The 115,343-nt window shown below is 62.3% G+C and carries 109 protein-coding genes and 1 tRNA gene (1 of these 110 running past the window's edge); 37 read left to right on the top strand and 73 right to left on the bottom strand.

Going from position 1 to position 115,343, the window contains the following annotated elements; translation table 11 throughout:
- The 3 genes in view from AWH62_RS14720 to AWH62_RS14710 are tightly spaced (at most 52 nt apart) and all read right to left on the bottom strand, a layout consistent with a single transcriptional unit that may run on beyond the window.
- Nucleotides 1–724, bottom strand: partial view of a helix-turn-helix transcriptional regulator gene (locus AWH62_RS14720; protein WP_075191268.1) — the 5' portion only. It extends 389 nt beyond the left edge of the window; the window shows 724 of its 1,113 coding nt (coding positions 1–724); the start codon lies at nt 722–724; the stop codon falls past the left edge of the window.
- A 52-nt stretch (nt 725–776) separates the two neighbouring features.
- A complete protein-coding gene (locus tag AWH62_RS14715) occupies nt 777–1,076 on the bottom strand; it encodes a hypothetical protein (RefSeq protein ID WP_075191267.1) in 300 nt (99 codons plus the stop codon).
- Nucleotides 1,077–1,085: 9 nt separating this feature from the next.
- Nucleotides 1,086–2,123: a phytase gene (locus AWH62_RS14710; protein WP_075191266.1), complete on the bottom strand. Its 1,038-nt coding sequence runs from the start codon at nt 2,121–2,123 to the stop codon at nt 1,086–1,088.
- A 240-nt stretch (nt 2,124–2,363) separates the two neighbouring features.
- Here AWH62_RS14710 and AWH62_RS14705 point away from each other — a divergent pair, with 240 nt between their 5' ends.
- Nucleotides 2,364–5,171 (top strand): TonB-dependent receptor, encoded by a 2,808-nt coding sequence (locus AWH62_RS14705; protein ID WP_075191265.1) that lies wholly within the window; start codon nt 2,364–2,366, stop codon nt 5,169–5,171.
- A gap of 441 nt (nt 5,172–5,612) precedes the next feature.
- Nucleotides 5,613–6,164 carry a hypothetical protein gene (locus AWH62_RS14700; protein ID WP_075191264.1) on the top strand — a complete coding sequence of 184 codons (552 nt, stop codon included), beginning with the start codon at nt 5,613–5,615 and terminating at the stop codon, nt 6,162–6,164.
- Between the two features lie 15 nt (nt 6,165–6,179).
- On the opposite strand, the gene AWH62_RS14695 is transcribed toward AWH62_RS14700, so the two are convergent.
- Complete coding sequence (locus AWH62_RS14695) at nt 6,180–6,767, bottom strand: TlpA disulfide reductase family protein (protein WP_075191263.1); 588 nt, start codon at nt 6,765–6,767, stop codon at nt 6,180–6,182.
- A gap of 27 nt (nt 6,768–6,794) precedes the next feature.
- Here AWH62_RS14695 and argH point away from each other — a divergent pair, with 27 nt between their 5' ends.
- From argH to AWH62_RS14680, 5 genes are all read left to right on the top strand, one after another.
- Nucleotides 6,795–8,213, top strand: coding sequence for an argininosuccinate lyase (gene argH / locus AWH62_RS14690; protein ID WP_075191262.1), 1,419 nt, complete (start codon nt 6,795–6,797; stop codon nt 8,211–8,213).
- An 11-nt stretch (nt 8,214–8,224) separates the two neighbouring features.
- A complete protein-coding gene (locus tag AWH62_RS17035) occupies nt 8,225–8,362 on the top strand; it encodes a lipoprotein (RefSeq protein WP_158025643.1) in 138 nt (45 codons plus the stop codon).
- A gap of 80 nt (nt 8,363–8,442) precedes the next feature.
- Nucleotides 8,443–10,995, top strand: coding sequence for a DUF4175 domain-containing protein (locus tag AWH62_RS14685; RefSeq protein WP_075191261.1), 2,553 nt, complete (start codon nt 8,443–8,445; stop codon nt 10,993–10,995).
- A gap of 164 nt (nt 10,996–11,159) precedes the next feature.
- A tRNA-Lys gene (locus AWH62_RS17030) sits at nt 11,160–11,233 on the top strand.
- Between the two features lie 351 nt (nt 11,234–11,584).
- The gene (locus tag AWH62_RS14680; RefSeq protein WP_158025642.1) at nt 11,585–12,724 is read left to right on the top strand and encodes a slipin family protein; all 1,140 of its coding nucleotides are present in this window, start codon (nt 11,585–11,587) and stop codon (nt 12,722–12,724) included.
- A gap of 60 nt (nt 12,725–12,784) precedes the next feature.
- On the opposite strand, the gene AWH62_RS14675 is transcribed toward AWH62_RS14680, so the two are convergent.
- The gene (locus AWH62_RS14675) at nt 12,785–13,657 is read right to left on the bottom strand and encodes an MJ0042-type zinc finger domain-containing protein (RefSeq protein WP_075191259.1); all 873 of its coding nucleotides are present in this window, start codon (nt 13,655–13,657) and stop codon (nt 12,785–12,787) included.
- 82 nt (nt 13,658–13,739) lie between these two features.
- On the opposite strand from AWH62_RS14675, the gene ftsE reads away from it, so the two are divergent.
- From ftsE to AWH62_RS14650, 5 genes are all read left to right on the top strand, one after another.
- Nucleotides 13,740–14,561 (top strand): cell division ATP-binding protein FtsE, encoded by an 822-nt coding sequence (ftsE, locus tag AWH62_RS14670; protein WP_075191258.1) that lies wholly within the window; start codon nt 13,740–13,742, stop codon nt 14,559–14,561.
- Entirely contained in the window at nt 14,554–15,459 is a 906-nt protein-coding gene (locus tag AWH62_RS14665; protein WP_075191335.1) for an ABC transporter permease, read from the top strand. Before ftsE ends, AWH62_RS14665 begins: the two co-directional genes overlap by 8 nt.
- 96 nt (nt 15,460–15,555) lie before the next feature.
- Complete coding sequence (locus AWH62_RS14660) at nt 15,556–16,143, top strand: YdcF family protein (RefSeq protein WP_075191257.1); 588 nt, start codon at nt 15,556–15,558, stop codon at nt 16,141–16,143.
- On the top strand, nt 16,143–16,877 hold the full coding sequence (locus AWH62_RS14655; protein WP_075191256.1) for a 1-acyl-sn-glycerol-3-phosphate acyltransferase: 735 nt from the start codon (nt 16,143–16,145) through the stop codon (nt 16,875–16,877). Before AWH62_RS14660 ends, AWH62_RS14655 begins: the two co-directional genes overlap by 1 nt.
- Nucleotides 16,878–16,879: 2 nt before the next feature.
- Nucleotides 16,880–17,890 (top strand): DUF2125 domain-containing protein, encoded by a 1,011-nt coding sequence (locus tag AWH62_RS14650; protein WP_075191255.1) that lies wholly within the window; start codon nt 16,880–16,882, stop codon nt 17,888–17,890.
- On the opposite strand, the gene hisC is transcribed toward AWH62_RS14650, so the two are convergent.
- Entirely contained in the window at nt 17,887–18,975 is a 1,089-nt protein-coding gene (gene hisC, locus AWH62_RS14645) for a histidinol-phosphate transaminase (protein WP_075191254.1), read from the bottom strand. The two genes, AWH62_RS14650 and hisC, sit on opposite strands and share 4 nt — an antisense overlap.
- A 9-nt stretch (nt 18,976–18,984) precedes the next feature.
- A complete protein-coding gene (locus AWH62_RS14640; protein WP_233128345.1) occupies nt 18,985–19,743 on the bottom strand; it encodes a class I SAM-dependent methyltransferase in 759 nt (252 codons plus the stop codon).
- Nucleotides 19,744–19,839: 96 nt separating this feature from the next.
- On the opposite strand from AWH62_RS14640, the gene gloB reads away from it, so the two are divergent.
- Both gloB and AWH62_RS14630 read left to right on the top strand, forming a co-directional pair.
- The gene (gene gloB, locus AWH62_RS14635) at nt 19,840–20,610 is read left to right on the top strand and encodes a hydroxyacylglutathione hydrolase (RefSeq protein ID WP_075191252.1); all 771 of its coding nucleotides are present in this window, start codon (nt 19,840–19,842) and stop codon (nt 20,608–20,610) included.
- Nucleotides 20,607–21,044: a cupin domain-containing protein gene (locus AWH62_RS14630; protein ID WP_075191251.1), complete on the top strand. Its 438-nt coding sequence runs from the start codon at nt 20,607–20,609 to the stop codon at nt 21,042–21,044. Before gloB ends, AWH62_RS14630 begins: the two co-directional genes overlap by 4 nt.
- On the opposite strand, the gene AWH62_RS14625 is transcribed toward AWH62_RS14630, so the two are convergent.
- On the bottom strand, nt 21,045–21,779 hold the full coding sequence (locus AWH62_RS14625; RefSeq protein ID WP_158025641.1) for a DUF4908 domain-containing protein: 735 nt from the start codon (nt 21,777–21,779) through the stop codon (nt 21,045–21,047).
- Between the two features lie 57 nt (nt 21,780–21,836).
- Nucleotides 21,837–22,562 (bottom strand): acetoacetyl-CoA reductase, encoded by a 726-nt coding sequence (gene phbB / locus AWH62_RS14620; protein WP_075191334.1) that lies wholly within the window; start codon nt 22,560–22,562, stop codon nt 21,837–21,839.
- Nucleotides 22,563–22,732: 170 nt separating this feature from the next.
- Here phbB and phaR point away from each other — a divergent pair, with 170 nt between their 5' ends.
- Both phaR and AWH62_RS14610 read left to right on the top strand, forming a co-directional pair.
- The gene (phaR, locus tag AWH62_RS14615) at nt 22,733–23,338 is read left to right on the top strand and encodes a polyhydroxyalkanoate synthesis repressor PhaR (protein WP_083635241.1); all 606 of its coding nucleotides are present in this window, start codon (nt 22,733–22,735) and stop codon (nt 23,336–23,338) included.
- A gap of 191 nt (nt 23,339–23,529) precedes the next feature.
- Nucleotides 23,530–23,859 carry a hypothetical protein gene (locus AWH62_RS14610; protein WP_075191248.1) on the top strand — a complete coding sequence of 110 codons (330 nt, stop codon included), beginning with the start codon at nt 23,530–23,532 and terminating at the stop codon, nt 23,857–23,859.
- Between the two features lie 79 nt (nt 23,860–23,938).
- Here the strand turns inward: AWH62_RS14610 and AWH62_RS14605 are convergent, their stop codons facing one another.
- A complete protein-coding gene (locus tag AWH62_RS14605) occupies nt 23,939–24,334 on the bottom strand; it encodes a hypothetical protein (protein WP_233128344.1) in 396 nt (131 codons plus the stop codon).
- Nucleotides 24,335–24,483: 149 nt separating this feature from the next.
- Nucleotides 24,484–25,230, bottom strand: a complete 747-nt coding sequence (locus AWH62_RS14600) for a glycosyltransferase family 2 protein (RefSeq protein ID WP_075191246.1) — start codon at nt 25,228–25,230, stop codon at nt 24,484–24,486.
- Nucleotides 25,231–25,356: 126 nt separating this feature from the next.
- On the opposite strand from AWH62_RS14600, the gene AWH62_RS14595 reads away from it, so the two are divergent.
- A complete protein-coding gene (locus tag AWH62_RS14595) occupies nt 25,357–27,195 on the top strand; it encodes a glycosyltransferase family 39 protein (protein ID WP_158025640.1) in 1,839 nt (612 codons plus the stop codon).
- Entirely contained in the window at nt 27,179–28,087 is a 909-nt protein-coding gene (locus AWH62_RS14590) for a hydroxymethylglutaryl-CoA lyase (RefSeq protein WP_075191244.1), read from the top strand. The genes AWH62_RS14595 and AWH62_RS14590 overlap by 17 nt, the downstream gene beginning before the upstream one ends.
- Here AWH62_RS14590 and AWH62_RS14585 read toward each other — a convergent pair.
- From AWH62_RS14585 to cysS, 7 genes are all read right to left on the bottom strand, one after another.
- Nucleotides 28,053–29,036: a glycosyltransferase family 2 protein gene (locus AWH62_RS14585; RefSeq protein WP_158025639.1), complete on the bottom strand. Its 984-nt coding sequence runs from the start codon at nt 29,034–29,036 to the stop codon at nt 28,053–28,055. The two genes, AWH62_RS14590 and AWH62_RS14585, sit on opposite strands and share 35 nt — an antisense overlap.
- 17 nt (nt 29,037–29,053) lie before the next feature.
- Nucleotides 29,054–30,277, bottom strand: coding sequence for an O-antigen ligase (locus tag AWH62_RS14580; RefSeq protein WP_075191242.1), 1,224 nt, complete (start codon nt 30,275–30,277; stop codon nt 29,054–29,056).
- 15 nt (nt 30,278–30,292) lie between these two features.
- Nucleotides 30,293–32,227: a threonine--tRNA ligase gene (gene thrS / locus AWH62_RS14575; RefSeq protein WP_075191241.1), complete on the bottom strand. Its 1,935-nt coding sequence runs from the start codon at nt 32,225–32,227 to the stop codon at nt 30,293–30,295.
- Nucleotides 32,228–32,229: 2 nt separating this feature from the next.
- Nucleotides 32,230–32,598, bottom strand: a complete 369-nt coding sequence (yidD, locus tag AWH62_RS14570; protein WP_075191240.1) for a membrane protein insertion efficiency factor YidD — start codon at nt 32,596–32,598, stop codon at nt 32,230–32,232.
- Between the two features lie 148 nt (nt 32,599–32,746).
- The gene (locus tag AWH62_RS14565; protein ID WP_075191239.1) at nt 32,747–33,211 is read right to left on the bottom strand and encodes an iron-sulfur cluster assembly scaffold protein; all 465 of its coding nucleotides are present in this window, start codon (nt 33,209–33,211) and stop codon (nt 32,747–32,749) included.
- Nucleotides 33,212–33,268: 57 nt separating this feature from the next.
- The gene (locus AWH62_RS14560) at nt 33,269–33,538 is read right to left on the bottom strand and encodes a hypothetical protein (RefSeq protein ID WP_075191238.1); all 270 of its coding nucleotides are present in this window, start codon (nt 33,536–33,538) and stop codon (nt 33,269–33,271) included.
- Nucleotides 33,539–33,542: 4 nt separating this feature from the next.
- Nucleotides 33,543–34,928: a cysteine--tRNA ligase gene (cysS, locus tag AWH62_RS14555; protein WP_075191237.1), complete on the bottom strand. Its 1,386-nt coding sequence runs from the start codon at nt 34,926–34,928 to the stop codon at nt 33,543–33,545.
- A gap of 233 nt (nt 34,929–35,161) precedes the next feature.
- On the opposite strand from cysS, the gene folE reads away from it, so the two are divergent.
- Nucleotides 35,162–35,779 carry a GTP cyclohydrolase I FolE gene (folE, locus tag AWH62_RS14550; RefSeq protein ID WP_075191236.1) on the top strand — a complete coding sequence of 206 codons (618 nt, stop codon included), beginning with the start codon at nt 35,162–35,164 and terminating at the stop codon, nt 35,777–35,779.
- 333 nt (nt 35,780–36,112) lie between these two features.
- Nucleotides 36,113–36,415 (top strand): DUF4168 domain-containing protein, encoded by a 303-nt coding sequence (locus tag AWH62_RS14545; protein ID WP_075191235.1) that lies wholly within the window; start codon nt 36,113–36,115, stop codon nt 36,413–36,415.
- A 76-nt stretch (nt 36,416–36,491) separates the two neighbouring features.
- On the opposite strand, the gene gstA is transcribed toward AWH62_RS14545, so the two are convergent.
- Together gstA and AWH62_RS14535 are read right to left on the bottom strand one after the other, a co-directional pair.
- Complete coding sequence (gene gstA, locus AWH62_RS14540; protein ID WP_075191234.1) at nt 36,492–37,112, bottom strand: glutathione transferase GstA; 621 nt, start codon at nt 37,110–37,112, stop codon at nt 36,492–36,494.
- A 34-nt stretch (nt 37,113–37,146) separates the two neighbouring features.
- Nucleotides 37,147–38,220 (bottom strand): nitronate monooxygenase family protein, encoded by a 1,074-nt coding sequence (locus AWH62_RS14535; RefSeq protein WP_075191233.1) that lies wholly within the window; start codon nt 38,218–38,220, stop codon nt 37,147–37,149.
- A 130-nt stretch (nt 38,221–38,350) separates the two neighbouring features.
- On the opposite strand from AWH62_RS14535, the gene AWH62_RS14530 reads away from it, so the two are divergent.
- Nucleotides 38,351–38,713 carry a helix-turn-helix domain-containing protein gene (locus tag AWH62_RS14530; protein WP_075191232.1) on the top strand — a complete coding sequence of 121 codons (363 nt, stop codon included), beginning with the start codon at nt 38,351–38,353 and terminating at the stop codon, nt 38,711–38,713.
- A gap of 9 nt (nt 38,714–38,722) precedes the next feature.
- Here AWH62_RS14530 and AWH62_RS14525 read toward each other — a convergent pair whose 3' ends face one another.
- Together AWH62_RS14525 and AWH62_RS14520 are read right to left on the bottom strand one after the other, a co-directional pair.
- Complete coding sequence (locus AWH62_RS14525; RefSeq protein ID WP_075191231.1) at nt 38,723–40,423, bottom strand: alkaline phosphatase; 1,701 nt, start codon at nt 40,421–40,423, stop codon at nt 38,723–38,725.
- Between the two features lie 177 nt (nt 40,424–40,600).
- Nucleotides 40,601–42,961, bottom strand: a complete 2,361-nt coding sequence (locus AWH62_RS14520; protein WP_083635229.1) for a TonB-dependent receptor — start codon at nt 42,959–42,961, stop codon at nt 40,601–40,603.
- A 163-nt stretch (nt 42,962–43,124) separates the two neighbouring features.
- On the opposite strand from AWH62_RS14520, the gene AWH62_RS14515 reads away from it, so the two are divergent.
- Nucleotides 43,125–44,132, top strand: coding sequence for an RluA family pseudouridine synthase (locus tag AWH62_RS14515; RefSeq protein ID WP_075191230.1), 1,008 nt, complete (start codon nt 43,125–43,127; stop codon nt 44,130–44,132).
- Nucleotides 44,133–44,183: 51 nt separating this feature from the next.
- On the top strand, nt 44,184–45,377 hold the full coding sequence (locus tag AWH62_RS14510; RefSeq protein WP_075191229.1) for a Xaa-Pro peptidase family protein: 1,194 nt from the start codon (nt 44,184–44,186) through the stop codon (nt 45,375–45,377).
- Here AWH62_RS14510 and AWH62_RS14505 read toward each other — a convergent pair.
- The 16 genes from AWH62_RS14505 to ruvC form a co-directional block, all read right to left on the bottom strand.
- Nucleotides 45,374–45,712: a multidrug efflux SMR transporter gene (locus AWH62_RS14505; protein WP_075191228.1), complete on the bottom strand. Its 339-nt coding sequence runs from the start codon at nt 45,710–45,712 to the stop codon at nt 45,374–45,376. The genes AWH62_RS14510 and AWH62_RS14505 overlap by 4 nt on opposite strands.
- Nucleotides 45,713–45,716: 4 nt before the next feature.
- Nucleotides 45,717–46,358 (bottom strand): glutathione S-transferase N-terminal domain-containing protein, encoded by a 642-nt coding sequence (locus AWH62_RS14500; RefSeq protein WP_075191227.1) that lies wholly within the window; start codon nt 46,356–46,358, stop codon nt 45,717–45,719.
- The gene (gene folP, locus AWH62_RS14495; protein WP_075191226.1) at nt 46,358–47,188 is read right to left on the bottom strand and encodes a dihydropteroate synthase; all 831 of its coding nucleotides are present in this window, start codon (nt 47,186–47,188) and stop codon (nt 46,358–46,360) included. The genes AWH62_RS14500 and folP overlap by 1 nt, the downstream gene beginning before the upstream one ends.
- 245 nt (nt 47,189–47,433) lie before the next feature.
- Nucleotides 47,434–49,347 carry an ATP-dependent zinc metalloprotease FtsH gene (gene ftsH / locus AWH62_RS14490; protein ID WP_075191225.1) on the bottom strand — a complete coding sequence of 638 codons (1,914 nt, stop codon included), beginning with the start codon at nt 49,345–49,347 and terminating at the stop codon, nt 47,434–47,436.
- Nucleotides 49,348–49,448: 101 nt separating this feature from the next.
- Nucleotides 49,449–50,804, bottom strand: a complete 1,356-nt coding sequence (gene tilS / locus AWH62_RS14485; RefSeq protein WP_075191224.1) for a tRNA lysidine(34) synthetase TilS — start codon at nt 50,802–50,804, stop codon at nt 49,449–49,451.
- Between the two features lie 2 nt (nt 50,805–50,806).
- Complete coding sequence (ybgF, locus tag AWH62_RS14480; RefSeq protein WP_083635227.1) at nt 50,807–51,694, bottom strand: tol-pal system protein YbgF; 888 nt, start codon at nt 51,692–51,694, stop codon at nt 50,807–50,809.
- 111 nt (nt 51,695–51,805) lie between these two features.
- The gene (pal, locus tag AWH62_RS14475; protein ID WP_075191222.1) at nt 51,806–52,330 is read right to left on the bottom strand and encodes a peptidoglycan-associated lipoprotein Pal; all 525 of its coding nucleotides are present in this window, start codon (nt 52,328–52,330) and stop codon (nt 51,806–51,808) included.
- Between the two features lie 133 nt (nt 52,331–52,463).
- Nucleotides 52,464–53,825 (bottom strand): Tol-Pal system beta propeller repeat protein TolB, encoded by a 1,362-nt coding sequence (locus AWH62_RS14470; RefSeq protein WP_075191221.1) that lies wholly within the window; start codon nt 53,823–53,825, stop codon nt 52,464–52,466.
- 27 nt (nt 53,826–53,852) lie between these two features.
- Nucleotides 53,853–54,635: a hypothetical protein gene (locus AWH62_RS14465; protein ID WP_143743086.1), complete on the bottom strand. Its 783-nt coding sequence runs from the start codon at nt 54,633–54,635 to the stop codon at nt 53,853–53,855.
- Between the two features lie 67 nt (nt 54,636–54,702).
- Complete coding sequence (locus tag AWH62_RS14460) at nt 54,703–55,137, bottom strand: biopolymer transporter ExbD (protein WP_075191219.1); 435 nt, start codon at nt 55,135–55,137, stop codon at nt 54,703–54,705.
- A 4-nt stretch (nt 55,138–55,141) separates the two neighbouring features.
- Nucleotides 55,142–55,810: a protein TolQ gene (gene tolQ, locus AWH62_RS14455; protein WP_075191218.1), complete on the bottom strand. Its 669-nt coding sequence runs from the start codon at nt 55,808–55,810 to the stop codon at nt 55,142–55,144.
- A gap of 174 nt (nt 55,811–55,984) precedes the next feature.
- Complete coding sequence (locus AWH62_RS14450; protein ID WP_143743085.1) at nt 55,985–56,653, bottom strand: hypothetical protein; 669 nt, start codon at nt 56,651–56,653, stop codon at nt 55,985–55,987.
- A 94-nt stretch (nt 56,654–56,747) separates the two neighbouring features.
- Nucleotides 56,748–57,215, bottom strand: coding sequence for a tol-pal system-associated acyl-CoA thioesterase (gene ybgC / locus AWH62_RS14445; RefSeq protein WP_075191216.1), 468 nt, complete (start codon nt 57,213–57,215; stop codon nt 56,748–56,750).
- The gene (ruvB, locus tag AWH62_RS14440) at nt 57,212–58,264 is read right to left on the bottom strand and encodes a Holliday junction branch migration DNA helicase RuvB (protein WP_075191215.1); all 1,053 of its coding nucleotides are present in this window, start codon (nt 58,262–58,264) and stop codon (nt 57,212–57,214) included. The genes ybgC and ruvB overlap by 4 nt, the downstream gene beginning before the upstream one ends.
- An 88-nt stretch (nt 58,265–58,352) precedes the next feature.
- Complete coding sequence (gene ruvA, locus AWH62_RS14435) at nt 58,353–58,991, bottom strand: Holliday junction branch migration protein RuvA (protein ID WP_075191214.1); 639 nt, start codon at nt 58,989–58,991, stop codon at nt 58,353–58,355.
- Entirely contained in the window at nt 58,988–59,488 is a 501-nt protein-coding gene (gene ruvC / locus AWH62_RS14430; RefSeq protein WP_075191213.1) for a crossover junction endodeoxyribonuclease RuvC, read from the bottom strand. The genes ruvA and ruvC overlap by 4 nt, the downstream gene beginning before the upstream one ends.
- A gap of 316 nt (nt 59,489–59,804) precedes the next feature.
- On the opposite strand from ruvC, the gene AWH62_RS14425 reads away from it, so the two are divergent.
- The 5 genes from AWH62_RS14425 (at nt 59,805) to AWH62_RS14405 (ending at nt 64,093) form a co-directional block, all read left to right on the top strand.
- Complete coding sequence (locus AWH62_RS14425) at nt 59,805–60,140, top strand: hypothetical protein (protein WP_075191212.1); 336 nt, start codon at nt 59,805–59,807, stop codon at nt 60,138–60,140.
- A gap of 107 nt (nt 60,141–60,247) precedes the next feature.
- Nucleotides 60,248–60,877 (top strand): hypothetical protein, encoded by a 630-nt coding sequence (locus AWH62_RS14420; protein WP_075191211.1) that lies wholly within the window; start codon nt 60,248–60,250, stop codon nt 60,875–60,877.
- Nucleotides 60,878–60,931: 54 nt separating this feature from the next.
- Nucleotides 60,932–61,486 carry a hypothetical protein gene (locus tag AWH62_RS14415; RefSeq protein WP_075191210.1) on the top strand — a complete coding sequence of 185 codons (555 nt, stop codon included), beginning with the start codon at nt 60,932–60,934 and terminating at the stop codon, nt 61,484–61,486.
- Between the two features lie 140 nt (nt 61,487–61,626).
- A complete protein-coding gene (locus AWH62_RS14410; protein ID WP_075191209.1) occupies nt 61,627–62,811 on the top strand; it encodes a cupin domain-containing protein in 1,185 nt (394 codons plus the stop codon).
- Nucleotides 62,812–62,950: 139 nt separating this feature from the next.
- Nucleotides 62,951–64,093 (top strand): SMP-30/gluconolactonase/LRE family protein, encoded by a 1,143-nt coding sequence (locus AWH62_RS14405; protein ID WP_075191208.1) that lies wholly within the window; start codon nt 62,951–62,953, stop codon nt 64,091–64,093.
- Between the two features lie 33 nt (nt 64,094–64,126).
- Here AWH62_RS14405 and tkt read toward each other — a convergent pair whose 3' ends face one another.
- From tkt to metF, 10 genes are all read right to left on the bottom strand, one after another.
- Nucleotides 64,127–66,109 (bottom strand): transketolase, encoded by a 1,983-nt coding sequence (gene tkt, locus AWH62_RS14400; protein ID WP_075191207.1) that lies wholly within the window; start codon nt 66,107–66,109, stop codon nt 64,127–64,129.
- A gap of 29 nt (nt 66,110–66,138) precedes the next feature.
- On the bottom strand, nt 66,139–67,692 hold the full coding sequence (gene pgi / locus AWH62_RS14395; protein WP_075191206.1) for a glucose-6-phosphate isomerase: 1,554 nt from the start codon (nt 67,690–67,692) through the stop codon (nt 66,139–66,141).
- 53 nt (nt 67,693–67,745) lie between these two features.
- Nucleotides 67,746–68,897, bottom strand: coding sequence for an AGE family epimerase/isomerase (locus AWH62_RS14390; protein ID WP_075191205.1), 1,152 nt, complete (start codon nt 68,895–68,897; stop codon nt 67,746–67,748).
- Nucleotides 68,898–68,930: 33 nt separating this feature from the next.
- Entirely contained in the window at nt 68,931–69,695 is a 765-nt protein-coding gene (locus AWH62_RS14385; protein WP_075191204.1) for a YebC/PmpR family DNA-binding transcriptional regulator, read from the bottom strand.
- Between the two features lie 91 nt (nt 69,696–69,786).
- Nucleotides 69,787–70,872: a mannose-1-phosphate guanylyltransferase/mannose-6-phosphate isomerase gene (locus tag AWH62_RS14380; protein ID WP_143743084.1), complete on the bottom strand. Its 1,086-nt coding sequence runs from the start codon at nt 70,870–70,872 to the stop codon at nt 69,787–69,789.
- A 111-nt stretch (nt 70,873–70,983) separates the two neighbouring features.
- Nucleotides 70,984–71,253 (bottom strand): hypothetical protein, encoded by a 270-nt coding sequence (locus AWH62_RS14375; protein WP_143743083.1) that lies wholly within the window; start codon nt 71,251–71,253, stop codon nt 70,984–70,986.
- Nucleotides 71,254–71,463: 210 nt separating this feature from the next.
- The gene (locus AWH62_RS14370) at nt 71,464–72,279 is read right to left on the bottom strand and encodes a TIGR00282 family metallophosphoesterase (RefSeq protein ID WP_075191201.1); all 816 of its coding nucleotides are present in this window, start codon (nt 72,277–72,279) and stop codon (nt 71,464–71,466) included.
- Between the two features lie 83 nt (nt 72,280–72,362).
- Nucleotides 72,363–75,020 (bottom strand): methionine synthase, encoded by a 2,658-nt coding sequence (gene metH / locus AWH62_RS14365; protein WP_075191200.1) that lies wholly within the window; start codon nt 75,018–75,020, stop codon nt 72,363–72,365.
- 11 nt (nt 75,021–75,031) lie between these two features.
- Nucleotides 75,032–76,090: a homocysteine S-methyltransferase family protein gene (locus tag AWH62_RS17070; RefSeq protein ID WP_075191199.1), complete on the bottom strand. Its 1,059-nt coding sequence runs from the start codon at nt 76,088–76,090 to the stop codon at nt 75,032–75,034.
- On the bottom strand, nt 76,087–76,995 hold the full coding sequence (metF, locus tag AWH62_RS14355) for a methylenetetrahydrofolate reductase [NAD(P)H] (RefSeq protein WP_075191198.1): 909 nt from the start codon (nt 76,993–76,995) through the stop codon (nt 76,087–76,089). Before metF ends, AWH62_RS17070 begins: the two co-directional genes overlap by 4 nt.
- A gap of 258 nt (nt 76,996–77,253) precedes the next feature.
- On the opposite strand from metF, the gene metK reads away from it, so the two are divergent.
- From metK to AWH62_RS14340, 3 genes are all read left to right on the top strand, one after another.
- Nucleotides 77,254–78,420 carry a methionine adenosyltransferase gene (gene metK / locus AWH62_RS14350; protein WP_075191197.1) on the top strand — a complete coding sequence of 389 codons (1,167 nt, stop codon included), beginning with the start codon at nt 77,254–77,256 and terminating at the stop codon, nt 78,418–78,420.
- Nucleotides 78,421–78,492: 72 nt separating this feature from the next.
- Nucleotides 78,493–79,902 carry an adenosylhomocysteinase gene (gene ahcY, locus AWH62_RS14345; RefSeq protein WP_075191332.1) on the top strand — a complete coding sequence of 470 codons (1,410 nt, stop codon included), beginning with the start codon at nt 78,493–78,495 and terminating at the stop codon, nt 79,900–79,902.
- Nucleotides 79,903–80,012: 110 nt separating this feature from the next.
- Nucleotides 80,013–80,495, top strand: a complete 483-nt coding sequence (locus AWH62_RS14340; RefSeq protein WP_075191196.1) for a hypothetical protein — start codon at nt 80,013–80,015, stop codon at nt 80,493–80,495.
- Between the two features lie 728 nt (nt 80,496–81,223).
- Here AWH62_RS14340 and AWH62_RS14335 read toward each other — a convergent pair.
- The 4 genes from AWH62_RS14335 to AWH62_RS14320 all read right to left on the bottom strand — a co-directional run bounded on the left by AWH62_RS14335 (nt 81,224) and on the right by AWH62_RS14320 (nt 83,372).
- A complete protein-coding gene (locus AWH62_RS14335) occupies nt 81,224–81,634 on the bottom strand; it encodes a hypothetical protein (RefSeq protein ID WP_075191195.1) in 411 nt (136 codons plus the stop codon).
- Nucleotides 81,631–82,239 (bottom strand): 5-formyltetrahydrofolate cyclo-ligase, encoded by a 609-nt coding sequence (locus AWH62_RS14330; protein ID WP_075191194.1) that lies wholly within the window; start codon nt 82,237–82,239, stop codon nt 81,631–81,633. Before AWH62_RS14330 ends, AWH62_RS14335 begins: the two co-directional genes overlap by 4 nt.
- Nucleotides 82,240–82,435: 196 nt before the next feature.
- Nucleotides 82,436–82,861 carry a cell division protein ZapA gene (locus AWH62_RS14325; protein WP_075191193.1) on the bottom strand — a complete coding sequence of 142 codons (426 nt, stop codon included), beginning with the start codon at nt 82,859–82,861 and terminating at the stop codon, nt 82,436–82,438.
- Between the two features lie 4 nt (nt 82,862–82,865).
- The gene (locus tag AWH62_RS14320) at nt 82,866–83,372 is read right to left on the bottom strand and encodes a DUF4164 family protein (RefSeq protein ID WP_075191192.1); all 507 of its coding nucleotides are present in this window, start codon (nt 83,370–83,372) and stop codon (nt 82,866–82,868) included.
- 2 nt (nt 83,373–83,374) lie between these two features.
- On the opposite strand from AWH62_RS14320, the gene AWH62_RS14315 reads away from it, so the two are divergent.
- Nucleotides 83,375–83,971 (top strand): hypothetical protein, encoded by a 597-nt coding sequence (locus tag AWH62_RS14315; RefSeq protein WP_075191191.1) that lies wholly within the window; start codon nt 83,375–83,377, stop codon nt 83,969–83,971.
- Here the strand turns inward: AWH62_RS14315 and AWH62_RS14310 are convergent.
- The gene (locus AWH62_RS14310; protein ID WP_075191190.1) at nt 83,959–84,969 is read right to left on the bottom strand and encodes a glycosyltransferase family 2 protein; all 1,011 of its coding nucleotides are present in this window, start codon (nt 84,967–84,969) and stop codon (nt 83,959–83,961) included. The two genes, AWH62_RS14315 and AWH62_RS14310, sit on opposite strands and share 13 nt — an antisense overlap.
- A 302-nt stretch (nt 84,970–85,271) precedes the next feature.
- Between AWH62_RS14310 and cysQ the strand changes: the two genes are divergently transcribed.
- Nucleotides 85,272–86,069, top strand: a complete 798-nt coding sequence (gene cysQ / locus AWH62_RS14305) for a 3'(2'),5'-bisphosphate nucleotidase CysQ (protein WP_233128342.1) — start codon at nt 85,272–85,274, stop codon at nt 86,067–86,069.
- A gap of 45 nt (nt 86,070–86,114) precedes the next feature.
- On the opposite strand, the gene cysN is transcribed toward cysQ, so the two are convergent.
- The 3 genes from cysN to AWH62_RS14290 form a co-directional block, all read right to left on the bottom strand.
- Nucleotides 86,115–88,010 (bottom strand): sulfate adenylyltransferase subunit CysN, encoded by a 1,896-nt coding sequence (cysN, locus tag AWH62_RS14300; RefSeq protein WP_075191188.1) that lies wholly within the window; start codon nt 88,008–88,010, stop codon nt 86,115–86,117.
- Nucleotides 88,010–88,861 (bottom strand): sulfate adenylyltransferase subunit CysD, encoded by an 852-nt coding sequence (gene cysD / locus AWH62_RS14295; protein ID WP_233128341.1) that lies wholly within the window; start codon nt 88,859–88,861, stop codon nt 88,010–88,012. Before cysD ends, cysN begins: the two co-directional genes overlap by 1 nt.
- A gap of 275 nt (nt 88,862–89,136) precedes the next feature.
- A complete protein-coding gene (locus AWH62_RS14290; protein ID WP_075191187.1) occupies nt 89,137–90,261 on the bottom strand; it encodes a DegT/DnrJ/EryC1/StrS aminotransferase family protein in 1,125 nt (374 codons plus the stop codon).
- A 334-nt stretch (nt 90,262–90,595) separates the two neighbouring features.
- Here AWH62_RS14290 and AWH62_RS14285 point away from each other — a divergent pair, with 334 nt between their 5' ends.
- The 4 genes from AWH62_RS14285 to AWH62_RS14270 all read left to right on the top strand — a co-directional run bounded on the left by AWH62_RS14285 (nt 90,596) and on the right by AWH62_RS14270 (nt 94,350).
- Nucleotides 90,596–91,348 (top strand): glycosyltransferase, encoded by a 753-nt coding sequence (locus AWH62_RS14285; RefSeq protein ID WP_083635225.1) that lies wholly within the window; start codon nt 90,596–90,598, stop codon nt 91,346–91,348.
- Nucleotides 91,345–92,544, top strand: coding sequence for a glycosyltransferase family 2 protein (locus tag AWH62_RS14280; RefSeq protein ID WP_075191185.1), 1,200 nt, complete (start codon nt 91,345–91,347; stop codon nt 92,542–92,544). The genes AWH62_RS14285 and AWH62_RS14280 overlap by 4 nt, the downstream gene beginning before the upstream one ends.
- A gap of 229 nt (nt 92,545–92,773) precedes the next feature.
- A complete protein-coding gene (locus tag AWH62_RS14275; RefSeq protein WP_075191184.1) occupies nt 92,774–93,679 on the top strand; it encodes a bifunctional 2-polyprenyl-6-hydroxyphenol methylase/3-demethylubiquinol 3-O-methyltransferase UbiG in 906 nt (301 codons plus the stop codon).
- 8 nt (nt 93,680–93,687) lie between these two features.
- Nucleotides 93,688–94,350, top strand: coding sequence for a sulfotransferase family 2 domain-containing protein (locus tag AWH62_RS14270; protein ID WP_143743081.1), 663 nt, complete (start codon nt 93,688–93,690; stop codon nt 94,348–94,350).
- A gap of 71 nt (nt 94,351–94,421) precedes the next feature.
- Here the strand turns inward: AWH62_RS14270 and AWH62_RS14265 are convergent, their stop codons facing one another.
- The 17 genes from AWH62_RS14265 to AWH62_RS14185 form a co-directional block, all read right to left on the bottom strand.
- A complete protein-coding gene (locus AWH62_RS14265) occupies nt 94,422–95,618 on the bottom strand; it encodes a hypothetical protein (RefSeq protein ID WP_143743080.1) in 1,197 nt (398 codons plus the stop codon).
- Between the two features lie 24 nt (nt 95,619–95,642).
- On the bottom strand, nt 95,643–96,101 hold the full coding sequence (locus tag AWH62_RS14260) for a hypothetical protein (RefSeq protein WP_143743079.1): 459 nt from the start codon (nt 96,099–96,101) through the stop codon (nt 95,643–95,645).
- A 93-nt stretch (nt 96,102–96,194) separates the two neighbouring features.
- On the bottom strand, nt 96,195–97,442 hold the full coding sequence (locus tag AWH62_RS14255) for a tetratricopeptide repeat protein (protein WP_369823726.1): 1,248 nt from the start codon (nt 97,440–97,442) through the stop codon (nt 96,195–96,197).
- 11 nt (nt 97,443–97,453) lie between these two features.
- On the bottom strand, nt 97,454–98,665 hold the full coding sequence (locus AWH62_RS14250) for a tetratricopeptide repeat protein (RefSeq protein ID WP_075191179.1): 1,212 nt from the start codon (nt 98,663–98,665) through the stop codon (nt 97,454–97,456).
- Nucleotides 98,665–101,784, bottom strand: a complete 3,120-nt coding sequence (locus tag AWH62_RS14245; protein WP_233128339.1) for an FG-GAP-like repeat-containing protein — start codon at nt 101,782–101,784, stop codon at nt 98,665–98,667. The genes AWH62_RS14250 and AWH62_RS14245 overlap by 1 nt, the downstream gene beginning before the upstream one ends.
- The gene (locus tag AWH62_RS14240) at nt 101,784–102,542 is read right to left on the bottom strand and encodes a type II secretion system protein GspK (RefSeq protein WP_158025637.1); all 759 of its coding nucleotides are present in this window, start codon (nt 102,540–102,542) and stop codon (nt 101,784–101,786) included. The genes AWH62_RS14245 and AWH62_RS14240 overlap by 1 nt, the downstream gene beginning before the upstream one ends.
- Nucleotides 102,543–102,592: 50 nt before the next feature.
- Nucleotides 102,593–104,578, bottom strand: coding sequence for a type II secretion system secretin GspD (gspD, locus tag AWH62_RS14235; protein ID WP_075191177.1), 1,986 nt, complete (start codon nt 104,576–104,578; stop codon nt 102,593–102,595).
- Nucleotides 104,579–104,730: 152 nt separating this feature from the next.
- Complete coding sequence (locus AWH62_RS14230; protein ID WP_075191176.1) at nt 104,731–105,150, bottom strand: hypothetical protein; 420 nt, start codon at nt 105,148–105,150, stop codon at nt 104,731–104,733.
- The gene (locus AWH62_RS14225; protein ID WP_143743077.1) at nt 105,147–105,698 is read right to left on the bottom strand and encodes a hypothetical protein; all 552 of its coding nucleotides are present in this window, start codon (nt 105,696–105,698) and stop codon (nt 105,147–105,149) included. The genes AWH62_RS14230 and AWH62_RS14225 overlap by 4 nt, the downstream gene beginning before the upstream one ends.
- 8 nt (nt 105,699–105,706) lie before the next feature.
- Complete coding sequence (locus AWH62_RS14220; protein WP_143743076.1) at nt 105,707–106,669, bottom strand: hypothetical protein; 963 nt, start codon at nt 106,667–106,669, stop codon at nt 105,707–105,709.
- On the bottom strand, nt 106,669–107,274 hold the full coding sequence (locus AWH62_RS14215; protein WP_075191173.1) for a prepilin-type N-terminal cleavage/methylation domain-containing protein: 606 nt from the start codon (nt 107,272–107,274) through the stop codon (nt 106,669–106,671). Before AWH62_RS14215 ends, AWH62_RS14220 begins: the two co-directional genes overlap by 1 nt.
- Nucleotides 107,261–107,659 (bottom strand): type II secretion system protein, encoded by a 399-nt coding sequence (locus AWH62_RS14210; RefSeq protein ID WP_075191172.1) that lies wholly within the window; start codon nt 107,657–107,659, stop codon nt 107,261–107,263. Before AWH62_RS14210 ends, AWH62_RS14215 begins: the two co-directional genes overlap by 14 nt.
- Nucleotides 107,637–108,089 (bottom strand): prepilin-type N-terminal cleavage/methylation domain-containing protein, encoded by a 453-nt coding sequence (locus tag AWH62_RS14205; protein ID WP_075191171.1) that lies wholly within the window; start codon nt 108,087–108,089, stop codon nt 107,637–107,639. Before AWH62_RS14205 ends, AWH62_RS14210 begins: the two co-directional genes overlap by 23 nt.
- Nucleotides 108,090–108,092: 3 nt before the next feature.
- On the bottom strand, nt 108,093–108,542 hold the full coding sequence (gspG, locus tag AWH62_RS14200; protein WP_083635221.1) for a type II secretion system major pseudopilin GspG: 450 nt from the start codon (nt 108,540–108,542) through the stop codon (nt 108,093–108,095).
- Nucleotides 108,526–109,728: a type II secretion system F family protein gene (locus AWH62_RS14195; protein ID WP_075191170.1), complete on the bottom strand. Its 1,203-nt coding sequence runs from the start codon at nt 109,726–109,728 to the stop codon at nt 108,526–108,528. Before AWH62_RS14195 ends, gspG begins: the two co-directional genes overlap by 17 nt.
- Complete coding sequence (locus AWH62_RS14190; RefSeq protein ID WP_075191169.1) at nt 109,721–111,367, bottom strand: GspE/PulE family protein; 1,647 nt, start codon at nt 111,365–111,367, stop codon at nt 109,721–109,723. The genes AWH62_RS14195 and AWH62_RS14190 overlap by 8 nt, the downstream gene beginning before the upstream one ends.
- Before the next feature lie 113 nt (nt 111,368–111,480).
- Nucleotides 111,481–115,343: Ig-like domain-containing protein (locus AWH62_RS14185; protein WP_143743075.1), on the bottom strand; the 3,863-nt coding region annotated here is incomplete at its 5' end.

Below are 115,343 nucleotides of genomic sequence, written 5' to 3'. Positions count from 1 at the left end.
CGTTGGCCATGGCTGTATCATCGGCAGATCGAGTTGAAGCGCGCCCTTCGGCCCAGGCGACCAAGGCCCCCTCATCGAGGCCCGAGAACAGGCGACCATGCTGCACAGCCAGAACGACCAGCACGCAAACAAAAACCAACGACACCGCAATCTGGAACGCATAGGCCGACTGCGTGCCCAGCCAAGGCCAGTACGGGTGCAGCCAATGCGCGTCCATGCGCAGAATATCGAACACACCATCGACGATGTAGAAGGCGATCATCGCGACCATCCAGTTGAGCTGGATGGTCCGGGCATCCGAACGCATGTCCCGGGTGGCGCGGTGAAAACGACGGATCAGCAGGAGCGTCGCCGCGGAATAGGCAAACAGGCTGATCCGGGCACCGTGTTCAACAAGCCCGATCTGTGGCGTCAGGGCCAGCGCAAGCAGAAACGGCACGGCATGCGGCCAGTCGCGCCAGCGCAAGGCCGGCCCGGACATCATCACGCCGCGGGCGAGGAGATAGACCAGCGGGGGATAGGCCAGGCGGAAGGCTGGCGTCACCAGCCAGATATCGCGAAAGCCGGCGGTTTCCTCAAGGAAGTTGAAGACCATCCAGGTCGCTGACATTGCCAGCAGCGCCGATACCGCACGCAAGCGCGGCTGCGTCACGGTGAGGACGAAGCCGAGGCCGGCGACCGCGATCAGGGCAAATTGCAGCAGGTTGACGGCAAGCAGGGTCATCGCGTGAGTCTAGCCTCCGGTCGTCGGATGACAATCCTCACACTTGTCGCGCTCACACCTTCCAGCCGCGAAAATCGCGATACTCACGGATCGCCGCGATGGCGCGCAAACGGGTCTCCCGGTCATCGCGCGTCAACGCGTCGACGAGCAGGCGGTAGAGATGCTCCGGCGCCTCCTGCAAGGCGGCCGGATCGGCGGGCAGGGCCGCGGCCACTGTTCCGTTTTCAAGCGCGCCGACCAGGGATTGCTCGAGGCGCCAAAGACAGGCTCTCAGCCCGCCATCGCGCGACCGGTAGCGCAAGGCGAGAAACAGGAGGATGGCAACGAGGACGATCGGGACGAGTAGAGCCATCCCGAAACCCTAGTCGGCTGGCGCTGCCGTCTCAATCGCCGCGACCACCGCGCGCAAGTCGACAAATTTGAAGTTCTGGCCGCCGGTATCATTCTCGTCATCCTGGACCACCAGCACACCGGCCGGAAAGTCCGGGCCGAGATTGGCGGCGGAGATGTCGAGCCCGTCCGTATGGGTGGCCCCGTCAATCGCGGCGTCGACAATCTGCAGGCGCGTCACAAAGGCATGGCTCTCCAGCTCATAGACCGCATAGGTATTGTCGCCCTGGCTCGAGACGACCAGCCAGCCGCCGGTCTCGCCTTGCGGCAGCAGGGCCGCGCCTTCGGCATCGGCGGTGATTTCACGACCGTCGGTCGCGGCGATCGGCTGCGGCTCGGTGGGGTCAGTGGGCTCGGCCCCCATGGTCCAGACGCCGACATTTTCCTCATTCATGTAGAGCTGGCCGGTGCGGTCATCGGCAACACAGCCCTCGGCGATTGTTCCCAGGGTGACCCGGCGCACTTCTTGTGTCGTGACCATGGTGCCATCCCAGCCCAGCGCATACTGGACGAACGTGCCCGGCTCCTTGTCGGAGAGGAAGGCGTAGAGCGCTTGGTCGACCGGTGAGCGATAGAGACAGAAGCCGTAGGGCTCGGTCACATTCGCGACGGTCACGGCGCCGACATAGGAGACGTCACGCGACGCCGGATCGATGAAAAAGAAGGCAATACCGCCATTGGACCGGTCCGACGCCGCTGCGATGTCGACCACGCGGTCGCCAAGATCAAAACCGTAACGGACATCGACATTGTTGAGCCGCCCCTCGGGCAGATAGGCGTGCTCCGCGCCGGTCGTCGTGTAGACGTAGACGCCATTGTCCTTGTCAGTGCCGAAGATCAGGCTGTCAGCCGGATTGGCGGCGACCCAGACGGCCGGATCATCGGCGGCATCACCCGTGCCCGCGACACTGGCGGTTTCAACGCTCGCCTCGATCGCGACCGGTGGCAGCCCCTGGCTGCAGGCGGCCAAGGCACTGGCGCCAGCGAGTAGTCCAAGCAGGTTTTTCATGACATGTCTCCGGTCGGCAACAGGCGCCGATAACACGGGGAAATCAGGGCGATAAGCCCTGATTTTACGACACTTCCGTGACAGACGCGCCGTTGATACGGCAATTCGCGAATTCGACAAGAAAACGACACGGAGGTGAGATCGAAGCGTCATCATCATGTCGCTGATCCCCGCGCATAGAGGCCGCAACTTTGCCCGCCCGGGCAAGGCATCAGTCATGTACATGTGAGGGGGACTCCCATGAAGAAGACCATCGCCATGCTCGGCACGGCCTCCGTGCTCGCGCTCGCGGCCGCCACCGCTGCCCAGGCCGGCACCATTGCCGGTCGTGTCACAGACGCCTCCGAGTCCGTCGGACTTGAGGGTGCCATCGTCCGCATCATGGAAACCGGCCAGACGACGACGGTCGGCGCTGACGGCACCTTCCGGGTCACCGGCCTCGCCGCCGGTGACTACACGCTGCGCGTCAGCTATGTCGGTGCCCCGGCCCGCGAATACAATGTGACCCTCGCCACGGTCACCGACACCGTGTCGCCGACGATCACCCTGGGTGACGACGTCGAATACATGGACAACATCCTGGTCATGGGCCAGCGCGGCGCCCTGAACTCCGCCCTGTCGCGCCAGCGCGCCAATGACGGCAATGTCGCGGTCCTGTCCTCCGACGCCATCGGCCAGTTCCCGGACGAGAATGTCGCCGAAGCCGCCCGCCGCGCCGTCGGCGTGAACGTGCTCAACGACCAGGGCGAAGGCCGCTTCGTGTCGATCCGTGGCCTTGACCCGAACCTGGTCTCCACCTCGATCAATGGTGTCCGCCTGGTGTCCCCGGAAGCGGAAGACCGCCAGGTCGGCCTCGACGTCATCGACGCCGATGTGCTCTCCTCCGTCGTGATCAACAAATCGCTGCTTCCGAACATGGATGGCGACAGCATCGGCGGTAATGTCGAAATCGAAACCATGTCCGGCCTCGATGTCGATGACATGTATCTGCGCGCCCGCGTCGCCGGCCTCTACTCCGACATGGAGCAGGAATTCGGCCACCGCGGCTCGATCAACTTCGCCAACAACTTCATGGACGGACGTCTCGGCGTCGCCGGCTCGCTGTCCTACCAGCAGCGCGTCTTCGGCTCTGACAGCTTCGAGGTCGATGGCGGCTGGGATGTCGACGAAAGCGTCGCCTTCCCGAATGAAGTCGAGATGCGCAACTATCAGGTGACCCGCGAACGTACGACGGCGGCCCTGAATTTCGACTACCGCGTCAACAATGACCTGACCCTTTATTCGCGCTCGACCTGGTCTGACTTCTCGGATGCGGAATACCGCAACCGCGTCGAGATCAAGTTCGAAGATGCCGAATATGACGACACCAACTCGTCCGGCAATCTGGCTGTCTTCACAGCCGACGAGATGGAAATCGACCGCGACATCAAGGATCGCCTCGAAACCCAGATGATCTTCGCAACCGATTTCGGTGGTGAATGGTTGAACGGCAATACCTCGGTCGATTGGTCGCTGTCCTACGTCTATGCGGAAGAAGCCGAGCCGAACCGTCTCGATACGGATTTCAGCTATGAGTTTGAAGACGGCGAGCTCTTCACGGTCGACTCGACGAACCCGCTGCGCCCGCAGCTGGGCTTTGGTGGCGGCGTCACCACGGATCGTGTTTTTGACGCCTCAAACTACGAAAATGCCGGTTTCGAACTGACCAATGGCCTGTCGCAGGACCGCGAATATGCGGCCGCCTTGAACATCCGCCATGACATGAATTTCGGCACGATGCCGGGCTATGTCCAATACGGTGTCCGGGCCCGCACGCGGGACAAGAAGTTTGCGCTGGATTTCGACGTCTATGACGACGCAAACCTGCTCCTTTCCGAGGTCGTCCGGACGGTCGATTACGGCCAGGGCCCGATCGGTCCTGTCGCCAATCCGACCAGCGTCCGCGATTTCTTCTTCTCGAACCTGGGCAGCCTCGACTACGAAGCCAATGACAGTGATATCGACAGTTTCGGCGCGTCTTACCGCGTCGAGGAAGATGTCATGGCCGGTTATCTGATGGGATCCATCGAAAACGGTCCGCTGCGTCTGGTCGGTGGTGTCCGTGTCGAGCAGACCGACATGGCCGCCCGTGGCTACGAAACCTTCCTCGCCGAGGAAGACTCCACGGTGAACGGTGTGGTCCAGCTGGAAGACACGGTCTATGTGACGCCGACCTCTGCGTCTGACGACTATACCGACGTCCTGCCGTCGATCCTGGCCCGTTATGAGCTGACGGAAAACGTGATCGTCCGCGGTGGCTATTTTGCCTCGATCCAGCGTCCCAACCCGGGCCAGTTTGCCCCGCGCATCCTGGTCGAGCAGAACGATGATGACGAAGTCGAGGGCGAATTCGGCAATCCGGACCTCGAGCGCCTGGAAGCCGAGAACTTTGACGTCTCCATCGAATGGTATCCGAACAACGACGCGGTCGTTTACCTCGGCTATTTCAACAAGGACCTGGAAAATGTCATCGCCGGTGTCGGTTATGAGGACATCACGCTGAATGGCCGCTTCTTCGACGAAGCTGCCTCCTTCATCAACCTGCCGAACGCCGAAGTGTCGGGCCTCGAGTTCAACTACCAGCAGGCCCTCGACTTCCTGCCGGTCGAAGGCTTCATCGTCGGCTTCAACTACACCGCCACCGACAGTGAAGCGGTCCTGCCTGACGGCCGCATCGTTCCGCTGCCGCGCCAGTCCGACACGGTCTGGAATGCGGTGCTCGGCTATGACAACGGCCCATGGGATTTGCGCGCCGTGCTGTCGACCCGCTCGGAATTCCTCGACGAGATCCGCGGCGGTGCCGACGAAGACCGCTGGGTGCTCGAGCACAGCCAGCTCGACCTCTCGGCCAAGTTCGAATTCAACGACACGCTTCAGATCTTCGCCGATCTGAAGAACGTCACCGACGAGCCCTTCCGCGCGGTCACCCGTCCGGACGGTATCGACCGGGTTGAGCAGTTCGAAGAATACGGCTGGTCCGCCGTCTTCGGTGTCCGCGTCACCTACTAAGACGCCGTCACATCAACCGGTATGAAGAGCGCTTCGGACCACAGGGTCCGGAGCGCTTTTTCTTGTGTCAGGCGAAATTTTCGCGCGCGGGAAACTTTCTTGCTGCAGAGCGGTAACAACCTAAAAATATTGCAATATTTTCACACTGCGAATTCTTCCGACCCGACACACAAGCATCGCCATCCTGTCATTCCAACGTCGCATCCCGCCCCTAGAAGAGCGCCAACCCGCTCCTCCCCGAACGGGTTTGCGACTCGATTTATCCCTCCGAGATGCAAACAACTGGGCCGCCCCGAGACATCGGAGCGGCCCGTTTTCTCAGCAAGGCAGAACTGCTGATCGACACTATAACAAATTGCCGCCCAGGACCCGATTTCGCTTGCCCCTAAGTCGGCGCGACCTAAGATGCCCATGCGGAATTCTTCAACCTAGGGGGATGGCATGAAATTGTGGCCAAAAACAATCGCGACCATCGCGTTGATGATCGCTTGCGCTCCGACAGACGCGCAGGTCAAACCCGGTCAGAATCAAACCGCAGGCACCAGCCAGACCGCCGCAAATGACGGCGCCCAAGTCGCGCAGTTATTGAACGATGTTGTCGCCCGGGATTCGCGCTCATGGTTGTTCAATCGCTATGACAATGGAAGCATGCGCAATGCGCGTATCCTTTCTCACACACCCAACTCGGGCGACGCCGTCATCCAAGGCGACTATACCTACAATGGCGGACGTGGCGGCTGGGTGAGAGTGACATTCACGAACAATCAGGTCCGTTGTGTCACCTATCACGACTTCCCCGGAACCTGTCGACCCGTCGGCGCTGCCAATCCGGCCATCCGGGCGCTCGGCGGCTTGATGCTTTCGGGCGCGATGGGAAACGGCTCCGGATCAACAAATAGCGGGACCAACCGTCAGTGCCGAATGGTGCAAGAACAAATCTGCCCGCCGGATGGAAGCTATTGCCGGACCTACAACGTCGAACGGTGCAATTAGCCCCAACGGACCCGGTCAGATATTGCGGCGGATCGCGGCCCGGATAAGGGCATAGGCGTCCTCGCTATTCCACTCCGCCGGCGCCGGCACCCGGCCGATCTCGCGACCCTGGCCGTCATAAAGAATGGACATCGGCAGGCCGATTGCCCGCACCTGGCTGGGGCTGGAGAAGGTCACGTCGTGGATCAGTGGCAGATTGCCCAACTCCATCCGCGTCAGGAATTCACGGGCGTCTTCGATGGAGCGGTCCAGCGTCACCGTCACCACCTGGAAGTCGTCACCGCCGAGCTCGGCCTGCAGCTGCGACAAGGCCGGCATTTCCTCGACGCAGGGGCCACACCAGGTCGCCCAGTAATTCACCAGGATCACCTGACCGCGATAATCCGACAGGCGCACCTCGCCGCCATCGCCGTCGACATAGACCAGGTCCGGCTGTGACGGCGCATCATCGATGGAGACAAAAGCCCGCATCTCGCCATGGGCATAGCTGTCCAGCGGGCCGGTTTCGCCCTTGTCCATGGCCGAAAACACCACGTATAGAAGGCCCGCAATACCAATCAGGGGCATGGCAATCAGTGCAGCCTTGAGCGGCGACATCTTCATCTCTATCTCCTCCACGGGCATACCGACATGGCTGACGACACACCGAACGACGCGCCGACCAAAACTTCCAGTGCGATGTGGGGCGGCCGCTTTTCGGCCGGTCCCTCCGCAGTCATGGAAGCGATCAACGCCTCGATCGACGTCGACAAGCGCATGGCGGATCAGGACATTGACGGTTCCCTGGCCCACAGCCAAATGTTGGCCGCAACGGGTGTGATTTCAAGCGAGGATGCTGCGGCGATCCAGCGCGGGCTGGAACAGGTCCGCTCGGAAATCCATGCCGGCGACTTTCCGTGGTCGGCGGCGCTGGAAGACGTGCACATGAATGTCGAGGCGCGCCTGAAGGACATCATCGGCGAACCGGCCGGCCGCCTGCACACGGCACGGTCGCGCAATGACCAGGTCGCCACCGATTTCCGCCTCTGGCTGCGCGATGCCTGCGACCGCATCGACGCCATGCTCGCCGCCTACCAGACCGCGCTCGTCAAACAGGCCGAAACCCATGCCGACCAGGTCATGCCCGGCTTCACCCATTTGCAGACCGCCCAGCCGGTCTCGCTCGGTCATCACCTGCTGAGCTATGTCGAGGTCGCCCAGCGTGATCGCGGTCGCTTCGCCGATGCCCGCAAACGCCTCAATGAAAGCCCGCTGGGCTGTGCGGCACTGGCCGGTACCGCCTTCCCGATCGACCGCGAGATGACCGCCAAAGCGCTCGGCTTTGATCGCCCCATGGCCAATTCGCTCGACGGCGTCGCGGCCCGTGATTTTGCGCTGGAAGTCCTCTCGGCTGCCGCGATCTGCGCCGTGAACCTGTCACGCTTTGCCGAAGAGATCGTGCTGTGGTGCACGCGCCGTTTCGGCTTTGCCACCCTGTCGGATGCCTGGTCGACCGGCTCGTCCATCATGCCGCAAAAGCGCAACCCAGACGCCGCCGAGCTGGTCCGCGCCAAGCCGGGCCGGATCAGCGGTTCGCTGACCGGACTCTTGACCGTGGTGAAGGGCCTGCCGCTCGCCTATTCCAAGGATTTGCAGGAAGACAAGGCACCGGTCTTCCAGGCGATCGATGACCTGGAACTGGCCTTGCTCTCAATGGCCGGCATGGCCGCCGACCTCACCTTCTTCCCGGCCGCGCTCGAAGAGGCCGCCGGCGAGGCCTATTCCGACGCCACCGACCTGGCCGATTATGTCGTGCGCGAACTGGGCAAGCCCTTCCGTGATGCACACCATATTTCCGGCTCGATCGTCAAACTGGCCGAAGCCCGCGACGTGCCGCTGGCGCAGCTCTCCCTGGCCGAAATGCAAAGCATCGAACCGGCTATCGACGACAGCGTGTTTTCCGTGTTGAGTGCGCGGGCATCAATGTCGAGCCGCACCAGTTTCGGCGGCACATCACCGGTGCGGGTCCGTGAACAAGTGACGGTCTGGAAAGACCGTCTGGGTTGCTGAGGGTTATTGCGATGAAACGTCTGGCCACATTCACCCTTGTCATGCTCAGCGCACTCGCTGTCGCGGCTTGCGGCCTGCGCGGCAATCTGGAACGCCCCGACCCGCTGTGGGGCGACCAGCCGCCGGCTGAAGAGGATAGCGGCGAATAGGGATTTGACGCTTCGCGGCTCACCAAATCGTAATGCAGCGAAGCCTCGTTATTCCGGTTCGGCGTGATAGATTTTCCGCCATGCGTCGCACATCCTTGATCCTTGCCTGGTTTTCGCTCGTCTGGGAGCGGTCTGTTCCGGTCATCTGGCCAGCCCTGGCCTGGATCACGGGCTATCTCATCCTGTCGCTGCTCGGCAGCTGGGACATGCTCGGCGATCCGTGGCGCGCCATCTATGCCATTGCCAGTTTCGCGCTCGCTGTCTGGCTGACGCGCCCCGGCCTGCGGCGGTTTGTTTGGCCTGATGCTGACGACATGGCCCGCCGCGTCGAAACTGACTCGGATATTCCCGCCCGCCCCCATGAAGCCCTGACCGACAAGCCGAGCGACGCCGACCCGATCGCCCAGCGGGTCTGGCACGAACACCAGCGCCGCATGGCCGTACGGCTCAAATCGGCCCGGGCACGGCGCCCGCACGCGGCTTGGGCCCGCCATGATGGTTTCGCCGTGCGCGGCATGCTGGCGCTCGGCCTCGTGGTGAGCTGGCTGGTCGCCGGCCCTGCCGCCCGCGACCGGGTTGGCGAGGCTTTCTCGCTGACACCCATCATCGCCGGTGGCGACACGCTTTCGATTGACGCCTGGATTGATCCCCCCGCCTATACCGGCCGCGCCCCGATCTTCCTCGCTGCTGACAGTCGCGAGGCGGTCGTGCCCGCAGGTTCGACCTTCGTCGCCCGCATTGCCGGCTCGCGTCGTCAGCCCCGCCTCACACTCCGCGACGCCGACGGCCGCCAACGCACCGACGGCAATGAGATCGGCGACAGTGTCTGGGAAATCCGGCAACCGGTCGATCTCGATGCCAGCCTGCGCCTTGCCGCGCCGGGCACCCGCGAAACCTGGTCAATCACGGTGACCCCCGACACACCGCCCCGCGTCCGGCTGACCGCTGTGCCGGACTCAACCGCCGCCGGAGAACTCGATCTCGATTTCACGGTGACCGATGATTATGGCGCCACCGGCTATGCGCTGGAGCTGCGCGAGGAAGAGTCACGCGGCGATTGGCAGACGCTCGAGATCGAGACCACGGCCGTCACACCGACCGGCGACAACAACGCGATGTCGACCCTCTTGGAGACCGCCCGCCATCCGCTCGCCGGCAGCCGGGTCGAGGTCCGCATGGTCGCCACCGATGCCGCCGGCAATATCGGTCGCTCGCCGGAACTCGGCATCACCCTGCCGGCCCGCGTTTTCCTCGACGCCCTGGCCCGGGCCGTCGCTGAACAGCGCCGCAATGTCATGGCGTCCGACGCCGCCTACGCGCCACTGGACGAACCGGCGCCGCTGTTCGCCGAAGACATCCCCGCCGGCCCCGCCTATTTCACCGAAAACCCGGCCCGCCGGATCGAGCGCGCGCCGGAAGGTCTGCAGCAAGTCGCGCGCGGATTGGCGGCGATCTCGGATGCACCGGAATATTTCTTTGACGATCCGATCGTCTATCTCGGCCTGCGCGAGGCGCTGCACCGGCTGCGCCGCCAGCGCGACCAGGCGGCGCTGGGTGATCTGGAAGGCGATCTCTGGCTGATCGCCCTGCGGGCCGAACTCGGCTCGCTGGCCGATGCCGAGGCGGCGCTGCGGGCAGCCGAGCGGGCGCTGATGGAAGCCCTGGCCCGCGGTGCCGACGAGACCGAGCTCGCGGCCCTGTTCGAGGCCTACCAGGAAGCCATGCAGAACTACATGGCCGCAATGGCACGCGAAGCAGCCGAAGAAGGCAATTTCGCCGAGGGCGGACAAGGCTCCAACCTCAACTCGGAAGGCTTGCAGGAAATGCTCGACGCGCTGCGCGATGCCGCCGAGCTGGGCAACACCGCTGATGCCCGTCAGGCGCTCGCCGCCCTGTCGGAAATGCTGCGCAACATGCAGATGCAACTCGGCCAGGGTCAGGGCGAAGGCCAGCAGAGCGATCCGATTTCCGAAGCCATCGCCCGCGCCCTGGAAGAATTGGGCGAGGTGATCGGCGAGCAGCGCAATCTGCAGGACCAGACTTTCGGCCTGTCACAGGAAGAAGGCGGCACCGGCCAGCCACAATCGGGCAATTCCTCCGGCCAGCAACAGCAAGGCCAGCAATCCGGCGACGGGCCGCAGACACTGGCGGAAAACCAGAGCGGCGGCGGCCAGAGCGCGCAAGCGCTCGCCGATGCCCAGGGGCAGCTGGCCCAGCGCTTCTCCGAATCCGCCGATGCCCTGCCCGGTCAGGGTGAAGAGGCGCTCGGCGGGGCCGGCGAAGCCATGCGCCAAGCCGAAGAGGCGCTGCGCAATGGCGACACCGAAGGCGCACTCGCGGCGCAGGAAGAAGCGCTGGCCGATCTGCGCTCAGGCGCCGAGCAATTGGCCCGCGATCTCCTGGAGCGGATGCAGGAAAACGGCAGCCAGATGGGCGAAGGCGAGGACAATCGTGACCCGCTCGGACGTCCGGCCGAAGGCGCCTTTGCTGATGGCGCCGGCGTCGAAGTACCCGACGAAATGAGCCGCGCCCGCGCCCGTGATATCCTTGAAGAACTGCGCCGCCGCGCCGCCGAAGCCGGCCGGCCACAGGAAGAGCTCGACTATATCGAGCGCCTGCTCGACCGGTTCTGATACCCGGGTTGTGGTTAATGTGCCACACCGGGATTTTTTCGCAACATAGTGGTTGATTGTGGGCCCCACCTCAGTCAGAACCCGCCTCCCGAATGTGGGGGCTCGTGAGACCCCGCCGGCACGGAGGGTCCTGCCCGTCCCGTGTCCCGGTTGCATGCGGGAATGCTTGGAAAGCTGATCTGGTAAAGCACATGACCTTTAATCATGGATATCGGGGTTCAAATCCCCGTCCAAAGCCTCGACCCGCAAAGTCGATTTACCTGACTGTTGAACCAGGCTGCCAGGAGCGTTCGCGCCCCTGCCTGAGTCATTTGTTGCCGACCCTCGGGCCGGCCTTCAAACGCCCGGCAGACCGGCAGACGGCGCCCGCACTTTGCGGTGCGCGGGATACCGGCGCCGACGAACCGCCCGAGGGCGTGTTGCTTCGGAGACTGAACGCCGCCTAGCGGCTGAAGCCTCCTCGCGACAGGTCCTTTAAAGGCCGGGACCTGTCGCCTGAACGCCCACCCCGTGCGCGTTCCGTCGAACGGTCCTGGCAGTCCTGCCAAGCCTTTGACCAAAAAGAACAAGAAAGGCCTTTGATATGATTATGACCACGGCCGTTCTGGCCGAACACGAACGTGGCCTGGTACGGCGCGATCGCGCAATTGTCGATCTCGTCGGCGCCGGTCGCCATCAGTGGCTCGATCCGCTGGCCCGTATCCACGTCGAAATTTTCGACACGCGCCGGGCGATCCTCGATTTCGAACTCGCAAACCAGGTCCTCCGCGCACGCCCGGACCTGGCCGAGGGGAACTTCGTCTACGTTCAACCGCAAGCCGGCACCCTGGCTCTGGTAACGCTGGATGGAGCACCGCACGCGCTTGTACCGCACGGTGTGACCCGCGCCTTCTGGACGGTCATGCACGACATCCGCGTCGAAATGGTGGATCTTGCCGGGGCCGACCGGATCGACCCGCGTCTGGCTGATCGCTGGTCCTCGTACGCAGGAACGGCCATCGTACAGGCCCGGATTGCGAGCGAACGTGCTGGCCTGCTGTTTGTCGACGGTGCCCTGCGTGAGCGCCTGGACCCGGGTCGTCACGCCTTCTGGGCGGCGGACCGTCTGGTCCGGATCGAAAGCGTCGACATGCGGGAAACCGCGCTCGATGTCACCGCACAGGAAGTGCTGACCCGGGATCGTGTCACGATCCGCCTGAACCTGACGGCCTTCACCCGGGTCACGGATCCGGTGTTGCGCGCCAAGGCTCTGACGGATGCCGATGCGCACATCTACAAGCTGGTCCAGTTCGCCGCCCGCGAAGCGGTGGCTGGCCGGACCCTGGACGGGCTGTTGAAGGACCGCATCGAAGTTGACCGGGAGATCACGGCACATCTGCGTGATCGTCTGGCCGACACTGGTGTGCAGGTCAGTGATCTGCGCATCAAGGATGTCATCCTGCCCGGTGAGATGCGTGACATGCTGAACAAGGTGGTGGAGGCCGAAAAGGCGGCCGAGGCCAACCTGGTCCGTCGTCGCGAGGAAACCGCAGCAACGCGGGCCCTCCTCAACACGGCGCGACTGATGGAGGATCATCCGGCACTGATGCGGCTCAAGGAGCTGGAAGCGCTGGAACGACTGACCGACAAGGTCGGCCGGATCGATATTCATCAGTCTGCTGACGGCGCTGGCCTGCCTGCGCTGATCGACACGCTGATGGGCAAGTCCCGCGCCAAGCAGGACGCGTGAGAAAGGGCGAACCGGTCAACCGGTTCGCCCTTTTTTCAGTTGGGCCCTACGGTGAAGCGCTCAGTGCTGGCCGGTCTCGACCGGTTCGGCTGAGGCGTGCTGGTCCGCCGGAGGGCCATGTTCGGGCGCCGGTGCGTGATCCGTCACGGCGGCTGTGTCCAGTTCCGATGTGTGGACGTCGTCAGCGGCTGCACCATCTGAGGCCCCGGCGTCTTGATGGCCGCTATCAGCATTGCCATGCGCCGGTGTTTCCATCAGGACGACCTCGACCTCGACCGCGTCCGGTGGCGGATCGGAGACCACGGTGCGGAAATCCTGGCGACGGCCCGCACCAAGGCGGCCGGCCGGCATCGAGATTGTCCACTCCAGTACCGCTTCGCCATGTTCATCGCGCAGGATGGCCCGCAGGCCGGGAATGGCGCGGGCGCGGCGGTCAAAATTGTGGATATCGCCTTCAATGACCAGCAGCGGCACGCCATGATCGACCTCACGGGTCACATCCAGCTCACCGACATCATAGCCCCAGGGATTGACCGTCGCGCCGACCGCGGCATAGGCCGAGCTGGCCCGCGGCCAAAGGGTCACGACATCGACGCGGAAGATCCAGGCACACACGAACAGGACGGTACAGGCCGCCAACAAACCACCCCAGGCGCCACCGGCGGCGGCGGCCGACAGGGTGCGGCGTTTCTTTTCCTGGCGTTCGCGGAAGGCTGTGTGGACCTTTTTCTCGCCCCCGGCATCCTCGTCCGGGGCATCCGGTTTCACGGGCGGGGCCGGTTGCAGGCTGGGCAGATCGCTGGGATCTTCCATCTCGGCCGTCCAGACATGACCGCACGAGGCACAGCGCACACGACGACCATTCGTGCCAATCGCATTGGGATTGGCACGGTAACGCGTGGTACATGACGGACAGCTGAGTACTATGCTCATATGAGTCGTCTACACATCTTCTTCGGCTCTCCCGAACGCATGGAGGATTTCCATCAGCCCGAGTTCATCCCAGTCGCCGCACATGGACCCGGAGCCGGTGATCCGCTTCGACAATGTCGGCATGCGGTATGGCCGGGGACCGGAGATTCTGCGCGATTTGTCTTTTGATTTACCACGCGGTTCTTTCCAATTCCTCACCGGACCGTCCGGAGCCGGCAAAACCTCGCTCTTGCGGCTGATATACCTCGCCGCCAAGCCCTCGCGCGGGCTGATCAGCTATTTCGGCCGTGATGCCGCGACTTTGCCGCGCAATGAGCTTCCGGACCTGCGACGGCGGGTCGGGGTGGTGTTCCAGGAATTTCGCCTGCTCGGCCACATGAATGTGTTCGACAATGTCGCTTTGCCGCTACGGGTCGCGGGTCGCAAACGTCAGGACTACGCCGAAGACGTGGCCGAATTGCTCACCTGGGTCGGCCTGGGTGACAAGATGAATGCCCTGCCGGCCACCCTGTCCGGCGGCGAACAGCAACGCGTCGCCATTGCCCGCGCCGTGGTTGGCCAGCCCGAAGTCCTGATCGCCGACGAACCGACCGGCAATGTCGATCCGGAAATGGGCATGCGCCTGCTGCGACTGTTTGCAGAGCTCAACAAACTGGGCACCACCATCATCATCGCCACCCACGACCTGCAGCTGGTGCGCATGCTCGATGCACCGGTGATGACGCTGTCGAACGGCCATCTGCACATCCGCCCGCCGCGCAGCGAACGCTTGCGCATGCAGGAGGCCGCCGAGGCGGAAGCCGAAGCTGATCGCATCGCCGCGGCGCCGGCCGCTGCAGCCCCGCGCAGCAGCGTCGAGCCACACGAGACAGACATCGCGGACGACGGGGACGATGATGAGTAGCGCCATCCCCAAACCACCAGCCGGCGGCAATGGTCGCCTGTTGCCCCCGGATGCCGGTCGCGACCGGCCGCTCTTCGTGGTCGCCGCTATCCTCGTCTTCCTGGCCTGTATCGCCGCCCTGGGGGCGCGTGGTGCCTGGCTCCAGGCGCAGCGCTGGACAACGGATCTCGAGACCTCACTGACCATCCAGATCCGTCCCGTCGAAGGCCGCGACGCCGAAGCCGATGCCGGACGGGCTGCCGAACTGGCCGCGGCCTTGCCCGGCGTCGAGCGCGCGACATCGCGCGGCCGCGATCACGCGCTGGCCCTGCTCACCCCCTGGCTTGGCGAAGGCAATCTGCCCGACGACCTGCCCCTGCCCTTACTGGTCGATGTGCGAACCCGCTCCGACGCGCAAATCGACACCGCCGCCCTGCAGGCACAGCTCGATGCGGAAGGCATGATGGCGCGGATTGACGATCATGGCCGCTGGTCCGATGCCGTCCGCCGCGCCGCAGGATCAGCCCAGGCGCTCGGGCTGGGATTGCTGGCACTGCTGGCCGGTGCCGCCGCGGCAGTGATCGCCTTCGCGGCCCGTGCCAGTCTCGCCGCGCGTCTCGACGTCATCGACGCCCTGCATCTGTGCGGCGCCGAGGACCGGTTTATTGCCGGCCTTTTCCAACGCCGCTTTTTCATGCTGGGACTCAAGGCCGGGGTCGCGGGCGCGGTCTTCGCCGGCCTCGTCTCCCTGCTCGTCAGCCTCGGGGATGCCCCGGCCGACATGGCGTTTTTCCTGCCGCAATGGGCGTCTGATCCGTTCGAATTTGTCCTGCTTGCCGCCGCTCCAGTCCTGGCCGGGCTAACCGCCGCGGTTTCGGCGCGATTGGCGGTGGCGTCCGATTTGCGGGGGCGCTGGTGAACGACCATAAATCTGCCCGTTTCAGACATGAGGCTCGACCTTGGTGAGGGTTCACACATCCGGCCTGGCGCCGGACCGGAATTCCGGGAGGACAGTATGAAGCGGAGCTGGTTCTGGCTGCGCGGCCTGTGCTTTGTGATCGTGCTGGTCAGCGCGATCGGCTTTGCCGACTATGCCGGCAAGGTGGCCGGCTATGAGGCTCCGGACGATAATGTTTCGGTCGATGCCATCATCGTCCTGACGGGAGACGCCGGCCGCTTGGCGGCTGGCGGTCAGTTATTGCAGGACGGGCGCGCCGGACAGTTGATGATCTCCGGCGTCAATCCATCTGCGACCACCGCCGATATCCGCCGCCATACCGGCCTTGATGACACGGCATTCGCGTGCTGCGTGACGCTGGGCCGCGAGGCGACCGACACGGTCGGCAATGCCCGCGAAGCGGCCGCCTATGTGCGGGCCAACGGTTATGATCGCTTGATCATCGTGACGTCAGACTATCATCTGCCGCGCAGCCTTCTGGAGTTCCGCAGCAATATGCCCGGCGTCGACCTCATCCCCTACCCGGTCCGCACGCCAGCACCGTGGCAAGACGTTCGCGGGCTGCGCCTCTGGCTCCAGGAATATGCCAAATACACGACGGTGCAGCTGCGCCATTCGCTGACCCCGACTGTGGAAGACGCCTGATGCGCTTGTTGAGATCTCTGGCCTTTTACATCTGGATGTATGGTCTGATGACAGTGTTCGGCCTGATCGGAACCCCGCTCCTGCTCGGACCGCGTCACTGGGCGCGAAAAATCCTTCGGGTCTATCTCAAAGTGGTCTGGTTCGGGATGCGCTGGATCCTGGGCGTCCGGTTCGAGGTGCGCGGCCGGCAACACCTGACCGATGGCGGCGCCCTGGTCGCCTCCAAGCATATGAGCATGTGGGAGACGCTGGCCTTCTGGGAAATCCTGCCCGACCCGGCGATCATCCTGAAGAAATCACTGGTCTACATGCCCTTTTTCGGCTGGTTCGCGGTCAAGCTCGGCAATATCTCGATCGACCGGGATGGCGGTGGCAAGGCCCTTAAAGGCATGCTTCGTGACGCCGCAAAGCGCGGCTCGGAGAATCGCCAGGTCCTGATCTTTCCCGAAGGCACCCGCGTGCGCCCGGGCGAGGCGCCCGAGTTCAAGCCGGGCATTGCCGGCCTCTACAAGTCGATGAACAAGCCCTGCATCCCGGTCGCGCTCAATTCCGGCGTTCATCTGGAAACCTATTGCGGCCTGCGCAAGCCCGGTCTCATCGTGGTCGAGTTCCTGGAACCGATCGCGCCGGGACTGGACAAGGCCAACTTCATGCGCGAGCTGCATGCCCGCATCAACCAGGCCACCGACGCGCTCCTCGCTGCGGACCCGGAACTGGCAACAAAAGAGATTTGATCATGACCGGACGCCTGCGTTTCATCCTGCCGTTCGGCGCGATCATCTTCGTTTTCCTGCTGTATTCGGCCTATTGGGTCTATGCCAGCACCCAGATCCGCGCCGCCGTCGAGCGCTGGGTCACCGAGCAGGAAGCCGCCGGCTATGAGATCGAACGCGAAGCGTTGACGGTTTCCGGCTATCCCTACCGCTTCCAGGTGACTTTCCGTGCACCGCGCATCACCGCGCCGGCGAGTGATGGTGGCTGGCATGCCGAGCTGGCGAGCCTGCAGGCCCATGCCGTCCCCCATGACCTGTCGCACTGGATCGTCCGTTTCGGCGGTCCGGCCTATCTCAACAATCTCAACGGTCCGGGCAGCGAGCTCGAACTGGGTGCCAGTGATGCCCGGATCAGCCTGGTCTATAACGAGGCTGGCGAGACCGAGCGGGTCGGCGCCGAGTTGATCGACTTCACGATCCTGACCCGCGCCGGCGATGCCCCGGACGTGCAGGCGATCGGCGCGCTCTATCTCAATGGCATTGTCGAGGCCGACAACACGCTGCATGTCCGGGCGATGGCGGAGAATGTGGTGGCCGCGCCCGGCGTGCTCAGCCGCGATGTCGAGCGCGCCTTCGGTGAAACACTCGGCATGGCGCGGATGGAATTTTCGGTCACCGAATGGGCGTCACTCGCCCGCAATGCCGACGCGGTGGCCTGGAGCCAGGCCGGTGGCCAACTCGACATCACCGATGCGGCGCTGCAATGGGGTCCGGCAGATTTGACGGCAGTCGGCGAGTTCACCCTCGACCGCATGGCCCGGCCCGACGGCCGATTGTCCCTGCGCGTGACCGATCCCGACACACTCGCCGAAGCGCTGGTGGAGGCGCGGCTGATTCCGGAACAGAACCGCGAAGCACTGCGAGTGGCCGCCATGATGGCACCGCGCGGCCCGGAGGGGGTCTCCCTGCCCTTCCGGATCCGCGATGGCGGCGTCTATCTCGGACCGGCCCGCTTGGGCGGCCTTGGCAATTAGGCTTTCATGAAGTCCGTCAGGGCCTCGACCAGACGGCGGTTCTCGGCCTCGGTCCCGACCGTCGCACGCAGGGCGTTGGGCAGGCCGTAAGGCTCCACACCGCGGATGATCAGGCCTTTGGAGGTCAGATAAGCATCTGCTTCCGCCGCAGTCCGACCCGGCGTTTCCGGGAAATGGATCAGCACGAAATTGCACACACTCGGTGTCACTTCGAGGCCGAGGCCACCGATCTGCTGGCGCAAATAGGCCACCCACTCGTCATTATGATCCGCCGATCGGGTCTGGAACTCGTGGTCGCCGATCGCCGCCGTGCCGGCCTCGATCGCCGCCATATTGACATTGAACGGGCCGCGAACCCGGTGCAGCACGTCGATGATCGCCTTGTTGCCATAGGCCCAGCCCAGACGCAGCGCGGCCAGTCCGTGGATCTTCGAAAAGGTACGGGTGACGATGACATCATCACGCTCACGCGCCAGTTCAATACCGGCCTCATAATCAGGAAGACGCACGAACTCGGCATAGGCGGCGTCCAGCACCAACAGCGTCGACGACGGCAGACCGTCACGCAGGCGCCGGACTTCCGCGTCAGGAATGTAAGTGCCCGTCGGATTGTTGGGATTGGCCAGGAAGACGATCTTGGTGTCGTCACCAGCCGCTTCCAGAATGGCATCGACATCGCTGCGATAATCCCGCTCGGGTGCCGAGACCAGCTGCGCCCCGCACTGCATCGCCACCAGCCGGTAAACGAGGAAACCGTATTGCGACTGGACGACCTTGTCGCCTGGATTGAGATAGGCCCTACCGAGCAGCTGCAGGAGTTCATCAGACCCGGTGCCGCAGACAATATTTTCTGCTTCCAACCCTTCGGCGTCCGCGATGGCCTGACGCAGCTTGGTGGCGCCGCCATCGGGATAGAGATGGAGTTTCGACGCCATCGCCGTCATCGCCTCGGCCGCCTTGGCCGAACATCCGAGCGCGTTCTCGTTCGAGGACAGTTTGACCGGATTGGCGATGCCGGGCGCTTCCGAAGACCCCGGCTTGTAGGGGCGGATGTCCAGAATGCCGGCGCGTGGTTCAATAGACATGATGACTCCTCAGTCCCGGTGCGCCGGAGTGGGCACTCGCCGGGGAGATAACGCGGGCTGGCTCTGCCCTTCAAGTACCCGCCTGCTGACACGCGCAGTACGCAGGCCGGGCAGGACGCCAGCATTGTGCTTGACGGCCTCGACCATGATCAGGCCGCCCAGCGCCGGCCAGGCATATTCGCCGACCTCTTCCCACAGATTGGCGATGCGGCGATGCGAGCTCCAACCCCAGGGCGGGGCGTACAGGGCGCGCGACCAAGCAGTCGGTACGAGCAGGGCATCGTCGAGCAATCGGGTCAGCTGGCTGCGCGAAAACGGGCGGCCATGCCCGAACGGGGTGGAGTCGAGCCAGGCCCAGATGCCGGCGCGCGACGGCGAGACGATCATCAACCGCCCTTCCGGCGCCATCACCCGCCAGACCTCGCGCAGCAAAGCGGGCAGCGAGTCCGTCTCCTCCAGCGCATGAACCAGCAGCACCCGGTCGAACAGGGCTTCCTGGAAGGGCAGGTGTGTTTCATCGCCGAGCGCTGTTGGCACGCCGTCTGGCCCCGGCACAATGGCGCCTTGGGCCGCCGGCATCAGCGATACGCAGCGCCGCGCCTGTCCCTGCCAGATATCGAGATAGGGGTTGGCAAAGCCGATGCCGAGCACATCCATGTCCCGGACATCCGGCCAGATCGGCTCCAGCCGGCGCGCGATCATGCGATGCGCTGTCCGGCCCTGGCGGCTGCGATAGAAACGATCAAGTTCAAGGACGTCACGGCGCACTGGCCACACTCCTGCGCGATGCCTAAGTTCTCTGGCTCACAGACCGGCCGACCACGGCCCAGCGGTACCAGCCTAACGCAAGCGGACATTTGGACAATGAGCGAACTCCTCATCCGGCAGTTTCCCTGTCTTTCCGACAACTACGGCTTCCTGATCCATGACCCGGACAGCGGTGAAACCGCCACGATCGACACGCCGGACGCTGATGTCATCCTGGCCCAGGCTGAGGCGGCGGGCTGGACGATCACGCAGATCTGGAACACGCATCACCATTTCGACCATGCTGGCGGCAATGAGACCATACAGGCCCTGACCGGGGCCAAAATCGTCGGGCCGCGCTATGACACCCATCGCATCCCGGGAATTTCCGTTGAGGTTGAGAATGGCGATGTCATCAGCCTGGGTCGCCACAAGGCGAAGGTGATCTACACGCCAGGCCACACAATGGGGCATGTCTGTTATCATCTGCCAATGGACGGGATCGCCTTTGTCGGCGACACCCTGTTTGCACTCGGTTGTGGCCGACTGTTCGAAGGCACACCGGCCGACATGTGGTATTCCCTGTCCCGCCTCGCCGCCCTGCCTGACGAGACGCGCGTTTACTGCGCCCATGAATACACTGAAGCCAATGCCCGCTTTGCGCTGAGCATTGACCCTGACAATCGCGACCTGCAGGTCTACGCCGCCATGGTTGAGGGCGAGCGAGCGCGCGGCGAACCGACCGTCCCGACAACGATCGGCGCCGAGAAAGCGGCCAATCCCTTTTTACGCCCCGATGATCCGGCGATCCGCGCCCGCCTGGACATGGCTACAGCGGACGATGTCGATGTCTTCGCCGAAATCCGCCGCCGAAAGGATATGTTTTGAGCCTGCCTGAAGACGCCCGCCGAATCATCGAGACGCTCGGCCTGCAACCGCATCCCGAGGGCGGCTGGTATGCCGAGACCCTGCGCGACGCAGACCCGGACGGGGGCCGCGATCGCTCGACGGCGATCTATTATCTGCTGGCCGCCGGTGAACGCTCGCACTGGCATCGCGTCGACGCTGTGGAGATCTGGCACTGGCATGCCGGGGCCGCCCTGGAACTGGGCCTCAGCGCCGACGGGATCAAGGTCGAGACATTGCGCCTGGGCGCGAGGCTGGACGATGGCGAACGGCCGCAAGGTGTCGTTCAGGAAGGTGTGTGGCAAAGCGCGCGTTCGACCGGCGACTGGACGCTGGTCGGCTGCACGGTTGCGCCGGGCTTTCATTTTGAGGGGTTTGAGCTGGCCCCGCCAGGCTGGTCACCGGGTGCGGCGTGATCAGGTCGCGCTTGGATCGCTGAGCAGGACCTGGCCAATGAATGCAGAGGACGGCCTTCCGGCATAGCCGAGGCCAGGCGCGATCACGACGACGAGCGTCGCTTCCTGGCGATAGGCGGCGGGCGCATCACCCAGCGCGACACGGACATGTTCGACGCCGCGCAAGCGCCGACGCTCGCCACGCACGCTGTCAAAGGCCAGGCCGATAATATGCAGCGTATCGTATTGCACACCCAGACCGGCTCGCGGGGCCGGCGCATACTCAACCGAGATCGACCGGTCGAGTGAGGTCGCCATCTGGCTCGCCAGCTGCTCGGCCCTGGCGCGGACCTCTTCCGGAGACCGCGGCGCCGGTGCCAGCGAACCGGCCGGACTTGCGAAATCCGCGATCACACCATCCGGTGCGGCACTGGGAAAATACGTCGCACCACCCAGGCCGGTGAGCCGGATGACCTCGCGGCCGGTATCGGTGATGAAGGCCGTACCGCCACCCGGTGCCCGGTCCGGATAGAGGACCAAAACCTCACTGTCCGGCGCATCGCGTTCGCGCAGCAGGGCAGCATCGCCGGATCGGTCGAACAGGAAGAATTCGCCGGTGTCGGCGCGCTGGAACCAGCCCGATACTTGCTGCGTCCGCTCATTGCGCAACAGCCGGTCGCGCAGGGGGTTTTGCATCCCTGTTGCAGCGCCCGCAGCGAGTGCGGCGACAAGTATGGCCAAAATCCAACGCGTCATCCCGACACGCATCATGACCGCCAAGACGGCAAATTTGGGGCAGAGCTGAATTTCATGTCAGGCGAGATACTGGCCACCATTGATCGTCAGCGTCGAACCGGTCACGAAACCCGCCTCCTCGCTGGCCAGATAGACACACAGCGCCCCGATCTCGCCCGCCTCACCAAGCCGCCCGACCGGAATGCCGGCGATGATGCTTTCCAGTACTTTTTCCGGCACCGCAGCGACCATCTCGGTATTGATATAGCCCGGTGTGATGCAGTTGACGGTGATGCCCTTGCGAGCGGTTTCCTGGGCCAGGGCCTTGGTGAAACCGATCACGCCGGCCTTGGCCGCCGAATAATTGACCTGTCCCATCTGCCCCTTCTGGCCATTGATCGAGGAGATGTTGATCACCCGCCCCCAACCGCGCTCGCGCAGTCCGTCGATCAGCGGGCGCGTGACATTGAACATGGAGCTGAGATCGACATTGATCACCTCATCCCACTGCGCCTTGCTCATTTTATGGAACATGGTGTCACGGGTGATGCCCGCATTGTTGACCAGAATGTCGACCGGGGCGCCGGCGAGGGCTTCCGCTTCCGCCAAGCCGGCGACGGAACTGTCAAAATCACCGACGTCGAACTTCACGACCTTGATGCCGGTTTCATCGGCGAAGGCCCGTGCCTTTTCCTCATTGCCGGCATAATTGGCGACCACTGTATGGCCAGCCGATTTTAGGGCTGTACTGATGGCGGCACCGATGCCGCGCGTTCCGCCTGTGACCAACGCCGTACGTGTCATGATCATTCCCCCCGGACCTGTCCGTTACGCATCGGCTTTGCCGCCGATTGCGTTCGCGCTTGCAGCACACCGCCTTGAGCGCGTAAACCCTTACATGAAACTACAACGCGCCCAAGTCGAACGAAAAACAATCCCGACACTTTTTCATGGCGCGAACAGGGGAGTATCTGGTGACCAAATCGAACGGCAAGGGCGCCGGCATCGTGATCAAGAAATACGCGAACCGCCGCCTCTACGACACCTCGACCAGCCAGTATGTGACGCTGGACTACCTTCGCGACCTCGTGAAGAAAGGTACCGATTTCCAGGTCGTTGACGCCAAGAGTGGTGACGATCTGACCCGCGGCGTGCTGGCCCAGATCATCTTTGAAGAGGAATCCCGCGGCGCCAATCTCCTGCCGGTGGATTTTCTGCGTCAGCTGATCGGCTTCTATGGCGACAGCCTGCAGAGCGTTGTGCCCGGCTATCTCCAGATGTCGATGAATTCCTTTTCGCAACAGCAGGAAGAATTTCGCGACAAGATGAGCGAAGCCATGAGCTCGCCGCAGGCCACCATGGCGATGCTTGAGGAGCAGACACGCCGCAACATGGAATTGTTCGGCCAGACCATGCGCATGTTCACGCCTTTCCAGGCCGGTGCGGCATCGGGCGCGACGACGTCCGCCGATAGCAAGGAAACCGACTCGCCGGACAGCAAGCCGGAGGATCTTTCGGCGCTGCGCGAGGAACTCGACAGCTTGCGGGCCAAGATGGACCAGCTGCTCGACAAGAAGTGATTGACGCGCGCCGGTCGGCCGCGACTGGCACAACCCGTTCACAGGGTTAACAAAATCGTACCGAAATGAGCCAGCCGGTCCGCCTCGCGGGCCGGTTTTGCTTTGGCATCTGCCCCAAATGCCGCATTTGCAGCCAGAATCGTGGTTAACTTCTCATTAAGAGTTGGCATCCGGCTTGCGATGGAGAGGGCATGACCACGATCCGCAGCGCATATTCTGTCCCGACCCCGACCAGCCGGCGTATTGAGCCGGCCAGTCGTGTGCGCGGTTCGCAGGATCGTCCGCCGCGGCAGGACCGGGCCCTTGTCACCGTCCCGACCCCGCAATCGAACGAGCGCGACAGCGCCCGCTCTTTTGTCAGGGCCCGTCCTGCCACGGCGGAAGTCATGGTCCAGATCATCGGCGACGCGCCGCGCCGCGGCATCAAGGCCGAAGCCAGCGAGATTGAACGCTTCCGCCGCACCTATGCCCAGGCCAGCGCAAAGAAAGCGCCGCCCCCGATGTGGGAGCGGCGCGCATGACAATCGCTGTTGCCAAGGCCCGGCGCTATGGCTTCTGGCTCGATGTGAGCCTGGGCGCCAGCCTTCTCTTTGTGCTTCTCTAGCCGCCGTCGCCAACCGCGAGGTCGCGGCGGGCTGCCACGATGGTGACGACGAAACCGGCAACGGTATCCATCAGCGTCATCAGCATGAGCAGGAAGAAGGTCGAGGTCGAAAAATGACCGACCAGCAGGAAGAGCGCCATCGCGATCACGAAGATCATCATGGACAGGCCATGATTGATGATCGTGGCGGTGCCTGATCCGGCAGCTTTGATCAGCTCCATGAAGAGCATGATCATGCCCAGGATGACCAGAAGATCACCCTTCGACAAAGGCAGGCTGCCCGACACCATCGGCACCGAGAAAACCTGTGTGCTCATGTCGGCACCCGTTGTGTAGGCGACGATGGCATAGATGATCACCGGAATGATCAGAAGTGGAAATACGTTGAACATGGAACCTCCCCCATTGCCACGGCCGCCGCCCCGTCGGGCCTGGTTGGCTGCCGTCATACCTAACAATACGCCGTTATCCCCGCCTCCGGCCATGCATCACTCTCCCCGGTTGTGAAGCGGGCAAAAGACTCGCTTCTTTCAAACCATAATCAGAATTCATCACTGCCGCGCGAATTGCGGGCGCGTGAATTTAACCACATCACACCCATCATGTCTGTCAGTGAGGCGAAAAGACGACCAAAATTCGTATATTTCGACGTTCCGATCATGCGGTGGCGATGGGTGACCGGTCGAAACTCGCAGACATAGCCCTCACGGATCATCAGGGCCGGCAAAAACCGGTGCTGATGATCGAAGAAAGGCAGGGCGAGATAGGCCGAGCGCCGGAAGGCCTTGAGGCCACATCCTGTATCATTGCAATTGTCGTTCAGCATGGCCTTGCGCAGGCCGTTGCCGAAACGCGAGGCGAATTTCTTCCAGGCCGAGTCCTGACGGTTGGCCGAGCGGTCCCCTCCGACCAGGGCCAGGTTGTCCGGCGCGTCATCCCGGGTCAGGGCATCAATCACCGTCGGCAGGTCCCGGGGCGGGTTCTGGCCATCGCCGTCGAGCGTGCAGATGATGGCGCCACGCGCCTGCATCACACCGGTGCGAACCGAGCGGGACTGACCGGCATTGTGACGATGCGCGATCACGCGCAACATCGGCAATTCGGCCTTGGCGTCGATCAGCTCCTGGCGGGTCGCATCCTTCGAACAATCATCGACAAACAGGATTTCGAAGGACCGCCCATCCAGCGCGGCCGCGATTTCGCGGGCCAGCGGCACGACATTGCCGGCCTCGTTATAGGCCGGGACAACAACGGAGATTTCGGGAACGGTCTGGTCGGAAGGGCTCATAGGTGTCTGCTTGAGCTTGCGAATACGGGATGCCCGTTACATACCGGGTTTCAGTGAAGACGCGAGGGATTTCTCATGCCCCGCGTCGCCGACCGGCATGATGGCAGGATGAGCGGAGGAAATACATTGACCGATCTGGCTCGCGGTATCCGCGCCTGGTGGATCATCGGCCTGCTCGCTGCCCTGTCTGCCATGGCCGGCATTTTTACCCTGCCGCCGATCGACCGCGACGAGAGCCGCTACGCCCAGGCCACCGCCCAGATGCTGGAGACCGGGAACTTCATCGAGATCAATTATCTCGACGAGCCGCGCAACAAGAAACCGGTCGGCATTCACTGGCTGCAGGCCGCCGCCGTGGCCCTCGTCTCCGACGCGGATGACCGCCAGATCTGGGCCTATCGCCTGCCCTCCGTGCTCGGCGCGATCCTCGCGGCCCTCGCCTGTTTCTGGGGAGGGCAGCGCCTGGTCGGACGCGAAGCGGCCTTTGCCGGTGCGGCCCTGTTTGCCACGACAGTCCTTCTGGGGATCGAGGGCGGCATCGCCAAGACCGATGCGATGCTGGTCGGCTGTACCACCCTGGCCATGGCGGCTCTGGCCAATGCCCGCGGCGCGACAAATCCGGGCTGGCGAACCGGCCTCCTGTTCTGGCTGAGCCTGGGCGCCGGCATCCTGATCAAGGGACCGGTCACGCCGATGGTGGTTGGCCTGACCGCGGTCACGCTGGTCATCTGGGAACGGCGGATCGCCTGGCTGAAGCCGGTGTTGGTCTGGTGGGGGCCGATCCTTGCTGCCCTCATAGTCACGCCCTGGCTGATCTCGATCCAGATCGCGACCGAGGGCGGTTTCCTGCGCGACGCGCTGGGCGATGACCTGGTGCCGAAGCTGGTTTCAGCCGACGAAAGACATGGGGGTCTTCCCGGGTATCATCTTCTGGTTCTTCCCCTGGTCTTCTTCCCCGCAACCCTGTTTCTCATTCCCGGCGCCGGGCGGATCGTCTCGGCCCTCCTAGGTGGTGACGACCGGATGGCAGGCGCGGCCCGTTTCCTGATCGCCTGGGCGATCCCGACCTGGCTCCTGTTCGAAATCCTGCCGACCAAGCTCCCGCACTATGTGCTGCCGATCTACCCCGCCCTAGCGCTGGCCGCCGGCTGGGGTCTGGTCGAGCTCGCCAAGGCCGCCCGCTGGCAACGCTGGGCGAGTTGGGGCCTGTATGCGATCGGAGCCGCCGTATTTGCGGTCTTCCTGCCCTATGTCTTCATCACCTATGGCAATAATGCCAGCTGGGATGCGATCCAGCTGCACGTTGCCGGTTTTGAGAGCGGTTTCCAGCTGGGGTTCGACATGGGTGCCATCTTCCGCGTCTTTGCCGGGCTCACCCTTTTCTTGCAGCTTGCTGTGGCAGCCCTAGCATCCGACCGGATGCGACCCGGCGTTCTGGCCCTTAGCTTCGCCGTGCTGTCCGGCTTTGGCTGGCATGTCGCGGCACGCAGCGGTGTATTCGCCGAGTCCTATGCCGTCCGCCTTGCAGACCAGGTTCGCGCGGCTCGGGCCTATTCCGAAACCATCACCGGCCTGTCGCCGGATGAGATCGTGACCGCCTCCAGCTTCACCGAGCCCAGCCTCGCCTTCTCGTTGGGGACGGACACGATGCTGGGAACAACCGAAGAGGTCCTGGCCTTTGCTGAAGGCCGGGATGAACCGACGATGGTAGTGCTGGACTTGTCGCGGGATGCGGAGTTGCGGTCCTATCTGACACACCCATCCACGCTTGCCTGGTCCGACATCCAACCATTGGCGGAGCGCTTCGCGGCCCTGCGGATATGTCACCGGACACTTGCAGCCGGTACGAATTATGCGCGCGGCACCAATACCGTCCTTGCCATTGCCTTTACGTATTGTGCCTCTGATAGCCTGCCGCAGAACCCGTTGACCAACGAGGACACCGCCAATGACCCGCAAGATTGAGATCGTTGAAGTCGGACCGCGCGACGGGTTGCAGAATGATCCGGCGATGATGTCGACGGATACCAAGATCGAGTTCGTCGAGCGTCTGATCGCGGCCGGGGTGCGGCGCATGGAGGCGGCGAGTTTTGTCCATCCCAAACTGGTGCCGGCGATGGCCGACAGCGATGCGGTCATGCAGCGCGTGCCGCGTCAGGACGGGGTGAAATATATCGGCCTGGCGCTCAATGAGCGCGGCATGCGGCGGGCGCTGGGAAATGGCTGCGACGAGGTCAATTACGTCATGGTCGCCTCGCCCGGCTTCGGTCTGAAAAACCAGAACGCCACGCCGGACCAGACCGCCGACCTGTTCGACCGTATCGCCATTCTCGCCCATGATGAGGGCGTACCGGTATCGGTGACGGTGTCGGTCGCCTTCGGTGATCCCTTTGACGGCGAGGTCGACCCCAAGGTCGTTGCCCGCCTTGCCGCCCGGGCCCGCGCCGCCGGCGCATCCGAGTTTGCCATGGGCGACACGATCGGCGTCGCTGACCCGTGGGCGGTCCGCCGTATGCTGGATCTTGTGCGCGCCGAAAGCGGTGACATGAAGATCCGCATGCACTTCCACAACACGCGCAATACCGCGATGGCCAATATCTACGCGGCGGTCGAGGCGGGGGTTGATGTCATCGATGCCTCGGTCGGCGGCATTGGCGGCTGCCCCTTCGCGCCGGCGGCGACCGGCAATGTGGCGACCGAGGACGTGGTCTACATGCTCGAGCGCGGCGGGTTCGAGACCGGGCTGGACCTGGACAAGTTGATTGAAACCGCGAAATGGCTGGAGAGCGACGGGTTGAAACACCCGGTCGACAGCGCCCTGTCTAGAGCGGGCGGGTTTCCGAAACCGGCGGATTAGCCGCTTCGGCTGCCGGAAGCGCGGTTCGATCGCGCCCGCCACGCTTCGACTCCATCCGGCGCAGCCTTGCGACGGCGCGTCGGCGTCGGAGCAGTGTGGCAATGCGCCCACGCAGATGTATCAAGGTCACACGCCCCCAGATCGCCGCAAAAATCGGAACGATCATCAGCATCGTAAACAGGCGCTCCAGCGCCCCTGGATAGTATTTCCAGAAATATTTGACGAAGCCGAGCGCCTTGTGGGTCTCAACGAAATAGGGGCTGGACTTGCTCGTACCCCCATAATGCAGGATCGAGGCGCGCGGCTCGAACCAGACCGTCCCGCCGCATTCACGAACCTTGCGACAAATGTCGATATCCTCGACGTGCAGGAAATACCGCTCGTCAAAGCCACCCATCTGCAGGAAAGCCCGACGCGGCATCATCATCGCTGCGCCCGACACAACCGGCACGGACGCGAGTTCGGTCGGCAGGTCGTCATGCTCGAAGTGCAGGCTTTTCACGAATGGCAGCAAGCGATCGAGCCCAAGGAACGTCACCATCGCCGAGCGCGGTGTCAACTCACCGCGACGCCCGCCGCGCTGCTCTGTGCCGTCTGAATTGACGATCCGCGCGCCAATCACCCAGACCGTGTCGCCGAGCTGTTTGGCGGAAGCCTTGAGTCGGCTGGCAACCCCTTTGGCGAGCACCGCGTCAGGATTGAGAAAGAGGACCAGATCGCCACTGGCGCGCTGCGCGCCGATATTGCAGCCGCGGGCAAACCCGTAATTGGCGCCGGTCTCGACCAAAACAAAGTCGTCCCGGTCAGCCGCCATGGCCCGCAATGATTGGATCAGCTCGGGTGGATTGCCATGATTGACGAGCACGAATTCGTCCACGCCAGGCGCCGCCAGTATAGACTCAACGGCCTCCACAAGATGCGGCCCGGTCTGCCAGGAGACCGTAACCACGGACAGGCGCGGTTCCGCTATCGCGGGCGATGTCTCGCCGCGAGAAAGAACACGCTCGTTGCTGCCAACGCCAATGTCCCTTGGTGCCATTCTTGCCAGACCCCATAGGAGAAAACGATCAAGGACACATAGACCACAGTAATCCAAGCCACAGCAATCGCCTGCAACCGTGACAGCTGCGGCGCAGCGGCGATCCGTCCCCCCAAAGCGACAAGCACGCCAGCCAAAAGCGCGGCTCCGACCGCCCCGGTCTCGAGCCAGACATGCAGAGTGGCATTGTGTGGGTGCATCGGCAAGGCCTCGACATTATGCAAACTGCCGAGGGCAAAGACTTCAGCCTCGCCATTGAGCGGGCGAGAGGCGTCCAGACCGTAGCCGAACCAGGGCTGTTCGCGGATCAGGTCACCGGTATAGCTCCAGATCTGCAAGCGCCATTCGAACGAGGCCGGCAAGGCCGCCCGCCAACTGTCCGGCATCACATCGATCAATCCGGGCAGGATAAGCGGCAGGACAATGACAGCCCCGGCCAGCAAGCCGAACAAACAGGCCAGCATGGTGCGCGGCCACAAGGCGGTCAGACCGGCCGCAACCAGACCGAACACAAAGGCGACCGTGTTGACTTCGGTGTCGAAGCTGAAGGCGGCAATCGCGGCGAGCGCAAGAATGCCGACACCGATGGCCGGCCCGCCTTCCCGCCAAGTTATCAGCGCCGCCGGCATGCTCATGAGAAGCAACGGAACCGCGGCGTGACCGAGGCTGCGATTTACCAGGATTTCGACCCCGAACTCGCCATGCACCGCACCATTTTCCTCGGCAAGTTTGAACCCGCGGGTGGCGGCCCCGTCAAACAGGGTTTCCGACAGCAGGAAAAGCCCCAGCGCGATGACCCCGAACAGGAGCGCGGTCTCGGCCCGTCGACGCCAAGGTCCGTCCAATTGTCCGACGCGGACGGCGAACAGGATGTAGAGCGGCACGCCCAGACCGGTCCGCCACAATTGGCGGGCATCATCATGCGGGGACCAGGAAAAGCTCACCAACGCCCACGCCAGGAGCACGCCCACGCCGAACAAGGCCCAGGGCGGGCGCTCGGGACGCCAGAACCGGCCATGAACCGGAAAGGCGAAGACCGCGAGCAGCGACACCCAGGGAGCAATCATCAGACTGCCCGCCACGCCGAAGGGAAAGGCGAAGGCAAAAGCCAGAAGCCCTGCCCAGCCTGCCCGGGTGTCGCCGCGCTGCATCGCCTTCCCTACGGTCTAGGCGCGCTTGAGGTCGGGCGCCTTGGCGTCCTCGCTCAAACGGGCAATGGCGTCGGACAGCGGCAGGACTTCCTGCTTGTTGCCGCCTTCTCCAAGGAAGCGCAGGGCCAGCGTGCCCTCTTCGGCTTCCTTGCGGCCAACAACGGCGATCACCGGCACCTTGCCGACCGAATGTTCGCGGACCTTGTAGTTGATCTTTTCATTACGCAGATCGGTTTCGGCGTGCAGGCCCGCCTTGACCATCGCCGCCTTGACCTCTTCGGCGTAGGCGTCTGCGTCCGAGGTGATCGTCGCGATCACGACCTGACGCGGCGCCAGCCAGAGGGGCAGCTTGCCGGCATAGCTCTCGATCAGCACACCCAGGAAACGCTCCAGCGAGCCCAGAATGGCCCGGTGCAGCATGACCGGGCGATGTTTCTCGCTGTCATCACCGATAAAGCTGGCATCGAGCCGTTCCGGCAGGTTGAAGTCGCACTGGATCGTGCCCGTCTGCCATTCGCGACCGATCGCATCCTTGACCACAAAGTCCAACTTGGGACCGTAAAAGGCGCCGTCACCGGGATTGTATTCGTAATCGAGACCGGAGGCTTCTGCCGCGGCCTTCAATGAGGCCTCCGCCTGATCCCAGACCTCGTCCGAACCAACCCGCTGTTCGGGGCGATCGGAGAATTTGATCCGCGGCTCTTCAAAGCCGAAATCGGCATAGACGGATTTCAGCAACTCACAGAAATCGCTGACTTCAGCCGTGATCTGGTCGCTGGTGCAGAAGATGTGGGCATCGTCCTGCACAAAGCCGCGCACCCGCATCAGACCATGCAGCGATCCGGACGGCTCATAGCGGTGACACGAGCCGAATTCGGCCATGCGCAGCGGCAGGTCGCGATAGGATTTCTGGCCCTGGTTGAACACCTGAACATGACACGGGCAGTTCATCGGCTTCACGGCCAGGACTTTCTCTTCCTGGTCGATCGAGGAGATGAACATGTTCTCGCGATATTTGTCCCAGTGGCCGGAAGCCTCCCAGAATTTGCGGTCCATCAGCTGCGGCGTGCGGATCTCGACATAGCCGGCGGCGTCGAGGCGGCGACGCATATAATTCATCACCGTGCGATAGAGGCGCCAGCCATTGGGATGCCAGAAAACCTGGCCCTGGGCCTCTTCCTGGAAATGGAAGAGTTCCATCTGCTTGCCGAGACGGCGGTGATCGCGCTTTTCGGCCTCTTCGAGGCGATGCAGGTGCGCCTTGAGCTGCTTCTCGTCGGCCCAGGCCGTGCCGTAAATGCGCTGCAGCATGGCGTTGCGATGATCGCCGCGCCAATAGGCACCGGCCACCTTCATCAGCTTGAACGCCTTGCCGATCTTGCCCGTCGACGGCAGGTGCGGCCCGAGGCAGAGATCAAACCATTCGCCCTGGCGATAGATCGTGATCGTCTCGTCTTCCGGCAGATCGCGGATCAGCTCGGCCTTGTAGGTCTCACCCATGGATTCGAATTTCGCGATGGCGTCATTGCGGTCCCAGACTTCACGCTCGAACGGCAGGTCGGCATCGACGATCTCGCCCATGCGCTTTTCGATCGCCTCGAAATCTTCCGGCGTGAAGGGTTCGCTGCGGGCGAAGTCGTAATAGAAGCCATCCTCGATGGCCGGGCCGATCGTGACTTGCGTGCCGGGGAAAAGATCCTGCACGGCCTGGGCGAGAATGTGGGCGGTGTCGTGGCGGATCACCTCGAGCGCCTTGTCATCCTTGCGGGTGATGATGGCCACTTGGGCATCGCCCTCGAGCGGGCGTTTCAGGTCCCAGTCCTGACCATCGACCTGGGCGATGATGGCCGCCTTGGCGAGGGATTTGGAAATATCCTCGGCGAGGTCCAGCGGGGAGGCGCCATCCGGCAATTCGCGTTTGGATCCGTCGGGAAGCGTCACATTGATCATTGTCACATGTCCTTGTCGTCGGCGCGGTCCGCCGGCGGAAGCCTGTCATCCATCACACGACCCGGTTTCGATCTGAATCGCCAGACCGCCCACCAGGGCGCTTCGTTGCGTTCGCGCGGCGCCGGATCGACACCGAAAGTGCCGCCGGGCCGGCATCGGCCCAGCCGCCCCAGCGTCAACCAACCACCGCGCCAGGGTCCCTGGGCGCGGATCGCGTCCATGGAATAATGCGAGCAGGTCGGTTCATGCCGGCAGCGGATGCCGAGGGCATAGAAGACCGGAGACAGGCTGAGCTGATAGGCACGAAGCCCGATCAGCATGATGCCGGCAACCGGGCCGTTGAGCCCCCATCTCCGTTCGCGTGAACGCATATGGAATCAAGCCTTTTAACGTCGCGGTGCGCGCTGTCCACCATGGACATGAAGCGCGCTTCGCGGACCGCAGTAAAGTTACGGGGTGAGGTCTGTTTGCTTGCGGACCGTCCACCGCCCCCTGCCGGCGCGGCAGGTGCGGACGGCCCTAGCCAGTCAGCGGAGTGGTTTGTGGCGTGGCAGCGCGGCCGCGGGTCGCGGTCGCGGCGGCATCAACAACCGCTTCAAACGCCAGCATCACCGACTGGTGGCGGGCCGGATAGGCGCGCGCGCTTTCCAGCAGGGCCAGCTCGGCAAAGCGGCCACGAGGCGCTGGCTTGCCCTCTTTCAGCATCGCCCGAAGCTGGTCACGGGCCATCACGAGATCCTTGTGCGAGGCCCCGATCACATGGCGACCGAGAATGGCCGCCGAAGCCTGCCCGAGCGCACAGGCTTTCACCCGCAGGGCCAGATCCCCGACCCGGTTGCCGGCCATGGCGATATCGACCTCGATCTCCGATCCGCACAGGCGCGACACCTTGCGCGCAGACGCGTGCGGCCGGGCGAGACGCCCGATGCGCGGAATATCCGCAGCCAGCCGCAAGACGGCATTGGAGTAGAGATCATCACTCATGTCAGGGATAATTTAGGGAGAAATGCGGCGGCGCGCCAGTGGGTGCGATCCTGCGCCTCAATCCGCCTCGTAATCATCCTCGTCGAGATAGGTCGGCTCGGTGCGACCGAGCACTTCGGGGATGTCACCGAAGGGCTCATCGCCCTCGTCCGGTTCCGGTTCCCAGACATCATCCAGCTCGATCGACCAGAAGCCTTCCGCCTGGGCGGCGCCTTCGGCCAGACGGCCGGCCGCGTCCGCATCCGCAGCGACGACGCCGTAGGTGACGAAGCAATCACCCACGGCATCCTCGACCTGCAGGAGCACATTGAAGCCTTTAAGTGCCATCGTCCTAGTCCAGCTTGCGCCAGGTCGAGCCTTCCGGCCCGTCATCGACCTGGACCTTGAGCGCGTTGAGCTCGTCACGGACCGCATCCGCCGTCGCCCAATCCTTGCCTTCCCGTGCCGTCTGGCGACGGATGATGAGGTCGTCGATCTTCGCCCGTTCGGCCGGATCGAGATCGGTCAGGCCGAACCAGGCATCGGGATCCGACTGGCCCAGGCCCAGCAAGCTGGCCGCAGCCAGCAGCTCGCCCTTGGCCCGCGCCTTTTCAACATCGCTGACCGCCTTGTTGGCATTGCCGGCGAGCTGGAACAGCTCGGACAGGGCCTTGGGCGTGTTGAGATCGTCATGCAGCGCCTCCAGGAAGGCTGCTGGCACATCACCCGGTGTCGCCTCGACATCGCCGAGGCGGCGCAGCACGCCATAGATGCGGTCCAGCGACCGCCGTGTCTTGGCCAGCAGGTCTGCCGTCCAGGTCAGCGGTGCCCGGTAATGCGCGGTCAGCAGGGCATAGCGCAGCACTTCACCGGGATGATCCTTGATCAGCTCATGCACGAGTTGAACATTGCCCAGAGATTTCGACATCTTGTCTGTGCCCATGGTCAAAAAACCATTGTGCAGCCAGTAATTGGCCATCGGTGCCCCCTTGTGGGCGCAGACCGACTGGGCGATCTCGTTCTCATGGTGCGGGAAGACCAGATCGGTGCCGCCGCCATGAATGTCGATGGTCTTGCCGAGATGCTTTTCGCTCATGGCCGAGCATTCCAGATGCCAGCCCGGACGACCGCGACCCCACGGACTGTCCCAACCGGGCTCGTCATCCTTGGCCGGCTTCCACAACACAAAATCAGCCGGATTGCGCTTGTAGCTGGCCACTTCGACCCGCGCCCCGGCGATCATGTCGTCGAGATCGCGATTGGAGAGACGGCCGTATTTTTCATACGAAGCGACATCGAACAGGACATGGCCATCCGCCTCATAGGCATGACCGCCATAGACCAGATTCTGCACCATGCCGATCATCTCCGGGATGTGATCGGTGGCATGCGGTTCGATGGTCGGCAGGGTGACACCCAGCGCGCCCATATCGGCCCGGTAGATGTCGGCATAATGGGTGGTGATGTCCTCGATCGGCTTGCCGCTTTCGCGCGCCGTTTCGATAATCTTGTCATCCACATCGGTGATGTTGCGGGCATAGATCACCTGGTCGGCGCCGTAGAGACGACGCAGGACGCGGAACAGCGTGTCGAAGACGACCGCCGGACGGGCATTGCCGATATGGGCGTAGGAATAGACGGTCGGTCCGCAGACATACATCGTCACCCGGCCTGGATCGGTCGGTTCGAAGTCGCGCTTGCGGCGCGCCATCGTGTCGAAAAGGGTGAGCGAAGTCATGGGGAAACCCGTCTTTGATTGGGATTGATACTGAAATATTCCACACCGTGTGCGGCACAATCATTGGAAACCGCGCGCAGAGCGCCTAAATAACCGCAAGTGCGCAAGCACGAAAGCAGAGGATAACAGGTGCAACAGCTGCAAGGCTGTTATCTGCATCCTCGATCCGGAAACCGGCACTACGGTTTGGACGTATACGCCGAACCGACCCGAGAACGAAAGGATCCATGAGGATGGACGCCGTGACCCCTGACGCTGCCCGTTTGGCAGCCGCTATCAAATCCAAGCCGAGCCGCGAAGAGGCGGAAGCCGCTGTTCGCACCCTGATCTCTTGGGCCGGCGATGATCCGGACCGTGAAGGCCTGCTCGACACGCCCAAGCGCGTGGTCAAAGCCTATGAGGAATGGTTCTCGGGCTATGGCGCCGATCCGCTCAAGGCGCTCGGCAAGACTTTCGAGGACGTGCAGGGCTATGACGACATGGTCATGCTGACCAATATCGACGTCGAGAGCCATTGCGAACACCATCTCGCCCCGATCATGGGCGTGGCCCATGTCGCCTACCTGCCGTCAAAGGCCGTGGTCGGCATCTCCAAGATTGCCCGCGTCGTCGAGATTTTCTCCAAGCGCATGCAGACGCAGGAGACCATGACCGCCCAGATCGCCGACGCCCTGACCGAGGCGATGGAACCGCGCGGCGTTGCCGTGCTGGTCGATGCCAAGCACCAGTGCATGACCACACGCGGCGTGCACCATCCCAATGTCTCGACCATCACCACCACCTTCACCGGCGAATTCCGCAATGACCGCGATCTCAAGGACCGTTTCATGCGCCTGCTTGAGCGCGCCTAGACATCTTTGAAGACGACACCGAACGAGCCCCGAAGCGATGCTTCGGGGCTTTTTTGTGCGAATTCGAAATAGTAGGAATGATATCAGTCAGTCATCACGACCATCATACGCGGAATGTGAAGACTTTATAACGAATTCAGCGCGAGGTCTGGATTCCATCACTCAGTCTGATACGCCTTCATCTCATGCGCTTTATTGACGCGATACTGCGAAATCCGAAAATTCTGATCGAAGAAAGGGATGTGCAACATGCAAAATATTGTCATCACAACCTTCGCGTCTGCCGTGTTGGCCGTCGCGATGGCATCTCCCTCACTAAGCCAGGAGCCAGACATGACCGACGCCCAAGCCCCGGAACAGTTCGAACTGACCGATCAACACGTGACCGCCTTCATTCACGCCGCGACCGGCATCAATGCCGTCGTTGAGGATCTCGGCCCGCAGATCGAGGCGGCCGAGACCGAGGACACACGCCAGCAGCTCCAGATGCAGGCCCAGGCCCAGATGGCCGAGATTGTCACGGATGCCGGCCTGACGGTCGTCCAGTATAATTCGATCGCCAACGCGGCGCAGAGCGATGAGGACATTGCCAACCGCATCCGCATGACCGCTGAAGCGATGGACACGCAGCAATAGCGTTCCAACACGACAAGAAATGGGGCCGCACCGTGATCCACGCTGCGGCCCTCTCTTTTTTGCCGAAGCCCCGTGATCAGGCGGCTTCAAGCAGGCCTTCAGCCTTCAAGGCTGCCTGAACTGCCGGACGGGCGGCCACGCGCGCCTGGTAGGCTGCCAGTCTCGGCTGGTCCGCCAGACCGATCTTGGTCGGACCGGTCCAATTGGCCAGGGTGAAGAGATAGGCGTCGGCAATCGAGAAGTCGGCGCCCGTCAGATAGTCGCGGCCATCGGCCAGGGTCGCCTCGATCATGTCGAGGCGCGACTTCACCTTGGTGATCGCAGCCTGCTTGGCCTCATCGCTGGTGTCCGGTGAAAACAGCGGGCCGAAGCTCTTGTGCAATTCCGATGACAGGAAAGTCAGCCATTCATTGACGCGGGCCCGCGCCGGTGTGCCGGCGGCCGGCGCCAGACCGGCTTCGGGATGGCTGTCGGCGATGTGCTGGACGATCGCCGCGCCTTCGGTCAGCGGCAGGGCTTCACCGATATCAAGCGCCGGGACATAACCTTTCGGATTGACGTCCCGGAAGCGAGCACCGCTGGCGACGATCTTGCCGCTGGCCAGATCGACCCGCTCGAGTTCAACCGGCACACCGGCCTCGCGCAGCGCGATATGGGGGGAGAGCGAGCAGGCGCCGGGGGAGAAATAGAGTTTCATCAGACATGTCCTTTGCTGGTGATGAAGGGGAAGGTCAGACAGCGGCAGGGGTCACTGCCGGTGTGGTGAGATCGGCCATCAGGTCGGAGACCCGGCGATGCTTGAGAAGCGGCGCGCCCTGCCCGGCATAGAGCGAGGCGAAGTCCTCATCGCCGGCAGCCAGGGCGGCGCGTTTGAGATGGCCGAGGAACCAGGCCTGGACAGGAAAGGGCGGCAGCTGGCCGGCCCGCTTGTCCATCTCGGCGATGACCCGGTTGGGAATGCCGCGCGCCAACCGGCCGGTATAGGCGCGGGTGAGCACTGTGTGGCGCGCCCGGTCGGTGAAGAGGACATCGCGGTGGGCATCATTGGTGCCGGACTCGGCACAGGCAAGAAAAGCCGTCCCGAGCTGGGCGGCGCCCGCGCCAAGCGCCATCGCCCCCTCGATCCCGACCCGGTCCGCAATGCCGCCGGCGGCGATCACCGGACGTTTGATCCGGCTCGCGATCTGGCGGGTCAGCGGCAGCGTGCCGATCAGATTCTTTTCGGCCGGCTCAAGGAAAGCGGGTCGGTGACCACCGGCCTCAAAACCCGTCGCCAGGATCAGGTCGACGCCGGCCGCATCAAGCGCTTCGGCTTCCGCCAGCGTCGTCGCGGCGCCGAGCGTGACAATATCGCGCTGCCGGCAAGCCTCCAGGATGGCGCGATCGGGAATGCCGAACACGAAGGAGAAGACACGCGGCCGGGCTTCCAGCACGGCATCGATCTGCTCGGTGAATCTTGGATGATAACGCGGCTGTGGCTCCGGCCGTTCAAGACCGTATTCGGCGAAGAAAGGCTGGTAGATCTGCCAGACCGCTTCGAAGGCCTCGCTGGAAAACGGATCACCACCCGGATCATGATCCGAGATCCACAGATTGAGGGCGACAGGACCGTCCGTCGCGGCGCGCAAGCGGGCGGCCAAGGCCGCAATCCCGTCGGGTTCCAGATAATGGGCACCAAAGGAACCGAGGCCGCCGGCATCGGTGACCGCGGCTGCCAGTTCAACCGTCGACAAGCCGCCGCCGAATGGTCCCTGGATGATCGGGTGGCGCAGACCGATACGCTGCTGGATGTCCGTCTGGGGCACGGGATTGTCCTCCTGTCCGTTGCCATCGACGGCACAGGTGGGGCGCCTGCTTACGAATTGTAACCTTGTCGCTTTCGGTAATCCTGATTTTGTACTATCCCGGTGGTAAGCCGCTTACCGGGAACTCAGCATGCTCAAACGCCGCCGCAACCAGGCACCGCCCCTTGATGACGGCACGCACTGCCCGGTCGATGAATGCATGAAACTGCTCGGCGGCAGCTGGACGCCCTACATCATCTGGCATTTATCCGCTGGTCCACGCCGCTTCTCCGAGCTGGAGAGCGATATCCCGCCGATCTCGGCGAAAGTCCTGTCGACCCGGCTCAAGGAGTTGTGCACGAAGGGCGTGGTGATCCGCACCGTACAACCGACCTCACCGCCCAGTGTCGATTACACACTCAGCGAACTCGGCCGCGAACTGCTGCCGGTAATCACGGCCATCGTTGATGTCGGCACCCGCCTGAAACGCACAGCGGGTGCCTGCCCGGACTGAGCTTGCCGCTTAGCTGACGCGCTCAGCCGCGGCGACATCACCGCCTTCTGCAGGACGAATGCGCCAGGCGCTTTCAACGGCGGCCCGGTAGTCGCGCGTGAGGATGTCGCTGACCTTGATGAACTCGGCGTCCGCGGCGTCCCGGGTCAGGGTCAGGCGGATATAGCCATGGTCTTCCATATTGCAGTGGCCGACATCAGGATTGGCGTCGATCATCATCTGCCCGTAATCCACCCCCGGCGCCTTGAAGCCGGAGAAGGGTGACGGGCTGGTCACGGACGCTCCGACCAGCTCGGTCCCGATCCGATTGCCGTCGCCATCGACCAGATCATTGGCCCAGAAGGAATGCACATCACCGGTGATGGTGATGATATCGGCCTCGGCCGCGCGCAGGGCCGCGTAAAGACGGTCTCGCTCGGCTGAATATCCGTCCCACATGTCGAGATTGAACGGGATGCCGAAACGGGTCCGCATGATGAATTGACGGGCAAATTCGCTGTCCCGCGTCGCCCACCAACGCAACCAGCCCGGCATCTCAGTCGCAAAATTGGGGAAGTTGACCCGCGCCATGATGACCTGGTTGGCCAGGATGCGCCACGGCTTGCCGGCCGCCTTCGAGGCGGCACAGGCCGCACCGATATCAGCGATCTGGTCGGCCCCGAGCAGGGTGCGGTCTTCGGCGCCGACAACATCGCGCTTCCAGGCGGCGACGGCTTCAAGATTGGCCGGATCGGTATCGTCGGCGTCGGACGGGATCGGGAAAGTGTCGAGACCGATTTCCTGATCGCGGGCGGTCAGGCGGCTTTCCAGCAGGCAGAGCGTCGCCAGATCGCCGATTTCATACGTGCCGCGATGTTCGCGCAAATCGTCGGCGGGCTCGCGAGCGGGCTGCCAGTCATACCAGGCGCGCAGGGCGGCGTTGCGGCGATCTTCCCAGCTGCCCTCACCCTCATTGTGGTTCTGGGCACCCTCGCGCCAGGAGTTGTTGGCGGTCTCGTGATCATCCCAGCTGATGATCCAGGGCGCGGCCGCGTGCAGCGCCTGCAAATCCGGGTCGGATTTGTACTGGGCGTGACGGCCGACATAATCCTCATAGGAAACGATTTCATGCGCCGGAACCGGCACCCGGTTCATGGCGTCGGAATTCTCGGTGGCGTATTGGCCCGGCGCGTATTCATAGAGATAGTCGCCAAGGTGGACGACGAGATCGAGTTCGCCATTCTCGGCGGCTTCCCGATAGACGTTGAAATGCCCGGCGGGGAAATTGGAACAGGAGAAAACGCCAATCCGGTATTGATCGAGCGCGCCTTCCGGCAAGGTGCGCGTCACGCCGACCGGCGAGTATTGGTCGTTGAGGCGGAAACGGTAGAAATAGGAGGTGCCCGGCTCGAGCCCCGTCGCGAGAATTTTCAACGTGCCCAGCGGCTGCATCATCACATAGGTGATCGCGTCGCCCTGCTCGAAAACAATGTCGGTGAAAGCCTCATCCCGCGCCACTTCAACGCCGCGATACCCGCCGCCATCATTGGTGAGGGCCGTCCACAACATCACGCTGGACTGATCGGGATCGCCCGACGCCACGCCATGATTGAAATGACCGTTTTCGACCGGTTGGAAAACATCCGGGGACTGCGAGCAGGCAGACACAGCGAGGCCGGCGCCCGCAGCCCCGATCAGGGCGGTCCGGCGTGTCAGATTGGTCTTGGTCATGATGTTTCCCCTCACCCATGTAACGCACGACAACGCTTGTGCGCGTTCATCGCCATCCTGCCTAGCGTGTTTTCATGATGGTTTCACTATGGACTTGAACGACGTAGGCGCGGCGGACATCAAAGTCCACCGCGCCCTGCCCTCACCCAGCCCGGGTCAGTGCTCTCGGTTCAGGTCCTAAAAATCGGCCCCGATGCGGACGCCCCAAAGCAGCGGGGCGCCAGCGATGTAGGTTGGCATGCCGAAGGACCCACCGGTATTGCCGGCGTCAATCAGATAGGCCTCGTCGGTCAGGTTCGAACCGTAGATCTCGGCATGATAACGCGCGTCGGCACTTTCATAACGCAGGCGGGCATTGAGCAGGCCATAGGCCTCCTGCTGCAGCACACCCCCGAAGCGGTTATTATTGTTGTCGAAGTAAATCTTCGACTGCCAGGACCAGGTCGGCAGGAAGCTGACCGAACCCCAACCGCCCGACACGACGTCCCAGTTCAGACCGAATGCCAGCGCGTGTTCCGGTGCATAGCGGAAGCGGTTTCCGGCCAGCTCCAACGCATTGCCGGCGCTGTCCGTGTCGTCGAACGTCGCCATGTTGTAGGCGTAGCTGACAAACAGGTTGGCCGTGTCCGCCAGATCGAAATCACCCTGCAATTCGAGACCGTATTGCGTGGCATTGCCGGCATTATCGGTGACGAAGGAGATCGTGTTGGGGTCAAACCGCGTAGTCTGGAAGTTCTCGTATTCGGAGTAGAAGACCGAGCCGGACACGGTGCCACGATCAAAGGTGATGAAGGCCCCGGCCTCGATCGAGTCGACGATTTCCGCCGGCGCTTCGGAGAAATAGCTCGGCGAGTTGGTGTCGACCGAAATCACGTCCGGACGACGACCACGGGCATAGCTGGCCCAGGTGTTGATCCGGTCGGTCAGGGCATAGGACGCTGCGAAACGCCAGGTGAAGTCATCAAAATCACCGGACTGGCTCACTTCAGCACCGTTCGGCGTATAGGGCGTGATGAGCGTATCGCCGAAGGTCACAAAATTCGGGCCTGCCAACGGGCGACCATAGCCGGCCGAGGTCTTGTCTTCGGCCGTATAACGCAGACCGGCGGTCAGGGTCAGACGATCCGTCACCGCGTAGGAGGCGTCAGCGAAAACATCCCACGACGTTGTCTCGGCGCTGTTTGATCCCTCTTCCAGGTAGAAGTCCCGCAGCGGGATCAACTGACCCAGGGTCAGCAGGCCGGCCACCGAATAGGGGAAGGGATCGAGCGGGTTGTCGAGATCAACGCCCGGGAAGCCATTGAGTGCCAGAAGGCCTTCCAGCTGTTCCACTGTCGCGCCGAAACCGGCCGCCAGGGTCGGGGCGAGCATGGCTTGCGCGATGCGCTCATCAAGACCGATCGGAATGCGCTGCTCGCCTTCTTCGGTGAAGTAAAGCGCGCCGAGTGAGCCCGTCAGGCGACCACCATTATCGTAGGACAGGCGGAATTCCTGGCTGAACTGCTCACCGGTCGCGTCTTCGGCGATGGTCAGGAATGGCAGCGCCGTGCCGTCCGGATCGAAAATCTCGACCGAGGTGAAGTCACGCCAGCCACTTATGGAGCTGAGTGTCCAGGCATCGTTGAGCGCGTAATCGGCCAACAAGGTCACACCGCGCACTTCGCGGTCGAGACCGAGCGGGGCGCCGCCTTCAAAGCCGCCGAACGTATTCAATGCCGCCGGGGTGAAAGGGTTGGTGTCGCCACCCGGTGCCGGGATGGTGCCGGATTTGAAGGAGGTGCCCGGAGGCGTGTCCTGCTGGTAATTGGCGATCAGGTCGAAGGAGAAAGCCTCGGTCGGCGCTCCCGAGAACACCATGCGCATGGCCTGGGTGTCGCGACCCTGCAGGCCCTCACCGCCGAGCGCATTGTCGATATAGCCGTCGCGCTCACGGCTGACGGCGGCGAAGCGCAGGCCGTAATTTTCGCTCAAGGCGAAATTGACATGGCCGCGCGCTTCAAGCTGGCCTTCATTGCCGGCGCCGACTTCCACCGAGGCGGAGTATTCATCATCGGCCTTGTTCTGGATGATGTTGATGCCGCCGATCAGGGCGCCGCGCCCGAACAGGGTCGGCTGCGGCCCTTTGGCGACTTCGACGCGCTCGATGTCGAACAATTCGACATAGGAGCCGCGCGAACGGGTGATCGAGACACCGTCCTGGAACACGGCAACGCGGGTTTCTGACGTCGCTTCGCCGCTGTCCGTGGTGATGCCGCGGATCGAGTAGCCGGTATTGTTCGGGCTTTGCTCCTGAACAACGAGGCCCGGGGTGAAGGCGGCGAGATCTTCGAAATCGGCAATGTCGAGGTCTTCCAGACGCTCGGCGTCAAACGCGGTGACATTGATCGGCACGTCGGCCAGCGATTGTTCGCGGAACTGGGTGGTCACACGGATGACATCGACGGTCTCGTCGGCTGTGTCCTGGGCCAGGGCTGTCGGCGCAGCGACGGCCGTCAGGGAGATGGCGGCCGCCGCCAAAAGACGAGACTTCAATGTCATGGTACGATCCTCATACACGCGCAGCCCCCTCGACTGCGCTTGGTCCGGCGTGCTTATGCGCTGGTCATGACGCTTTGCCCACAGCGCTGTGACAGCTAGATGACGCACTGCAGCAATCAGCCGATGCGTTGCAATCCGGCATCAGCTGGGGGAGTGTCATTGCATGACGGAAATCGCCGAAACCCGCGCCTTCGAGGCGTCTGACGACGCCGCCGGGCAGCGCCTCGACCGCTGGCTCACCGCCAGCGCCGAAAACCTGTCCCGCTCGCGCCTGAAAGCCCTGATCGAAGAGGGCCAGGTCCTGCTCGGCGGCGCACCGGTGACCGACCCCTCGGCCAAGGTCATCGCGGGCGGCGTCTACAGCGTCGCCATACCGGCCCCGCGGCCCGATGCACCGACGCCGGAACCGATGGATCTCAACGTCCTGCACGAAGACAATGACCTCATCGTATTGTTGAAACCGGCCGGCCTGTCGGTGCACCCGGCGGCGGGTCATTGGTCCGGCACGCTGGTGCACGGCCTGCTGCACCATTGCGCGGGATCGCTGTCGGGCATTGGTGGTGTTGAACGACCCGGCATTGTTCATCGCCTCGACAAGGAAACCTCCGGCGTGATGGTGGTGGCCAAGTCGGACGCCGCCCACAAGGGGCTGAGCATCCAGTTCGCCCGCCACACGGTCGAGCGCGCCTATATCGCCTTCACCCGCAACGCCCCCAATCCGAAATCCGGCCGCATCGCGACCCAGCTGGCGCGCTCCTCTCGCGACCGCAAGAAATTCGAAGTGCCGCACGATCCCAACTCGGAGGCCGGCAAGCATGCGATCACGAACTACACCACGCTGAAACGCTTCGGTCAGGCCGAGGGCGCAGCGGTCGGGACCGGCATGGCGGCCAAGGTCGAATGCCGACTCGAGACCGGTCGCACCCACCAGATCCGGGTCCATATGGCGCATATTAACTGCCCGCTTCTGGGCGATCCCATGTATGGCCAGAAACGTGGCCGCCTGCTCGACCATGACGATGACAGCGGTACACTGCGCGCCTTCCGCCGCCAGGCGCTGCACGCCGCCATCCTGGGCTTTGATCACCCGGTCACCGGCGAGGCGCTGCGCTTCGAGACCGATCTTCCCGATGACATGAAACGCGTGGAAGCGATCCTGGAAACGCTGTGAACCGCTGTGAACCGCTGACGAGGAGAACGACACATGCCAAAGACCCAGACCATGACACGTGGCGTTGGCGGTTCGACGGCCCAGGCTGAGCTGGCGAAGCTCACCGACCGGCTCAGCCATTGCCAGCCCATCCCGGTCGAACGCCTCAGCGAACGGCTGGACGGGCTGCGCGAGCGGATGAAAACCGCCGGGCTGGACGCGATCTGGCTCAATGCCGGCAGCAATCTCAACTATTATACCGGCCTGCGCTGGCCAGCCACGGAACGACTGGTCGGCGCCCTCGTCACCATCGATGGCGGATTGACCTATCTCGGGCCGGCCTTCGAGACCGGGACGCTGGAAGGCTTCATGCGCCTGAACGCGCCACTATCGGTCTGGGAGGAGCATGAAAGCCCCTATGCCCTGCTGGCCGGTCTGGATGGCGCCTCCGGGCGCCTCGGCCTCGATCCGACAACACCGCTGGTGACCGCCAATGCGATCTCGCAGGCCTGGCGCGGTGATATCGGCGATGCCAGCGAGGTGGTCCTGTCTGCCCGCATGACCAAGGATGCCGACGAGATCGCGCTCATGCAGGCCACCATGTCGGCGACGCTCGAGGTGCATGCCGCGACGGCGCGCATCCTCCGCCCCGGGATCACGACCCGGGAGGTCACCGAATTCATCCATGCCGCCCACAAGGTGATCGGCGCGCCGGGCGGATCGACCTTCTGCATTGTCCTGTTCGGACCGGACACCGCCTTCCCGCATGGCGTCGCCAATCCAAAAGCGCTGGAGGACGGCGATGTTGTGCTGATCGATACCGGCTGCGGCATGCATGGCTACCAATCCGATATCACGCGCTCCTATGTGTTTGGCGAAGCCGACGACCGGCAACGCGAAGTCTGGGAGGCGGAGAAAGCCTGCCAGCTGGCAGCCTTCCAAGCAGCACAGATCGGGGTCGCCTGCAGCGCCGTCGATGCCGCTGCCCGCACCGAGGCGGAACGACGCGGATTCGGACCTGGCTATGACCTGCCCGGCATCCCGCACCGCACCGGCCATGGCATCGGCCTGGACATCCATGAAGGTCCCTATCTGGTCGGGGGCGATGACACGCCACTGGAAGCCGGCATGTGTTTTTCCAATGAGCCGATGATTTGTGTGCCCGGCCAGTTCGGTATCCGGCTGGAGGATCATTTCTACATGACGCCGACCGGCCCGCGCTGGTTCACCGAGCCGGCGCATGCGGTCGATGATCCGTTCGGCTAGCGCTCGCCGCTGACGGCTTTGAGGCCGACAATGCCGATCAGGATCAGCGCCAGGAAGAAGATGCGCAAATGCGTCGCCGGCTCGTTGAAAACGAGGATGCCAAGCGTCGCCACGCCCAGCGCCCCGATCCCGGTCCACACCGCATAGGCGGTGCCGGCCGGCAGGGATTTCATGGCGACCCACAACAACGCCATCGAGGCGGCGAGCACGGCGAAGACGGCCGCGTGCTGCCACCAGGGCGCATCGCTGCGGACATATTTGAACCCCAGCGCCCAGCCCATCTCGCAGATGCCGCCGAGCACCAACAGGGTCCAGGGATTGGTCAGGAAGGCCACCGGCTCAGTCCTGGCGTCGGAAATTGCGCGCCCAGACCTCGGCGATGATCGGGTCGGCCTCGGTCGCCTCCACCGCCGGCAGAAGAGCCGGGCAGACACGGGCGAAGCTGGAGCGCCCCGGCGACCAACGGCACATCATGGCGACATAGACGTCCAACAGGCTGAGACTGTCGCCGAGCAGGAAGCGGCCGGGAGCACCGTCAAACGCATCATTCATCAAGGTCCACATGTCGTTGCGGCGCTGATTGGTCATCGCCAGCAGGGTCTCATGGGTTGCGGGGTCGGGGTGAAAACGCTCCGGCCCGTCCGACAAGGTGAAGGTGGAATAGATGCTGGCCGCCAGAAACAGCATCCAGCGCAGATATTCGGCGCGCTCCGGTGCGTCGACAGCGGGCGCGATACCGGCCTCGGGATAATGATCACCGAGCCAGATGAGGATGGCGGCGCTCTCGGTCATGACGCTGTCGTCCGGCAGGATGAGGGCGGGAACCTGGCCGGCCGGATTGACGGCGCGCACACGGCGCTGATCGGCCGCATCGCCCAAGGGATCAGCTTCGACGAAATCATACGCCGCCCCGACCAGTTCCAGCGCCGCCTCGACGCAGACCGAACCGAAACCCGCCTTGCCATAAAGCGTGTAGGACATCAGGCGCGTCCCTTGCGGATGGCGGCCTGGACCTTCAGCGCCTGGACCGTCATGCGGACATCATGAACCCGCACCATGGCGGCGCCGGCCGAAGCTGCGCGCAAGGCCGCTGCCAGCGATCCGCCGAGCCGCTCCATCTCGGCCGCGCCCTCGTCGATGGCGGCAATGAAACGTTTGCGCGAGGCGCCGAACAGGACCGGATAGCCGAGCCCGATCACCTGATCGAGGTCACGCATCAGGGCCAGATTGTGATCGAGCGATTTTCCGAAACCAATGCCCGGGTCGAGCCAGATACTGTCAGCACTGACGCCCTTCGCCATGGCGATATCGGCCCGCTCGGTCAGGAAGTCGCAGACCTCGGACACCACGTCGTCGTATTGCGGGTCCTTTTGCATCGTCTTGGGTGTGCCCGACATGTGCATGAGGATAACCGGCACGCCGAGTTCGGCCGCGGTCTCAAGGGCGCCGTCGGCTCGAAGCGCCATGACATCATTCCAGATATCGGCTCCGGCCTCGACGGCGGCGCGCGCCACGGCCGGTTTGAATGTGTCGATCGAAATGCGGGCGCCGGAGCGCTCGCGCAGGGTCTTGATCACCGGAATGACACGCCGCAGTTCTTCACCCTCGGCCACGGGCGCAGCACCCGGGCGGGTCGACTCGCCACCGACATCGATCACGTCGGCGCCGTTCTTCAACATCTCCAGACCCCGCTCGACCGCAGCTTCCTGGTCGATGAAATCACCGCCATCGGAAAAACTGTCCGGCGTGACATTGAGAACGCCCATCACGAAGGGCAGGTCGGATTGGCGACGGGAACGGAATTTGGCCATGACGATCCGTTTGCTGGAAAGCGGGAGGGTAACTGCCTGACCCTGATATACGCCGCAGCGCCACTGCGCGACAATTGAAAACCCCGGTCAGGGCCGATCAATCGCTGACAGTGTGCGATGTAAGGTCGATGACCAGACGGGAATAGATCTCACCTGCCTCCTGGCCGAGATGTACGGTCGCCGCAAAGCAAAAGCCCCGAGCCTGTCAGGCCCAGGGCTCATGAATTGCGACTTGCGAAAGCAGGTCAGGCGCCCTGCGGTTCCGGACCGGTTTCCGGCCCCTCATCCGTTGTCGGCACGGCGCTGGTCGGCGTGTCGCTGGGCGGGGTCGGCGTATCGTCGGGACGGCTCGGCGGTTTGCCGTTGAGCAGGTCGGTAATCTCGCTGCCCGACAGGGTCTCATACTCCAGCAGGCCTTCCGACAGGGTCTCCCAATCCTTGCGCTTGGCGGTCAGGATGCGGCGCGCCTCTTCCATGCCGGTCTGGACCAGATTACGGACCTCTTCCTCGATCTTGCGAGCCGTGGTGCCGGACACGGATTTGCTCTGCACCAGTTGCTGGCCGAGGAAAACCTCGCCCTGATTGTCGGCATAGTCGATCGGACCAAGCTCGTCGGAAAAGCCCCACTGGGTGACCATGGCCTTGGCCAGTCGGGTCGCCTGCTGGATGTCCGACGCGGCGCCGGACGTGACTTTCTCCTTACCGAACTTCATTTCCTCGGCAACGCGGCCGCCCATCATGATGGCGAGCCGCGAGGTCATTTCCTCATGCGTCATCGACATCTTGTCGCCTTCCGGCAATTGCATGACCATGCCCAGGGCGCGGCCACGCGGAATGATGGTTGCCTTGTGCACCGGGTCAGCCGACGGCACGTTGATAGCGACGATGGCATGGCCGGACTCGTGATAGGCGGTGAGCTGCTTTTCCTTCTCGGACATGACCATGGAACGCCGCTCCGGCCCCATCATCACCTTGTCCTTGGCGTCCTCGAATTCCTGCATAGCCACGCGGCGCTTGTTGCGACGGGCGGCCAGCAGGGCGGCCTCATTGACCAGGTTGGCGAGGTCGGCACCGGAGAAACCGGGCGTGCCACGCGCAATCACCTTGGGATCGACATCATCGGCCAGCGGCACATCGCGCATGTGGACCTTGACGATCTTCTCACGCCCGGTGATGTCCGGATTGGGCACCACGACCTGACGGTCGAAACGCCCCGGACGCAAGAGCGCCGGATCGAGCACGTCGGGACGGTTGGTGGCGGCGATCAGGATGATGCCTTCATTCGACTCAAACCCGTCCATCTCGACCAGGAGCTGGTTCAGGGTCTGTTCGCGTTCATCATTGCCACCACCGAGACCGGCACCACGCGAGCGACCGACCGCGTCGATCTCGTCAATAAAGATGATACAGGGCGCGTTCTTCTTGGCCTGTTCGAACATGTCACGGACACGGCTGGCACCGACACCGACAAACATTTCCACGAAATCGGAACCAGAGATCGTGAAGAAGGGGACATTGGCCTCACCGGCAACGGCGCGGGCCAGCAATGTCTTACCGGTGCCCGGAGGCCCGACAAGCAGGGCGCCTTTCGGGATCTTGCCGCCCAGACGCTGGAATTTCGACGGATCCTTCAGATATTCGACGACTTCCTGGAGTTCATCCTTGGCTTCATCGACACCGGCAACATCATCGAACGTCTTGCGGCCATGATGCTCGGTCAAAAGGCGCGCCTTCGACTTGCCAAAGCCCATCGCGCCGCCGCGCCCCCCACCCTGCATCTGGCGCATGAAGAATATCCAGACACCGATCAGCAGCAGCAGCGGGAACCAGTTAAACAGCATGGACAGGAAAATATTGCCATCTTCGGACACCGGCTCGACACGGACATTCACATCGGCTTCGCGCAACAAGCTGACCGTCTGCGTGTCAGACGGCGGCAGGGTCACCTCAAAGCTTTCGCCCGAATGGGTCAGGGCACGCAGCGTGTCGCCCTGGATCGTGGCGCTGGAAATCTCGCTGCGTTCAACCCGGTCGAGGAAATCCGAATAGGATGGTCCGCGTTGCTGGGATGCCGGGTCAGAGGACTGCCCCATCATCTGCATCAACACCATCAACAGGACCAGCACCACGGCCAGGATCGCAAAATTTCTCATGGGCATGCATTTATCCGTTCAATCAGTCGGTCATTCACGACCAGATATGGGCATTCCGGGCGCTCAGCGCCAGTCAGGCGCGCAGCCCGCTTGCAATCCCGACCCTTTCAGGCCGCATTCGGTTCATCAAACCATCTCGCCGCAGGGTGCGGCAGCAGACGCCTGCAAAATCTGTGCGCGAGCAGCGATCGCATGGTTGCGGAGCCGTCCGCTGCGGCAAATCCGGCGATCTCGACCACCTGGCCGTTCCGCTCGCCGACCAGCAGGCCGGATCGGGCCGGACCTGGCACAGGATCGAGTATAGCTCGATCCGACACACCTTGATACGCCTCCCCCAGCAAACGCCAATCAAGTTTGCGTTGACGGTTTGCAAGCTCGAAACGACCGTCGAAGATCCATGTTGACTGGCGACCACCAGAGCTTGCTGCCGTTTCGCACCAAGGCTCGGGGACGGGCCGGTCAACCCGGCCCAGAACGGCACCGGCATCGCGGACCATCCAAACCGCGCCGTCCCGCTCTTCCAGCAGTCGGATGCCGCAGCCCGACATCGGCCGGCCATCGCACAGCGCCGCGTCGATCGGTTCAAGCCGCGACCGAGTCGGGCTTTGTTCTTCCCCGGAGACCGCCATCACCAGCGCGTCGAGCAGGCAAAAGCGGATCGCCGGAGCCAGGGCCGACCAAGTGGCGCGGTCAATCCGTGCGCCCCCCCATGCCTCGATCCCGACACAGGTGCCGGCCGCGCGCCAGGCAGCCGCCCGTTCGGCCTGGATCAGCGCCTGCAGTGTCGTCGCCAAGGCGGCAAAGCGCGCCGTCTCGAAACCCGCCTCACCGAGCTGGCACAGCCTGCCCCGGGTGCGGATCCGCGCATAACGACAATCTTCATTCGACGGATCATCGACCCAGCGGCGGCCGGCGGCCGCCAGGATTTGCCGCAAATCCGCACGGTCGATGCTGAGGCAGGGGCGGATCAGCGTCAGGTCACGACCTTCCGGCCAGACCGGCGACGGTGCCGTCTCGGCCATCGCCGCTGCACTGCGCCAGCTGCCACCCGCAGCAAGGCGCAACCAGACCGTCTCGGACTGGTCGTCCCGCGTATGGGCCAGCATTAGCCGATCAATTCCATGCGTCTGACAGGCATTGGCCAACAGGCGATGACGGGCCTTGCGGGCGCGGGCCTGAATGCCAGCCCCGGCGCGAGCCTCCTGCCAGGGCAGGATATCGCACGGCCAACCCAGCTCTGCCGCAATACGGCTGACCTCTCGCGCCTCTTCGGCGGCCTCCGGCCGCAATCGGTGATCAACGGTGAAGACGTGGAGCCGCCGACCATTCCGGTCGGCCCAGTCCGATGCGATCAACAGCAGGGCGAGACTGTCACCACCGCCCGAGCAGGCGAGGCCGAGGACACCGTCCCCGCCCAGCCGGTCCAGCGCAGTGCCGACAATGTCGACGGCCGCAGTGCTCACGCCTATTGGCAGTTGGCGCGAACCGATTCCCGCGCGGCGCGAGCCTGCGAGGCCGGGGCAGCATTGGGGAATTGGCGCCCGAAACGGGACAGGGTCGCACAGGCATCTTCGGTGCGGCCCATCCCGTGCAGCGACGCGGCAAGCCGGACCAGTGCGTCCGGTGCCTTCTCACCCTCGGGGGCTTGGCGAAGCGAGGCGATATAGGCGTCGGCGGCCTGGGTAAAATCACTCCGGACATAGAAGGTTTCACCAAGCCAGTATTGCGCTTGCGCGGTCAGGGCATGATCGGGATTGTCCGCCACGAAGCTTTCGAAACCGCTTTGGGCGCCGTCGAAATCACCATCGAGCAGCCGCGCACGCGCCGTCTCATAGGCGATGGACGGGTCGGCCGGTGCGGCCGGGTTCGTACCGGCACTATCCGCCGCCGCCGGAGCACCGCCAAGCACACCGGTCGCGGCGGCGCGGGCCTCACCATGCGGGTCGGCCGGATCAATGATGGCAATCTGCGAACCGTCCGCCGCGTCGCCGTCGGCATCGAGACCATCCTGCATCCATGCCACAGCCGCATCGTCCATGGCCGGTGCCGCCGGACGGGCATTGGCCTCAAGCTCATTCTCGAGCGTCTCGACCTGTTGGCGCAATTGGCGGTTTTCGAAGCTGAGACGTTCCGCCTCGCCGGTCAGCGCCTGGACCTGGTACTCCAGCTCGTCCATGCGCCGGATCAATGCTTCCGCGACCGGGTCGCCGGCCATGAACTGGCGCTCCAGCTCGCCGATACGCACTTCCGTGGCATCGATGCGTTCAGACAATTCCCGGCGTGACTGGGCCTGGGCGGGCGCGGCGGCAATCAAGGCTGTCGCGAGGGCGGAGAGGCAAAGAACTCTGATCATGGAAACGCACCTATCGGACGAGGACGGCGAAATTACGGCTGCCCCGGAGAAGAATGGAAAACGCCCGCGACGGGTCGGTCACGGGCGTTTCCTGTTTCATGCCTGCACGAACTAGTTGGTGTAGCCGCCAACCAGTGTCGTGGCCGCATTGCGGTTGACCGCCCAGCAGGTTTCCGACGACTGCATGCAGGTCGGGCGTTCCTTGCCGTAAGAGGTGGTCGAGACCCGCGACGGGTCCACGCCCTGGCTGATCAGATAGGTGCGGGCCGCATTGGCGCGTCGTGCCCCGAGAGCCAGGTTGTACTCACGCGTTCCGCGCTCATCGCAATTGCCGGCCACCAGGATGCGGGCATCCGGGTAGGAGGCAAGCCAAGCCGCCTGGCGACGCAGGGTGGCGCGGGCTTCATCCGACAGGTCATGACGGTCGAGGCCGAAGAAAACCCGGTCGCCCGCGGCTTCAACAAAATGCGCGGTGGAGCCCAGTTCATATCCCGGGCCGGTATCGACAGGACCGGGATCCGGTTCGACAATCGGATCAGCCGCACGTACGGGGGCCGTGTCGTCGACCGGAGGAGTCGACGCACAAGCGGTCGCAAACGCCCCAAGCGCCGCAATAGCAAACAGTTTGATATTCATAATGTTACACCCTCAATCAGCCCAAGCGCAAACCGCCTGAGGCTTACTCCCAATCACGCGTCACGTGACGTTGAACCGATGACGGCCCCCCCATTGGTGCCGTTTACCGGACAAAACGTTACGCAGAAATCTGCTACTCAATCAAGGGCGACCATGCGGGGTCGGACGCCATTCCGCCCGTTGCGAGCCGCCTTAGATTGAAACCAGCCAGATCGACGCTCCAGATTTCATAACGCGTACCATTGGTGCGTGGTTCCCCGCGTGTGAACAGCAAAACACGTCCGTTCGGCGACCAGGCCGGCGTGTCGACGAAATAGCCTTCAAACAGAATCCGCTCGATTCCAGACCCATCGGCCCGGACAACGCCGAGCGCAAACTGGCCGCCGATCTGCTTGGTAAACGCGATCAAATCCCCACGCGGCGACCAGACCGGTGTCGTGTAGCGACCCGAGCCGAAAGTCACACGCTGGACGTCGGACCCGTCGCGATCCATCACGTATAGCTGAGACCCACCGCCACGGGCTGACGAGAAAACAATACGCTCACCATCGGGCGAAAAGGATGGCTCGACATCATCGGCCGGGTGTTGCGTCAGGCGCTGCAGATTGCGGGTGCGAAGGTCGAACAGATGAATGTCGTGTCCGGACCGGGTCTCGATCGACACGGCCAGTTCCGATCCATCCGGTGAGAAACGCGCGGACAGGCTTTGCCCGTCCGGATCAACCTGGCTCGCTGCACCGGCGCCGCCGGAGGCGAACAGGGCTTCCTGGCGTCCGGTTTCAAGATTGTAGAGATAGGTCGTCGCCTGACCGTCGAGGAAGGAGACATAGGTGATCTCCTGGGCGCTCGGCGAATAATTGGGCAATAACGCCATGTAGGAGCGGTCGGTGAGAAAGGACGGATTGGCGCCGTCCTGGTCCATCAGGGCGAGCTGGCGGATCGGCTCCCCCTCAATGCCGCGGCCTTCCGAGACATAGACAATGCGCGTGTTGAAATAACCGGTCTCACCGGTGAGACGCTCATAGACGGCGTCCGCCAGACGGTGCGCCACGCGGCGCCAGTTTTCCGGCGCGGTGCGATATTGCAGGCCCAGGAGCTGCTCTTCCAGGCGCGTATCCCAGAGCCGGAAGCCGACCACGAGACGACCATCTTCCTGGATCGTCACGCTGCCAACCAGAAGGGCGTCGGCATTGATCACGCGCCAATCTGAAAAGCGCGGGCGCAGGTCGATATTGGTGATGTCCTCGATGAAGGCTTCCTGGTCGACCGGTGCGAACAGGCCGGAGCTGGCAAGGTCATTGGCGACCACGCGGGTGATGTCGGCGCCCCGACGCATCGCCTCGTCGGACACGCCGACAAAATCCGGTACGGCAATCGGCATAGGATCGAGATTGCCCTGGGTCACATCGACCCGCAGCGGTTCCTGGGCGATGGCGGATTCGGTCCAGCCGGTCAGGGCCAGAAGCGCGGCAATCAGGACAAGTATGCGGGTCATGGGACAGGGTCTCCGGGACGGGTGTGACTAGCCACCGTATAAGGACGGCGAAAAATTGACCTCAATTTGACGCCATTGGGAATAAGCTTCCGGCGGCAATGAATAGGGCTGACATTGGACAGCCGCACGCAAGGCCCGCTCGCCGGCAACGCGCAGATAGGGGTTGGGCGAATTGAGTACGCGAGCCTGGTCAATAATGCGTGGCGGCGCCGACAATTCGCCGTTGCGGTTGAGTTGCAGGACAAGCTGCACGGCCAGTTCGTCCGGTTCGGGCGCATCCAGCGAAGCCCGCCAGCAACGGGACAAGTGGGATCGCAGCAGGTCTTGCAAAGTCGCCGTCATCTGCTCGCCATTGCCGACCGCATTGCGGCGGGCACCGTCATCAGCCGCCTGGGTATCGCGCGTCTCGGCAACGCTGCGCGACAAATCGCCCAACATGTCGTTCAGCGAAGGTTCGGCCGGCTCGGGCTGGCGCTCGCTGGGGCGCTCCGGTTGCGGTTGCTGACGCACCGGCTCGGGTTCGGGCTCCGGCGCGTCTTCGACGGGCGCGGGCTCCGGCTCGGCCGGGGTTTCCGGTGCCGTATCGATGATTTCCGGCTCGGTCTCGACGGGTTCCGGTTCTGGCACCGGCGCTGCTTCAACGGGTTCGTCGATTGCGTCGTCAATCGTGACTTCGGGTTCGTCTTCGACGACAGGCTCCGGATCCGGCCTTGCCGCCCGGATATTCGTCCGCTCACCCAGGGTCACCAGCTCGATCGGGATGATCGGCGTGGTTTCGAACACGGTCGCGACGCGGGGCAGATAAATCAACCCCGCGGCTATGATGCCGCCGTGCACAAAAAGGGAAAGGACAAAACCACGCACAGAATGACCGCCGTTATTGCTCGATCGGGTCCGTGACCAGGCCCAGATTGGAGAAGCCGGCCGCATTGATATTGGCCATCACCCGGGCGACATCGCCATAGGCGGCACCATCATCGGCCCGGATATAGATCCGGGCGTCGAAACCAGTACCGGCAATCGCGCGCAGACGCGGCACGAGTTCGGTGATCTGGACTTCCGTTTCCTGCAGATAAATTACACCGCTCGCATCGATTGTGACCGTCAGCGGCTCCTCGCCGGCTGGCAGGCTGCGCGCTTCGGTTTCCGGCAGGTTGACCGGCACCCCGACCGTAAGCAGCGGCGCCGTGATCATGAAGACGATCAGCAGGACCAGCATCACATCGACGAAGGGCGTGACATTGATTTCCGCCTTCGGCTTCCAACGGGCGCGGCCCCGCCCCGAACCGCCGCTATCAAGTGAGACAGCCATCGGCCTAAAGCCCGTCGCGATCGGCAAGCGCCGAAAGCTCATCCACGAAGCCATCGAGGCGGGAGCCGTATTTGGCGATATTGGCTGACAAGGCGTTGAAGAAGATCACCGCCGGGATGGCGGCCAACAGGCCGAGCGCCGTCGCGAACAGGGCCTCGGCGATGCCCGGGGCGACGACAGCAAGATTGGTTTCCTGGGACGCCGCGATAGCGCGGAAGGCATTCATGATGCCCCAAACCGTACCGAACAGGCCAACAAAGGGCGCTGCCGACGCGATGGTCGCGAGGATACCCAGCCCGCCTTCCGAACTCGTCATCTGGCGTCCGGCTTCCGCACCCGCTGCCTTGGAGACGCGGCCGCCGGGATTGTCGCCCTTCCATTCGCGCAGACCCGCGGCGAAGACGCGTGAAAACGGCTCGCGTGCCGTCTTGGCAAACTGGTCGGCGAGAGCGTCAAGCGAGCGGCCGGACCAGAATTCACGCTCGAAATGCTTGGCCTTGGCGTGCAGGCCGCGCAATTGCAGCGCCTTGTCGATCGCAATGGCCCAGGACCAGACCGACATGAAGGCGAGAATGCCCATCACACCTTTCACAACCCAGTCGGCGCGCATGAACAACGCGTAGAAGGAGAAGCCTTCCACGACCTGCGCAACCTCAACGACAGAAGACTCCATAACGCTCACCCTTGCGCTCCGGACCCGCGCCCCGCGCCGATCCGATACCTTGTTTCACAATCCATCCGACGCCATGCAGGCATCATGCCTGCAACAACGCACTCCGCCCGGGACGGATCCTTGCCTATCGAATACGGCAAATTTCAGGAGGTGATAACCGTAAATACTGCGCGATCACGTCTCGTCGTTATGGGCAACCGAGTGCGAGGCGACTTCCTCGATCACATCCCAGTGCTCGACGATGCGCCCGTCTTCGAGCCTAAGCAGGTCGCAGGCGCGATAGGTGGCGCCGTCCATGTCGAAACAGGAGAAGACCGCAACATAGGGGCCCTCGCCGACCATTTCATCGACACCATGATAGGTCAGGCCGGGGCGCGGGCGGCGGCGGTCCACCAGCGCGTCATAGCCTTCCGGCCGGCAGCAGGCGCCCGGTGAGTGGCTGACGAAACGTCCGCGATCAATGAAGGCGTCACGGTGCTCGACACCGCCATCACGCACCACCATCCGTATGAAAGCGCTGACCTGAGCCTTGTTCAGGGCGCCCTCGTTTTCAAGATTGGGGTCCGGATCCGCCGCCGATGACACGGCACAATACCCGTCGCTCGCAGTGAAACGTGCCGACACCTGACGCTTCACGGTCATCGGTCCTGTCCGGTCACGCCGGACCATGCTCATCGTCACCCAGACGTCGCCGTCGGCTTCGACTTCATGCACCGAGTGGATGAACATGTCCGCCCCGTCCTGCAACACACGGGCAACATTGAGCGCGAAATTGGGAGGTGGTGTCGACGGGCGCGTCGCGTCAGGCTTCGAGCGGCCGGGCGTTTTCAGATAGTCAGCCAACTATATTCCCCTATTACCTACAGGGGTAGCGACTGCCACGGTGCCAGGCAAGTCATCTCCATGAGCTTTTGCATGCTATTATTGCAACTGCGACTTATTCCTGCAAACCTTCCGAAACATAGTGGACCCACTTCTGTCGCATCCATTGCGGCGGCCGCTTGGCCCGCCCGGCGCCGTCAATACAGACGGCCTGAACCGTGGCAATCGCCACGACCTCGCCTTCCCTGGTCAGGCGCTGCTCCATCATCAGGCGCGCACCCTGTTGCGGTCGAAATGCTGTTTCAACAATCAACACATCGTCGACGCGCGCCGCGCGCACGAATTCGACACCCATCCGACGCACCGCAAAGGCGAGCGATGGTTCCATCGCAGCGAGTTCCGAATGATGGATGCCACAAGCGCGCAAGCTCTCGGTTCGACCGCGCTCAAAGAAGTGGAGATAGCGCGCATGATAGACCACGCCGGAAAAGTCGGTGTCCTCGTAATAGACGCGCACGGGCAGGCGATGGACAAAATCATCGCCGAACGCCCCGGCGGCCGGCATCAACGGCGCATTGGTCATTTTCCGAACAAGCCTCCCGGCGCGGCTGCCGGTTGTGGCGGCGCCAGCCCCAAATGCTCCCAGGCCCGCCCGGTCGCGGTCCGGCCACGCGGGGTGCGCTGGATGAAGCCCTGCTGGATCAGGAAGGGCTCGACCACATCTTCCAGCGCGTCTCGGGCCTCGGCCAGGGCTGCCGCCAGCGTCTCGACACCCACCGGACCGCCGCCAAAACTCTCGGTCAGGGCCTTCAGATAACGGCGATCCAGACTGTCGAGTCCGATCGCATCGACCTCCAGCCGCTTCAAGGCCCGATCAGCAACAAGATCGGTGATCGCCGTCGCGTCTTCGGCCTCAGCAAAATCACGCACCCGGCGCAACAGGCGGCCGGCAACCCGCGGCGTGCCACGGGCACGGCGGGCGATCTCACGCGCGCCATCCGGCGTCGCCCCGATCCCCAGCTTTGACGCGGCCCGGGTGACAATGAAGCCAAGCTCCGCCTCGTCATAGAATTCCAGCCGCACCGGCACACCAAAACGGTCGCGCAGCGGCGTTGCCAGCAGACCGGCCCGCGTTGTCGCTCCGACCAGCGTGAAAGGCGGAAGCTCGATCCGCACGGTCCGGGCCGACGGCCCCTCGCCGATCACCAGGTCGAGGCAGAAATCCTCCATCGCCGGGTACAGAATTTCTTCAACGGCCGGTGCCAAGCGGTGGATCTCGTCAATGAACAAGACGTCGCGTGGTTCGAGATTGGTCAGGATCGCTGCCAAGTCGCCGGCCTTGGCGATCACCGGGCCGGACGTCGCCCGGAATCCGACGCCCATTTCCCGCGCCACGATCTGGGCCAGCGTCGTTTTGCCCAGCCCGGGAGGGCCCGACAGGAGCACATGATCCAGTGCCTCCTCGCGCCGGCGCGCAGCCTCAACGAAGACTTTCAGGTTCGCGATCGCCGCCTTCTGGCCGACGAAATCGGAGAAAGACAAGGGTCGCAGCGCACGGTCCCGCCCGTCGCCAGGCTGCATGTCTTGGTCAACAAGGCGGTCATCGCCGGAAGGGTCAGGAGCGTCAGTCATGATCGCCGGGATGTATCGTGATCCGGGTTCCCGCGTCCATGAACACGTGTTCGTCGGCCCGGCGCGCAACCACGATCCAAGCAAGACCTCATTGCGCCAACTCCTTCAGCGACAGGCGGATAATGTCGCCAAGTGGTGCGTCATTGCCGCGCTCCCGCAGTATTTTCGCCACGGCCTGTCGCGCCGCGCCGTCATTATAGCCGAGATTGACGAGGGCCGAGACGGCGTCCTCGCGCGCCGCGCTGTCGGCATTATCCGACCGCGGCGCAGCGGCCGGTGCGGTATCGCCGGAATGAACCGGCAAGCCGATAGAGAAGCTGCGCCCGACAGGCGGCGCCTTGTCTTTCAGCTCGGTGGCGATTCGCGTCGCCAGCTTGGGCCCGACACCCTTGGCGCGGGCAAAGGTCGATTTGTCCCCCAGCGCGGCGGCATTGGCGATCTCGCTGACCGGCACGGTGTCGAGAATGGCAAAGGCGGCCTTGGCGCCGACGCCCTGGATGTTCTGCAGATGCACGAACCAGGCCCGGTCGATGTCGTGGAGAAAGCCGTACAGTTTGAATGCGTCCTCGCGAACATGGGTCTCAATGTGCAGGACGATGTCCTCGCCGGGTTCAAGGCGTGACAGGGTCCGTGCTCCTGCGCCGACCAGATAGCCCACCCCGTTCACGTCGAGAACGAGCTCGTCAGCGCCAAGCGCTTCGACCCGCCCCCTGAGCATTCCGATCATGCCGCACTCCCGACTTGTGATGCCCGCCGATGATGGGCGTGGCAGATCGCAATGGCGAGCGCATCAGCCGCATCCGCCGTCGCCCGTGTTCCCGGCAGCAGGACACCGACCATGGCCGCAATCTGGGCCTTGTCGGCGGCGCCGGTTCCGACCACCGATTTCTTCACCAGCCGCGCGGCATACTCGGCGACGGGCAATCCGGCCTGGGCCGGCGCGAGCAAGGCCGCAGCGCGCGCGTGTCCCAGTTTGAGCGCCGAAGACGCATTGGCCGCCATGAAGGCCTCTTCAATGGCCGCTTCGTCGGGCCTGTATTGCCTCACAAGATCGCCGACGGCGTCGAACAAATGGATGAGACGTTCCGACAATGGCGCATTGGTCGGTGGCGTGACAACGCCATGGGCGATCGCGCTCAGCCGACTCCCCTCGACACTGATCATACCCCAGCCCATGCGTCGCAGGCCGGGGTCAATCCCAAGAATTCGCACGGATAACGCCATTCGCCCCTCCCGGTTGCCCCTAGCTAACACCAGCGAGAGCCCGGAACAAGACGTGAACGACACATCTCCGCCCGCAGCCGGCACCGCGCGGATTCTCTTGCGACTAACTCGCATTGTTAGCGCGCACTTGATGAGAACCAGTCGCATACTCAAAATTAGTGAGATGCATTCTCATGAATACTTACATACATATGAAATCGTTGATTATTTTATATAAAACTTTCGTTTGCGCCGTTGTGGTTGCGTGCTTAGACTCTCAGTGAATTTGATCGTGCGCGCTATGGATTGCGCAACGAAGCTACAGGGGGAATTCAACATGGCCAAAAAAGGCAAACTGAGCCGTCGCTCTTTCCTGACCCGCGTCGCGGGCGGAACGATCGCAACCGGTGCAATTGCCACGGTTGCGGGCGCAGCTGTGGTGCAACGCTATTCGGATGCCGACCCGGTTGATGGTGTGGCACGTACCGGCATCACCGATTCCGACCCGAATGATTACGCCAACCACGGCACAAGCCGTACCGGTCGCACCGACAGTGACAGCGGCGCCTGCGCCGACCAGGCCGGGTTCGGCCGTGGCAATACAGGCTATACCGACAGCGACAGCTCGGGCTGCACCGACCCGGGTGGTCGTGGCCGCGGCTCCAGCCTGTAGTCAAGACTTCGCGGCGGCGCCATCCCTGGTGCCGCCGCCATATCTCTATCGTGAGGGACACCAGGCAGTTCGTGGGGGATTGCCGGACACGAGAGTGAGGTAGTTTCATGGCCAAGAAGGGCAAGCTCAGCCGCCGCTCGTTTCTGACGCGCGTCGCTGGAACTGCGATTGCAACCGGCGCCGCCGGAGCCGTGACAGGCGCTGCTGCGGCGCAAAACCGCACCGGCCGCACGGACAGTGACACTGGCAGCTATGCGGATCGCGCGGGCTATGGGCGCACCGGCGCAACCGACAGCGATAGCGGTCGCAATGCTGACCGCGCCGGATATGGCCGCGGCAGCTCGGGCGTTACCGACAATGACACCGGCGCCTATGCCGACCCGGTCGGCAATGGCCGCGGACGGTCGGGCATCACGGACAGTGACAGCGGTTCATATGCGGATCCGGCCGGCAATGGCCGCGGGCGTCGCAATTCGGGCATTACCGACAGCGATACCGGTGCCTATGCGGATCCGGCCGGCAATGGCCGCGGACGCCGCAATTCGGGCATCACCGACAGCGACACCGGTGCCTATGCGGATCCGGTCGGCAATGGCCGCGGGCGCTCCGGCGTCACCGACAGCGATAGCGGTGCCTATGCAGACCCCGCCGGCAATGGCCGCGGGCGCCGCTCATGTACCGACAGTGACACCGGCAGCTATGCCGACCCCGTTGGTCGCGGCGATCGCTGCCGCTGATTCCCGCAGGGCCGCTCGACCAGATCGATGCCGGCCTCACCCATGGAGGCTTGAATGGCCAAACGAGGCAAACTTTCCCGGCGATCATTCCTGACGCGGGTCGCTGGCGCTGCGGTTGTGACCGGCGCCGCCGGCACCGTCGCCGGTTGCGCAACGACCGGCTACACTGACACCGACACGGGCCGCTATGCCGATCCCGCCGGCGGCGGGCGCGGCGGATACGGCAATACCGGCGTGACGGACAGTGACACCGGACGCTATGCCGACCCCGTCGGCAATGGTCGCGGCGGTGGTGTCACCGATGCAGATAGCGGCCGCTATGCCGACCCGGTGGGCGGCGGGCGTGGCGGCGGCGTCACGGATGCCGACAGCGGCTCCTATGCCGATCCCGCCGGTCGCGGCCGTGGCAGTTCCGGCGTGACCGACAGTGATACCGGAAGCTATGCGGATCCGGTGGGACGCGGACGCGGCAGCGGTTATCGCGGCACGACCGACAGCGACACCGGACGTTATGCCGACCCGGTCGGCGGCGGGCGCGGCGGACGATCCTGCACCGATAATGACAGCGGCAATTATGCCGACCCGGTCGGCGGGGGCCGACGCTGCTGAAGCATCCGGACTGATCAGAAAACCCCCGCGCCTTGGCGTGGGGGTTTTTCGTATGCCACTGACATCCAAGGCCGCTCAGTGGCGACAATCCCTGACGACACCGCTAACCTTCTCATTCATTCCCGGGGGAGAGAGACCACATGACCGCACCGCTCTGGCTGACGGATCCGTTCCGCGCGATGATTGACCCGATCGATCGCGACACCTTTTTCCGCGACTATCACGAGGCCAAGCCACTCATCGTTCACCGCGACGACCCGGGGCGCTATGCTGGCCTGCTCTCGATGGCCCGGATCGATGAGATTATTTCGAGCATCGATCTGCGCGAGGGATCGCTCGACATGGCTCGGTCGGAACCGCCGGTCAGCCGCGAAGACTACATGTTCGACACCGGTTATGTTGATCGCGGCGGCGTCGCCAACCAGTTCCGCCAGGGCGCCACAATCATCCTTCCGCAATTGCACATGTCAGACGCTGTGCTCGGGGAATTTTGCCGCGCGGTCGAGTCGATCCTGAGTTGCCACGTCCAGACCAATATCTATCTCACCCCGCCGGACAATCAGGGCTTCAACACCCATTATGACGACCATGACGTCTTTGTGTTGCAGATTGAGGGCGAGAAACTCTGGCGCTTTTATGAAACGCCTGTCGAGAACCCCTATCGGGGCGAAGGTTTCCGCCCCGACGCCCACAAGGCCGGCGAACCGGTCGCCGAATTTGTGCTCAAGGCGGGCGAATGCATCTATGTGCCGCGCGGCCTGATGCATGACGCCCAGACCCATGGCGACACCGCATCGCTGCACGTGACGCTGGGTCTGATCGTCAAGACCTGGGCCGACCTGATGCTGGAAGCGGTCTCCGAGGTGGCACTGCGCACGCCGGCCATGCGCCGTTCGCTGCCGCCGGGTTTCGCCGATCCCAATTTTGACCGCAGCGAAGCTGCATCATATTTCAAGGCCATGACCGAGACCCTGGCCAGCGAGATGAGCGTCGACGGGGCGATGGACTTCTTCGTCGACAGCTTCATCCGCTCACGCGTGCCCAACACAAGGGGTACGATCAACGGATATCTTGCACCCGGCAAACCTGGCCAGGCTTTCCGCTTGCGCCCCTTCGTGCCGTGGCGGTTTGCCGGTGATGGCGAGGAGAACGTCATCATCACGGCGGGCGGCGAAGTGCGCTTTGCCGCAGAGGCCGAGGCCGGCCTGCACATCCTGCTTGATGGCGGCACGGTCACCGCGGCCAGCTTTGCCGGTCAGGACGAGGCCGGCGCGATCGAAACACTCGCCAAATTGCACGCTTTCGGCCTCATCGTGCCGACGTGATCGGCAGTCCGCGAAACCGCAGGTTATAATTCAAAACCTGCCAATCACTTGCGGACGGTATGGTTAAAACTCTACATGCGGCTCCCTGAAGCGGCCCGGCACCTCCGGGCCGCTCACTTGTTTGCAGGCAGGTAGGCCATTGCGTTTCGGTGTCACAATTCTGGGTCTGGCGGCGGTTTTCGCAGTGCTGTGGCTGATGTGGCCTTCGTCGATCAACCCGGTTTACTGGGATGAGCCGGAGCCGCCGGCGATGGCCGGACCGCTGGCTCCGAACGCGGCACTGGACACAGCCCGCTTCGTAAATGTTGGTGCTTCAGGCGCTGCCCGCAGCATCGCACTCGGACCGGACGGCGCCCTCTACTACGGAAATCTTACCGGCGAGGTCGTCCGCATCGACCCCGCACAAGCAAGCACGCCCGGAACCGTGATCGCAGACTTCGACACCGCTCCCGTGCTCGGCCTAAGCTGGATCAATGCGGGCACGCTCGGAGCCACCACCGCGAACGGTTTGTTCGCAGTCAATACCATCACCGGCAGTTCCACCCAGGTCAGCGCCGGCGTCCCCGGCTACCCCTTCGGATATGCCAACGACCTCGCCGTCACGCCGAATGGCGAGATATATTTCACCGACTCCTCGGTCATGCTTGGCAATGACCCCGACCGGAACAGCCATCGCGACGACATGCTGGAAAACCGGCCGCACGGCGCGCTTTATGTTTGGGATCCGCGAACGCATCAAACCCGTCTGGCGGCGGACCGGCTCTACTTTCCCAACGGCCTGGCTGTCGCGTCAGACCGGCAATCCATCTATATCGCTGAAACCTTCCGCTACCGGATACTCCGCTATTGGGTGGACGGACCGAGACGCGGCGAGTCGGAAGTTTTCGTCGAAAATCTGCCCGGACTACCAGACGGGTTGGCGACCGACGGTTCAGGCCACTTGTTCATCGCCTTCCCCGCCCAGCGCGACCCGACCCTGCGAACAATCCGCCGCAACCCGTGGCTTGCGCGGATCGTTTCGCGGCTGCCCCGCTGGGTGCAACCGACCGGTGGGCGGCCGAACGCCTTCATTGCGGTGATCAACGAACAGGACGGCACGATCATCTCGTCGCTGCACGGCACACACAGCCAATTGTGCCATATCTCGAACATGACACTGTCGGTGGACCAGGAATTATGGTTCGGCTCAGCCGATTGTGGCTATATCGCGCAGCTGCCACAGGCCGCCGTCCAAGCCGGATTGCGCGCCACCGCGCCCCCGCGCACTGGCGGCACTGACTAGTCTGTTCCCAGACGGTCCGGATGTCGCGACCGCCTATGCGAGCAAACTTTCGGCGGCGTTGACGATGCCCTCCGCTGTGATGCCGAAATGCTCGTACAAGGTCTCCGCGGGCGCGCTCGCACCAAAGCCGGTCATGCCGACAAACGCGCCTTTGCGCCCGATGATCTGGTCCCAACCGAAACGCAGTGCCGCCTCGCAGGCGACCACCGGGATACCGGCGGGGAAGAGATCATCAATATGGTCATCGCCCTGCTCAAGCAGGAGATCGAGGCAAGGTGCCGAGATCACGCGAACACTGCGCCCTTTGCCGCGGAGCGCCGACGCGGCCTCGACGGCCAGCGAAACCTCCGAGCCGGTCGCGACCAGCACAACATCCGGCGCACCATTACTGTCAGAGAGCACATAAGCGCCGCGCGCCGAACGGTTTTCGCTGCCGTCATCGTCGCGCAGGAAAGGCAGTTTCTGGCGCGATAGCGCCAGGACGGACGGGCCGTCGATCCGACGCAGTGCGAGATCCCAGGCTTCTGCCGTTTCCAGCGCGTCGGCCGGCCGGAAGACATGCATGTTCGGAATGGCGCGTAGCGATGCCAGTGTCTCGACCGGCTGGTGCGTCGGACCGTCTTCTCCCAGGCCGATGGAATCGTGCGTCATCACATAGACCACGGGCTGGTGCATGAGCGAGGACAGGCGCATCGAGGGGCGACAGTAATCGGCAAAGACCAGGAAGGTCGCGACATGCGGCCGGAAACCGCCATGCAGGGACATGCCGTTGGCACAGGCCGCCATGCCATGCTCTCGCACGCCGAAATGAATGTACTGTCCGGCATAGTCGCCCGCTTTGACGATACCCACGCCTGGCGTCTTTGTCAGATTGGAGCCCGCCAGGTCGGCAGAGCCACCCGCCAGGCTCGGCCAGTCGCCGATGATGGCCGCCAGCGTCTGCCCGGAAGCGGCCCGCGATGCGACGGCCGGCTTGTCTTCGGCAACCTTGCGACGCCAGGCATCAAGCGCAGCGAGTTCGGCCTCTCCGGGCTCACCGGATATCTGTGACACGAAGTCATCGGCCTTCTCCGAGCCGGCGAGACGGTCCTGCCAGGCCTGATGGGAATCCGCCGAACCCGTCGCGCGCCAGGCATCGAGGATGTCGGCGGGGATATCGAACGGCGCCGACGTCCAGCCCAGCGCCTTGCGCGTACCGGCGATCTCCTCGTCGCCGAGCGGCGCGCCATGGCTGCCCGCCGTACCGGCCTTGGTCGGCGCCCCGAAACCGATCGTCGTGCGGCACGCAATCAGGACCGGCTTGTCGGACGAACGCGCGGCCTGCAGGGCGGCGTCGATGGCCGCGTGATCATGGCCATCAATGCGCGAAACCGCCCAGCCGGCTGCCTCGAAACGTCTGATCACATCAGTGCTCTCGGAAAGATCGGTCGGACCGTCGATGGAAATCTCGTTATCGTCCCAAAGGACACACAGGCGGTTGAGCCCGAGATGGCCGGCCAGCGAGATCGCCTCGTGGGAGATACCTTCCTGCAGGTCACCGTCGGACGCGATCACCCAGGTGCGGTGATCGACCAGCTCGTCGCCATAGCGGGCATTCATCATGCGCTCGGCGAGGGCCATGCCGACCGACATCGAGATACCCTGCCCCAGCGGTCCAGTGGTCGCTTCCACACCCGGTGTATGTCCATATTCCGGATGGCCGGCGGTGAGGCTGTTGATCTGCCGGAAATTCTTCAGCTCATCGAGGGTGATGTCTTCAAACCCGGTCAGGTGCAGCAAGGAATAAAGCAGCATCGAGCCATGGCCAGCTGACAGGACAAAGCGGTCGCGATCCGCCCAGCCCGGCGCGGTCGGATCAAACTTCATATGCTTGGCCCACAACACCGTTGCCACATCGGCCATGCCCATCGGCATGCCGGGGTGACCGGAATTGGCCCGCTCGACGGCATCCATCGACAGCGCCCGGATGGCATTGGCCATATCGGACATCGAAACCGAGGTGGAAAGCGTGGTCATGCGAGCGTCTCCATGCGCCGGGCCGGCCGCTAGCCGGATATCAGGCCTGTCCTTGCGAGCAAGGCTTTTGTGGAGGCGTCATAGCTGGATATATCGCCGTCCAAAATCCCCTTGGTCAGCACTTTTCCCAGCTCGACACCCCATTGGTCGAACGGATTGATGTCATAGAGCACGCTTTCGACAAAAACCTTGTGTTCGTGCAGTGCGATAAGCGCCCCAAGCGTTGCCGGCGTCAGGTCATCGAGCAACAGGGTTGATGATGGTCGGCCGCCCGGCATGGACTTGTGACTGGCAAGCTCCGGTTCGATCGCCGGATCAATCTTGCGACCGTCGAGCAGGGCCGCACCTTGCGCTGCCATGTTCGCGGCAAGTGCCTGCTCACGCGCATCAGAGCTGGAAAAGTGCCGCGCGATGCCGATGAAATCGACCGGCACCACGTCACCGCCCTGATGCAGCCACTGGAAGAAGGAGTGCTGGATCTCAGTACCATTGCCGCCCCACACCAACGCTCCGCCCGGGGTTGAGCCGGGCTTGCCGTCGACCGTCACGGACTTGCCGAGCGATTCCATTTCCAGCTGCTGGAAATAGTCCGCCAACTTTCCCAGTCGGGCCGAATAAGCGGCGACACAGCGGGCCGGATAGTCCAGGCCGATCCGGTTCCAGACATCGATCAACCCTTTGAGAACCGGCATGTTGCGCTCAAGCGGCGCTGTCGCGAAGTGCGTGTCCATGGCTTTTGCGCCATCGCGGAAGGCCTGGAAGACATCCGGACCAAGGCCGATCTCGAGCGCCAATCCAACCGCACTCCAGACGGAATAACGGCCCCCGACCCAGTCCGGGAAATCAAACACCAGCGAGGGATCAATCCCGAAGGCCTTGGCCTTCTCGGGCGCAGCCGATGCGGCTGCGAAATGGGCCCCCGCCTTGTCGGCGCCGACATGCCCGGCCAGCCAATCCCGGGCGGCTTCGCCGGACATCAGGGTTTCCTGGGTCGAGAAGGATTTCGAGGCAACGATGAACAGGATCGCGGCCGGCTCTGCCCCGGCGACCGCATGTTTGAGGTCGCTGGGATCGAGGCTGGCGACGAATCGAAGCTCAGGGCCGCCATCGGCATGGTCAGCCAGCGCATCCGCAACCAAACGCGGCCCCAGATCCGACCCACCAATCCCGATATTGACGACGCGGCTGATCCTGACCCCGGACGGCGCATAGGCACCGGAACGTACACGCTCGGCGAAATCACGCGTCTCGGCCTGTGTCCGCTTGACCAATGCTGCCGCATCACTGCCCGCGAGATTGCCGCCCTCACGATAGGCCATGTGCAAGGCCGGGCGGCCTTCGGTAGCGTTCACAATTGCGCCCGAAAGAAGCGCATCGCGTTTGCTTTCAAGTCCGCTCGCGCGGGCACGGGCAAACAGGGCCTGCAGGGCCGCCTCATCGAGACGCTGTTTGGTCGCGTCAAGTTCGAGGCCTGCCGCGCTCAGGATCAGGGCTTTGGAACGATCTTCGCCAGCCTCGGCCAGCGCACGGAGAGAAAGGCCGGACAGGCGTTCGGCATGGGCGTTCAAATCGGTATCGGACACGGGACTTCCTGCGCTCAGAGTGGAAATGACAACCTATTGGCAGGGCGGTCGCTTCACAAGGCGTCGGACGCGCTTTCATGGTCCTTGGAACCCGCGCGATCGGCCTCCACGACCGCACCGAGCAGGTGATAGAGCGTGCTGGCCGGCATGCGGTCAGCAACCCGCTGACCGGACGCATCGACCTGGTCGATCCAACCGCCCGGAAGGGCCGGGTCAATGTGATGCTGCAGCAGTTGCGCAGCAGCACGTTCGACCTCGCTCCCGCCATCGACATGGCTCAGACGCTGGCGAGCGAGCGCGGCGCGCAACCACTCCGTTTGTACCCAGGTCCGACTGCCCCCGTCGATAATATCGCCGGCTCCGGAAATGGCACTCATCATGAAGCCGGTCTTGGCATTGCGCCCGAACCGACAGGCATGTGCGTACAACTCGTCGGGCAAATTTTCCCGAACCGCCAGACCCGCTTCTCGACCCTCGTCGAGCAGCCACACCCATTCAAGTTCGTGGCCCGGTTCGACCAAAAGCCCCTCATCGGGGCGAGGTGCCGGGCGCAGTTCATTGTCAAAATGCTCGGCGAGAAAGCCGCCCGGCGCGACCATGAACCGATCCTCCAAGAGCGTAAGGATATGACCGGCCCGGCGCAGGTATTCCGGGTCCGCTGTCGCTTCGTGCCAAGCGAGCAAACATTCAAAGAAGTGCATATGCGGGTTCTGGCGGCGCGGCAGCGCAGCACCACCGACATTCTCGCAATAGCCGCCTGCCGGATGGCCAAATGCGTCGTCGAGATATGCGATCAACGCGTCGGCACTGTTCCGGTAATAACTGTCCCGCGTCAATCGATGCAGCCACGCCAAGGCCAGCAACAGGAAGGCATGATCATAGAGATCCCGCATCGGATCCTCGACCTCGCCTGAATCGCTCAGACGATGGACCCAGCCCGGCTTGCCGTCCGGTGATTTCGCGCGGCGCTCGAGCAACTCGAAACCGTCAACGGCAAGGTTAAAACCATCACACCATCCGGCAAGATGCGCGCGCGCAAAGACATAGACCTGGCGTGCTTGGGTGCGGACCCGCCGTGTGTCGCCGGTGACCGGCCTGCCGTCGAGGCTGAGAGATTCGAGAAATCCGCCGCTTCGCCTGTCCCAGGCATGACCGGCCCAAAATGGCAGGGCGACATTGACCCCCCAGTCGGCGAACCGTTCCAACGAATTCAAAACACCCCCCAAGCCCCCACGGCGCTAGCCGTCGAGTTGCGCCATATCCTCATCGGAAATGTCAAAATTGGCATAAACGTTCTGTACGTCGTCACAATCTTCGAGCGTTTCCATCATCTTCATCAAGGAGCCGACCTTGTCGCCGGTGACTTCGATGAGGTTTTGCGGCCTCCAGATCAACTTGGCCGAGGACGGATCCTCAAAACGTTCGGAGAGATTTCCCACCACTTCCATGAGGTCTTCACGGGCGGTGTAAATCACATGCTCGCCTTCATTGTCCTCATCGCCTGGTTCGGACCCGACATCTTCGGCGCCCGCTTCGATGGCGGCCTCCATCATGTCATCCTCGTCAACAGTCGACAGCGGATAGCGGATCTCGCCGACATTATCGAACATGAAAGCGACCGAGCCGGTCTCGCCAAGATTCCCGCCATTCTTGGCGAAAGCAGTGCGGACTTCAGCGGCCGCGCGATTGCGGTTGTCGGTCGAGACCTCGACGATCACGCCGATTCCGGCCGGACCGAAACCCTCATAGCGGATGTCTTCAAAATCATCGCCATCGCCGCCCGAGGCCTTGTCGACCGCGCGCTGGATATTGTCCTTGGGCATCGACTGCCCTTTGGCGTTGGCGATGGCGAGGCGAAGGCGCGGATTGGCATCCGGATCGGGGCCGCCCATCTTCGCGGCGATGGAAATTTCCTTGGACAGGCGCGAGAACAGCTTGGAACGCAGCTTGTCCTGGCGCCCCTTGCGGTGCTGGATATTGGCCCATTTGGAGTGTCCGGCCATGGTCGAGTTTCCTGTTCCTGCGGATTCGAGGCGTTTTCTCTACCGAGAATGTCAGCCAAACACCATACTTTGCGCCACATTGCCGCGTCATTCAGAGCAGGTCGCCACGCCCCTCATCAACGAGAGCATTGACCAATACCTTGACATCCTGCGTCCGCGCCCCGTCGCTCACCAAAACCGCATCATCCGTGACCACGATAACGACATTGTCCAAACCCACGACCCCGACACGGCGCCCGGCGGCCATTACGTAGGAATTCTGTGTATCGACGAAATGAACGTCACCGCGGGAAACATTCCCTTCGGGCGTCTTGTCGTCAGCGATCTCCCACAACGCGTTCCAGGCACCGACATCGGACCATCCGATGTCTGCAGGAATGACGGCAGCCCGTTCCGTCTTTTCCATCACCGCATAGTCGAACGAATTGGCCGGGCATCGCGAAAAAGCGTCGGCGCACAGCGTGATGAGGTCGCCGTCAACCATTCCATTGGCCAAGGCTTCGCGACTGATCACGGAGATATCCGGACAAAGCGCATCCATCTCCGCAAGCACAGCGCCTGACCCGAACATAAATATGCCGGCATTCCAGTAAAAATCACCGGCCGCGACGAAGCGTTCGGCAACCTCCCTGACAGGCTTTTCAGTAAACCGCTTGACCCGGTAGCCGGTCGCGACGGGTTCACCGCGTTCGATATAGCCATAGCCGGTTTCCGGCGTGGACGGCTCGATACCAAAGGTAATTATGTGGTCCGAATTTGCCAGTGACAAAGCGGCTTCGATCGCGTCGTGGAACGCGTCGGGCTTCCGAATATGGTGGTCGGCCGGCAACAGCAATACGATCGCATCATCACCATGTTCCCGAGCGACCAGCGTTGCAGCCACTGCAGCGACTGCAGCCGTGTTGCGGGCAACCGGCTCGACGACAAAATGGGATGGTCGAACGCCGAGCGCATCAAGCTGAAGGCGGGCGAGTGCGTGCTGACGTTCGTTGAGAATCACAATCGGCGGAGCAAAGCGGAAATCTTTCCGCGTTTCGGCGACCCGGGAGACGGTTTCCTGAATCATCGTCATGTCGGAAACCAGAGCATGGAGCTGTTTTGGATGAGCGGTCCTGGATAGCGGCCAGAGCCGTGTTCCTGACCCGCCGGACATGATAACCGGTACAACCAACGCCACAGCGTTTCCTCCCGCTAACAATCGAGGACATGAATGAAGCAGATCGACGCGACATTACAACCGCGCTGTGTCAGGAAGCGACGCTCTGGTCAACGACAACAGATGCCAAACTCAGTTGGCCAACTCCGCGTAATGGGCGCGAACTGACGTCGCGGGCGGAAAATCTCTGGCCGACAAATAATTCAACAATCGCCCCAGCACCAATGCGCTGTCTGTCTGAACAACACGGACATAGGCGTCTCCATCGACGCCACCCGTAGCAAAGACGCAGGCGTCGTCATGGCCCTCCTCGGCATCGAATGCGCGCAGGAAAGCGGCGAGATGCTGGTCGAACTCGTGTGCCGACCGCACGTCATCGAACCGGATCGTTTGTTTGAACACGCTCTCCCCCTGACACCTCGTGTCACTCGGTCGGGGCCCATTCCCGCCCCACCAAATGACATTCTGCGCCCTTCCCGCCTGACCGACCGTGATCGGGGTCACAGCGGCAGCGGCGCGACGTCAAGATACGGTATCGACGATTTTGCGCACATCAAGCAGTGGCAACGGCGAACCACAGGGAATCCGCTGCATCGCAGCAAAATTGTCACATCACGCGGGAAGCGCTTCGGCGAGTTGCCCGCCGAGCCGGATCGGCTCGCAGCGAAGCGCCAGACCCGTGCTGTCATCGGTCTCCACAAAGACGCCGCACATGGTCGCTTCGCCGGTCGCCGGCTCGAAGCGGCCGGACCGCATGCGTGTCGTGAAACGGCGCAGGGGCTCTTCCTTGTCCATGCCAATCACGCTGTCATAGTCACCGCACATGCCGGCATCGGTCTGATAGCCCGTGCCGCCCGGCAACACGCGCGCATCGGCTGTCGGGACATGGGTGTGCGTGCCGACAACGAGGCTCGCCCGACCGTCGCAGAAGGCCCCCATCGCCATTTTCTCACTCGTCGCCTCCCCGTGGAAATCGACGATTACGGCGTCCGCAACCACCGCCAGCGGCGCCGCGGAAAGCTCTCGCTCGACCGCTGTGAAAGGGTCATCCAGCGACTCCATGAAGAGATTGCCCATCACATTCATGACAAAGACCCGGCGCCCATCCGGCAGATCATAGAGATTGGCGCCGGCGCCCGGGGTCGAGCCGACCGGATAATTGGCGGGACGCAGCAGACGCGGCTCGCGGTCAATGAAGCTCAACGTCTCACGCTGATCCCACGCGTGATTGCCCAGCGTGAGCACATCGACGCCCAGATCAAACAACTGGTTGCAAATCTTTTCGGTAACACCAAACCCGGCCGCCGCATTCTCGGCGTTGACGACGATGAAGTCGGGTTTTAACACCTCGCGCACGCGTGGCAGATGGTCCTCGATCGCGCGGCGGCCGGTCTTGCCGACAATGTCTCCAAAAAAGGCCAGGCGCATGAATAAGGACTCCGTCTGCGATCAGGTCGACGGATATGGCGCATCAGGCACCGAATGTCCAAGTCATGACTGATACATCCGGATCAGGCGGCGTCCACGGCACCGGGGACATAGTCAAGGATCGGGGCCAGACACCGTTCGGCCTCTTCAAGCGTCCAGCCCTTGCGACGCGCATAATCCTCGACCTGATCGCGCAGGATCCGGCCAACGGCGAAGTAATGGCTGTCGGGATGTGACAGGTAGATGCCGGACACCGACGAGGCCGGCATCATGGCGAAGGAATTGGTCAGGCCGATGCCCGCCTTTTCCTGGGCATCGAGCAAGCCGAACAGGGTCCGCTTCTCGGAGTGATCGGGCTGGGACGGATAACCCGGCGCTGGCCGGATGCCGTCATAGGCCTCTGAAATCAGGTCGCGATTGGAAAATTCTTCGTCCGGCGCATAGCCCCAATGCTCACGACGCACCCGCTCATGCAGCCATTCGGCAGCCGCCTCAGCCAAACGGTCGGAGAGCGCCTTGAACAGGATGGAATTGTAATCGTCCTTATCGGCCTCAAAACGCGCCAAAAGCTCCGCATTGTCGCCAGCCGTCACAGCGAACCCCCCGATCCAGTCTGCGTGACCGGCGGGCGCCAGGAAATCATACTGGCTGAGATGCGGGCGATCATTGTCCTTGGCGGCTTGCTGGCGCAGCCCGTAAAACCGCACCAATTCGGTCTCACGCGTGTCATCGGTGAACAGGACGGCATCATCACCATCGCGATTGGCCGGCCAGAACCCGACCACGGCGCGTGGCTGCAGCAATTGCTCTTTGACGATCCGGTCCAGCATCACCTGGGCATCGGCAAACAGGGATTTGGCCGCCTCACCGCGCTTGGGGTCCTCGAAAATGGCCGGATAACTGCCCTTGAGCTCCCAGGTAAAGAAGAAGGGCGTCCAGTCGATATAATCGACCAAGCTGGCGAGATCCGGCTGGAGCGTGGTGACACCGGGGCGGTTCGGCACCGGCGGTTCATAGGTGGACCAATCGCAATCCCAAGCGTTCTCCCGCGCCCGCGCGATCGGCAAACGGGCCTTCGCCGAGCGGGCGGCAAGACGGCGCTCGCGTATCTTGGCCAGTTCCGCCTTGACCTCGCCTGCATAGGCATCGCGCTGATCCGACAGAAGTTTCGAGACCACACCGACCGCCCGGCTGGCGTCATGCACATGGACGACGGGCGCCACATGGATCGACGGATCAATCTTGACCGCCGTGTGCGCGGGACTGGTCGTCGCGCCACCGATCAGCAACGGGATATCGACCTTCTGACGCTCCATCTCGGACGCCACAAACACCATCTCGTCGAGCGAGGGGGTGATCAGACCGGACAGGCCAATGATATCCGCGCCTTCCTTGCGCGCCGTCTCGAGGATTTTCTCACACGGAACCATCACGCCAAGATCGATCACGTCATAACCGTTACATTGCAGCACGACGCCGACGATGTTCTTGCCAATGTCATGCACATCGCCCTTCACGGTGGCCATGACAATCTTGCCGTTCGACTTGCCCTGATCGCCGGTCAGGGCCTTTTCCTCCTCCATGAACGGGATGAGGTGGGCAACGGCCTGCTTCATCACGCGAGCCGACTTGACCACTTGCGGCAGGAACATCTTGCCATCGCCAAACAGGTCGCCGACGACATTCATGCCGTCCATCAGCGGCCCCTCGATCACGTGCAGCGGCCGGTCAAAAGACGTACGGGCCTCTTCGGTGTCGTCGACAATGAATTCATTGATGCCGTGGACGAGGGCATGACGGATGCGATCACCGACCGGGGCATCACGCCATTTCAGATCACGCACCTTGGCCGGTCCGGCGCCCTGACCGCGATAGCGTTCAGCCGCCTCGAGAAGGCGGTCAGTCCCGTCAGCGCGGCGATTGAGGATGACGTCCTCGACCAGTTCCCGCAGCTCGGGTTCGATATCGTCATAAATGTCGAGCTGGCCGGCATTGACGATGCCCATATCCATCCCCGCCTTGATGGCGTGGTAGAGGAAGACCGAATGCATGGCGCGGCGCACGGTTTCATTGCCGCGGAAGGAAAAGGAGATGTTCGACAGGCCGCCCGAGACGTGGCAGCCCGGCAGATTGTCACGAATACGCCGGGTCGCCTCGATGAAATCGACGGCATAGTTGTTATGCTCCTCGATCCCGGTCGCCACGGCAAAGATATTCGGGTCGAAGATAATATCTTCCGGCGGGAAACCGATTTCGTCGACCAGGATTTTGTAGGCCCGCTCACAAATCTCGTACTTGCGGGCTGCGGTGTCCGCCTGGCCGGTCTCGTCAAAGGCCATCACCACGACCGCCGCGCCATAGGCCAGGCATTTGCCGGCATGCTCGCGGAACTGAGCCTCGCCTTCCTTGAGACTGATCGAATTGACGATGGCCTTGCCTTGCGTGTTCTGCAGCCCGGCCTCGATCACCTCCCATTTGGAGCTGTCGACCATGACCGGGACGCGCGCCACGTCGGGCTCGCCGGCGATCAGACGCATGAAACGGGTCATCGCTTCAACGCTGTCGAGCAAGCCCTCATCCATGTTCACATCGATGATCTGGGCGCCGTTCTCGACCTGCTGACGGGCAACGGACACGGCCTCGGTATAATCACCCTCGGTGATCAGCCTCCGGAAGCGGGCTGAGCCGGTCACATTGGTACGCTCGCCGACATTGACGAAACTGGGTACAGATTTGGACATGAAACAGGGCCTCAGGACGCCAGTTCGAAAGGTTCCAGACCCGACAGGCGCGTGGCGCGCTTGCGTCGGGCGGGACGGCGTGGATCCGCGGATTTCGCCGCCGCTGCGATGGCGCGGATATGATCCGGCGTTGTGCCGCAGCACCCGCCGAGAATATTGACCAAGCCGGAGTTCGCCCATTCACCAAGATGCGCGGCTGTCTGGTCGGGAGTCTCGTCATACTCGCCCATATCATTGGGCAGGCCGGCGTTCGGATAGGCCAGGATCAAGGTGTCGGCGACGCGCGAAATTTCACTGATATAGGGCCGCATCTCATCGGCCCCCAAGGCACAATTGAGTCCAACAGCCCACGGCCGGGCATGCCGGACCGAGTACCAGAAGGCCTCCGCCGTCTGACCGGACAGCGTCCGTCCCGACCGGTCCGTGATTGTTCCGGAAATCATGATCGGGACGTGCTCACCCGAGCTGGCGCGTAAATCGAGCAATGCCTTGATCGCCGCCTTGGCATTGAGCGTGTCGAAAACGGTTTCAATGAGAAAAAAGTCGACATGAGGCGCCATCGCCTCGGCCTGCTCATAATAGGTTGCCCGCACGGTCTCGAAATCAACATCACGATGCCCGGGATCATTCACATCCGGTGAGATCGACAACGTCTTGTTGGTCGGCCCGATCGCACCGGCAACACCGCACACGCGCCCGGTATCTGCAGCGAAGCAGTCAGCTGCCTCGCGCGCCAGACGTGCGCCCTCGCGGGCAATTTCCGGCGCCAGCGCCTGCATTTCGTAGTCCGCTTGCGCGATCGCGGTCGCCGAGAACGTGTTTGTTTCGACAATATCGGCGCCAGCCTCGAAATAAGCGTGATGGATTGCCCTGACCGCGTCGGGAGCCGACAGGTTGAGAATGTCGTTATTGCCCTTGATCGAGACGCCCCAGTCGACAAAGCGCTCACCGCGATAGCCGGCTTCGTCCAGCTTCAGGTCCTGGATCTGCGTGCCCATGGCACCATCGAGAATGAGAATGCGCTCGCTCGCGACCTGCTCGAGCGCGCTGATACGATCAATCCGGGTCATGACGCCACCGCCTCGCTTTCGCGTTCGCAGGCCTTCACGCCCAACAACTGACAGGTCGACAAAGCCAGCTCGGCGCGGTTGAGCGTGTAGAAGTGGAACCCGTCGACGCCGCCGGTCCGCAGCTTGCCGCACAATTTTGCCGCCACATGCGCCGTCACGAGCTGACGCGTGCCGGCATCGTCATCAAGGCCCTCATAGGCCTCATGCAGCCAATTCGGCAGGCTGGCGCCACACAGGCCGGCGATGCGTTTGAGGCCTTTAAAGTTCGGCTGCAGCATCACGCCGGGAATGATCGGGATCGTGATGCCTGCCCGCGCTGCCCGGTCCCGGAAACGGAAATAGATATCCGGGTCGAAGAAAAATTGCGTGATTGCACGGGTCGCCCCGCCATCGATCTTTGCCTTGAGCAAATCAATGTCGAAATCGGCATTCGGACTCTCCGGATGCGTCTCCGGATAACAACCGACGGAAATTTCGAAATCACCGACATCACGGATGCCGCGCGACAGTTCGGCGGCGTTGGCATAGCCGCCTGCCGGCGGAACATAGGCGCCGCCGATCGCATCCGGCGGATCACCGCGCAGCGCCACGATATGCCGAACACCGGACCGCCAGTAGTCGCGGATAACCGTGTCGACCTCCTCGCGCGTTGCGCTGACACAAGTGAGGTGGGCGGCCGGCCGGATCGAGGTTTCCTCGACAATGCGGTGCACGGTGCGGTGTGTCCGGTCGCGGGTTGACCCGCCAGCACCGTAAGTCACCGACACAAAGTCAGGCTGGAGCGGTTCGAGGCGCGAAATCGACTCCCAAAGCGTCGCCTCCATCGCGTCGGTCTTCGGCGGGAAGAATTCGAACGAAACGGCCAGGCCATTCGTGTTCCGCGCTGTCTGTCCATCCGCACTCATGGGGCACCTTTCACCGATAAAATGTCCACCGACAGATCGCGTTCGCCAGCGACCATCGACCATCGACCCAAACGATATCAACATCACGACATAAAGATATCTTTATATGATGTGATTGGCTAGGGGTGAATTGGCGTATTGGACAGCGGCGCCTATATGGGCTGGTGAAATCTTCTGCGAAGCGCACAAGGCTTGCATCCGCTCGCCACATCTGGTCTACCCGACGATATAAAGCTTTCCTTATATGAGGATTCCACAGTGAGCCGTTCTTCCTACATCTTCACGTCCGAAAGTGTTTCCGAAGGCCATCCGGACAAGGTGTGCGACCGCATTTCCGACACCATTGTCGACCTTTTCCTGGGCAAGGACCCGGAAGCGCGTGTCGCCTGCGAGACCCTGACCACCACGAACCAGATCGTGCTGGCCGGCGAAGTCCGTTGCGCCGCAGAGATCGACGATGGCGAGATCGAGGCGGCCGCCCGCGAAGCCGTACGTGATATCGGTTATGAGCAGGATGGCTTCCACTGGCAGACCGCCAATCTGCAGAACTTCCTGCACGAGCAATCAGTGCATATCGCCCAGGGCGTTGATGCCAGCGGCGACAAGGATGAGGGGGCAGGCGATCAGGGCATCATGTTCGGCTACGCCTCGGACGAAACGCCGCAGCTCATGCCGGCGCCGATCACCTATTCGCACCAGATTCTCAAGCGCATGGCCGAACTTCGCAAATCCGGCGCCCGCCCGGAATTCGAGCCCGACGCCAAGTCGCAGGTGACCATGCGCTACGAGAACGGCGTCCCTGCCGGCGTCACCTCTGTCGTCGTTTCGACCCAGCACAAGGACGGACTGAGCCAAGCGGATATCCGCGAACTGGTTCGCCCGGTCGTCGCCGAGGTTCTGCCCGAGGGCTGGTTCCCGCCGGAAGACGAGTTTTACGTCAACCCGACCGGCACCTTCGTGATCGGCGGACCGGACGGGGATGCCGGCCTGACCGGCCGCAAGATCATTGTCGACACCTATGGCGGTGCCGCACCGCATGGTGGCGGCGCCTTCTCCGGCAAGGACCCGACCAAGGTCGACCGCTCGGCCGCCTATGCCTGCCGCTGGCTGGCCAAGAATGTGGTCGCTGCCGAACTGGCCAAGCGCTGCACAATCCAGGTTTCCTACGCGATCGGCGTTTCCAAGCCGCTCTCGCTTTATGTCGACCTGCACGGCACCGGCCGCGTTGACGAAGCCAAGCTGGAAAACGCCTTGCGTCAACTGGCCAATCTGTCACCGCGTGGCATCCGTGAGCGCCTGCAATTGAACAAGCCGATTTACGCCCGAACGGCCGCCTATGGGCATTTCGGCCGGACGCCGACCGATGACGGTGCCTTTTCCTGGGAGCGCACCGATCTCGCCGACGAGCTTCGCTCTCTCCTTTGATCCTGATATGAGCTGGGCCAAGTCACCGGCCCTATCGCCCTGAGAACACCGATACAGAAGGACCTGATGGTCATGACGCAATTTGCTGCGGACAAACCCTATGTCGTCAAGGACATGTCGCTGGCCAAATGGGGCCGGATCGAATTCGACATGGCCGAGATCGAAATGCCGGGCCTGATGGCCCTGCGCGAAGAGTACAAGGACAGCCAGCCGCTGAAAGGCGCCCGCATCGCCGGCTCGCTGCACATGACCGTGCAGACCGCGATCCTGATCGAGACGCTGACCGCGCTCGGCGCCGAAGTCCGCTGGGCCTCCTGCAACATCTTCTCGACCCAGGACCACGCTGCCGCGGCGATCGCTGAGACCGGCGTGCCGGTTTTCGCCACCAAAGGCGAAACGCTGGAAGAATACTGGGACTATGCCGACGCCATCTTCCATTGGCCGAACGGCGAAACTGCCAACATGATCCTCGATGATGGCGGCGATGCCACCATGTATCTGATCCTTGGCGAGAAGGCCGAGAACGACCCGTCCGTTCTCAACCATCCGAAATCCGAGGAAGAAACCTTCCTGTTCGCGCAAATCAAGAAGCGCATTGCTGCGACCCCGGGCTGGTTCGCCAAGGCCAAGGCCGCCATCCAGGGCGTGTCCGAAGAGACCACGACCGGCGTTATGCGTCTCTACCAGATGCAAAAGCGCGGCGAACTGCCCTTCCCGGCGATCAACGTCAATGACAGCGTCACCAAGTCGAAATTCGACAACCGCTATGGCTGCCGCGAAAGCCTGGTCGATGCCATCCGTCGCGGTACCGACGTGATGATGGCCGGCAAGAAGGCGCTGGTCTTCGGTTATGGCGATGTCGGCAAGGGCTCGGCGGAATCGCTGGCCGGTGCCGGCGCCCGCGTCTACGTCACCGAGATCGACCCGATCTGCGCCCTGCAGGCTTGCATGGACGGTTTCGAAGTCGTTCTGGCCGAAGACGTGATCGGCGAGATGGATATCTTCGTCACCGCGACCGGCAATAAGGACATCCTCACCGTCGATCACATGCGCGCCATGAAAGACATGGCCATCGTCTGCAATATCGGCCATTTCGATAATGAAATTCAGGTCGAGAGCCTGAAAAACTATCAGTGGACCAATGTGAAGCCGCAGGTCGACCTGGTGAACTTCCCGGAAGGCCACCGCATCATCCTGCTGTCGGAAGGCCGCCTGGTGAACTTGGGTAATGCGACCGGCCATCCGAGCTTCGTGATGTCGTCCAGCTTCACCAATCAGACGCTGGCCCAGATCGAGCTGTGGACCAAAGGCGATCAATACGGCAACGAAGTCTACATCCTGCCAAAGCATCTCGATGAGAAAGTCGCCGCCCTGCACCTCGACAAGCTCGGCGCCAAGCTGACCGTGCTGTCGGAAGAGCAGGCCGACTATATCGGCGTGCCGCAGCACGGCCCGTTCAAGGCCGAGCACTACCGCTACTAGGACGACGCACCCGAACAAGGAAGGGGCGCCTTGCCAGCCGGCGAGGCGCCCTTTTTATCACTCGTGACGCAGAGCGGGGAATCGTCCAGTCTCGCGGTGGGGGAACCGTCATGACATTGAACGATGCCTATCTGATTTCGCAGATCGTCGCGGTCCTCTTGGTCGGGCCGACACTGCTGTACTTGGCCCTGCAAGTCCGCCAGAACACCAAGCAATTGCAGGCCGCCGCGCGCTACCAGTTTGTCGAAGCGACAGGGCAGATGCATTCGCTGACAGTGGGCAGCAAGCCGACCGCTTCAATGTTCAGACGCGGCATCGAGTCCTACGCCCAGCTCGACCCGGACGAGCGGCTGCAGTTTGGTATCCTCATCGGGCATTTTTTACAGATTTACAGCGTCATGTTCGAGCTGCACGCCGACGGCCTGTTGCCAAAGAGCCAATGGCATGCCGTCCTCAAGGACCTCGAATTCATCCTCGACTGCGATGGCGGCAGAGAGATCTGGGAATCGTTCGGCAGGGTTGGCTTGTCACCGGACTTCGTCGCTTACGCGGACGCCATTTTTCACGAAACACCCGGCTCCTACAAACTCTAGCATCAACAGCGCGCCAGACCGCCCGGGCCGCCAGCGGCGTTGGCAGGTCGGCGAGCGCCAATGCGGCGGGCTGTGCCAGGCGGCGGCAACCAGACGCGTAACCCGTGTGAGGCCATACACCTGCGTCTTCGGCCGCGATTGCGCCGAAGTGTGGGAGGGAACGGGATGTCGGCGGACACCGGGGTGTCCTGTTGGTGGTCTGCGGTGTCCGTGATGTCCTCGACATCCCGCCAAGCCTTCCGGAACAAAAAGATGGGAGATTTCCCGGACGCTCTCGCCCCCGATTCCAATGCGTCAGGTAGATGGGGTCGGTCGTTTAGTGCCCCGCGACCTGGTCGCACGCCCTGCCGGAGCTTCGGATTGTCACATCCGACGCGCGGACAGGCTCCGCTCGTTTCCGGGCACAAGTGACTGAGCTCGTGCCTCCCGTCCCGAAAACCGAGGGCATTATATGTCGGTTGGCGAGGGGGGAGGATAAGTTTACCTCTATTCCCACCCCACACACCGTCATCCCGATGACAATCGGGACCCAGTCTGCGACGCGAAGTCGTTGCAGGGTTTGGTGAAATCGGGTGTGCGAGACTGGGTCCTGACCTTCGTCAGGATGACGGCTTGCGGTAGTTTGTGCGGGGGATAAGTGGTTCTTCCCCACAGCGTGGGCTGGCGGGAAAGCTCGCACAGCCCGCTCCATGGCAACAAGACCATTCAGCACCGCCTCGCCCTGCCAGCTAGTCGACAATCGGGACAAAGCCGGAGGCTACCGCCGCATCCCAGTCCAGCCGGATCCAGCCCAGGGCTTTCTCGAGCTCGTGGAACTGGCCGACCTTTCGGCCCGAGGAATGGGCAACGGTTGCCACAATCATGGACACCGTCTTCTGATCCTCGGCCTTGCTGACAAAAGCCAATTTCGTACCCGGTGCCAGTCCATCAACCAGGCCCTGGACATTGTCGATGATCTGCACGGGCTCGGCGTTGATGCTCGAGTCCCGGATATTGATCAAAACCCCGCGCACTGATTGGGCGATAGCCACGTCGCGAAGCTCCTGCCGTGACGCCAGGATTTCCTCGGCATCCACCGGTCCGACATGGGTCAGGCAGGCCGCGTGACTGGCGGGATCATGCGTGACGGTGAAAGTCATGACATCCCTCGATCATCCGGCGCCCCGGGATGGGCCGGAAACGGCATTGAACCGCTCTGGGTGACCACCCCGTCCAAAGCTTGATCATGCCGTTCTGCGGGAATTGTCGCAAGCACCTGGCAGTCAAAGGCCAGTCCGATCGCCCGAACCTGCCCGGCTGCGCGCAACGCCGCCAGCGTATAGTCGTAATAGCCCTTGCCGAAGCCGAGTCGATTGCCGGAGCGGTCGCAAGCCAGCAGTGGCACCAGCACAAGCCCCGGCCGGAGCGCGGGCCGGTCGTCGCGAGGCTCCATCACGCCCATGGGCCGGCGCTCCAGCGCATCACCGGCGGACCAGGCGCGAAAGAGGAGCGGCCGACCATGGCCCTGCACAACCGGCAGACACAAGGGGTGCCCGAGGTCGCCCAGACGTTTCATGAGAGGACGCGGATCGATTTCACCGGTCAATGGCCAATACCCGGCCACGGCGGCGCCGGCTGCTGGCAACCAAGCGCCGGGATAATTCCGGGCCAGGTCATCACCGGCCCCCGGCAGGCTTTCGGCCGCCATGCGGCGCAGTTCTATCATCCGTGACCGCAGGGCCGGCTTGTCTGCGGGAAAAGTCATGTGGCGGCTCCACTTGCGCCGTCAGGGCGTGTATATCCCCACAAACCCGACAGTTCAGGTGGGCACCACTTGAACGGGACCAGGGTCCCAGACAGAGGCAGTTCCCTCGTGGAGGTGTACGGTCCGCAGGATAAACGCCCCACTCGTACGCAGCAGATGACCGCCACCCCCTATGTGGCGCCGATTGCCACCAAGCTCAAGCGCCAGCTTCCGCGAGCGTGTCGCGCTGCGCAGATGCGTCACTGTCGCTGCTCGCCTCGTCATCACCGTTTTCGAAGGCATCGGCCAAGCGCTCCATGCGATCAGCAAGCCGATTGAGCTGGTCGGCGAGGCGCCCGCGAGCCTCGGCATGCAGGCTGGCGGCGCCGCGATTTTCGTGCCGCAGACGCTGTGCCTGCCCTTCAAGCGCCTCGACGCGACTGTCCGCCTCCTTGAGGTCGTCCACCAGTATGAGCGAGGCCATCAGCAGAAGGCGAAGATCCCCGATCTGCCCGACCTGGCCAGAAATCTCGGCCACGCGCTTGTCCAAGGTTCCGGCGAGCTCGCGCAGATACGCTTCCTGACCTTCTTCGCAGCCAATCGTGAAATCCCGGCCATTCAGGGTGACGGTCACGCGCGACATCGCTTCACCCCTCCTCGGTCAAAAGGCCGCGCAGATCGCTGATGGCGCTGTCGAGCGCATCCGAAGCCGACTGCGCCGCGTCTTGCAGTACGGCCTCACGACCGCGAGCTTCATCAAGCGCTTCGGCCAGATTGGCTCGATCAACATCGGCGTCCCGAGCTTCAACCGCCGCTATTTCTGCTTTGCGCACGCGGGCCCGCATCGTCCGGGCGACTCCCTCAACACGCCCCATCGCGTTGTCGAGGCGGGAAAGGACGACTTCGAGCGCGTCTTCAGGCATGTCGGAACGCACGTTCATACGTCCAGAATCGGCTGCGTCGGCCCAAAGTTCAAGTTCTTCTTCAACTTCACCTCCTGTGACTTTGACTCCAGACCGATTCATGACGGTGAAAAGCGGCGGAAAGGTGGACGGTTCAGACCCCGGCCCCCGGCGCGCTTCCGTTTGACCGACATGGCAGAACAGTCCAAAAGTTTCCGCCATTGTCACACCCCAATAAAGGGTCTCCGCCACCAATGCTCTCCCTTCCCGACTGGGCGTTTTACCCGATCTCCGCTGCCGCGGCCGCCGGCATGATCGCCGCTGCCATGAGCTTCGGAGATACCAACCACCGAACACCGGAGGAAATTCGCGCCGAAGGCATCACCTTCGAGGGCGAAAGCTTGGCAGCGTTGACGGTCGGCAATGGTTTGACCGTGGAATTCCTGACCGAGAACGGGATTCGGTTCGCCAGGGTTTCTGCCGCTCGAGCCCCGTTGGACGGGATACAGTCTGCGGGCGCGTTCTTCACCCTGACGACAGAAGAGATCGAAGCTCTGCAGGGGCACAGAATCCGGCTGACTTACACGCTGAGAGCCGCCAGTTCGAACGGCGCAGATGAGGCCCTTCTGAACTTCTTCACCCCCGGACGGAGTCAACAGGATTGGGAGCGGCACCTGCTTGCCCCCGAATTTGACACCATCACCATGGATCTCTCACCAACCACGTGCGAGTGGGGATTTGGATATGTAGGTCTTTGGCCGGACTGGCGCAGCAGCCAGAACCAAGCGGACCTGTCGCGCGTTGAACTGACAGCACTCGAGGCAGTGCCCTGCTCGGATCAAGCGCCCTGATCGTCGATAGGCCGGACCTTGGCCCGGCGCGTGAACAAGTCCGCTGGATTCCAGTTCATCATTCTCGCGACACGCATCGGTGATACGCGACGGTTTGCCTGGATCTCCCTGCGCGACGCGAGGATATCGGCGCGTCCCGAAACGGCGTCACGGATCGCACGCGCAAACAACGCGCCCTGCCCGAATCGAAACGACGACAACCAAAGCGCAAACGTCACCGCGACATGGCCGGGCAACAGCAGCCAGAACAACCAGCCCGGAGTGTTCTTCAAGAACACCCATAGCCGGTTGCGGACGCCATAATAGGTCGCGATCTCGGAGCGACGACCCGACGAGCCATAGCCAACATGATCAACGATCGCCGCAGCCAACTGAACGGTCGGCAATCCGTTCAGGCGCGCGCGATACCCCAAATCAACGTCCTCATTGTAGCAAAAAAACCGCTCATCAAAGCCACCGAGCGCCTCGAACACGTCGCGGCGAATGAACATCGCAGCGCCACAGGCCGCAAAAACCTCGCCCTCCGCCAACGGCCCGGCGCGACGCCCATATCCCGACCGGTAAGCCAGTCCAAGCGCATGATAGCAATCGCCTGTGCCATCAAGGACATCGGTCTTGCCGGCTGCGAACTGTGTCGATCCGAAAAGCGCGATTTCCGGGTATTTCCGGCGGGCGGCCTCAAATTGCTCGATCCAGTCCGGGTGAGCGTAGGCATCCGGGTTCAGCAGGGCCAACCATGTTGAGCCCGCAGCCCTTGCCAGGAGATTGTTGCCACCGGCGAAGCCGAGATTTTTTTCGCTTTCGATCAGTCGGACACCGGACGGCATGTCGGCCGGACCGACACGTTGGCCCTCTGGCGACCCGTTCTCCAGGACAAGGACTTCACGCGGAGCCCGTGTTTGCGCCTGCAGCGCTGCAAGGCAGGCCGTGAGCGTGCCGACGCTCTTGTAGGCGACGATCAGGACAGTGATGTCGACGGTATCAGCGGTATCAGACACGCGGTTTCCAGCTTGCGACTGCGGGATGCTGCGTTGCAGCGCCTTCCAATTTCACACTGAGCGGGTAGCATGCTTTCCGGCTGCCGCGAACTCTTCACGCACAAGCGGTACCCAGACGCTACCCACACCTTGTTTGTGGTGATAACGCTGAACACACGCTAACGTCGCTCAGCTGTGCCGCTTCACTCAAGCGCACGACCTGTTCATCCGCATCGGGGCCTTGGCAGCATCGCTATTGTCGCCTACGCCTCCACCACGCCGAATAATCACGCCCACTTGTATTTATGACCTGGACCCGAGCTATGCCAACTCTCGACGACAAGAACGCCATTGCCTTCGAATTTGCCCGCATCTGCTCGCTGGCAGCTGTCAAGGTCATGGAAATATACGAGTCCGATTTCGAAGCCCGCGGGAAGGATGACAAATCGCCTGTGACCGACGCTGACGAACTGGCTGAAAAAATCATCCTTACAGAACTTGCGCACTTGCTCCCCGAAATCCCGGTGCTCGCTGAGGAGAGTTTCGCGGCCGGTTTCCGACCGAAGACAGATGGCGCGTTCATTCTTGTCGATCCTGTCGACGGCACCAAGGAGTTCATCAACAAGAATGGTGAGTTCACTGTCAATATCGCGCTGATCGAAGGCCGCGTCCCGACGGCTGGCTGCGTCTTCGCCCCGGCCCGGGAGCGCATTTTCGTCGGCGGCACCCAAGCCTGGGCCGGCACATTGAAAGCGGGGCAGTCCGTCTCGGCTGATGCACTGGCCCTGATTTCGACCCGCGCTCGCCCGGCCTCCGGCATGACCGCTGTGATGAGCCGTTCCCATGCGGACGAGACGACACTGGCCTTCGCCGACGCCCAAGGCGTTACCGAACGCGTGTCTGCTGGCTCGTCACTGAAGTTCTGCCTGATTGCGGAAGGCACCGCCGATGTCTACCCGCGCTTCGGCCCGACCATGGAATGGGATACCGGGGCGGGTCACGCCGTGCTCAATGCTGCAGGCGGCGCTGTGCTGACGCCGGACGGCGTCCCCTTCGTCTATGCGAAGGAAGACGCCGGCTATCTCAATGGCGCCTTTGTCGCATGGGGCCGGACAGAATGACGGGGCCCATCCATCGATGCCGCCCCGTCACAACAGTCCTCGGCGTCAGCCCAGACGCCCCATCCGTTTCAGTTCTGCGATGACCTTGTCGGCCGCTTCTTCAGCACTCAGATTGGCGGTCTCGATATGCAGTTCCGGGGATTCAGGCACTTCATAGGGGCTGTCAAAACCGGTGAAGTTCTTGATCTCACCCGCTTGGGCCTTCTTGTAGAGCCCCTTCGGGTCCCGCTCGATACAGACTTCCAACGGCGCATCGATGAAGACTTCGATAAACTCTCCGTCATCGACAAGTTCGCGCACCATTTGCCGCTCCGCCCGGAACGGTGAAATGAAGGAGCAGGTCACGATCAGGCCGGAATCGACAAAAAGCTTGCCGACCTCACCAATGCGCCGAACATTTTCGACCCGGTCCCCATCGGTAAAGCCGAGATCGCGATTAAGGCCGTGGCGGATATTGTCGCCATCCAGTGAATAAGTGTGATGCCCGGCCTGTGACAGCTTGCTTTCCACCAGGTTGGCGACCGTCGACTTTCCGGCACCGGACAGCCCCGTGAACCACAGGATGGCCGGCTTTTGCCCCTTGATCCGAGCTCTGTCTGACTTGGTTACATCCATCGCATGATGATGAATGTTGGAGGCCCGCCGCAGTCCGAATTCAATCATGCCCGCACCAACCGTCTGGTTGGTGAACCGGTCGATCAGGATGAAGGCCCCCATATCCCGAATCCGGTGATAGGGGTCAAAGGCAATCGGGCGCGCGGTCGACATGTTGCAATAGCCGATCCCGTTCATTTCGAGTTGGCGGCTCGGCTTCTTCTCATAGGTGTTCACATCGACGCGGTGCTTCAACGCCGACACAGTTGCGGGCGTGGTGGCTGTACCGATCTTGAGTAGATAGGAACGGCCGGGCAGGAGACTGTCCTCAGACATCCACAGGATTTCGGCAGCGAACTGGCCGGTCACTTCTGGACGCGCATCAGCGGCGGCAATAACATCACCGCGCGAAATGTCGATTTCACGCGTCAGCACCAAGGTGACGGCATCGCCAGCCACGGCTTCGTCGACATCCCCATCGGCGGTGACAATTCGGTCTATTTTCGCGGCTTGGCCGGAGCCGGCGACAACAACGGCATCACCCGGCTTCACCGACCCAGAGACGATGGTGCCTGAATAACCACGGAAATTGAGGTTTGGTCGATTGACCCACTGAACCGGCATGCGGAACGCTTCATTCTGGATGTCGCTGTCGATATCCAGTTCTTCCAGATGTTCGATCAGCGTCGGTCCAACATACCAAACCATGCTCTCGCTGCGTTTGGTAACATTGTCACCATAGCGGGCGGACATCGGGATCGGCGTAATGGACTCGAAACCGAGTGCATCGGCACTGCGAAGATAGTCCGCGACGATTTCGTGAAAACGACCGCGAGAATGCTCGACCAGATCCATCTTGTTGATCGCCAGCACGATGTGGCGTATCCCCATCATTCGCGCGATGTAAGTATGACGCAGCGTCTGGATAAGCACGCCCTTGCGCGCATCAATCATCATCACCGCCACATCGGCAGTCGACGCCCCGGTCGCCATGTTGCGTGTGTACTGCTCGTGCCCCGGCGTATCGGCGACCACGAATTTCCGCTTTTCGGTCGCAAAGAACCGGTAGGCCACATCAATTGTAATGCCTTGCTCGCGCTCGGCTTCGAGACCGTCGAGCAGGAGGGCGAAGTCGATTTCGTCACCGGCCGTACCGTGTTTACGGCTGTCGCGCTCAAGAACATTGATCTGATCTTCGAACAACAGCTTGCTGTCGTAGAGCAGGCGACCAATCAATGTCGATTTTCCGTCATCGACCGAACCGCAGGTCAAAAAGCGGAGCACACCCTGACTGCCGGACTGGGTGAGGCGTTCCATTACGTCGGTTTGAGGGATTTCATCAGCCATCAGAAATAGCCCTCCCGCTTCTTCTTCTCCATCGACCCGGCTTCGTCATGATCGATCAGCCGTCCTGAGCGTTCGGAAGTCCGCGCGGTGAGCATTTCCAGAACTATCTCGCCGAGATTGCTCGCGCCGGACTCAACCGCACCGGTCAACGGATAGCAGCCAAGAGTCCTGAAACGCACCTGTTTCATTGTCGGTGTTTCGCCGGGCTTCAGCGGCAGGCGATCATCATCAACCATGATCAATTGACCATCCCGCTCCACAACCGGACGCTCGGCCGCAAAATAGAGCGGCACGATCGGAATGTCCTCTTCCAGGATATATTGCCAGATGTCCAACTCGGTCCAGTTGGAGAGTGGAAAAACCCGGATCGATTCCCCCTGTTTGATCTTGGTGTTGTAGTTTCGCCAAAGCTCAGGACGCTGATTCTTGGGATCCCAGCCATGATTGTTGTCACGGAAAGAGAAAATTCGCTCCTTGGCGCGCGATTTTTCCTCATCCCGGCGCGCACCACCGAAAGCAGCGTCATAGCCGTGCCGTGTCATGGCATTTCGTAGCGCCTCGGTCTTCATGACCTGCGTATGCAATTGCGAGCCGTGGTCGAACGGGTTGATCCCCCGGACCCGACCGTCCTCATTGATTTCAACCCGCAATTCGAGGCCAAGCGCGGTCGTCATGGCGTCACGAAAAGCAATCATTTCTCGGAATTTAAACGTCGAATCGACATGCTGGAGAGGAAAAGGCAGGCGCGAGGGATAGAAAGCCTTCAGCGCCAAGTGCAGCATGACGGCACTGTCCTTACCGATCGAGTAGAGCATGACCGGATTGGAAAACTCGGCCGCGACTTCGCGCATGATATGGATACTCTCGGCCTCCAATCTCCGCAAATGAGCGGACAGGGGGCGAGCGCGAGAGCTACGCCCTGCGTCAAACCGGGCCGCATAGGCCCCGATTTGTTCGGAACTGTCGATTGTCACCTACCAGCTTCCTTTTCGATCGACCTTGAGGGGCCCAATTCCTCATCACCGACTACACAAACACGCCCTTTGGCCACCGACAACCGAGAGCATTCCCGCGCTATATGATACGCCCGGTCGGGCAATCCAAGCCCAGACCGCACTCGCACCTATCAATCATCAATAGCAAAGCCCGTCACGGCACCGGTTACACGGTCAATGTCACTGCCCGGCATGTCCGGATGCATGGGCAGCGACACCACGCGCAAGGCTGCCGCCTCGGTTGCCGGCAAACCTCGGGGCGCACGCGGGCATTCGGCGTAGGGTTCGTGCATATGCAACGGGATCGGATAGTAGATCGCAGTCGGGACGCCCTGGTCCGCGAGATAAGCCCGGAACGCGTCCCGGTCACTCACCTCGATCGTGTACTGGGCCCAGGTCGATTGCGCTCCCGGGATGATGTGCGGCGGCTTCACCGCATTGCCGAACCCGGCTGCATACGCGTCAGCAACCGCCTGCCGCATCCGGATCTCTTCACCGAACACATCCAGCTTGGCCAACAAAATTGCCGCCTGAATGGTATCCAGTCGCGAATTGAGGCCAATGCGGGCGTATTCATAACGCGAAACCCCCTCGCCGTGGACACGTACGGACTTCATAGTCGCGTAGAGGTCGTCATCCTTGCAAAGGATGGCGCCGCCGTCACCATAGGCACCCAACGGCTTCGCCGGGTAAAAGGAAACGGTCAACACATCAGCCCAATGCAGCGAGGCTTTGCCATCCAGTGTGCTGCCAAAGCCCTGGGCGCAGTCCGAGATCAGTTTGAGGCCATGCTCGCGGGCAATGGGAGCGAGCACGGGATAGTTTGCCGGCTGACCGAAAAGGTCCACCGCGATCACCGCGCGAGGCGTGAGTTCGCCTGCTTGCCGAACCGCTTCAATCGCCTCTGACAGGCTTGCCGCCGACATATTGTAAGTATCCGGTTCGATGTCGACGAAGACCGGAGTGGCACCTGCCAGCACAACGACTTCCGCTGTGGCGGCGAAGGTAAAACTGGGAACAAAGACTGCATCGCCACGACCAATGCCCATGGCCATCAACGGAATCAGTATGGCGTCGGTGCCATTGGCGCAGCTCAGCGCGCGACCCATGCCGGCAAACTCTGCCAGCTTGTCTTCCAACTCGGTGACTTCCGGACCCAGGATGTAGCGCCCCTCGTCGAGCACTTTCATCACAGCGGCATCAATTCGGTCTTTTATGCGGGCGCGTTGGGCACTCAGGTCAATAAAGGGGATCATATCGGGCAATGGAACTACCTTCCCAAGCGGCAAAGCGGTGGCGAGAACTATCTGTCGAGCTACATAATGGCACCGCGCCACGCTTTGAAATCACGAAACATTTCCCATCTGTATCGGTCAGATCCTGCCCTTGCCTCGCCGGCACCCGGCCGCGAAGGCCACCACACCTCACACACCGCACCGCGCACCGGACCAACCGGTTTCGCATCCCGTGTCATGCGCTGTTTGCGCGCTTTGGTTGACCGCCAATTCGTTGTAGAGATGGCGCGATCTTTCAAGAAGGTCTTGTCAGGCCTTCGTTAGCTTTTGCTTGCGCACAAGAGACGCTGTGGCAATGACTTCGACAACGACCTTTGCAGCGGCAATTCCCTTGGGCGCTTGGCATGACTTCATCCCCCACGCCTTTAACAGCCTCGCTGCGCAAGATGTCGACCTGGAGTTAGCCCTGCTCGATGCCTCGGGAGATCCGCGCGTTGCCGAGGCTGCCAACAGCTGCGGCTTGGATTTTGCCTATCGCCGTCACGGCCCGGACGAAGGGCAGGCAGCCGCGATCGACGAGGGATGGCGCCGCACCGAAGGGTCGGTTGTTTTCTGGCTGAATGGCGATGATCGTCTCACGCCGAATGCCCTGGCAAATGCACGTGCCCTCCTCGACAGCAATCCGGACGTCGATGTCGTCTACGGGCACTCTGATTTCATTGATGCGCACGGACACCATATTGGCCGGCACGACCAGATCAGTGACATTTCGGATATCTTGTACCGGTCCAACATCATCTCGCAGCCGTCATGTTTTGTACGGCGCTCTGCGCTTGACGCCGTACACGGCATAAACAGCAAGCTGCACTATGTGATGGATTGGGATTTATGGGTCCGCCTTTACAGCAACGGATCCAAATTTCTCCATACAAACCAGACGTATTCGGAAGTTTATATTGGTCGGGACACCAAAACCGGGGCAGTCTCACCGAAGAGGTTGGCGGAAGTTTTCAACTTGGTTCGTCGTCATTCGGGCTATTGGTCAGCCTTGAAGTCCACGGCTTCACTCGCAGCCCACACGCTGCAATCCAGGCGTCGAACGGCATGACGAACTCAACACTCCCCACGATCCATCTCGTTACGCCCAACTTCAATGGCGCGGACTTTCTGGAAGACACCATCGCGTCGGTCATCGAGCAAGAATATGAGAACCTCGAATATGTGTTGGTCGACGGCGCAAGCACTGATAATTCGCGCCAGGTGCTGGACCGTTATCGCGACCAAGTATCCGCCGTCATCATTGAGCCCGATAATGGCCATGCCGACGCGCTGAACAAGGGCTTCGCCGGGTCGCGGGCCGATATCATGGGATGGATTAATTCCGACGACCTTCTAATGCCCGGGTGCCTTTCAATCGTTGGCCGCATCTTCGCGACCTACCCGGAAGTCGCTTGGATCACCGGCCTGCCGACGACGTGCGACCTTGATGGCAAACTGACCTATGTCGGCCCGCTCAAGAAATGGTCGCAGCTTCGCTTCCTGGCCGGCGACCACCTCTGGATCCAGCAGGAGTCTACATTCTGGCGCCGCAGTCTGTGGGAACAGGCGGGCGGGCGCCTCGACACCGATTTCAAGGTCGCCAACGATTTCGAACTTTGGTCCCGCTTTTTCAGACAAGCCGAACTCTACTCGGTCGACTCAATGTTGGGCTGTTTTCGGATTCGCGAAGGGCAGCGCTCGGAAACCAGTCGTGCGCTCTATATGCGCGAAGTCGATACCGTGCTCAGACGCGAACTCGACGAGTTGGACCCGGCGCTCCGCGCGAAGTTCAACAACATGATACCGCACTCACCTCGCTTGCTGGAAGCCAGCGAACGCGCCGCACTACATACAATCCTTGCTCGCCACGATCCTCCGGCCATCACGCGCCGCGGCCTTCGCAAGCAAACACCACTCAAGGCGCCGCGCCAGCCGGAGGCACCGGAGCCACCGGCATCGCCCCGCTTGAAGCCGTGGTTACGCGTGGGCCAGCGAAACTGGCGCTTTCTCTGTGCTGGCATCATCGCCGTTGCTATTTGTGCGGCCGCCGCGATGGCCTTCCCGACCAAGGCCGTTTGGATACTGATGGCGGGCGGCATCAGTGGTTCGGTCGGCCTGACCCTGGGCCTCGCCATCAAGGTCCGCCGAATAGTGCGAACGCTCCTGACAACCGTCGCAGAGCTCCAGAAAGGCCGTGCCGAAAGCGCGTATCGGCATCACATTGCCGAGCTTTATCTCGACGATCTGTCCGAAAAGCGTCCTTGATCGAGCGGGGATCGGCGGCCGTATTTCTGATTTGTGCTGTCCGACGAAAGCGGCACGCCATGCCGACGCGCCACGCGGACCAGCCCACCACCAGCAACTCAGAACGTGCCGTTGCGCCTTGAAGCAACAGCGGTCACATGTTTGGGTTATGGATTGAGAGTCTGGCACGAATTCCAGCGAGTTCGGCGCGTTCACTTTACAACCTTGTCGCCAATCGTGGGGGGAATCCATGGCTGTTTTCAAACCGAAAGAAGGCTATGCCGAACGCGTCACTGCGCGCATGCAAGCCCTGCAGGCCAAATTTGATGAGGCCTTTTCGGTGACCTCACCACAACAACAAGCCGAGCTGGATATCCTCCTGGCGCAGATTGGAACCGTCGACTGGGAAGGAGAAGGTTATCAATCTCCGGAAAGACAGCGCGATCTGTCGATCAAGTATTGCTGGGGTCACAATCACCGCTTTGGCGACGACCAGTTTGTAAAGGGGCGGATGGGCGACCGGCATGTTCGGCTGATTTCGGAGTTCACTGAAGGCTTTGAACTACCCGACGACTTCTTCAAAGGTCGATCCGTTTTGGATATCGGCTGTTGGACGGGCGGCACAACCCTGATGTTGAAATTGCTCGGCGCCACTCAGGTCGTCGCGGTTGATGAAGTCCGCAAATACGCCAACACAGCCCATGCCCTCGCGAGTCGCGTGTTCGAACTGCCCGACGTGGAGGGCCTCGCCTTGTCCCTGTATGACCTGGAAGAGGGCAAGTTTGACTGCGTCTATGTACCCGGCGTCGTCTATCATCTGTCGGACCCGGTCCTCGGACTGCGCAGGCTATTCAACCGCCTGAAGGATGGTGGCCATATTCTTGTGGAGAGCGCAGGCATCCAGCATGAACAATCCATGTGCTGGTTCAAGGGCAATGGACGCCATTTCGGCGGCACTGCGGACGATCTGAACCGGAGCGGCTGGGCTTGGTTCTGGCCGTCGGCAAAATGCCTTGAGGAATGGCTTTATGAAGCCGGTTTTGACGACGTCCGTGTTTTTTACTCGGAACCCCATGACCGGCTCTACGCGTATGGTCGCCGCACGAGACATCAAGAAATCACCCGCGCCGGGCTGTCGGTACCCAACATCGAATAGGGTTGCTCATGGCCATAATCAGCTTCCGCCACAATTTCATTTTCATCAAAACAGTGAAGACGGCTGGAACCAGTATCGAAGTCGACCTCAGCCGTGTGGCTGGGCCGGATGCCATCGTGACCCCTATACTCCCCGAAGAGGACGAGCATCAGCCAAGAAACTATCTCAATGCCTCCGGGAGAAAGCAATTCTACAACCATATGACCGGACAGAAAATTCGCGACCTTCTCGGACGAGATACCTATGACAGCATGTTCAAATTTTGTGTGGAACGCGAGCCTGTTGCGAAATGCATCAGCCAGTTTCACATGCTTCGAAATTCACCCCTTCACAACCCCGACGGACATTACACCGCCAGTTGGGAAGACTTCCTCGCAAAGGGTCGATTTCCCATTGATATTGAGCGGTATACAGACGTCAGCGACGGGAAACGCCACCTGATCGTCGACGAAGTCCTGCGATATGACCAACTTGAAAAAGAGCTGACACGCGTCCTGTCGCAGGTCGGCATTGAAGGATTCACGCTCACCACACGCGCGAAATCAACGTATTCTCAAAACCGGCTGGTCACGGTCGAGCAAGTCACGCCGGACCAGCGCTCACTTATATATCGGGCGTTTCGCCCGTCTCTGGACGCCACCGGTATCGACTGGTCACGGGCCACATCCTAGTCGAGTATTCTCAAGAAAAAGGGGCCTGGCGCTGACGCGCCAGGCCCCTTTTTAGTCCATAAGGACCGCTTTTAGGGAGCTTCAGCCACCTCAAGCGCCGCGACACGCACGGAAAGCTGATCGATCAACGACTGTTGCTGCGCAATATAAATATGCGCGTGCTCCAATTCATTGAGCATACGCCCCATCTTGTCGGTCACATTGAAGGGACCATCCTCAGGCGTCGGCCCAACATTCGGCAAATACCCCAGCTGAAACATCAGGTCCGCATGCTCGCTAATATCAAGCAGTTCGTAGTCGTCTGAGAACACACGGTCACAACCAATCGAACACGAGCCGGCCGTTACCAACTCGCCTTCTATGGTTAGATTGCCGTCATGATCGAGTTCCAACTCCACCTCATCGGCACCACCTGGAGCGGTCGTGATGCGAAATCTGCCAGTATCATTCTGCAGGTTCCAGATCTGACCCGTATCGGCACCGCCCGAGATCGACAGATCCTCGAGCCCAAGGTAGACAGTGCCATTATTCCGGAGGGTCATAAGACCCCGGGACGCGGCCGTCCCATTCGTTTCTTCCACAAGAATACTTGCTGTCGCGTTGGTTCGACGAAGGTGAAGCGCCGCTTGCGGGCTGTTCGTCCCCAGGCCGATATCATTGTCAGACGCGATAAAGAGGGCGTTTTCATCCGCACCCGGCTGGATCCGGAATGCCAACGCGCTGCCATTAGTGACATCGCGGATGAAAAAGTTCGCTTCGTTTGCTGCGACATCGAATGTCTGTGGGGTGAAACCGCTTGATCCATCCTGCGCCAGGCGCAATGTCGGCGTGTTTCCACTCACGACATGGAGATCCACGACGGGATTGGATGAGCCGATGCCGACATCACCAGCCGAGTCGATACGCAACGAGTTCGCCGGCGCACCGGCATCTACCCGGAATACCTGCCGCCCGGCTGTCGAATCTTCGATGGCGAAATAGGAACCTCCACCATTATTGCTATCGTTGACAACAATACGCCAATCATTGGCAGGAAAGCTTGCCGAACTACTTGTGTCATCGAAATGAATGCGAAGATTGTTTTCTTTCAACCGGAGCGTGTCAAACCCGAAGCTTTCGCCATTCACGCAGTCATTGCCCACGCACAAGCTGAACGTGATGATGACATCATCGAGATGCTGAATGTCCGCCCGAGCCGAACTGGGGGCGATCGCCATGAGCGCCATCGACACAGCTGCTGCACTTGTTGCGGAAAGAAGATGTTTCATTGCGTGAGGCCCCCGGTGCCTGGATTACGTCTCTTGATCTGCATTATCGAAAACAAGTACTTGACCGTTCTCGACCCGAAAATTTCCTGAAAAACTTACACCCTCGCGCGGGCGTTGTGCTGTGGAGTCGCGCCCATTATAGCCACTCGGCTCCCGCACCGCTTGACGCGCGAACGCCTGCGTCGCCGCGGTCACTTCAAACCGGTAAACACCGTCCGCGACCTCACCGAAGTCGGCCAAGCGAAAGCTTGGCGCCCGGCGCTCTGAAAACACCTGTCCGTGATAACCATCCGGACCACTTACGGAGACGGTAATGTTGAAATAGGTCGGATCAGCATCAAAATAGATCCGACTTCCCGCAAACCGTGCCGACAGGCCGGCGTCCGATGCAACCGAAAGCCCTTGCGCAGCAGCACCGCCGACCGGCACAGCAAACGCGAGGCTGAGCATTACTACGATCTGGGCAACCCGGTTTCGATGCATGAACGATCTCCTCAACTACAATGATACACTGCCCCCCCGCCGTATACAATCGTCACACGCGAAATCGCTCAAACGACGACCGACGGCGCGACCTCAGTCCTGTGACAACCTTTGCGCGATCTCCCGCCGCGCGGCATCGATCTGCGCAGCCGTCATTCGAAGCGCCAGATTGTCCCGCAACACGTCGGCGTCCGGATAACCACGATAAGCCGCCAAGCTACACCACACATAGGCGGATCGATAATTCTGCGGCGCCCCCCACCCGTTTGCATGAAGCAGGCAAAGGCTGAATTCTGCACCGCTCATGCCGTGGCGAGCCGCGGCTTCGAATGAGGAAAAAGCCAAACGAAAATCCTGACGCTCGCTGCCCCCCCGCATGAAGCGTTGCCCCTGAATATACACGGCAACAGGATCACCGCCCAAAACGGCAGCGATCTCCGCGCTATCAGGCGCCATGTCCCAGTCGGGCTCATGCAGGCGCGGATCGAACGGAAAGCCGATGATCGACAGCAATGGCTCCAGTCCGCCTCCCTCCAGCGCGCGGGCCCTTGCAAGAAGCCGGCGCGCCCGCTCCTCATCGACAGGCGCACCCTGACCGCTTTCATAAAGAACCGAGAGATTTCGCAACGCTTGCGGCAAGTCCTGCTCGGCGGCCAACCGGAACCAGTTGAAGGCGGCATCATAGTCCCGGGGCACGCCGTCTCCCCGAACATGGAGAAGCCCCAGATTGTTTTGGGCCTGTGCGTCGCCAGCGTTGGCGGCCGCCAGAAAGAAGGCGCGAGCCCGGTCGACGTCCTGCGACACACCTTGGCCCGTCATGTACAGAATGCCGAGATTTGTCTGCGCCTCGATGAAGCCCTGATCTGCGGCCCGTTGATACCACACGGCAGCCTCGACGAAGTCGGGTGGGTCCGCCAGTTCCGACGTCAAACTTCGGGCGTAGTCAAATTCGTATTGCGCCGCGCCCGTCTGGGCGGCGCGATGGAGCCAGGCCTGTCCGGCACTGATGTCGGCTTCAACGCCCAACCCCATGATCAATGAGTGGCCGAGCGCGTTTTGTGACCTCGCAACGCCGGCTTCTGCGGAGGCCCGGTCAAGCTCGATCGCCCGGCTGAGGTCCTGCGGCACCCCCAGTCCCTGCCGATAGATGTGGGCCAGCCATGATCGTGCGACTGCATCCCCGGTCGCCGACAGGTCATGCGCCTGCTGAAGCGCGTTGGCATATCGGCCACGCTCCAACAAGTCCTCGATCGAATCGTCCGATTGAGCGGCCGCCTGCCACGCCGACGCGACAAAGACCCCGATGAGAACCAAGCAACCCCAATATGTCCGATAGCGCATCACCGTTTGCCCTATTGTGACGGTTGCCATTCAGCCGCGAGTTCTTGCGCCTCAGCCAATTGCTCCGGGGTCAAGAAGCGAGCGAACACATCGCGCTCGCGAGCCGCCTCGGTCGCACCGCGCGCGGCGGCCAGATTTGCCCAGACGTGTGCCTGCACATAATCCTGGGTGACACCCTGCCCTGCTGCAAAACGGCGCGCCATGGACAGCTGAGAGGACGGTGACCCGGCATTCGCAGCGCGGCGAAAGTAATCAAGCGCACGCCCGTCATGCTGAGGGACGCCCTCTCCGACTTCATACATGATTGCCAGCGCGTTGAGGGCAGCCGCATCGGCGGCAGCGGCCCGCTCCTCGAGCCAGCGCAATGACGCACTGTCGCCGGCGCGCGCTGCATCCAGCACCCATAGCTGCGCGTCCGGGTAGTTCTCGGCACTGATCGCATCAGATGCAATCAATGCGCCCAGCCGCGCGCTGATGCCGGGCACACCTTCTCCGACAACATTGAGATACCATCGCACCGCCTGGGTGATGTCCCGGTCCGTGCCTCGGCCCGTTTCATAGAACAAGCCGACGGCCGCCTGGGCGCGTACCATGCCCGCCTCGGCCGCCATCAGGTACCATTGCAAGGCGCGGGCGTCGTCTCTCACGACGCCGGTCCCTGTGGAGTAGGCATAACCAAGATTGGACTGGGCCCGAACATCGCCGGCCTCTGCCGCCTCGGTAAGCAACCGAATGCCCCGCTCGACATCGCGCTCGACCCCGGTTCCGGAAAAATAGTAGGAGCCCATTACAGCCCTCGCACCGGCATCGCCACGGCGAGCAGCCCGCTCGAGCCAAACGATTTCGTCCGCCGGCGACGACGCGGCCTCGGCACGCTCCAGATAGATCGCGATCAACGCGTCCTCAGCAGCGCCCCACTCCTGCCCGGCCGCGTCTTCGAGCAATGCAACTGCACGATCCAGATCATGCTCCACGCCCCGGCCTTCCCGATACATCAGCCCAAGTCGATATTGCGCCAACGGCAGACCCGCATCCGCCAGTTCCGCAAGGATTTCGGCGACCTCTGCATAGTCTGTGCGGGCAAAGGCTTCCTCTGCCTCATCCATCCGCGCGGCCATGTCCTCTTCCGACAAGACGGACTGCTGCTGCCATGGGTAGAAGGCGAAACCCAGCGCAATCACAAGCGCCAAAAGCCCCGCACCAACCAAAAAACGTGTTCGCATTATTCTAAGCCTCCGCCGCGATTTCGCCGGTGAACCACATAGGTGGCGCCCGCCTCCAGCTGCTCGTTAATGTTTGTGCGTGAACCATCGGCCCAACGAATTTCGACGCTGTCGACATGCTCGAGCTGACCGAGTCCGAAATGAGCGATCGGCGCGTCGAACGACATGAAGCCGCCGCCAAGCTGAATTTCACGGGTTTGCAAGCCGGTGCCAAAGCCCTCGTGACGGATTTCCACCCGCGCCCCGATTCCGTCCCGATTTCCCCGCTCGTCGATGAGCCGGAAGCTGATGGCGGACTGATCCGAGTTGTTCAAAAAAGCCGTGACCGGCGCATTCACCGGGACCGCGATCACATCAAGGTCACCATCATTGTCGATATCCGCCAGCGTCGCAGCCGCAGTGATGGCAAAGTCACTCAACCCATACGCGTCGGTGACCTCCTCGAACCGAGCGCCGTCTCGATTGCGCAGGAAGATATTTGACGGTGTCACTTCGTTGGGGACCCACGTGCCATTGACGATATACATGTCTTGCCAACCATCATTGTCAAAATCACCGTGTGAGACATCCCAGCTCCAGCCGCCGACTTCCACGTGCATGGCCTGCGCGGTCTCTGCGTAGACGTCGCGCTCGCCGAGTTCCAACAAGACATTGCGCGACATGATTTGCGGCAGAGCCTCATCCTGCTCACGACCCGTCATCACACGCGACGGCAGGAAGTGGACATCGCACAGCAACCGGATCGTCGTCTGGCTGACCGGAATAAGCCCGCACATCTCGGCATCACCGTTCTGGATGGCCAGGTCCTTGAGCATCATGCCGCGGCATTCGGATCGGTAGGGCTCCTCGAAGGTTGAGCAGCGCCGGGCATTTGACGGATCCAGACTATTGCCGGATCTGTACCAGACCTTGATGTCCATGTTGCGCTGACAGATGTCGCGGTCCAAATCGCGCTCAACGCCATCGCAATAGCGTTCAATTGGCTGCATTCTGAGGCGGTCCGACACCCCATCGGCGCGGCCCGCGATTTGCGCAAAGTATAACGCCATCTGCCCGGTATTCCGGATGTCAAAGGACGAAACCGACATCGTCGTATTGGTCGTCATCGGAATCAGACCGTCCTGATGCGTCACCGCCCGGAACTGACCTGCACCATCACCAAAATAGACATAATCCGGCACTTCAAAGTCATTGCCGACCAGCAGGTCCGCAGCGCCGTCCGCATTCAGGTCCGACAACAAGATGGACAAGGTTTCGCCGGGAATACCCGGGAGGTCACGGAAGTCCTGCCCGCTCAACACGCCTTCATCATTGAGGATCAGCCGGTTGCGCGATTCCTCGCCCGGAATACGGCGGTACCAGCCAGCCGCCCAGTTACCGAGCGCGACATCAAGATCCCCATCCCGGTCCACATCGGCGAAACTGGCCGCGAGCGTCAAAATGGCGTCATCCCGATTGGCGACCGGACGAAGACCGTCAGCAACAAACTGACCATTCCTGTTGGGAAGAACATAATTACCCCGGCGGAATGTGGTCAGGAAGAGATCGAGAAACCCGTCATTATCGACGTCCAGCAGGGCCGCATTGAAAACCGGAAGGCCCTGAATTCGCGGATCATCGATCGCGCCCCCCGAAAAGCCCCCGATGCCGTCATTGCGATAGATATAAAGACCAACGCGCGTTGACGCGAAAATCAGGTCCACATCGCCGTCACGATCAATATCGCCAGACGCCACGCTCCGGCCTTCCCAGAAAGGCGGCCACATATCCGCCATCGAGAATTCCACCGGGTGTTCGATGCCAAGTCGCCAAGCTTCAACACGTGTGAAGGGCGCGTCACCATGGGCGATGTTTTCGGCGTAAGGTAAACGCTCCAGCTCGATGTCCGAGACCGATTGGCGCACCGCCGCGACTGTCGAGCCGCGGGCCGTGGCTATGACCGCAGGGCTGATGGCACCGAGCGTGAAGGACGCGACGTCATCCTCGCCGGTCAGCAGTTCAATCGCCCGCCGGGTCTGGTAGTCATGATAAGCGTCAATGGCCACGCCACTTCCGATCCCCAACACGCAAACGGTTGCCGCCAGCAGGCCCGCCGCCCGCCAGCCGACCGAGGTCGCGACGATCATGAAGGAGTAAACACTGAAACTGCCGAGCGTGAACACGAGGGTCATGATGAAACCATGGCCAACCCCGCCATTGAGCAGCGCGCCGGATACGACAACGTCGAACCCGATCGGGACCGGTAAAAACGTCCCGACAACGCCCGCCGCCAGCGCACCGACGAGACCGAACTCCCGGTCATTTATCAAATCTGCCGGCAACAGCGTGCCGGCGACCGCTCCCAGAAAGCCGGCCAACAGCATGAGCGGCGCAGTCATGCGCAGGATAAACCAGAAATTCCTGGCAAAATCAGTCATGAACCCGATCAGGGAGGATCGCAGATTTTCCCTTTCCGGCTCCGGCATTCCGGGGGCTTGTGGCGCCGGGACCGGTTCCACCGAATGCAGGAGACGTTCCTGCGGCAAGACCCGGCAGATAAGCGGCACCGCCACCAGGATGACCGCAAGGCTGAGCGCGACCTTCGTGATCGCGATGTAGAAAGGCAGAAGCGAGAACGCCATCGTCAGCACCACAACGTTCAGGGTCGGCGATGCGATCATCGCAGACAGTGTTGTTTCTGCCCGTGATCCGCCTTGGAACAGGCCCCGCGCAATCGGCGCCGCGCAGTTCACGCAAACCCCCAGTGGCGCACCGATGACCATTCCGTAGAATGAATTCGCGAACCCGCCCCTGAAATTTCGCCGTCGGAAATAGCCAAGCAAGGTGAGGAAGATCGCACCAAAGAGCCAACCGAAGGTCATGCCCTTCTTGTTTGTATTGATCCAGTTGACCGTTGAAACTCCAATTCGCTCGACGGTCGATGCCGCCGGGTCCAGCGCAATCAGGGCCTCGAACCCGAGCGGATCCTCGAGCTGGATGGCGCCGCTCATCATGGCCTTCTCGTCCAGCGACGGATACCGGGATGTCGTCCAGAAGAATGTGGCGACAACGGCCATCACGATTGCCGCAAGCACAAGCCGCTTCCATTGATCCATCCGGATCAGTCCAGACGCCATCATCAACTTCCCTCCCCCGACGGACAATTAAGGTTCTGGAGCCGATCCTCGCCGAACGCAACCCACAGAAACGGACGCTCCGATGAGGTCTCGAACTCGGCGAGTCCCACCATTTCATGGCTTCGCCCGACTGAATCCGCGACCAAGGCACGCAGCGAGACACGCATGCCGTCAATCCGGGTATCCGGACCGAAATGAGCGGAGTCGCGCGCCGGAGCCGGCGTCCCCCCAACGACAGTCAGATATGCCGCCGCGCAGGCATAGTGTCGCGGCGTTATGCCCAAGACGTGCCTGAGCTCCTCAACCGACATGAATGGCCGGTTCTGGGGGGCATCATCAGGGCGCGCCGCATAGGCTGCCCGCTCGGCGCCGCGCGCGCGCTGATCGTCGTCTGTATCACGCCAGTCCAGTATCCGGTCGGCAATGGTCTCCGCGGTGACCTGGCTTTCGCCGAGACGCACAAACAACGCCGTCAGCTGCTCATTGTTGGCCATGTTCAGATCGAGTAGCCGTTGGCCCGGTCCGGCCTCGACGCGCACGACGTGCTCGCCGATCTGCACGTCAACCGGCAGAGCCGCGACATGGCTGCGGCCGATCAGGGCGATATCATAGGCGACGATATCCAGAGCCGAACGTAGCGCGGCTTCGCGCACCATGCCCTCTCGCTCCACCGCCACCAAACGCAGCCGCGTATGGGTCAGTGAAGTGATCGCCAGCAGTATCGTCGCCAGCAAGAGCGACATCCACAGGACAAATACCAAGGCCGACCCGCGCTCGCGATCCCGCGCGGCGCAGGCGACCCGATGGGATCTCAATTGTCAAAGAGGCCAGGCTGCCGGGCCTCCAGGGCTTCAAACTGTCGGCGCACATGCATGAGCGCACCGCCGGCATCCTCATCCGTCCAGATAATGCGCGGCGTAAGAAAGATTATCAGCTCGCTCCTCTGGCTGGACATGGCGCGGTTCCGGAACAGATTGCCGACCCCGGGAATGTCCCCCAACAAGGGCGTACGCGACTCATTGTCCGACGTCGTTTCCCGGATCAGCCCGCCCAAGGCGATCGTATTCGAACTTCGGACCGACACCGTGCTTGTGAATTCCAGCTTCTGGATGGTCGGGGAGTCAATTCCCGACGTCGTGGTCGGGCGAACACTCGAGACCTCCTGATTGACCACAAGCACCACCATGCCGCTGGCGTTGATGCGCGGCGTCACCTGCAAAATCACGCCGGTTTCCCGCAATTCGACGGACGAAACGATCGGAGCATTCGTCTCCGAGACCGAAGTCGCGGTCTGCGTGACGATCGGCACTTCATCACCGACCTGGAGATGCGCGGTTTGATTGTTCTGGACCATAATCGAGGGCGCCGACAACACAGTCACATCGGTAATCGAGCGGAGCGCGCTGAGCGTCGCCGTCAGATCCGTTCCGGAGAAGGCATAATTGAAACCGGGGAAAACCGGCGCGGTCGAGCCGGTCGTCGAATCCGAGAACTGAACGGTTGAGGTCTCGTTGGATCCTGCGTTCTCGAAATACCATCGCACACCAAAATCGAGGCCGTCCTCAAGACGGACTTCAGCGATTGTCGCCTCAATGAGAACCTGCGGCGGCATAACGTCCATGCGGTGAACCAGGTCGAGAATTTCCCGATATTCCTGATCTGTCGCGCGAATGATCAGTGCGTTGTTGAGTTCATCGGCAATGATTGTGAGCCGACTTTGCTCCTCACCGGGAGTATTTGTCGCTCCGTGCGCGTCATCCCCCTGGAAACGCGGCTCGATCAATTGGCCGCCCCCCGTCTGCCCACCGGCGAAAGCCGCAGTGATCTGGGTGGCCAACGCGGAGGCTGGCGTGTTGCGAACGACGTAGTATCTCAAGCGACGCTCCGACCCGGCCGACGGTCGGTCCAGACGCTCGATCCAAGCCTGGGCCTGATCGAACTGACTCCGATCCCGGGCCGTCACCAACAACATGTTGAGACGCGGCATGGCGATGGTCTGTATGGCATCGGTCGACATGCCGGTGCCGGACAACACCATGTCCACTTCGCTCTTGGCCGTTTCAGCAGACACATAGCGCAGCTCGAACATGCCGAACACGCGGTCTGTCAGGAATGGACGGTCAAAGAGGATGGCAGCCCGCCGGGCCGCATCGACGTCCGGGCCGGGGCCGGCGAGGACCAGCACACCGAGTTCGTCATGTGGCACGACTTCCACCCGGTCCGACAGGAACGGGTCGATCAACGTCACAATGGCACTCGGGGTCGTATGGGTGACGGGAACAACGCGGCCACCATAGCCCAGCTCCGACGACAGGCCGGTCAGCCCCGGACGCGCCATATCAAGCCGGGTCAGCAAATAACCCTCGGCACGCTCGGCAAGCACGAGATTGGATTCACCCAGCACCGTCTCCAATGCAGCGAGCGCAGCGCGGGCAGGTGCCGGCTCGGCGGATGTCAGCGATATCCGCCCGGACACACCGTCCGCCACCATGACGGTCTGGCCCAACGCATCGCCGACAATCGTACGCACAACATCAGCGACCGGCGCATCCACGAAATTCAACCGCAGGGTCCGGCTATCCAGATCCGCGCGGCTGGGCGCTTGGCTGAGCCGAGATCCGTCTCGCGCGTCAAAATAGACAAGCCGGTCCTGGCCGGTCGCGGCCTGTCCGTCTGTATCGGCAACAGGTGGTTGCGCACCCGACTCGCTGACGCCCGTCGAACCCGCGTCAATCTCCTCGGGCGGAAGCGTCGTGCCCGGGTAGCGGCCTTCATGCACACGAGCAGCATCGGGCATGAGTTGCGCGCACCCCTGCAGGCTCAGAAAAAGCCCGCCGCACACCATACTGATTAAGACAAAACGCTGTGACACGAACCCATCCCCTCGCCGATCCTGCTGGCGGTGACCCTAGCGCTACAAACAGCGCAGCTCTAGCAAAACAATCTGCGTTATCTTTGAGGACGCGACAGTGTCACGCGGTCCTCGCCAAGCTCGAAGACCGCTGTATGCGGCGTCAGCGATCTCAACACATAGCCATCGAGACTTCCGCCCAGCGGAATGGTGATGAGCCCATCATTCCCGCGAAACAGGCCCCAACCACCGGAATCCGCTTCCACGACCCCGACCAGCTCGTAGCGCGCCAATGGTTGTGCCGGAGCCACCGCCCGAGCTGTCGGCGCCGAACGCGGTTGCAGCGCCTGGGCAACCGCATCGCGCCAACCCTCGGGGCGCGTGTCTTCTGGGACGATGGCCGATTGCAGCGTTTCCGTCGGCTCCATCGCCGGCAAAGGCCAGACGCTGGCCCATGCCGCGCCCAACACCAGCAAGGCCGCCACGCCGGGCCATATCATGTCAGCACTGCGGCTCATTCGGCGCGCCCGATCACGTACGGCTGACGGAACTCCACAAGAAACTCGGCTTCGCCACCCGCGCCGGTGGCGATAATGCTCATTTCGGATACACGGAGTGGACGGAATTGTGGATCTTCCAGGATGGAGAAGACAGTCTCGACCGGTGCCACCCCGATCCAGACAGCATGAAGCTCGCCAACCCGCCCGGTCACAGCACTTTCGCCAATCCCGGTCGCTTGGCCAGTCTCAACACCCGCAGCCTCCAGGGCCGACAGGAACGCGCCATAACGCGCGCCGAAGGCCTCACGAGCACGCGTCGGGTCTGACATTTCCGCCATTCCCTCGACCGTTAGTTGCCGCGCGCGCATCCACTGCGCATTCGCCATTTCCGCAGTGACCAAACCCTCACTCAGCTGTGCGACCTCGTCACTGAGCGCCGCGCGACGCGCCCAACCGGTGGCCGCTTGCTGAAGAGAAAGCCACGCAAACACCCCGACCAGGAGGACAGGTAGTACCACCAAAGCCCAGGCCAGCAATCGCGGCCAGGGACCCGGAAGGGTCAGCACGAACGCCCTCACGACCCTGACTCTTCGGTCGGCGATACGTCCAGGGCAATAGACAACGAACCAAGCCCTGACTCTGTCGGAAGAATACGCACGGTATCCGGCGATTGAAGGTCGATGCGCGCGACGGCAGCCGGCATATCAGGGTGCGCCATGACATCCGCCAGGCCGTCCAACAGATCGGGAAGCCCTGTATGGGACCGTGCGAACAACAGGGCCGGCTCAATATCATCCTGCGCCGCACGCTGCAGTCGAAGATGACGCACCTCCTCGAGCAACCGATCCCGCTGCGCGACAATATGGTCAGCCTCCCGCTCAAAACGGTGCGAGACAGCAGAAAGACAGACCAGAGCTGCTGCGGCAATGATCAGCGATCGCAAGACCACATTGCGCCACAGGCTCCGCTTTTCACCCGCCTTTGAATCGGCGAACACGAGCGGCGCCCCTTGTGACCGGTCGGCAACGACCTGCCATCGGGCGGCGCGCTCGCGGGCGAGGTGCCGGGCGGTCTCGACCGCCGCACGGTGTGCGACGGCAACATCCACGACAATCCGTCCGTCACGCCCCAATCCGGCCAGAGAATACGCCAACACGGCCTGCTCCGGCGGCACGGGAGAGTGTTGCTGCAACCTCGCCCGGAGAGCGGCATCTCCGCGGCGCGCGATAACCGGATTCACATCGGTCTGTGTGCGAAAGACCGCAGCTTCGGAAAGGGCGAGTTCGACGCCGTCGGCGCGACCACCCCGCGCCGCAGTGGTGTTGTCCGTCCGAGACAGAACACCCAACCATGAACGCAGGACCTGTCCGGTTGGCGAGAGCCGACCCTGGGGTGACAATTCATACCGGTCGGCGACAACGCGCCGCCCCAGATGTGCGACCGGTCGCGGCAGATCGCGGCGCACTTCTTCAACCGCCCAGGCGATAAGGTCGGCGACGGACTCGCCAAACACCCTTCCGCTCATCCGCAAGTCCACTAGCCGCCCCCCAGGCAAACGCCGAAGCCAGAATCGAAATCACAGTCGAACCGCGCCTGCGCCGGCACATCAAGCTCAATCCGGCGGATTGTGCCATTTATTGGCGCCAAGTCCAAAACTATGAGCCGTGGCAAATGGTTATACTCCCACCGCGAGGTCCAGGCCAACGCGTCGCGCGTTTCAGTCTCACCATAATAATAGAGGCGGGCATCCCGTCCGACGCCGGCTAGTCTGGACGTCTGTGTCATGCGGGGGCTCGAGCCGGGACCTGCCAGAGTAACGAGAACATCGTCACCGCCAAAAACGAAGTCGAGCCGCGCCAACTCGCCGCTCGCCGGCATCCGAACCCACAGCGACAAAGTGTCCGCAGTCCCGAAGACTCCGCCTCGAGCGGCTGCGTCCGGCATGGGTTGAACGCGCGTGACACTGTCCCGCAGAAGTGCTGCAAGTCGGCCTGCCGTTTCCCGCGACTCCACATGTTCGCGCACGCGGGCCTCCGCAAGACTGACAGCCCTGACCGCGGGGGCCAGCAACACGGCGAGCAGGGCAAGCAACCCAACCGTGATCAACGCCTCGAGGAGCGTAAAACCGCTATCCCGGTTCATGCGGGCTCCCTCCGAAGTCCGGCGCTCTGGTTGTCTCTACATAGACAAGGCGGACCTGCCAGCCAGGCAGATCCACGCGTTCCAAGGTCACACCGGTCAGCACCGCTCCCGTGCGCGGATCAACAGGTCGGTCGACCGGCATGAATTCAATCCGCCAGTCCGGATATCGTCCCGAGAGCGCGTCAATTGGCAGACCCGCCCGCAAACGGGATTCTATGTTTTGCGCCTCCAATAGTGCCTGTTGCACCTGGTCCACCTGGCGCGCACCCCGCGCCAGATTTGCCAGCCCCGCCATGGTCGCCGTCAATACGCCAGCCGCAATCGCCAGCGCGACCAGGGCTTCAAGGATGGCGAATCCATCATCACTGCGTCGATCGGTCGACATGAATTTGCCCCGAGATTGGATCTAGCCTGACGACGCGCTCAGCGGACTCAAGTCGCAACACAATTCTAGCCTCTTCCCGAGACAGCGGCCGCCCGGCCATACTCAGCATCCCTGCATCGCGCCAACCACGACGGTCGCGCCTCTGCCAGTTCGCAGCAAGTCCGCTCGGCCACTCCCGATCAACGGAGAGCGCATCGATGCGATACCCGAACTCGGTCACGGTGACCGGCACGGGCGCCGCGCCGCGCCGCGCCAGGAGCTGGGCTTGCCGCAAGTCATCGACCAGGATTTCGGCGACTTGATCAAGCCGCCCCGCCGCACCAGGTCCGCGTAGCTGGCTCGCCACCAATCCTGCCGCAAGCGCCAAGACAACCAGAGCCGCGAGCATCTCGAAAAGAGAGAAGCCGTGATTGCCTCTGAACGCGGTCATCGGTCAGCTGCGAAACAGGTCACGATCCTCTCCTTCGCCGCCGGGCTCACCGTCCCGCCCGAGACTACCGATGGTAAAACGCTCGCCCGTCTCGTCCAGGGTATAACTATAGCGCACGCCCCAAGGGTCCGTGAGTCCCGAGACATTGCGCATGTAGGGCCCCTGCCAGCCCGTGGCGTCTTCCGGCGGCTCAACGAGCGCGACGAGGCCCTCATCCTCGGTCGGATATTCGCCCAGGTCGAGATAGTATAATTCCAGCGAGGTCTGGATCGATGCCAGTTGCGCCGTTGCGACATTCACCTTGGAGCGGCCGGCATAGCCGATCACACGCGGCGCCACGATTGTGGCCAGAAGCGCGATAATGACCAGCACCACCAGAAGCTCGAACAGCGTTATCCCGGCCTCCTTGGGAGGTCGGCGGCATTCAACCTTCGACTTAGAAAACAGCATCATTAAGACTAAGTACTCCCGACATAACCGCGGCGATAACGCCTGCAACGCATATCCCGAGGATGGCAACCAAAATCGGCCCGAGCAACTCCAGAGCCCGGCTCAGCCGCGACCGTGCCATTCGTTCGTATCGATCAGCGGTTCGCAGCAGAAAGGTGTCGAGCTCACCGGTTTCCTCACCAAGGCGAACCTGACGTACCAGGTCATCCGGCAGGATATTCTGCTCATCCAGGGCGCGCGACAAGGTGATTCCGGCCCGGATCCGATCCGCGGCCCGCGACATCCCATTCCTCATACCCGGATCACCGACCGCGTCGCGCGCTACACTTTCAGCGCGATTCACGGGCAGGCCGGCCTTCAGAAGCACACCCAGGGTTCGCGCAAATGCCGCAGCATCCAGTTTCCACAAGGCCTGCCCGACGATCGGGACGGCTCTTCGGAGCCGACTGGCGCCAATCGGGAAACGGGCAAGCACCGTGCGCGCCAACCAGGCCAGTCCGACGAGTCCGACGGGAATCCAGACCGCATAGATGCGCAGAAAAGCACCGACGGCGATTACAAAGCGGGTTTCCGGCGGCGGCTCGACAACCGCATCGGCGAAGATTGTTTCGAACTGCGGGAGAACAATAAAAGCGAGAAACACCAGGGTCAGATAGATCAGACAAACGAGGACGGCCGGGTAGGCCAGCTGCCCGGCGAGGTCCCGCTTGAGAACCTGCTCCGCCCTCAGACGCGCTGCGAGATCAGACAATGTTGCCGCCAGCTGCCCGGATTCCTCACCGGCTGCTGTCATGGCGACGAGTATGCGGGGTGGACGCGCCGGATCGCTTCTCATGGCTTCACTGAGCGAACGCCCTCCGCGTACGCTAGCCTCAAGACGGAGAATGAATCCCCGCAGGACACGCCGCCCCTCCCCATCAGCCAAGCTCGCCAAGGCATCATGAATCGGCAAAGCAGCACCAAGCAGTTCCGCAAGGTCTTCCGTGAAATCGGCGATGTGGTTGTCTGTCAGCCCGCCAGCCTGTTGCGAGCGACTCGCCGTGCCGAGGGCGATGATCTCAACCGCGACCACGCCGCGCGCTGCCAGCAGCTGGTGGGCCTGCGCAGAGCTGCTTGCCAGAATTTCACCCCGTTCGACCCCGCCGGATGCGGTCTCTGCGAGGTAACGCCAAAGTCGCAGATCAGACAATGGACTGCTCCGGGTCGGCCTGGCCCGTATCCTCCAGCGCCCGCATCAGCTCGTCGCGCGTCGTCAGGCCTTTTTCGCACAGGGCCAGGCCGTCTTGCCACATGGTTTTATATCCAGCGCGTGCCAGCACAGGGATGAGGCCGGCCTCGCGCCCGCCATCGCGGATCGAGGCCCGAACATTGTCGTTCACGCGGAAGGCTTCGGCGACGGGCATTCGACCCCGAAAACCGGTCTCGTCACAATGATTGCACCGCGCGCCACCACACTTCTCGCATGTTCGGCGCACCAAGCGCTGACCGACGACACCGACCAGGGTGGCCGCAAGCAAGAAATCCTCAACCCCCATATCCCGCAAGCGGCTGATGGCGGACGGCGCATCATTCGTGTGCAATGTTGACAGGACCAGGTGGCCCGTCATGGCCGCTTGAATGGCGGTACGCGCCGTTTCCGCGTCGCGGATCTCGCCGACCATGACCACATCCGGGTCGTGGCGAAGAAAGGCCCGCAAGGCGTTTGCGAATGTCAGGTCGATCGCGGGATTGGTCTGCGACTGTGCCACTCCGGGCAATCGATATTCGATCGGATCCTCAATCGTCAGAATTTTGCGCTCGCCGTTCGCGAGGCGTCGGAGAAAAGCATATAGCGATGTCGTTTTGCCCGAACCGGTCGGACCGGTAACAAGGATCAATCCATGCGGCATGCTGAGCATGGCCTCAATAGGCTCGCTGACGGCAGCCGAGAGACCAAGGTTTTCGATGCCCCGCAGACTCGCTTCGGGGTCGAGCAAGCGCAGGACGAGGCTTTCACCATACTGGCCGGGAACGACAGACACGCGCAGGTCGATGGTGCGGCCCGCGACCGGCATCGAAAACCGTCCGTCCTGCGGCCGTCGCCGCTCTGCGATATCCAGTTCGGCCAGAACCTTTACCCGCGAAATCACTGCAAGCGCCTGGGACGTTGGCCAGGCCGCGTGATCCTTCAACACGCCGTCAACGCGAAGGCGTATCTGAGCTTCACGATGCCGAAGCTCGATATGGATATCCGACGCGCGGGCCTCGGTCGCTCGTGCGATCAGGCCGTCGAGGCGTCGCACCACCGGACCGGCAGACGCGAGATCGCGCAAGCGCTCCGCGTCAAGACTGACATCAAGCATGCCATCGGCCTCGTCGTCATCAGCGCCGGCCTCGGACCTCAACCGATCCGCACACATCGCACTGAACAGAGACTGGGTTACGACGACTGACTCAACCGACCGGCCGCCAACAAATCGAACACCTTCAACGGCGGCCCGATTGGCAGGATCAACGAGCCCGACGACACACGCCTCATTGCGCAGGCCCAGCGGCATCACTCGTTCGGCGACCAGAAAGTCGGGATTGAAGTCAGTCAGGTCGAGTGCGGTATCCAGACCACGTATCTCGTCAATGCTCTCCGCATGTTCGAGACCCGTCTCCGAGGCGAAAAAGGCAGCGATCCGGGACTCGCTGACCAGGCCCGCACGCGTCAGGACTATATCCAGCGGCTCCCGCGATCCGGCTTTCAAAGCCGTCGCGTGCGCAGCTTCCGCACGGCTCAACACCCCCGCCTCCACGAGACGGTCAAGCCGCGTCTGTTCGAAATCATCGCGCGATCGGGTCATCTCGTTCCAGCTTAACTCGCGCTATCGTTTGAAGCGAGCGTCGCCGCCAGATCACAGACCTGGCGGCGACATGCCCGATTGGCATCCCGATGAGCGACGCAGGGTCCGACGCGTCAATGCATGGACAGCGGCAGTCGGATCCGCAGCATGGCATTGTTTGCTTCGAATTCACCTTCGCCGAGGCCGATCATCGACACCTCACCCGAAATACGGCCGCCATTCGACATTTCAACGGTCAGGCCCAATCTCGCATCGCCGCGGAGATGGCCCAATGTTTGAAGCGTACCCGCAGCGTTGAACACGTCCGCATCGTCATAGTCATAAAGCGCGGTGACGTTCAGGTAGGGCTCGACATACCCGCCGTCCGCATTCTCGAAGCGGTACGCCAACTCCGGCCCGGCCGACAAGCGCCCGATCGTGATGGTCTGTCCGGGAATGAAGATGCCAAGCGTATCCGTGTAGGCATCCTGGCTTTCATGGAAATAGGCCAGACCGATGCCAGGCGTGACGCGCCAACCGCCATGGAGGATGTCACCGGCCAGATTGGCCTCGATCAACCAGCGATCCGTTTCGAAATTGTCCGAGTAGGTGCCAATCGGGTTCACCGAGTTGTCTGAACGACCCCAAGCCGCGCGCAGATCGAAATACGTCCGATCCGACATTCGTGCGACCATGTAGGGACCGACCATCCAGCCATTGCCTTCGACCGCGCTATTCCAGTCGCCCGTGGTCATGTCCGTCTGGTCATACTGGATCAAAATACCGGCGAGGACGTTCTCGGAGACCATTATATCAGTCCCGACATGAACGATGGAGAAGTCCGCGTCGGACCCCAGCCCTGCCCGGTTGTCGGACACACTCGAAACGCTCGCCTGCATCCAGATATCCAGACTGGACATTCCGGTCCGGCCATTCAGGGAGAAACGCTCGGCGCCCGGCTGTTGCGGCGTGGTTTCTTCCACGGCCTGACGAAGCGCGCTGAGGCTTGTCGACAGTTGCGCGTCGAGTCGACCATCGCGGAAATCAGCCGCGAACAGGTTTGGTGTTGCCGAACTCCGGTTGCTCCGCATGCGACCCGCCAGTCGCGGACTATTGGTCAGGATGAGATCCGCACGTGTTGCCATGAAATTGCGGATCGCAGACAGGGTCACGCCGCGGATGTAATCCTCATTCCGCCGATTGGTGAAAGTGCAGACCATGTTTTCTTCGGCATCGAGGTCGATGGTGATCTGACCATTGGCCAGATCATAAACATTGCCGCCATCCAGATCGCCGTCACAGGACAAGGAAGCGATGTCCCAGCCTTCGGCCGCCAATTGCGTCAAGGTATAACGACCGCGCAGCACGTCGTTGACGGTGGTGCTCACACTGCCGCCGGCAGTGGTCACACTCTGTCCGTCCAACGCGGCAAGCGTGGACGCGTAGGAGAAGCTACCCTCACCTTCTTCCGGTGCCGTCGTGCGCGTAATGATCGTCAGGTCACCCAGGCGTGGCTCGATCGAGATCGTCACCGGGATGTTGATCGTTTCCAGCGTGTTGGCTTTGCTGTTGCCGCCGCGTTGCGCTGAAGGACTGACTTCGACCACCGTGATCGTGGCGCTGTAATCGCCAGGTTCGAGGTCCAACACCGCAGACGTGAAGCTGACCGTGAATTCCAGACTTCCGGTCGCCGGAATGGAACCGGAGGTCGGATCGATCACCAGCCAAGGTTGGTCGGTCGAGGCTGTAAAGTAGAAGGCCTCACCACCAACATTCTGCAGCTCGAAGCTGCTGGTCGCGCTGGTCGGATCATCCGTCAAGGTCGGGAGTTCGATCGTCACTTCAGGGATGCTGGTCTCATCAACGTCCGGCTCGGCGATTTGTGTGAACTCGCAGGAGACGGAGTCCGCCGGCCCGAGTGTCACCGTCGCACTGCCCGATGCCGGGTCCACTGAGGACGTGCCACCAGAGCAACTGATGGTATCGAGATTGAAGCCATCCGGCGTCGTCGCTGCAAAGGTGTAGCTTCCCTCCGCAAGATCTTCAAAGCTTATCGCGCCAGCCTGGCTGACCGTGGCAATTGAAAAGTCTCCAAGATCGCCACTGAAGTCGAAAACTCCATCGGTCGCGCCGGTAATGGCCACCGCCACCGACAGCGACCCACGGCGCATTTCAACGCTGAACAGGTCAGCCACCGGGCTGTCCGGCAAGGCGTTGCCGGCGACGTCGGCGGCCGCGGAGACGGTTGCGTCGACATCGGTAACCATCTGGCCGCCATCGGCCACGCTGAATGTTGCCGTATAGACGGTGTCGCCCGCAGAGAAGGCACCGCCATCCAGCGACAAGGTTGCGGACACGTCCGGGGAGAAGCTGAATTCCGGCGCCAGGCTTGGGTCCATCGCTTCGCTGAAGGTTGCAGTCAGCGTGACGCTTCCGCCGACGTCCTCGAGACGAAGATCGGCATCCGAGACGACCAGGCTGGCAAGTTCCGGCAGATTGAGATCGGCGCCGACGGTGAACTGGGCCGCGGCCGCGTTGCCGTTTCCGGCAGCATCCTGGGCGCTGTTTGCGGCCAGATCGACCGTAACATTGCCGCTCGCCGACGGCGCGATGTCGAATGTGTAGCTGCTTCCCGATCCAGACAGATTGGAGGCGCTGCCATTTCCGACAGTGAAGTGCGCGAGCACCAGGCCCGTAACGTCCTCCGAGAAGGTCGCGGATACGGTAAAGGTCCCGACCTGATCACTGACAGGACCCGCCAGCGTCACCGTCGGCGCAGTCTCGTCATTTTCGATCGTGAACTGCGTCGCTGCCGTATTGCCATTGCCGGCACCGTCCTGGGCGGCCCCGCCCGCAACATCAACCGTCACCGTACCATCGGCGGTCGGTGTGATCGTGGCGGTATAAACCGTCGCACTGGTCGCCGAGAAACCGGAAGCCGCACCATTGCCGACCGTGAAGTCGCCGACAACAAAGCCGGTCACGTCTTCCGAGAAGGTCGCCGTGATCGTGAAGACACCCGACACCGGATCAGCCGAGCCGGTCGTCAAAGCAACCGTCGGCCCTGTTTCGTCATTCTCGATCGTGAACTGGGTCGCTGCCGTATTGCCGTTGCCTGCCGCATCCTGCGCAGCGCCGCCAGCAACATCGACCGTCACCGTACCATCAATGGTCGGTGTGATCGCGGCGGTATAAACCGTCGCGCTGGTCGCCGAGAAACTGGAAGCCGCACCATTGCCGACCATGAAGTCGCCGACAGCAAAGCCCGTCACATCTTCCGAGAAGGTCGCCGTGATCGTGAAGGCACCCGACACCGGATCAGCCGAGCCAGTCGTCAAAGCGACCGTCGGCGCGGTCTCGTCATTCTCGATCGTGAACTGGGTTGCTGCCGTATTGCCATTGCCGGCACCGTCCTGGGCGGCCCCGCCAGCAACATCAACCGTCACCGTACCATCGGCGGTCGGTGTGATCGTGGCGGTATAAACCGTCGCACTGGTCGCCGAGAAACTGGAAGCCGCACCATTGCCGACCGTGAAGTCGCCGACAGCAAAGCCGGTCACATCTTCCGAGAAGGTCGCCGTGATCGTGAAGGCACCCGACACCGGATCAGCCGAGCCGGTCGTCAAAGCAACCGTCGGCGCAGTCTCGTCATTTTCGATCGTGAACTGCGTCGCTGCCGTATTGCCATTGCCGGCACCGTCCTGGGCGGCCCCGCCCGCAACATCAACCGTCACCGTACCATCGGCGGTCGGTGTGATCGTGGCGGTATAAACCGTCGCACTGGTCGCCGAGAAACCGGAAGCCGCACCATTGCCGACTGTGAAGTCGCCGACAGCAAAGCCGGTCACATCTTCCGAGAAGGTCGCCGTGATCGTGAAGACACCCGACACCGGATCAGCCGAGCCAGTCGTCAAAGCGACCGTCGGCCCTGTTTCGTCATTCTCGATCGTGAACTGGGTCGCTGCCGTATTGCCGTTGCCTGCCGCATCCTGCGCAG

It is taken from the genome of Maricaulis sp. W15 (assembly GCF_001924955.1).
Classification (GTDB): Bacteria; Pseudomonadota; Alphaproteobacteria; order Caulobacterales; family Maricaulaceae; genus Maricaulis; species Maricaulis maris.
Note: the sequence above shows the minus strand (reverse complement) of the source record. Positions and strands in the feature narration are given on the sequence as shown.

Coding starts and splice junctions, on each gene's coding strand:
- AWH62_RS14715 (WP_075191267.1), bottom strand. CDS start 1,076: ATGGCTCTACTCGTCCCGATCGTCCTCGTTGCCATCCTCCTGTTTCTC.
- AWH62_RS14710 (WP_075191266.1), bottom strand. CDS start 2,123: ATGAAAAACCTGCTTGGACTACTCGCTGGCGCCAGTGCCTTGGCCGCC.
- AWH62_RS14705 (WP_075191265.1), top strand. CDS start 2,364: ATGAAGAAGACCATCGCCATGCTCGGCACGGCCTCCGTGCTCGCGCTC.
- AWH62_RS14700 (WP_075191264.1), top strand. CDS start 5,613: ATGAAATTGTGGCCAAAAACAATCGCGACCATCGCGTTGATGATCGCT.
- AWH62_RS14695 (WP_075191263.1), bottom strand. CDS start 6,767: ATGAAGATGTCGCCGCTCAAGGCTGCACTGATTGCCATGCCCCTGATT.
- argH (WP_075191262.1), top strand. CDS start 6,795: ATGGCTGACGACACACCGAACGACGCGCCGACCAAAACTTCCAGTGCG.
- AWH62_RS17035 (WP_158025643.1), top strand. CDS start 8,225: ATGAAACGTCTGGCCACATTCACCCTTGTCATGCTCAGCGCACTCGCT.
- AWH62_RS14685 (WP_075191261.1), top strand. CDS start 8,443: ATGCGTCGCACATCCTTGATCCTTGCCTGGTTTTCGCTCGTCTGGGAG.
- AWH62_RS14680 (WP_158025642.1), top strand. CDS start 11,585: ATGACCACGGCCGTTCTGGCCGAACACGAACGTGGCCTGGTACGGCGC.
- AWH62_RS14675 (WP_075191259.1), bottom strand. CDS start 13,657: ATGAGCATAGTACTCAGCTGTCCGTCATGTACCACGCGTTACCGTGCC.
- ftsE (WP_075191258.1), top strand. CDS start 13,740: ATGGACCCGGAGCCGGTGATCCGCTTCGACAATGTCGGCATGCGGTAT.
- AWH62_RS14665 (WP_075191335.1), top strand. CDS start 14,554: ATGAGTAGCGCCATCCCCAAACCACCAGCCGGCGGCAATGGTCGCCTG.
- AWH62_RS14660 (WP_075191257.1), top strand. CDS start 15,556: ATGAAGCGGAGCTGGTTCTGGCTGCGCGGCCTGTGCTTTGTGATCGTG.
- AWH62_RS14655 (WP_075191256.1), top strand. CDS start 16,143: ATGCGCTTGTTGAGATCTCTGGCCTTTTACATCTGGATGTATGGTCTG.
- AWH62_RS14650 (WP_075191255.1), top strand. CDS start 16,880: ATGACCGGACGCCTGCGTTTCATCCTGCCGTTCGGCGCGATCATCTTC.
- hisC (WP_075191254.1), bottom strand. CDS start 18,975: ATGTCTATTGAACCACGCGCCGGCATTCTGGACATCCGCCCCTACAAG.
- gloB (WP_075191252.1), top strand. CDS start 19,840: ATGAGCGAACTCCTCATCCGGCAGTTTCCCTGTCTTTCCGACAACTAC.
- AWH62_RS14625 (WP_158025641.1), bottom strand. CDS start 21,779: ATGACGCGTTGGATTTTGGCCATACTTGTCGCCGCACTCGCTGCGGGC.
- phbB (WP_075191334.1), bottom strand. CDS start 22,562: ATGACACGTACGGCGTTGGTCACAGGCGGAACGCGCGGCATCGGTGCC.
- AWH62_RS14610 (WP_075191248.1), top strand. CDS start 23,530: ATGACCACGATCCGCAGCGCATATTCTGTCCCGACCCCGACCAGCCGG.
- AWH62_RS14605 (WP_233128344.1), bottom strand. CDS start 24,334: ATGTTCAACGTATTTCCACTTCTGATCATTCCGGTGATCATCTATGCC.
- AWH62_RS14600 (WP_075191246.1), bottom strand. CDS start 25,230: ATGAGCCCTTCCGACCAGACCGTTCCCGAAATCTCCGTTGTTGTCCCG.
- AWH62_RS14590 (WP_075191244.1), top strand. CDS start 27,179: ATGACCCGCAAGATTGAGATCGTTGAAGTCGGACCGCGCGACGGGTTG.
- AWH62_RS14580 (WP_075191242.1), bottom strand. CDS start 30,277: ATGCAGCGCGGCGACACCCGGGCAGGCTGGGCAGGGCTTCTGGCTTTT.
- thrS (WP_075191241.1), bottom strand. CDS start 32,227: ATGATCAATGTGACGCTTCCCGACGGATCCAAACGCGAATTGCCGGAT.
- yidD (WP_075191240.1), bottom strand. CDS start 32,598: ATGCGTTCACGCGAACGGAGATGGGGGCTCAACGGCCCGGTTGCCGGC.
- AWH62_RS14565 (WP_075191239.1), bottom strand. CDS start 33,211: ATGAGTGATGATCTCTACTCCAATGCCGTCTTGCGGCTGGCTGCGGAT.
- AWH62_RS14560 (WP_075191238.1), bottom strand. CDS start 33,538: ATGGCACTTAAAGGCTTCAATGTGCTCCTGCAGGTCGAGGATGCCGTG.
- cysS (WP_075191237.1), bottom strand. CDS start 34,928: ATGACTTCGCTCACCCTTTTCGACACGATGGCGCGCCGCAAGCGCGAC.
- folE (WP_075191236.1), top strand. CDS start 35,162: ATGGACGCCGTGACCCCTGACGCTGCCCGTTTGGCAGCCGCTATCAAA.
- AWH62_RS14545 (WP_075191235.1), top strand. CDS start 36,113: ATGACCGACGCCCAAGCCCCGGAACAGTTCGAACTGACCGATCAACAC.
- gstA (WP_075191234.1), bottom strand. CDS start 37,112: ATGAAACTCTATTTCTCCCCCGGCGCCTGCTCGCTCTCCCCCCATATC.
- AWH62_RS14530 (WP_075191232.1), top strand. CDS start 38,351: ATGCTCAAACGCCGCCGCAACCAGGCACCGCCCCTTGATGACGGCACG.
- AWH62_RS14525 (WP_075191231.1), bottom strand. CDS start 40,423: ATGACCAAGACCAATCTGACACGCCGGACCGCCCTGATCGGGGCTGCG.
- AWH62_RS14520 (WP_083635229.1), bottom strand. CDS start 42,961: ATGACATTGAAGTCTCGTCTTTTGGCGGCGGCCGCCATCTCCCTGACG.
- AWH62_RS14515 (WP_075191230.1), top strand. CDS start 43,125: ATGACGGAAATCGCCGAAACCCGCGCCTTCGAGGCGTCTGACGACGCC.
- AWH62_RS14510 (WP_075191229.1), top strand. CDS start 44,184: ATGACACGTGGCGTTGGCGGTTCGACGGCCCAGGCTGAGCTGGCGAAG.
- AWH62_RS14500 (WP_075191227.1), bottom strand. CDS start 46,358: ATGTCCTACACGCTTTATGGCAAGGCGGGTTTCGGTTCGGTCTGCGTC.
- folP (WP_075191226.1), bottom strand. CDS start 47,188: ATGGCCAAATTCCGTTCCCGTCGCCAATCCGACCTGCCCTTCGTGATG.
- ftsH (WP_075191225.1), bottom strand. CDS start 49,347: ATGCCCATGAGAAATTTTGCGATCCTGGCCGTGGTGCTGGTCCTGTTG.
- ybgF (WP_083635227.1), bottom strand. CDS start 51,694: ATGATCAGAGTTCTTTGCCTCTCCGCCCTCGCGACAGCCTTGATTGCC.
- pal (WP_075191222.1), bottom strand. CDS start 52,330: ATGAATATCAAACTGTTTGCTATTGCGGCGCTTGGGGCGTTTGCGACC.
- AWH62_RS14470 (WP_075191221.1), bottom strand. CDS start 53,825: ATGACCCGCATACTTGTCCTGATTGCCGCGCTTCTGGCCCTGACCGGC.
- AWH62_RS14460 (WP_075191219.1), bottom strand. CDS start 55,137: ATGGCTGTCTCACTTGATAGCGGCGGTTCGGGGCGGGGCCGCGCCCGT.
- tolQ (WP_075191218.1), bottom strand. CDS start 55,810: ATGGAGTCTTCTGTCGTTGAGGTTGCGCAGGTCGTGGAAGGCTTCTCC.
- ybgC (WP_075191216.1), bottom strand. CDS start 57,215: ATGACCAATGCGCCGTTGATGCCGGCCGCCGGGGCGTTCGGCGATGAT.
- ruvB (WP_075191215.1), bottom strand. CDS start 58,264: ATGACTGACGCTCCTGACCCTTCCGGCGATGACCGCCTTGTTGACCAA.
- ruvA (WP_075191214.1), bottom strand. CDS start 58,991: ATGATCGGAATGCTCAGGGGGCGGGTCGAAGCGCTTGGCGCTGACGAG.
- ruvC (WP_075191213.1), bottom strand. CDS start 59,488: ATGGCGTTATCCGTGCGAATTCTTGGGATTGACCCCGGCCTGCGACGC.
- AWH62_RS14425 (WP_075191212.1), top strand. CDS start 59,805: ATGGCCAAAAAAGGCAAACTGAGCCGTCGCTCTTTCCTGACCCGCGTC.
- AWH62_RS14420 (WP_075191211.1), top strand. CDS start 60,248: ATGGCCAAGAAGGGCAAGCTCAGCCGCCGCTCGTTTCTGACGCGCGTC.
- AWH62_RS14415 (WP_075191210.1), top strand. CDS start 60,932: ATGGCCAAACGAGGCAAACTTTCCCGGCGATCATTCCTGACGCGGGTC.
- AWH62_RS14410 (WP_075191209.1), top strand. CDS start 61,627: ATGACCGCACCGCTCTGGCTGACGGATCCGTTCCGCGCGATGATTGAC.
- tkt (WP_075191207.1), bottom strand. CDS start 66,109: ATGACCACGCTTTCCACCTCGGTTTCGATGTCCGATATGGCCAATGCC.
- AWH62_RS14385 (WP_075191204.1), bottom strand. CDS start 69,695: ATGGCCGGACACTCCAAATGGGCCAATATCCAGCACCGCAAGGGGCGC.
- AWH62_RS14370 (WP_075191201.1), bottom strand. CDS start 72,279: ATGCGCCTGGCCTTTTTTGGAGACATTGTCGGCAAGACCGGCCGCCGC.
- metH (WP_075191200.1), bottom strand. CDS start 75,020: ATGTCCAAATCTGTACCCAGTTTCGTCAATGTCGGCGAGCGTACCAAT.
- AWH62_RS17070 (WP_075191199.1), bottom strand. CDS start 76,090: ATGACCCGGATTGATCGTATCAGCGCGCTCGAGCAGGTCGCGAGCGAG.
- metF (WP_075191198.1), bottom strand. CDS start 76,995: ATGAGTGCGGATGGACAGACAGCGCGGAACACGAATGGCCTGGCCGTT.
- ahcY (WP_075191332.1), top strand. CDS start 78,493: ATGACGCAATTTGCTGCGGACAAACCCTATGTCGTCAAGGACATGTCG.
- AWH62_RS14340 (WP_075191196.1), top strand. CDS start 80,013: ATGACATTGAACGATGCCTATCTGATTTCGCAGATCGTCGCGGTCCTC.
- AWH62_RS14335 (WP_075191195.1), bottom strand. CDS start 81,634: ATGACTTTCACCGTCACGCATGATCCCGCCAGTCACGCGGCCTGCCTG.
- AWH62_RS14330 (WP_075191194.1), bottom strand. CDS start 82,239: ATGACTTTTCCCGCAGACAAGCCGGCCCTGCGGTCACGGATGATAGAA.
- AWH62_RS14325 (WP_075191193.1), bottom strand. CDS start 82,861: ATGTCGCGCGTGACCGTCACCCTGAATGGCCGGGATTTCACGATTGGC.
- AWH62_RS14315 (WP_075191191.1), top strand. CDS start 83,375: ATGCTCTCCCTTCCCGACTGGGCGTTTTACCCGATCTCCGCTGCCGCG.
- cysQ (WP_233128342.1), top strand. CDS start 85,272: ATGCCAACTCTCGACGACAAGAACGCCATTGCCTTCGAATTTGCCCGC.
- cysN (WP_075191188.1), bottom strand. CDS start 88,010: ATGGCTGATGAAATCCCTCAAACCGACGTAATGGAACGCCTCACCCAG.
- cysD (WP_233128341.1), bottom strand. CDS start 88,861: ATGCGCGAAGTCGCGGCCGAGTTTTCCAATCCGGTCATGCTCTACTCG.
- AWH62_RS14290 (WP_075191187.1), bottom strand. CDS start 90,261: ATGATCCCCTTTATTGACCTGAGTGCCCAACGCGCCCGCATAAAAGAC.
- AWH62_RS14285 (WP_083635225.1), top strand. CDS start 90,596: ATGACTTCGACAACGACCTTTGCAGCGGCAATTCCCTTGGGCGCTTGG.
- AWH62_RS14280 (WP_075191185.1), top strand. CDS start 91,345: ATGACGAACTCAACACTCCCCACGATCCATCTCGTTACGCCCAACTTC.
- AWH62_RS14275 (WP_075191184.1), top strand. CDS start 92,774: ATGGCTGTTTTCAAACCGAAAGAAGGCTATGCCGAACGCGTCACTGCG.
- AWH62_RS14270 (WP_143743081.1), top strand. CDS start 93,688: ATGGCCATAATCAGCTTCCGCCACAATTTCATTTTCATCAAAACAGTG.
- AWH62_RS14265 (WP_143743080.1), bottom strand. CDS start 95,618: ATGAAACATCTTCTTTCCGCAACAAGTGCAGCAGCTGTGTCGATGGCG.
- AWH62_RS14260 (WP_143743079.1), bottom strand. CDS start 96,101: ATGCATCGAAACCGGGTTGCCCAGATCGTAGTAATGCTCAGCCTCGCG.
- AWH62_RS14255 (WP_369823726.1), bottom strand. CDS start 97,442: ATGCGCTATCGGACATATTGGGGTTGCTTGGTTCTCATCGGGGTCTTT.
- AWH62_RS14250 (WP_075191179.1), bottom strand. CDS start 98,665: ATGCGAACACGTTTTTTGGTTGGTGCGGGGCTTTTGGCGCTTGTGATT.
- AWH62_RS14245 (WP_233128339.1), bottom strand. CDS start 101,784: ATGATGGCGTCTGGACTGATCCGGATGGATCAATGGAAGCGGCTTGTG.
- gspD (WP_075191177.1), bottom strand. CDS start 104,578: ATGCCCGATGCTGCTCGTGTGCATGAAGGCCGCTACCCGGGCACGACG.
- AWH62_RS14230 (WP_075191176.1), bottom strand. CDS start 105,150: ATGAGCCGCAGTGCTGACATGATATGGCCCGGCGTGGCGGCCTTGCTG.
- AWH62_RS14215 (WP_075191173.1), bottom strand. CDS start 107,274: ATGAACCGGGATAGCGGTTTTACGCTCCTCGAGGCGTTGATCACGGTT.
- AWH62_RS14210 (WP_075191172.1), bottom strand. CDS start 107,659: ATGTCGACCGATCGACGCAGTGATGATGGATTCGCCATCCTTGAAGCC.
- AWH62_RS14205 (WP_075191171.1), bottom strand. CDS start 108,089: ATGACCGCGTTCAGAGGCAATCACGGCTTCTCTCTTTTCGAGATGCTC.
- gspG (WP_083635221.1), bottom strand. CDS start 108,542: ATGATGCTGTTTTCTAAGTCGAAGGTTGAATGCCGCCGACCTCCCAAG.
- AWH62_RS14190 (WP_075191169.1), bottom strand. CDS start 111,367: ATGACCCGATCGCGCGATGATTTCGAACAGACGCGGCTTGACCGTCTC.